The organism is Rhizobium sp. FG113 (genome assembly GCF_057809895.1).
In genome coordinates, this window is sequence record NZ_JBMDKV010000014.1 from 57,672 (window position 1) to 169,859 (window position 112,188).

Sequence of the window (112,188 nt, forward strand, 5' to 3'; positions counted from 1 at the left end):
GTGATACGAACAGCCGAGTCGGTCGTGTTGACGTGCTGGCCGCCGGCGCCCGACGAGCGCATCGTGTCGATGCGGATGTCTTCGGCGCGGATCTCGATATCGATCTCCTCCGCCTCGGGCAGCACGGCAACCGTCGCCGCCGACGTATGGATACGCCCGCCCGCTTCCGTCTCCGGCACGCGCTGAACGCGGTGGACGCCGGATTCGAACTTCAGCTTGGCGAACACGCCCTTGCCGGTGATCGTCGCGATGATTTCCTTGAAGCCGCCGGCCTCACCCTCGCTGGACGAGAGAACCTCGACCTTCCAGCCGTGCGCCGCCGCATAGCGCTCGTACATGCGAAACAGGTCGCCCGCGAACAGCGCAGCCTCCGAGCCGCCGGTACCGGCGCGGATTTCGAGGATGGCGCTCTTCTCGTCGGCCGCGTCCTTGGGCAGCAGCAGGATCTGGATTTCCTGCTCCAGCGCCTCGATCCGCTCCTTGACCTCGGGAAGCTCCATCTCGGCCATGTCCCGCATCTCGCGGTCAACGGACTTGTCGTCGAGCAGCGTCTCGAGATCGGCAAGCTCAGACAGCGCTTTTTCATAGGCGCGGATCTTGGTCACGACGGGCTGCAGCTCGGCATATTCGGAGGCAAGCTTGACGTAGACGTCGGCCGAAGGGCCGGCCGACATGCGCGCTTCGATCTCGCCGAAGCGGCGTTCCAGCTCGCGCATCTTTTCAACGGGAAGCTTCGCCACCCTCACTCCAATTCTGTTTGTCTCTGGCTACAGAGGGATGTTGTGTGTTTCGGCGAAATGGGCAAGCATTTCGCGCATCGATGTCGGCGTCGTCGTATCGTCGAGCGCCTCGTGCATCGCCTTGGACAGTGCGCCTACGTCGAGGCCGAGCAGCATCGCCTTGACCGGACCGATCGAGGCCGGCGACATCGACACCGAGCGGAAGCCGATGCCTAAGAGCGCCATGGCCGAAATCGGCTTGCCCGCCAGTTCGCCGCAGAGCGTCACCGGCGTGTTGTTGCGCTCGCCCGCGCGCACGATATCGCGCAGGATACGCAGGAAGGGCTTGTCCAGCGTGTCGAAACGATCGGAGACCCGGGCATTGCCACGGTCGACGGCCATCGAGAACTGGAACAGATCGTTGGAACCGACCGACACGAAATCGACCGCCGCCATCAGCTCGTCCAGCTGCCACAGCAGCGCCGGCACTTCCAGCATGGCGCCGAATTGCAGCTTGCGCGGCAGCCCGTGGCCGAAGCGCGACAGGCGCTGCACTTCCTTCTGCAACAATTCGCGCACCGCGGTGATTTCCGAGACCTCGGTTACCATCGGCACCATCAGCTTCAGTTCCATACCGGCGGCTGCCTTCAGCATGGCGCGCAGCTGCGTGCGCAGAAGACCAGGGCGGTCGAGCGACAGGCGGATCGCCCGCCAGCCAAGCGCCGGGTTCTCTTCCTCGTGGCCGCGGAAATAGGGCACGACCTTGTCGCCGCCGATATCGAGCGTGCGGAAGGTCACGGACCGGCCGGCGGCCTGCTTCAAGACGTTGCGGTAAAACTGCTCCTGCTCTTCCGCCTTCGGAAGCGTGGAGGCGATCATGAACTGCAGCTCGGTGCGGAACAGCCCGATGCCCTCGGCGCCCGATTCCGACAGTTGCGGCAGGTCGACCAGCAGGCCGGCATTCATCTGCAGCGACACGCGCTGCCCGTCCTTGGAGAGCGGCTCGACCGCGCGCAAGGCGCGGAACTGCTCCTGACGGCGCGCGCGGAAGCGCACCTTCTCCTCGTAGGAGCGCTGATGCTCCGGCAGCGGCCGCAGATGCACATGGCCGCCATCGCTGTCGATGATGACGGCGTCGCCATTATCGGCCAGCGCCACGATCCCGGCCGCCTGGCCGATGACAGGAATGCCCATGGCGCGCGCCACGATGACGACATGGCTGGTCACGGCGCCCTCTTCGAGCACCAGGCCGCGCACATTGGCGCGCGGATAGTCGAGCAGTTCGGCGGCACCCATGGCGCGCGCCAGAATGATCGCGTCTGCAGGGAAGCCATCGCCCGAGGTGCGGCCGGTATAGCCCGTCAGCTGGCGCAGCAGGCGGTTCGCCAGATCCTCGAAATCATGCATCCGCTCGCGCAGGTAAGGGTCCGTCAGGCGCATCATCCGCGCCTTGGTGTCGCTCTGCACCTTCTCGACCGCGGCTTCCGCCGTCAGACCGTTGCGGATCGCCTCCTCGAGCTTGCGCACCCATCCCTGGTCGTGCGCGAACATGCGATAGGTCTCCAGCACCTCGCGGTGCTCGCCCTCCATCGAGACGTCGCGCTGCGACAAGAGGTCGTCGATCGAGATGCGCAGCGAACCCAGCGCTTCGGCAAGCCGGCGAATTTCCTTGTCGGCATCGTCGTTGAGCAGGTTGGTGACGACGATGCGCGGCTCGTGCAGCACGACATAGCCGAGGCCGATGCCTTCATTATAGGTGTCGCCATCGATGGTGACAGAGCGGGTGAGATCGAGCTCGAGCCCTGGCTTGGTGAGCTTCTTCAGCTCGCCGGTAGCGATCATCTCGGCCAGCACCATCGCCGTCGTTTCGAGCGCTTCCAGCTCTTCGTCGCGATAGTTGCGGCTGGCCTTGTTCTGCACGACGAGAACGCCGAGCGAGCGGCCGGCGCGCAGGATCGGCACACCGAGGAAGGAGTGATAGATCTCTTCGCCCGTCTCCGGCAGGTAGCGGAAGGCCGGGTGCGATTGCGCGTCGGAGAGATTGAGAGGGGCGGCGGATGCGGCGATCGTGCCGACGAGGCCCTGCCCCATTTTCAGCTGCGCCAGGTGGACAGCTTCGCGGTTCAGACCTTCGGTTGCATAGAGTTCGAGCACGCCGTCGGAACGCAGCACGTAGACGGAGCAAACCTCCGCCACCATGTTGCTGGCGATCTGGCGAACGATCCGGTCAAGACGCTCTTGTGGCTCCAGCGGCTCCGCCATCAACTCGCGCAGCCGCTTGAGCAGCACGCGCGGACCGCCGGAAAGGTCTCTCATTGCGTCTCAAGCTCCAAAAACAGAAGGCAAAGTGGCCCGGCAGATCGCCGCGCCACTAATCAACTTGTACGCGCGGCGGCCCTGCTGGGAATCAATTCTTATCCAGACCGTAGCAGGAATGCAAAGTCCTGACAGCGAGTTCCGCATAAGGACCATCAATCAGGATGGAAATCTTGATTTCCGAGGTGGTGATCGCCTTGATGTTGATGCCTTTATCGGCAAGTGCCTTGAAAGCGGTCGCCGCGACGCCGGCGTGGCTGCGCATGCCGATGCCGATGACCGACACCTTCACCAGGCCCGATTCGTTCTGCACGACGTCGTAACCGATCGTGTCCTTGTGCTCGCCGAGCACCTTGATGGCCTTGTCCACGTCGCCCGACGGCACGGTGAAGGTCATGTCGGTCTTCGAGCCATCTTCCGAGATGTTCTGGACGATCATGTCGACATTGATGTGGTTCTCGGCCAGCGGTCCGAAGATCGCGGCGGAGACGCCCGGACGGTCGGCGAGACGGCGAAGCGAGATCTGCGCTTCATCCTTGGCATAGGCGATGCCGGTGACTACTTCCTGTTCCACGATTTCTTCCTCGTCACAAATCAGCGTTCCGGGCGGATTCAAGAAATCACCCATGCCCGGAGCATCGGGATCTTCAAAAGACGAACGCACGAAGGTGCGCACCTTGTGCACCATGGCAAGCTCGACGGAGCGAACCTGCAGAACCTTGGCGCCGAGCGATGCCATTTCGAGCATTTCCTCGAAGGCGATCTTCTTCAGGCGGCGCGCCTGCGGCACGATGCGCGGATCGGTCGTGTAGACGCCGTCGACGTCGGTATAGATGTCGCAACGGTCAGCCTTGACCGCAGCGGCGATTGCGACCGCCGACGTATCCGAGCCGCCACGGCCGAGCGTCGCGATGCGGTTGTCGGGGCCGAGACCCTGGAAGCCGGCGACGACGGCCACCTGGCCCTCGCCCATGCGCTTGATCATTTCCGAGCCGTCGATCTCGAGGATACGGGCGGCGCCATGCGCGTTGTCGGTGCGGATCGGGATCTGCCAGCCCTGCCAGGAGCGGGCGTTGACGTCCATGGCCTGCAGCGCGATCGCCAGAAGACCGGATGTGACCTGCTCGCCGGAGGCGACGATGGCGTCATATTCGCGGGCATCATAGAAAGGCGAGCTTGCGCCGACGACCTTCGGCGTGTTCTGCACCCAGCCGACCAGTTCGTTTGTCTTGCCCGACATGGCGGAAACGACGACGGCCACTTCATGACCGGCATCGACCTCGCGTTTGACGTGGCGGGCAACGTTCTTGATACGGTCCAGATCAGCGACGGATGTTCCGCCGAACTTCATTACGATGCGTGCCATAAGCCTCTACCACAGCAAACCGCCGGGAGAGACGAACGCCAGACCCGGCACGACGAAGCCTTGGAAGCCACGGGCCGAAGAGCCGGAATTGGGAGGTTCTGGAACCCTTCTAAAGCCCTGCGCCCAAGGGCCCAAGTTGCGGCGTCTCTTAACGAGTTTGTGAGGGGGTGGCAAGGTGGAGAAAGGAGAATGACGGCCTCAATTGCGCGTGTAATTTGCAGGCCGCGCGAGGCAGCGCCGAACCACATGTGACATGACTATGACAATCCCGCGAGGCGCTGGGCCACCAAAGCGCGCTGCCCCGTCCCCGCACATTTTTCGGCGTAAAGATTAGATTCAGCTTTTTTTGGTAATTTCCCGTTAGCAATACCCTTTGATGTTCCTGGCGCCACCTGAGTTCGGCGTCCGGCCTGTAATGAGTAACGGGTTCCCAATGCGTTTTTCGGCTGTGCCAGCAATCTTCCTTGCCTGTCTGACCCTTGCGGGTTGCACGTCGACGTCCGGCCCCGACGTCTTAGCATCAGCCGCTCCCTCACGCGAAACGACAAGCTCGGTGGCACCGCCCGCCGCCGTTCCATCAGCACCCGTTCCCTCGGCCGATATCGCCGCCGGCCAGCAGGCCGCTCCGCATCAGGAAGTGCTGGCATGGGCCGGCCCGATCCCGGAATCGAAGGCTTTCGAGTCCGCCGACCGCGCCGTCGGCGCACCGCTTCCCGCCGAGCGCCCGATGGCAGCTACGGAGGTCGCGATGATGACGCCGCCGGCCCGCCCGCCCGTTGTCACGCCGGTTGTCGCCCCGATCATGGAGCGCCCCGATCTTCCCGATATGGAAGAGACGGCGCAGCCGCGCACGCGCAGCAAACTCTACAGCCGCCAGTTCCGCGACGCCAAGCCGATCAACTTCGGCCGCTCATCGCCGCACAAGCTCGCCGTTCACGGCGTCGACGTCTCACGCTGGCAGGGCGATATCGACTGGCCGCGACTGCGCACCCAGGGCGCCAACTTCGCCTACATCAAGGCGACAGACGGCGGCGACCACCTCGACCCGATGTTCCGCACCAACTGGCGCAAGGCCAAGGAAGCCGGCCTGAAGCGCGGCGCCTATCACTTCTTCTACTGGTGCCGCACCGCCGGCGAACAGGCCGACTGGTTCATCCGCAACGTGCCGCGCGATCCCGATGCGCTCCCGCCTGTCATCGACGTTGAATGGAACGGCGAATCCGCCTGCAAGCGTCGCCCCTCGACCGAAAACGTGCTCGAGAAAATGCAGGTCTTCATGGACAAGCTCGAGCGCTATTACGGCAAGCGTCCGGTGATCTACACGGCGCCAGACTTCTATGCCGACAACCTGCAGGGCGCCTTCCAGAACTATCCCTTCTGGCTGCGCTCCGTCGCCGCCCATCCGTCCAAGCGCTATCCCGGTCGCAAGTGGCTCTTCTGGCAGTATTCCGGCTCGGGCCTGTCACATGGCGTAGAAGGCAGGATCGACCTCAACGTCTTCAACGGCAGCCCCGATCAATGGATGCGCTGGTCCTCGGGACGCCCCAGCAACCGGATGATGGCCGCCAACGACTGACGATCCGACAGCGATCAACCTGCACTGATATCGATCGGGCATAGGCACAACCGTGGCGCGGCACACCCGCTGCCACGGCGCAACAATTTTGTCACACCACTAAAATTCGGGTGTCGCGTATATTTCCAAGCATAGGTAACTGTGATTCTTCTTCAATCGTAAGTATGCGGCGTAGATTGATTCGCGAATGTCTTTGATGCTGAATGATTTGGCGGAGATTCCGAATGGGAAATCTTGATATCGAAACCTGGGCACTGGCCCGCGCCCATCACATTGTGTTGAACGAGGGACTTAACCTTGCGAAGGCGGCGCAGGACCTGGATCGCAAGCGCTCCAGATCGCTGGTCTACGAACTGCGCAAGGTGATCGCGGCGGCAATACTCGAAGCACATGCTGCCTCAAGCAAGAACGACGCGATGCCGCAGGGCTGAGTGTCGCGTAATGATGGCGAGTTGAATGCCGTCACAATTATTTGTTGCAACACTGTAAAATGCAACTAATCTTCCCGCTTGCGGCTGCGCATCGTGGGGAGATGTCATCATGCCATTCACAATAACGAAATCCATACCGGCCAGAGAACGCTGGACACGCGTCTGCGCCATCAGGCAAGGCGCGACCTACGCCTTCACGGCGTCGGGCCGATGGCAGGATTGGAAGATCGATGAGGACGCGAACGGCTATGACCGGGCTTGGCTGAGACCGTTTGCAGGATTGAGAGTCATGCCCAAAGCGCAGTGGTTCGCCCTGATCGGGTCAATCGATCAGGACACGGATACGGCGTTTCTGATCGGCGTGTCCCATCCGTCGTGGACAGCGCCGAAAAACGGCGTCCTCTACTGCTGCGCCAATGACATTCCATGGATGTACTGGAACAACTCCGGCGCGGTCGAACTGACATGCACTGAACTCTAGCAACGCCGAACGCCCGAAAGACGCAGTTGCGTCAGGCCTAGGAAACGGGCAGCCTAGAGCATGTCGCGCAAGAGTGTGAAGCGGTTGCAGGCGCGGGGGCCGGCCGATCATGACACGCATGCAGAAAATCGGCGTGGTTCTCGGCCTTGCGCTCGTCGCGAGCTTCACGCTGCTGCGCGCCACCGACCCGCCTCTCCTGCGCCAGATCCGCGACATCACCTTCGACGAATACCAGCGCATCACCCCGCGCAAGTTCGAGAACACCCCGGTCCGGGTCATCGATATTGACGAGGCGTCGCTCAGGGAATTCGGCCAGTGGCCATGGCCGCGCGACCGGCTGGCGCTTCTGGTGCAGCGCCTGTCCGACATGGGCGCGGCGGCGATCGCCTTCGACGTGCTGTTCGCCGAGGCCGACCGCCTGTCGCCGCGCTCCATCATGCGCGATGTCGCCGGCATTGATCCGACACTTCTTAGCCGGCTACCCGATAACGACCAGCTTTTCGCGCAAGCCATCGCCGACAAGCCCGTGGTCCTCGGCTTCGGCCTCTCCATGGACGGCAGCTACAAGCCGCCGGTGAAAGCGGGCTTCGCCTTCACCGGCGAGAGCCCGTTCAACGCCCCGCCGCGCATGACGGCGGCAACGCCGGTGCGCCCGCAATTGCAGATCAACGCCACCGGCCTCGGCCATATCAGCCTCAACCCCGGCACCTATTCCGCCACCGTCCGCCGCGTGCCGCTGCTGCTCAGCGACGGCGCGCAACTCTATCCCAACCTCGCGCTGGAAGCGCTGCGCGTCGCCCAGGGCGCCTCGACCTATATCGTCGCGGCCGCCCCCGATATCCCCGACACGCTGACCTCGATCAAGGTCGGCGATTTCGTGGTGCCAGTCACCTCATCCGGCGAGCTCTGGCTCTACACCAGCCCCGATATCGCTGATCGCTATATCTCAGCCGGCAAGGTGCTGGCGCCCGACGGCCCCGCGCCGGATGTCGCCGCGGCCGTGCAGGGCAGCATCCTCTTCGTCGGCACCTCGTCCGCCGGCCTGCAGGATATCCGCACCACAGCACTCGGCGAAAACGTGCCCGGCGTCTCCATTCACGCGCAGACCGTCGAGCAGATCCTGTCTGGCCACTTCCTCTCCCGGCCGGATTGGGCCGATGGCATGGAGATCCTGCTGATCGCGGTGCTCGGCACCTGCCTCGTCATCGTCACCACTTTCGTCAGCCCCGCCGTCGGCCTCGCCTGGGGCCTGATTGTCACCGCGCTCGCCTTCGCGAGCTCCTGGTTCGCCTTTTCGCGCTGGGGGCTGCTGTTCGATCCGCTCGCCCCGATCGTCGCCGCCTCGATCATCCACTTCGCCGCCACCTCATTCCGCATTCTGGTCATCGACCGCGAGCGGCGCGAGGTACGCAAGGCGTTCGGGCAATATCTCTCCCCCTCGCTGCTCCACCGCATCGAGCATAATCCGGACGCGCTGCGCTTGGGCGGCGACGATCGCGAGCTGACGGTCATGTTCGTCGACGTCAGGGGGTTCACGACGCTGAGCGAGCGCCTGCAGCCGGCCGAGGTCGTCCGCTTCCTCAACACGCTGCTCGATGCGCTGAGCCGCCATGTGGTGGCCAATGAAGGCACGCTCGACAAGTTCATCGGCGATTCCATCATGGCCTTCTGGAACGCGCCGGTCGATGTCGCCGACCACCCCGCCAAGGCCGTGCGCGCCGCCCTTGCCATGCGCGAGACGCTGGCGACGCTGAACGCGACCGACGCCTTCGGCTTCGGCGATGAGTACAAGGTGGGCATCGGCATTGGCATCCACACGGGGCTTGCCTGCGTCGGCAACATGGGCGCCGAAAGCCGCTTCAACTACTCCGCCGTCGGCGACGCCGTGAATGTCTCGGCCCGCATCGAGGGCTGCTGCAAGGAAGTCGGCTTCGATATCCTGGTTTCAGAGACCACCGCCGCTGCCCTGCCGCACTTCGCCCTGCTCGACGCCGGCTCGCTCGGCCTCAAGGGCAAGAGCACCCGCACCCGCCTCTACGCCACGCTGGGCGACGAGACCGTCGGCCTCTCGGCAACCTTCGCCCTGCTCGAGACCGCGCATCAAGCCCTGGTCGAAGCCTTCGCGACCCGCTCAACGGACAGCCGCAAGCTACTGGCAAGGGTCCGGCAGCGGGCGCAGCCCTACCCGGCGACACTGCCGGAATTCTACCGTCGCCTCGCCCGCCGCGCCGATCATTTCAGGGAAACACCGACCGAAGACCCCGCCCCGCTATCGGAGCAGGCGTCGTGAAGTTCGCAATTGTCAGGATGAACTCGGCCTAGTCGCCGTTACCGACATCGCCACCGCCACCGCCATCGCCGCCGCGGTCGCGCATATGGCGACCGCCTCCGCCCTGCCAGCCACCATTCTGGTCGCCATTGCGGCCATGCCAGCCGCCGCGATGCCCGCCCGAGCCGGCGCCATCGCCAGCCCCGACGCCATCGCCCGCAGCGGACCCTGCTCCGCCGGCCTGCGCCTGACCACCATTCGCCGGCGAAGCACCGCCCTGCGGCCCGTCGTGATGCCCGCCGTGCCCATTGCGCTCGCCATTGCCGCCATCGGATCGGCCACGATCCCGGCCGCCATTGTCCCGAGTTCCGCGATCTCGATCGGCATGATCCCGCGCACCGTGGTCGTCGCCACCACGATCGCGCGCCCCCTTGTGCCGGTTGCCCCAACCATCGCGCGGTCCATGCCCATCTCGACCGTCGTGATTCCCGCTGCGCTGCCCCCAGCCACCGCCGTCGTTGCCCCGGTCGTGATGCCCATCGCGGTCATGGTGGTGATGATCGTCGTCGTCCCTGTCATGGTGATGCTTGTCGGGGCGATGATGATGCGGCTTGTCCGGCTTATGCGGTTTATCCGGCTTTTGCGGCCGATCCGGTGCCTTCGGCGGGGCCTGCTCCTGCGGTGGAAACAGCGTCGGCACCGGCGTGCTCTCTTGCGGCCGGTCCTGACGCTCGGCGCGGATGCTGCGCAGGCCGCAGCTGGTGCGGATGTTGCCGAGCGGCCCCGACAGTTGCTGGTTTCCCGAGAGGAACGGCAGCGCCTTATTGTTTCGCAGCGTCCGCAATGTCGTCTCATCGACCTTGCGCGGATCCGACACCCCGCCGCCGCGTGATGCGATCACGCAGTCGCACTGCTCGCGCAGCTGCTTGCATCCACCGGCACCGCAAAATTGCGCCGAACCGTTGAGAAGCACCATCGCCGTCGTGCCATTGGGCGCGACATAGACATCGAACGCCGTGCCGCGCACGCCGATCGTTCCCGCCGGCGTCACGATCGAATAGGCCGATGAGGAGGAGTTGCCGCTGATCCAGCGAAACGTGCCCTTCGCCGCCTTGATCGTCAGCTTCTTGACCGAATTGGCATCGTCATAGACGTAGCTGTCGATCACCACCGACGAGCCGGCGCCGACGGCAAGCTTAGTACCATCCCGGAAGACGAATTGACCAAGCCCGCCGATCGAGGTGCGGATGCGTTCGTCGCGATGAACAGGGTCCTTGACCACCAGAGGCCCGTTTTCCCCAGCCACCTCTGTCTTGATGAGAGTCGCCTCGCCGACCGCAACCTCCGCGTACGCCGGAAACGGGAAACACAACGGAAAACACATGGACAGGCCGAGCATGGCGGCCAATGCATTACGCACACGCAACATCGCCCTTACCCTCAACAATATATTAAGTATATCACAATGTGTTGATGGATGTCGCCTTATCCACTTGTAGTAGCCAAGCACCAAAGCCGGGCACTACCGCGACCACGCGACACTATCGCCGGCTCTTGACTTCGCGCACCGTTCGTCCGACTTCACTTCTGAGCAATCAAGGAGCATGACCATGACGGAAGCGGCGAAGAGCACCATCGACCAGAGCGAAGTGGACCGCTTCTCGGCCATGGCCGCCGAGTGGTGGAGCCCGACCGGCAAGTTCAAGCCGCTGCACAAGTTCAACCCCGTTCGCCTCGCCTATATCAGGGACAAGGCAGCCGAGAATTTCGGCCGCGATCCCCGCTCGGCCCGCCCGCTGGAAGGCCTGCGGGTGCTCGATATCGGCTGCGGCGGCGGCCTGCTGTCGGAGCCGGTCGCCCGCATGGGCGCAACCGTCATCGGTGCCGACCCGTCCGAAAAGAACATCGGCATCGCCTCGACCCATGCGAAGGCCTCAGGCGTGCCGGTCGATTACCGCGCGGTGACGGCAGAGCAGCTGGCCGAAGCCGGCGAGACCTTCGACATCGTCTTGAACATGGAAGTGGTGGAACACGTCGCCGACGTCGATTTCTTCATGACCACCTGCGCGAAAATGGTCCGCCCCGGGGGCCTGATGTTCGTCGCCACCATCAACCGCACGATGAAGGCCGCGGCGCTCGCCATCTTCGCCGCCGAAAACGTCCTGCGCTGGCTGCCGCGCGGCACCCACCAGTATGAGAAGCTGGTGCGCCCGGAAGAGATCGAAAAGCCGGTGACTGCGGATGGCCTCACGATCATCGACCGCACCGGCGTGTTCTTCAATCCGCTGTCCAACCAGTGGAACCTGTCGCGGGATATGGACGTGAACTACATGCTGCTCGCCAAGCGTGGGGCATAAGAGCACCCGCCGGCATTTCGCCTAGACCTTCAAGGTCCTGACATGCGCAAGCAGATCGGCTTGCGTCTCGGCGTTGCGCGCCGCCAGTTCCTTGACCCGGCCGCGATCGATCTCGATCGCCGCCCCATCAGGCCCGAACGGCATCTTGAACGTGAAGGCCCGGGCGCTCGGCCCGTGATCGGCCAGATGTTCGAAGCGGTCGACGGCCTCGGCCCAATCAGGCCGATGATGCGGCCCGACCCACCAGAGAACGAGCGGCGGCCATGACGGTTTGACGTTCCAGTTGCGCGCATGCTTCAGCGCATCGGCATGCACGCCGTCATAGCTGAACGCCATCAGCGATTCGATATCGGCCCAGAGCGACAGGGAGGATGGCGCGCTATCGAAACCGCTACCCTCGATGAAACGCGGAAAGACCTGCGGCCCCCAGCTTCGCGCGCCCGGCTCGCCGGCATAGCCGGAGCGGCCGACAAAGCCGCAAGCGCGTCGCGCGGCCTCGAAATTGGCCGGTTCACGCAAGCGAAAGCCCTCGACGGCGTCGCTCTCGAAGGGCGCCACGTGCAAACCGAAGTTATAGATCGCAAGGCGCGCTTCTATAGTCATTCTAGTGCACGTCGTCGGGAAGCACGGGAAGCGCTGCGATCTCGATGCCCTCGTCGATAAGCGCCTGCGCCTCATCCGGCGTCGTCTGGCCGATGATCCCGCGCGCATCGGCGTCGCCGTAATGGATCTTGCGCGCCTCCTCCGGGAAGCGTTCGCCGACATCCTCGGAGTTGGCCTTGATCGCGGTCACCGCCTCTTTCAGCTTCTGGAACGCCTCGCGGCGCACGGCATCCATGGCGACCGTCTGCATCTGGTCCTTCTTGCGCGCGGTCGAGACCGACGGCGCCATCAGCACCTTGGAGACGGCGGCTGAATTGCAGGTCGGACAAGTGAGAAAACCGGACGCGACCTGGCGGTCGAAATCGGCGCTTTCGGAAAACCAGCCTTCGAACTCATGGGCATTGTCACAACGCAGCGAATAACGGATCAAGCGGCCACGCCTCCGGACACATCGCCGCCAACTGTCTCGATCGAGAACTCGCGGGCATTCTTCAAATTCGGGATCTTGTCGCGCGCGGCCTTCACTGCGGCAGGATCGATCTCGGCGATCACGATCGCCTCGCCGGTGCCACCAGCCGACGCCAGGATTTTGCCCCAGGGATCGATGATCATCGAATGCCCGAAGGTCTCGCGCCCATCCTCATGCACGCCGGCTTGCGCGGCGGCGATCACGAACATGCCGTTCTCGATGGCACGCGCCCGCAGCAGGATTTCCCAATGCGCCTCGCCGGTCTGGCGGGTAAAGGCGGCGGGCACCGTCATAACCTGCGCCCCGGCAACCGCCTGGGCGCGAAACAGCGCCGGGAAGCGAACGTCGTAGCAGATCGCAAAGCCCATCTCGGCAAACGGCAGCGACACGACGCGCGCCTCCTGCCCCGGCCGGTAGGCGGCGCTCTCGCGCCAGCTCTCGCCATTGTCGAGATCGACATCGAACATGTGGATCTTGTCGTAGCGGTTGAGAATCTTGCCATCGGGACCGAAGAGATAGCCGCGATTGGCAAGCTTGCCGTCATCGAGCGCGATCGCCGTCGAGCCGACATGCACGTAAATCTGCAGTTCGCCGGCGAGTTCGCGCGCGGTGCGAACGATGATGTCGTTGGCCTCGTCGCGCAGGTGCACTTTGCCGGCGGCGCGGTCGCGCTGCAGCATCCCGGTCATCTCCGGCGTCTGCACATAGGTGGCGCCCGAGGCGGCCGCCTCGCGCACCAAACGCGCCATGGCGGCCGCGTTGCGCTGCGGATCGATACCCGAACACATCTGAATGGCGGCGGCCTTGAAGGTCATCGGCTTGTCCTAAGCGGCCAGCAGCGGGTCGAGCTTGCCCGCACGCTCCAGCGCATAAAGATCATCGCACCCGCCGACATGCTTGTCGCCTATGAAAATCTGCGGGAAAGTCGAGCCGCCATTGGCGCGCGCGATCATCTCGGCGCGGAAGGCCGGCGTGGACGTCGCATTGTGCTCGACGAAATCGACACCCTTCTCGGAAAGAAGAGACTTGGCGCGAACGCAAAAGCCGCAGCCATCGCGCGTATAGATCGTAACCGGTACCATCGTAACTCCAGACAAGGCAGTAATCTCCCTGTCATATAGTTTCGGATAGCCCTTGCAAAGGTCAAAACCGTGATATCGGCGGCACCCGCGCGGCGCAGCACCCTGGCAGCGGCCGCTACCGTCGCGCCCGTCGTATAGACATCGTCGACCAGCACCAGCCGTTTTCCGAACACGTCACCCTCACGCCCCTTAGCGATCGCAAAGGCGCCGCGCACATTCTCCTGCCGCGCTTTAGCACCGAGGCCCACCTGCTGGCGCGTGCGGCGAACGCGCAGCAGCGTCGCGGACAGCAGCGGGCGCTCTGCCTGTTTCGCCATGTGGCGCGCGAGCTCCGCCGCCTGGTTGAACCGGCGCGACAGGATGCGGGTGCGATGCAGCGGCACCGGCAGGATCGCGTCGCAGCGCTCGACGGCGCCATCGGATGCCCGGAGCATCCACGCCGCCATCATCGGCGCCAGATCGGTGCGGTCGCGATATTTCAGCCCGTGTACGAGATTGCGCACCGCCTCATCGTGAAAGGCCGCCGTGCGCAGGCGATCGAAAGGCGGCGGGTCGGCGATGGCCGCGGCGCTCAATATCCCCGGGCCGAGATCATGCGAAAAGGGAATGCCGAGAACCTCGCAATAGGGTCGCTCGATGAAGCGCAGCGCCGACCAGCATTTTGGGCAGACGCCGCGATGCTGTCCCGTCGACACGCCACAGACAGCGCAGGCGGGTGGATAGATCATGTCGACCATAGCCGAGAGCGGACGCCCCAGCGCCCGGTCGATTCCCGCCAAACCTCGCCACCCGCGCAACCCCATGGCGAAACGATAACGCATTTCGCGCAACAGGAAAATCGCCTTGCCGCCCCGGCCCGGCAGGATTATTGACGTCGGCATGGACATCATCTTCGATACGACAAGGATCGCGGCGAACCGGCATCGCGCGCTTCGCAACAACGATCCGAAGGCCGCCTTCCTGCTCGACATCGCAGCCGACGAACTGGGCGAACGCCTCGCCGTCGTCGAGCGCACCTTCGAACATGCCGTCGAACTGCATGGCGCGACCGGATCGGCCGCCCGCGCCGCCAAGGCGACCGGCAAGATCGGCAGCCTCACCCGCGTCGAAAGCGAACAGGCCTACGCCACGTCCGACGATGACTTCATCGAGGCGCCGCTGGAGATGGTTCCGCTGGAGCCGCAATCGGCCAATCTGGTGATCGCGCCCTTGAGCCTGCACCTGACCAACGACACACCGGGCGTCTTCATCCAGATCCGCCGCGCGCTGCGCCCAGACGGTCTGTTCCTCGCCGCCATTCCAGGCTCCGGCACGCTGCAGGAACTGCGCGAGGTCCTGCTCGCCACCGAGATCGAGATGACCGGCGGCGCAAGCCCACGCGTCATTCCCTTCGCCGATGTCCGCGATGTCGGCGGCCTGATGCAGCGCGCCGGTTTCGCGCTGCCGGTCATCGATGCCGAGACCTATACGGTCCGCTACGATTCCATCTTTCCGCTAATGCGCGACCTGCGCGCCATGGGCATGACCAACCCGCTTGCCGAGCGCAGCAGCAAGCCTTTGACGCGCGCCTTCTTCATGCGCGCCGCCGAGCTATACGCGGAACGCTATTCCGATCCGGATGGCCGTATCCGGGCCACCTTCTCGATCATCTATGTCTCGGGATGGGCGCCGCATGAGAGCCAGCAGAAGCCGCTGCGGCCGGGCTCGGCGAAGGTCAGGCTCGCCGACGCGCTGAAGGTCGAGGAGCACAAGCTCAAGCAATAGAGCTTTTCGCTCTAACCTCGCTCAGGTGAGCGACGGTATCTTGCTTGCGATGATGGTGAAGACGTTATTCAACTGTCCGCTGAGCGCGCCGACGCCGGTGATAAGCGCGGTGGCGATCAGGGCGGCGATGAGGCCGTATTCGATGGCGGTAGCGCCGTTGCGATCGGCGACAAATGCTTTCAGAAGTCTCGTCATTCGTCCCTCGTCGCTCGACATCACAGTCGATTTCCTTGCGTTGCCTCAGGCCTCGAGCCCTCAGCAGCCAACACCGCTTCCATAGCCCTGCACCACGCAGACGGAGCCCGGCGTATCCTGCAGAATGCTGCGACGGATCGTATAGCGCTTGCCGTTTTCGCTCTTCGGGCCGTTCTCGCTCTTCGGGATCGAACCCGTCGTGATGGAATCGAATTCAGACGGCGCGCTGGCGAAGACGCTCGACTTCGACTTGTCGGCGAGCATCGGTGTCAGGATCAGCGTCAGGGCCACGACGGCCGTGCCGAACAGCAAGGCGATGTTCAGCGCCCCCGTCTTGCGCGAGGAAACCGAAGCCTGCTCTTTCTCCCGAACTGCTTTCCAGAAATCGTCGTCCATGCGTCAAGCCTTCTACACACACGCCAGTTGCTTGATTGAGGCCGATCTTTGCCAGAATCTGTTAAACGATCGATTAATATCCACAGCCAGATTGGCACAGAAAAAATTATAAAATAGAAATTTCTAAAGTAGGTCCTGCAGGATGGGGATCAGCGGCTCATCGGCCGGTGGCATGGGGTAGTCGCGCAGCGCCTGCGGCTTCACCCACTTGATCGCCTGCCCTTCGCGGCCGACGGGAATGCCCTCGAAACGACGGCAGACATAAAGCGGCATCAACAGGTGGAATTTCTCGTAGGTGTGGCTCGCAAAGGTGAGCGGCGCCAGGCACGCGACCTTGGTGGTGATCCCGAGCTCTTCGTGGAGTTCGCGCACCAGCGTCTCCTCCGGCGTCTCGCCCGGCTCCATCTTGCCGCCGGGAAACTCCCAGAGACCGGCGAGCGATTTGCCTTCAGGCCGCTGCGCCAACAGGATGCGGCCATCCGCATCGATCAGGGCGCAGGCGACGACGAGAAGGATGCTGTGGCCAGTACCGCTCACACTTGTCGCGCTCATCGGCAAAGATCCCGCCGCCAGTAGGAATAGCGATAGGCCTCGACGAAGCCGAGGCGCTCGTAAAGCGTGATCGCAGGCACATTGCCGGTCTTGACCTGCAGCCAGGCCGAGCGGGCGCTGCGCATCCGCGCCCAACGCAGAGCGGACGTCAGTATCTCGAGCCCGAGCCCCTCGCGGCGACGCGACGGCGTGACCGAGAGCGACATGATGCCGGCCAGATCGTTGTCCTGCACGCAGAGCACGGTCGCCAGCGGCCCCGTTTCCGGATCTTCCACCATGAACAGGCCGGATGGCGGCTTGATCGCGTTGATGACTTCGGCGAGTGCCGGCTTCAGCTTCGTCGACACCTGGTCGGTCGCCAGATTGGCGTCCACGAAGCGGCTGATGTCGTGCGTCGGCAGGTGATCGAGCGTGTCCGGCAGATCGGCATTGGCGAGATCGCAGGTCATGACGATGGTTTCGTCGAACGGCGTCCAGCCCTCGGCCTTCACCAGATCGATCAGCACGGGCGAGGCCAGCGGCGTCTGTCGCAGCACCGCCGGGCGGCCATAGGCCTCGAACTTGCGGCTCGCCTTGGCCAGCCTGATCTCGACGTCGCGATGGTCGGACGGATCGAGCGGCACGATCGAGTTCAGCCGGTTCGACGGATGCCCCGCCGTCAGCCGCACCTGCCAGCTGCCGTCGTAAACAACCGACGAGGCGGGCCAGGCCCGGAAACCGACGGCTTCCAGCCTGCGCACGAGCGGCAGATTTGCCTTCTTGGGGAATGCTTCAGTCAATGAAAAATCAGCTCCGGTAGTCACCGTTGATGGCGACATACTCCTTTGTGAGGTCGCACGTCCAGACCGTTGCCGTACCGTTTCCGAGGCCGATTTCGACCTTCACCGGAATGTCCTGCTTTTTCATGACGTTGGAGGCGGCCTCTTCCGAGTAGCCGGCGTCACGTTCGCCGTTGACGGCAACGCGCACGTCGCCGAACCAGATGGCGAGGCGGTCGCGATCGGCCATTTCGCCTGATTTGCCGACGGCCATGACGATACGACCCCAGTTGGCGTCCTCGCCGGCGGCCGCGGTCTTGACCAGCGGCGAATTGGCGATCGACAGCGCGATCGTCTTGGCGGCGGCATCGCTTTCAGCACCGGTCACGGTGATCTCGAGCATCTTGGTGGCGCCTTCGCCGTCGCGCACGACCTGCAGTGCCAGATCCTTGAGGAGATCGTTGAGCGCGGCGCGGAACGACGAGAGGCGCGGATCGTCAGCCGTCTCGACGCGAACCTGGCCGTCTTCGGCGGCCGCACCCGTTGCAAACAGCATGAGCGTGTCGGATGTCGAGGTGTCGCTGTCGACGGTCATCGAGTTGAAGGTCGGATCGACACCGGCGGAAAGCATCGCCTGCAGCGCTGCCGGCGCGATGTCGGCGTCGGTGACGACGAAGGAGAGCATCGTCGCCATATCAGGGGCGATCATGCCGGCGCCCTTGGCGATACCGTTGATCGAGACCGCAACGCCGCCGATCTCGGCCGTGCGGGTCGCGACCTTCGGATAGGTGTCGGTGGTCATGATCGCCTTGGCGGCCTCGAACCAGAAATCGCCGGTAGCGTCGGAATAGAGCGTGTCGAGCACGCCGGAAAACTTGGTGGCGTCGAGCGGCTCGCCGATGACGCCGGTGGAGGCGAGGAAGATCTCGCTCTCGCTGCAGCCGACGGCGGCAGCGGCCGACTTGGCGGTGAGCGCGGTCGCTTCACGGCCCTTCACGCCGGTAAAGGCGTTGGCATTGCCGGAATTGACGACCACGGCGCGCGCAACGCCGCCGGGCAGGTTGGCGCGGCAGAAATCGACGGGGGCCGACGGGCACTTGGAACGGGTGAAGACACCGGCAACGGCCGCCGGCTTGTCGAACACCATCATCAGGACGTCGGTACGGTTCTTGTACTTGATCCCCGCCGAGGCGGTCGCCATGCGAACACCGCGAAGCGCGGGCATGGACACGAAGGTTTTGGGAGCGAGCGGGGAGACGGAACCGGACATGATCATCGACCTGGCATGAAAGGGGATACGGAAGGGCCCGGAAAAACCGGGCCCTCGATGGATGCTATTACTGCTGAGCCGGCGCTGCTGCGGGCGCGTCGCCCGGCTGCGGCTGCTTGTTGGCGTCGTCATAGCCCTTGCGCAGGGCTTCGTCCGTGATGTCGATCTTGGACTTTTCCTTGGCGGAGGCGAGAAGCGCAAGATACTTGTCGCGCATGACGAGCTGACGAACCTGATCCTTGACCTGGTCGTAAGCCGGAGGAGCGGCGTCGCGCTTATCCTCGACAAGGATGACGTGGTAGCCGAAATCGGTCTTAACAGGGGTCTTGGTGTAGGCACCCTTGTCGAGCGCGAAAGCCGCGTCTTCGAATTCCTTGACCATGCGGCCCTTGGTGAAATAGCCGAGATCGCCGCCGTCAGCCTTGTTCGGGTCGGTGGACTTTTCCTTGGCGAGGTCGGCGAAGTTCTTGCCGGCGTCGAGCTGCTTGATGACGTCCTTGGCTTCGTCTTCCGTCTTCACCAGGATGTGGCGGGCGTGAACTTCTTCCTGCTTCGGAAGGGCTGCGACTTCCTTGTCGTAGCGTGCCTTGACTTCAGCGTCGGTCACGGTGTCGACGACGTGCTTCTTGAAGTAGGCGTTGTGCAGTTCGCGATCGGCGAGGTACTGCATGCGCTTCTTGAACTCAGCCGACTGGTCGAGCTTTTCAGCGGCCGCGTCCTTGGCGAGCAGCTTCACGTCGATAGCGGCGGAAAGAGCTGCGACCTTCTTCTGGTCGTCAGGCAGCTGCGCCAGCTGCGGATCGAGGTTGGCGATCGCCAGGTCGAGTTCCGACTGGTGGATTTCGACATCGCCGACCTTGGCAACGACGGCGTCAGCGCCGTCCTGTGCCCGCACCGGCGCCTGGAAGGCGACGAACGTGGCGAGTGCCATCACGGCGATTCTGTTGTAGTTCAACATCAAACATTCCTTCACAGTTAACCCACCGGCTTCAACTTCTTGAATCCTGCCCTGAAACAGGCATCAACACTGGAATGTGGCCTTTCTATATCAGCCAAATCCGTTGACATCATTCGACCCCCCTCTTATCTGTCACGCAACCTCGCGTCCAGAAAAGTTTCCTGGCGTTTCGATACGTGCGCCCGAAATTCGGCCGGGCCGCCCTTACGAGAAGCCCGGGATGAATATTCAGAAAGGACCAGTCGTATGGTCAGCTTTGGCGGCATCGCCCGCAAACTATTTGGCTCCGCCAATGATCGCCGCGTGCGGTCCTTCCAGCCGAACGTCGCCGCAATCAATGCGATTGAGGAAAAGACCAAGGCGCTGTCCGACGAACAGCTCGCCGCACAGACGGTGGAGTTCCGCAAGCTCTTGGCCGAAGGCAAGACGCTCGACGATATCCTCGTCCCGGCCTTTGCTGTTGTCCGCGAAGCATCGCGCCGCGTGCTCGGCATGCGCCCCTTCGACGTCCAGCTGATCGGCGGCATGATCCTTCATTCCAACGCGATCGCGGAAATGAAGACGGGTGAAGGCAAGACGCTGGTCGGAACGCTTCCCGTCTATCTGAACGCGCTGTCGGGCAAGGGCGTCCACGTCGTTACCGTCAACGACTACCTCGCCCAGCGCGACGCGGCCACCATGTCGCGCCTTTACAGCTTCCTCGGCCTGACCACCGGCGTCATCGTTCACGGCCTGTCGGACGAGGAACGCGCGGCTGCCTATGGCTGCGACATCACCTACGCGACCAACAACGAACTCGGCTTCGATTATCTGCGCGATAACATGAAGTACGAGAAGGGCCAGATGGTTCAGCGCGGCCACAACTACGCCATCGTCGACGAAGTGGACTCGATCCTCGTCGACGAAGCGCGCACGCCGCTGATCATCTCCGGTCCGCTCGACGACCGCTCCGATCTCTACAACACGATCGACACCTTCATCCCGCTGCTCGTCGAAAGCGATTACGAGATTGACGAAAAGCAGCGTTCGGCCAACTTCTCCGAAGAAGGCACCGAGAAGCTCGAAAATCTCCTGCGTGAAGCCGGCCTGCTCAAGGGCGCCAGCCTCTACGACATCGAGAACGTCGCGATCGTCCACCACGTCAACAACGCGCTGAAGGCCCACAAGCTCTTCACCCGCGACAAGGACTACATCGTCCGCAACGACGAGATCGTCATCATCGACGAATTCACCGGCCGCATGATGCCGGGCCGCCGTTATTCGGAAGGCCAGCACCAGGCGCTGGAAGCCAAGGAACATGTGAAGATCCAGCCTGAGAACCAGACGCTGGCGCAGATCACCTTCCAGAACTACTTCCGCATGTACGACAAGCTCGGCGGCATGACCGGTACGGCGCAGACGGAAGCGGAAGAATTCGGCAACATCTACGGTCTCGACGTCGTCGAAGTACCGACCAACCTGCCGATCCAGCGTATCGATGAGGACGACGAGGTCTACCGGACCTTCGAAGAGAAGTACAAGGCGATCATCGCCGAGATCGCGGATGCGCAAAAGCGCGGCCAGCCGGTTCTCGTCGGTACGACCTCGATCGAAAAGTCCGAACTGCTCGCCGACCTCATGCGCAAGCAGGGCTTCAACAACTTCCAGGTTCTGAACGCCCGCTACCACGAGCAGGAAGCCTATATCGTCGCCCAGGCCGGCGTGCCCGGCGCTGTCACCATCGCCACCAACATGGCGGGTCGCGGTACCGACATTCAGCTCGGCGGCAACCTCGACATGCGTGTCGAGCGTGAGCTCGGCGAAGTCGAGGAAGGTCCGGAGCGCGACGCCAAGATCGAGGCGATCCGCGAAGAGATCAAGCAGCTCAAGGAAAAGGCGCTGGCCGCCGGCGGCCTCTACGTCATCGCCACCGAACGCCACGAAAGCCGCCGTATCGACAACCAGCTGCGCGGCCGTTCCGGCCGTCAGGGCGACCCGGGCCGCTCGAAGTTCTATCTCTCGCTTCAGGACGACCTGATGCGCATCTTCGGCTCTGACCGCATGGATTCGATGCTGACCAAGCTCGGTCTCAAGGAAGGCGAAGCGATCGTCCATCCCTGGATCAACAAGGCTCTGGAACGCGCGCAGAAGAAGGTCGAAGCCCGCAACTTCGATATCCGCAAGAACCTCTTGAAGTACGACGACGTTCTGAACGACCAGCGCAAGGTGGTCTTCGAACAGCGCCTCGAGCTGATGGAAGCAACCAACATCTCCGAGACCGTTTCCGACATGCGTCGTGAAGTGATCGAGGATCTGGTTCAGAAGCACATTCCCGAGCGCGCCTATGCCGAACAGTGGGATGCCGTCGGCCTCAAGGAGCAGGCCAACGCGCTCCTCAATCTCGATCTGCCGATCGAGGACTGGGTCAAGGAAGAGGGCATCGGCGAAGACGATATCCGCGAACGCCTGACGGAAGCGGCCAACGCCGTCTTCACCGAAAAGGCCGAGCGCTTCGGCGACGACATCATGCATTACGTCGAGCGTTCGATCGTCATGCAGACGCTGGACGCGCTGTGGCGCGAGCACATCGTCAACCTCGACCATCTGCGTTCCGTCGTCGGTTTCCGTGGCTACGCCCAGCGCGACCCGCTGCAGGAATACAAGTCGGAAGCCTTCGAGCTCTTCAACACGTTGCTCAACAGCCTCCGCCAGGCCGTCACCGCCCAACTGATGCGTGTCGAACTGGTGCAGCAGGAGCAGCCGGAACCGCCGGCCATGCAGGCGCACCACATCGACCCCAATACCGGTGAAGACGAGTTCGGCTCGGTCTACCAGGCATCGGAAGTCATCGTTGCGCCCGAAAACCGCAACCCCGACGACCCCGCCACCTGGGGCAAGGTCGGCCGCAACGAGGTCTGCCCCTGCGGTTCGGGCAAGAAGTACAAGCACTGCCACGGTGCCTTCGAGCAGGCCTGAGACCTGATCGAGACCTGAGATCGAAGCCCTCGCGACCTGGACGTCGCGAGGGCTTTTTCATGCGTGCGACCCGCAAATGAGCGGAACCCGCCCACAACTTCCAATTTCATAATCCGCCCGAAATTCAGCCGCAAAACAGTCGCTTTGTTCGCCGAGCTTGCGCCGATATCAGAATTGATTTCAGGGACACGCGATGAACCGCACCGCTTGCAAGGCCCCCTATTTCAGCCAGTGGGAAACGGCGTCGATGACGCTCTCCGTGCTGGAGCGCGGCGCTTCCGCCTTGCTCGATGATCCGCTTTGGCAGCGATCCGGCGCCGACACGGTCGAGGAATATGCGCGCTGGGCCGTCAACATCTGCGGCATGGCCTGCCTGAAGATGATCCTTGCTGCCAGGGGCGAAGACCACCGCATCATCGATCTCGCGCGCGGCTGCACCACCTTCGGCGGCTATGTCGTCAACGAGGAAGACCAGTCGATCAAGGGGCTGATCTACGCGCCCTTCATCACCTATGTCGGCGAAACCTTCGGCCTCGACGCGAAAACCATCACCGGCCTGCCGACACCTGGTATCGCCGATATCCTGAAGGACAACGCCTTCTTCATCGCCTCGGTCAACAGCCAGATCCGCTGGCCGGACCGCCAGCCGCCCACAAAAGGCGGCCACCTCGTGCTGGTGACGGCGGCAGGCGCCGACACCATCCGCTTCCACAACCCATCCGGCCACGACAAAGCCAGCCAGGCCAACGTCGAGCTGCCGATCGAGACCTTCGACCGCTTCTTCGCCAATCGCGGCGTCGCCATCAGGCTCGACCGATAACAACGATCCAAGGGGACCCATCCACCATGCCGACACAGCCCGCCCGCCCGACATCGCAGCGCCCGCGCATCGCCATCCTGTTCGGCGGCCGCTCGCCGGAGCACGATGTCTCCATCCTCTCCGCCACCAATGTCGTCGCAGCGCTTGACGCCGAGCGCTACGACGTCCTGCCGATCTTCGTAACCAGGGAAGGACAATGGCGGCTTCTGCCGAAGGGCACCACGCTGTCGGCTGCCGCCAAGGCCGAGGAAGCCGTCGAGGTCAGCCTTCTGCCGGGCGGCCAGGGCCGCATGCTCGCCATCCCGCAAGGCGCGCAGCCCTATGAAGTCCCCGCGATCGACGTCCTCTTCCCCGTTCTGCATGGAATGCATGGCGAGGACGGCTCGATCCAGGGGCTGGCATCCGTTGCCCGCGTGCCGCTCGCCGGCTGCGGCCTGCTCGGATCGGTGACCGCCATCGACAAGGACATCGCCAAGCGCCTGCTTCGGGAAGCCAGCCTGCCGGTGGCGAAAGCGCTGTGCATCGAAGAAGACAGCGAGCCCTCCTTCGAAACCGCGGCGCGCGAACTCGGCCTCCCGCTCTTCATCAAGCCCGCCCGCCAGGGCTCCTCGGTCGGCGTCAGCAAGGTCAGGACACAAGAAGATTTCGCCGCCGCGCTTGCGGAAGGCTTCAAGCACGACAGCAAATTGCTCGCCGAGGAATTCATCGCCGGCCGCGAGATCGAGTTCAGCGTGCTCGAACATGCGAATGGCGAGATCACCGTCTCTCTGCCGGGCGAGATCGCGCCGGCCGAAAGCCACGGTTTTTACAGCTACGAAGCGAAATACATCGATGAAGCAGGTGCAGCACTCCGCGTGCCCGCGCAGCTGCCGAAGGAGACCGAGGACGAGCTGCGCAAGACCGCGCGCCAGGCCTTCAAGGCGCTCGGCTGCGACGGCATGGCCCGCGTCGATTTCTTCCTGATGCAGGACATGTCCTTCGTGGTCAACGAGCTCAACACCATCCCCGGCTTCACCAATATCAGCATGTACGCCAAGGCGATGGCCGCATCGGGCGTCAGCTACGCCGAGGTGCTGGATGTCCTGATAGACAGGGCGTTGGCGCGCGGTGGCGGCTGACGCTCTGAGTTGGGGACAGGTTAAGCCTGAGGGCCTCGTCACAACCGTTTCTTAACCGTGTCATGCCACTACTCTAGGCACGATTTGCCAGAGAGTTTTGCGTGTCCATTATGGCGGTCATCGAGACGGCGGAGAAGATGCTACCGGCGAGCCTGCGTCCTGCAGGCGGTCGCCTTCTTCGCATGCTCGGCGATATCATGACGAAGCGCGGCGAAAAGGCCGCCGCACAGCGCATGGCGCTCACCGCATTTGCGATCCGCGTCATCAGCGCCGCGCTTGCCTTTCTCTCCCAGATCATTCTGGCGCGCCTGATGGGCGAGTATGAATACGGCATCTTCGTCTTCGTCTGGGTGCTGATCGTTCTCTTCGGTGACCTCTCCTGCCTCGGCTTCCACACCGCCATCGTCCGCTTCCTCCCACAGTACAAGGCATCGGGCGCCTTCGAGGAAATTCGTGGACTGACCGGCACCGCCAGGATCTTCGGCCTGCTGTCGGGCACCGCGGTGCTCGCCATCGGCATGATCGGCCTGCACCTCTTTGGCGATCGCGTCCAGAGCTATTACGTCGTGCCGATTTTCCTCGGCCTGCTCGCCATGCCGATGATCGCGCTCGGCGACATATTGGAAGGCACCTCGCGCGCCAATCATTGGCCCGTCATGGCGCTGAGCCCCGTCTACATCATCCGCCCGATCCTGATCATCACCTGCATGCTGGTGGCGATCGGCCTCGGCGCGCCGCACACGGCCGTCACCGCCATGCAGGCAGCGCTGGTTGCAACCTACCTCACCGCGCTCGGCCAGTATGTGGCGACCCTCATCCGCCTGCGCCGACATTATCACCAGGGTCCGAGCAAGATCGATTTCCTGAGCTGGCTAAGCGTCGCCTTTCCGATCTTCCTGATCGAGGGCGTCAGCTTCCTGCTCACCAATTCCGATGTCGTCGTCGTCGGCATTTTCCTGGAGCCGCACGAGGTCGCCATCTATTTCGCCGCCGCAAAGACTATGGCACTCGTCCACTTCATCAATTTCTCGGTCAAGGCCGCCTCCGGCCCGCGCTTTTCCAGCATCATCGCCGAAGGCACCCGCGCCGAGCTCGCCGCCGCCGCCTTCGATGCCGCCAGATGGACCTTCTGGCCGGCGCTGGCCGTCGGCCTCGTGGTGCTCGCGGCCGGGCACCTGCTGCTGTCGCTCTTTGGCGGCGCCTTTACGGCGGGTTATGTGCTGATGGCGATCCTGCTTGCCGGCATTCTCGCCAAGGCGCTGGTGGGGCCTGCCGAAACGCTGCTGATGATGGCCGGAAAGCAGAATATCTGCGTCGCGCTCTATGCCGGTGCGTTGACGGCAAACGTCACCCTCAACATTCTCCTCATCCCCCATTTCGGCATCGAGGGCGCGGCAATCGCCACGGCCTCCGCCATGGGCGTCGAGGCGGTGCTCTTGCATCTTGCAGTCCGCCGCACGCTCGGCATCGCCCTCTTCGCCTTCGCCAGACCGGCCAGCGCCGGCAACGATATGGAAGCCTGACAGTATGGTGCGCAATCCTCCCGGAACCCAGACCACAGACTCGACCGCCAACCGCATGGTCCACGAGCTGGCATCGCTGGAATTCGATGCACCGCAGGCCGAAGCCCGCGTCGAGATCGGCCGCGCTGGCCGCGAGCTCTGCGTCTATTCCGGCAAGCTCGGCTACGACCTGCAGGACGAGCTGGATTTCCTCTCCAACCGCGCGCTGGAGCCCAATGTCTTCTTCACCGGCCGCTTCCTGGCGCCCGCCATGCCGCGTCTCGACGACCGCGAGGTCAACTTCGCGCTGCTGCGCGACCAGAACGAGACCCGCAGCCGCCTGCGCGTGCTGATGCCGTTTTCGGTCGAAAAGCCGGGCTTTGCCGTCGGCCCCTCGATCATCCGCGTCTGGGCCAACAGCTTCGCGCCGCTGGGCACGCCGCTGCTCGACGGCGAGGATGCCGCCGAAACGCTCGACAATTTCCTCGAGGGCCTGACCGCCCGCGACCTGCGCATGCCCGGCATCCTGGTGCTGCCCGATCTGCGCCTGAACGGCATCTTCGCCCGCATGATCCGCGCCGTCGCCATCGGCCGCAACCTGCCGATCACGACCACCAACCCCTATCTGCGCCCGATGCTGCAGAGCGACGAGGACGCCGTCGCCTATCTGCGCCAGTCGGTCTCCTCCTCCCACATGCGCGAAATGCGCCGGCAATGGCGCCTGCTTGAGGAAAAGGGCACGGTCGTCTACAACGTCGCCCGCCAGCCGCGCGACATCCATATGCGCTTCGAGGAATTCCTGGCGCTCGAAGCCGGCGGCTGGAAGGGCAAGAAGCGCAGCGCGCTGGTCACCGACCGCCTGCACATGGCCTTTGCCCGCGAGGCGATCTCCAACCTGGCCGCCGTCGACGCCGTGCGTATCCACTCGATCGACTTCAACGGCAAGTCCATCGCCTCCACCGTCGTCCTGATGATGGGCGGCGAGGCCTACACCTGGAAGACCGCCTATGACGAGGCCTATGCCCGCTATTCGCCGGGCAAGCTCCTGATGGGCGAACTCACCGAATGGCACCTCGACGACGCCAACATCGTCCGCTCCGACAGCTGCGCCGTCCCCGACCATCCGATCATGAGCCGCTTCTGGCAGGAACGCGAGGAAATGGGCACCGTCGTCATCGGCCTCAACCAAAACGCCGACCGCGACGTCCGCCAGGTCGCCACCCAGCTGCATCTCTACAGCAGCACCCGCAATGTCGCGAAGATGCTGCGGCAGAAGATCATGTCGCTGGCTGGGCGGGGGTGAGTGGGCGGGCCTTGAGAGCGGCCCATCTGATGCCGACAGTAAGCCGTCGTTGATGTCGTGCCGTGAGATACCCCCCTCTGCCCTGCCGGACATCTCCCCCACAAGGGGGGAGATCGATCCGTGGCCGCTCTCCATCCAAACATCGAGGTAGGAGCGAGCGGCCGCGCCCAGCCAATCTCCCCACCTGTGGGGGAGATGCCCGGCAGGGCAGAGGGGGGTATCTCACGGTAAAACCTGAATGAAAGGCGACGGCAACGACGGAGTGCCAACCACACACCACAAAACCCCGCGCCGGAGACCTCTCCGCGACGGCATGGCAGGATGGGAATGGGCAGGCAACGTTCGGTATAAGATAGAAGTGTCAGGCAATATCGCCTGCCCGATCATATCAAGGCTTCCGGATATCCAGGCCAACAGGAGCGTCTCTCGGCCTTTCGCTTCCAGATGGATGCGAGGTCCTGACGATCTCAACACCCACCCCTCAACAACCATCACCGGACGCCGGGCTTGCGCCCAGATGTGTCAGATCCGGTTCGCGACCCGGCTCCCTGTCCAATGACGCCATCAGTATGGGAGCGACGATTGCGGCGAGGATGGATGGGGACGACGAAATTCGTAAGCGGTTGGCATCGCCGCAGTATTTTTCACCGCGCAACAAAATTACCCCCGCGATCGGATCAAAAGATCATCTCTAAGTCCTGTAAGCTTCCAACTCCGCGTGCAGTACAGCGGCACGTGCCTCGATCGCCGTAATGTCGTCAGCGATCAACCGATAAAGCGGTGTCTGATCGCCAGGCGTGCGCGCTCCAAGATGCTGCGCGATATACTTGATTGCGGCAACGGTCGCGGCAAACCTGTCGTGGAGAACGGGCTCATGATGCGCGAGCCGGTTACGTGACTGGTAGATGATCTCAAGACTGTCGGCCACGTCAGCGCGCTTTATTCGCTTGTTCGGGAACACCTTCTTGAGTGCCGGCCGCCAAAGCGTGTGCTCATAATCGGGACCGCATAAACGCTTCCAGATGTAGAAAGTCAGCTCGGCAATGATCTTGCCATCGGTGACCTGGATATGCGTTCGACGGAGCTTGGACCTCTGCGTATGGGACAAGTTCGCCGGGCGGCCATTCGGGAATGCCAGCGCGTCAAGCCCATGCTTGGTAGCCTGCGCAAGTTTGGCGTATTCGGCCCGACGCGCGCTATCTAGCGCCTGCACGATCTTGGCCTTCTCGCTTTCTTTCCAATGGAAGGGTGCCGGTGGGCTCAGAAGCCAGCCCGCCTGGCCGAAATGCTGCCCGAGATTTTCACAGATAGAGTTCCGCAAGGAAATCTCGATGACCGCGATGATATTCATCAAATCGGCGCCGAGGCGCAGTGTCTTCTGATGGAATTCGATTGCAGCCCGAGCGTTGCCGGTGAGTTGGTAAAGCTTACCCAACCTCTCGGGCGACAGCAGCTTCGTGATCTCCGCTAAATCTGCATCCTCTATCGGCAAGTTGACGCTCCCGTCACTCTGACATATATTCAACCTCGAAAAGTCGAGATCAGATTGGCAGTTTGCTTTCGAGCATTACGAATCCTCGACTTCCCAAATTGAAAAGGCGCTCCTCGGGGCGTCTTTTCTGTTTAATCTAAGGGAAATATCGGGCGCCACACAAGCCTACCCCTCACCCACCGCCCGCTCCCGCAGCATCCGCCGGATCACCTTGCCCGACGTCGTCAGCGGCAGCGCATCGACGAACGCCACCTCGCGCGGATATTCGTGCATCGACAGCCGCATCTTCACCCAGTCGCGGATCTCCGCCGCCAGCGTGTCGCTTGCCGCAAACCCCGGCGCCAGTACCACGTAAGCCTTGACGATCTCGGTGCGCAGCGCGTCGGGCTTCCCCACCGCCGCTGCCATCTGCACGGCCGGGTGGCCGGTCAGGCAGTCCTCGATCTCGGCCGGGCCGATGCGGTAGCCGGATGAGGTGATGACGTCGTCGTCGCGGCCGAGGAAGGTGATGTAGCCGTCTTCGTCCTGCCGGCCGAGATCGCCGGTCAGCAGCCAGTCGCCGGCGAATTTGCGCGCGGTCGCCTCCGCGTCGTTCCAATAGCCGAGAAACATCACCGGATCAGGCCGCGCGATGGCGATCTGGCCGACCGCACCCGGCGGCAGCACTGCGCCGGCCTCATCGACGATCGCCACCCGATGCCCCGGCACCGCCTTGCCGATCGCCCCCGGCTTGCTCACGCCAAGCGCGGCGTTCGAGGACAGCACGAAATTGCACTCCGTCTGCCCGTAGAATTCGTTGACCTCGATCCCGAGCGTGCGGCTCGCCCAATCATGCGTCTCCGCGCCCAGCGCCTCGCCGGCAGCACCGATGGTGCGCAGCTTGAGATCGTATCGCTGACGCGGATCGGGCACCGATTTCATCAGTCGCAAGGCCGTCGGCGGAATGAAGCCGTTGCGCACCTTCATCTCGGCCATGATCCTGTAGGCCATGTCGGCATCGAATTTCTGCGCCGGCGACGAGACGACAGGCACGCCGAGCATCAGGCTCGGCAGCAGCGCGTTGAGCAGCCCGCCCGCCCATGCCCAGTCCGACGGCGTCCACATCCGGTCACCCGGTTGCGGAAAATTCTCATGCGCGAACTGGATGCCCGGAATATGCCCGGCCAGCACCCTGTGCCCGTGCAGCGCCCCCTTCGGCGCGCCCGTTGTGCCCGAGGTGAAGATCATCAACGCCGGCTCGTCCGGCCCGGTCGGCGGCACGTCGAAGCTCGGCGCATGACGTTCCACCAAATCGCTGAAGGAGACGACGTCGGCGCTGTCGTCAAAAGCGCCGACGCTGATCACCGTCTTGAGGTCCGGCAGCCGGTCGCGGATTTCATGGATACGCTCGAGGCCGAAACCATTGGTCACGACCGCGGCCGCGCCCGAGGTCTTTAGCCGATATTCCAGCGCTTCGACGCCGAAGAGCAGCGCCAGCGGTACCGCGATCGCGCCCATCTTGTAGATCGCCATATGGGCGATCACCGTCTCGAAGGACTGCGGCAGAAGCAGCGCCACTCGGTCGCCTTTCTTGAGACCGAGCGCGACGAGCCCATTGGCAAGCGAGGCCGAGCGCGCCGCAAGCACGCCATAGCTCAGCGAAAGATGATCGCCATCCGGGCTGAAATGCTGGAGACAGACCCGCTCCGGCTCGCGCGCCGCCCAATCGTCCGAGCACACGCGGCCGATGTTGAAATCCTCGGGGATCGTCCAGGCGAAATCGCGGTAGAGATCGTCATAGCGAGCGCGCGGCGGCAGCTTCATGGGCGCAGGATCATCGATGGGGTCTCGGTCTCGGGGCAAAAGTCCGTTTATGCTGCAGCAGCTAACACCCTGGGCGCGGCTCACGCAAGCGTGAAGCCCGGATCGCCCTTCCCGCCCCGGGGAACGCATGGTTGTTTGCTGCAACCGCTGCCAATCTGGCGGGGAGTGCCCTAGATAGGGGTAGCGCCAGGGTTTCTTTTCTCATCACGGAGCGATTTCATGGAATACGTCAAATTCGGCGGCACCGGCCTCGAAGTGTCGAAAATCTGCCTGGGTTGCATGACCTTCGGCGAGCCCGGCCGCGGCAATCACAGCTGGACGCAGGCCGAGGAGCCGAGCCGCGCGCTGATCAGGCAGGCGCTCGAAGCCGGCATCAACTTCCTCGACACCGCCAACACCTATTCCGACGGCTCGTCCGAGGAAATCGTCGGCCGCGCGATAAGGGATTTTTCGCGCCGCGACGAGATCGTGCTCGCCACCAAGGTCTTCAACCGCATGCGCCCCGGACCGAACGGCGCCGGCCTGTCGCGCAAGGCGATCTTCGACGAGATCGACAATAGCCTGAAGCGCCTCGGCACCGATTATGTCGACCTCTACCAGATCCACCGCTTCGACCCGACGACGCCGATCGAGGAGACGCTGGAGGCGCTGCATGATGTCGTGAAATCGGGCAAGGCGCGCTATATCGGTGCGTCCTCCATGCATGCCTGGCAGTTCGCCAAGATGATCTACACCTCAAGGGCCAATGGCTGGACCCCCTTCGTCAGCATGCAGGACCACCTGAACCTGCTCTACCGCGAGGAAGAGCGCGAGATGCTGCCCTTCTGCCAGGACCAGAAGATCGCCGTCATTCCCTGGAGCCCGCTGGCGCGCGGCCGCCTGACCCGCGACTATGACGAAAAGACCGCCCGCAGCGAGACCGACGAATTCGGCAAGACGCTCTATAAGCAGGCCGAGGATGCGGACCGCGCCATCATCGGCAAGGTCGGCGATCTCGCCAAGAAGCACGGCGTCTCCCGCGCCCAGATCGCCACGGCCTGGATCCTGCAAAAGAGCGCCGTCACCGCGCCGATCATCGGCGCCTCGAAATCCGGTCATATCGACGACGCCGTCGGTGCTCTCTCGGTCAAGCTCTCGGCCGAGGATGTCGCGGCGCTGGAAGAGCCCTACGTGCCGCACCGCGTCGAGGGATTCAAGTAAGGTCACCGGACACAGGCCTGCCCCCGAAACGGGCAGGCCCACGATCCACTTCAAGATATCGCCGCTTGAGGATATCCCCATGACCGTCATCCCCTTCGAGGCCCGCCGCTTCCGCTCGACGGCCGCCTATTACACCCGCTACCGCGTCCCCTATCCCGACGAACTGATTGCCCGCGTCGCCGAGCGCGCCGGCCTGCAGACAGGCGAGCGCCTGCTCGACCTCGGCTGCGGCCCCGGCCAACTCGGCATCGCCTTCGCCCGCATGACAGGCGCAAAGGTCACCGGCATCGATCCCGAACCGGAGATGCTGGAGACGGCCCGCGCCGATGCCGAGATAGCCGGTGTAACCGTCGATTTCATCCACGGCTCGTCCTACGATCTCGGCCCGTCGCTTGCGCCGCTGAAGATGACGGTCATGGGCCGCTCCTTCCACTGGATGGACCGCTCGGCGACGCTCAAGGCGCTCGACGCCATCACCGTCAAAGACGGTTGCGTCGTGCTCTTCGGCGATCGCCACATAGCCTCCACGCCGGATTGGCGCACAGCCGTCAACGCGCTGGCGGAAACCTTCGCGCCGGACCGCAACGCCGACCGCGAGCGCCGCAAGGGCCCGGATTGGGTCGCCCACGAAACGATCCTGCTGCAATCGCCCTTCAAACACCTCGAGCGGATCGGCATCGTCAGCGAGCGCCAGCTGACCGCGAACGACATCATCGGCCGCGCCTTCTCGACCTCGGTGACGTCAACGGAAGCGCTGGGAGACAAGGCCGAAGCCTTCGAAAGCGAGCTGCGTGATGCGCTGGCAAGGCTTTCGCCCGATGGCCGCTTCGCCGAGACGGTCGAGATTAGCGGCCTGATCGCCCGTCGCGGCTAGCCGTTAGCCGGCGAAAGAGCATCACGCGTCGTGAACAGGAAATTGTCGGACAGCTCCCGGCTCTCCACCGCGCGTGCCAGGATCACCGCGCCCATCATCGCTGACAGCGTCGTGAAGCCCTTGGCGCGGCGCTCGTCCGCGCTGTCGCCGGGCACGATCTCGGAGAGTATATCGACCAGCGCCGAGAGCCCGTCATTGAAGGTCGAGCGCACGGCGCCTTGGCTGCGGCTCACCTCCTGCACCAGCGAGGCGAAAACGCAGCTGCCGCCGGGATCGTCGACGCTGCAACGCGAGAGATAATGATTGAGGAGCGCATCGAGCGGCGCGTCCGGCGCACTTGTTATAATCTCGTTCCAGCGGATTTTCACCCGCTCGATCAGCGCCCGGCTGACTTCGAGCGCCAGATCTTCCTTCGACTGGAAATGCCCGTAGAAGCCGCCATGCGTCAGCCCCGCGGCCTTCATGATCTCGGCCACGCCTGTCGATTCGAACCCCTTCTCGCGAAACAGCACGCCCGCGACACCGAGAATCTTCTCCCGGTTTTCCGCGAATTTCTCCCGGCTGACACGCATAGCAAGGCTCCTAAAAAACACCGCTTGACAATTTATATGACGCGCATCATCAATAATCAACAATGATGATGACCATCATCTAAAAATTAGTACTAGCCTCCGGCAACATCATACGGAACAGCCCCCATGGTCTCCACTGCACTTGCCTCCACGCTGGCGCGGCGCAACATCCACTACGGATGGGTCGTCGTCGCCGCCACCTTTCTCACCATGCTGGTCACGGCAGGCGCGATGGGCGCGCCGGGCGTACTGATCAAGCCGCTGCAGGACGAGTTCGGCTGGGAGACGTCGCAAATCTCGTCGGCGCTCGCCGTCCGCCTGCTGCTCTTCGGCCTGATGGGGCCCTTCTCGGCCGCCTTCATGAATTATTTCGGCGTCCGCAAGGTCATCGTCTTCGCCATGATCCTGATATCAAGCGGCTTCGTCGGCTCGCTGTTCATGACCGAGATCTGGCAGTTGCTGCTGCTCTGGGGCATCGTCGTCGGCCTCGGCACCGGGCTGACCGCCATGGTGCTCGCCGCCACCGTCTCGGCCCGCTGGTTCACTAAGCATCGCGGCCTGGTCGTCGGCATGCTGTCTGCAAGCTCCGCCACCGGCCAGCTGGTCTTCCTGCCCCTGATGGCACAGCTGACGGAGAGCTACGGCTGGCGCGCCACCGTCTTCTTCGTCTGCGGCATGATCCTTTTCGCGGCGCTCGTCGTGCTTGCCTTCATGCGCGACCGCCCGTCGGATCTCAACCTCCCCTCCTTCGGCGAGGACCGCATCACCCCGCCGCCCGTACAGACCGGCGGTCTCTTGACCATGCTCGCGGCCCCGATCGTCGTTCTCAAGGAGGTCTCGAAGACCTCGACCTTCTGGATCCTGTTTGCCACCTTCTTCATCTGCGGCCTGAGCACCAACGGCCTGATCCAGACGCATTTCGTCACGCTCTGCGGCGATTTCGGCATCCTGCCGGTGGCGGCCGCCAGCGTGCTTGCCGTCATGGGCATCTTCGATTTCTTCGGCACGATCGGCTCCGGCTGGCTGTCGGACCGTTTCGACAATCGCTGGCTGCTATTCTGGTATTACGGCCTGCGCGGCCTCTCCCTGCTCTTCCTGCCCTTCAGCGATTTCTCCTTCTACGGCCTGTCGATCTTCGCCGTCTTCTACGGGCTGGACTGGATCGCCACCGTGCCGCCGACGGTGAAGCTTGCCGCCGAGCGCTTCGGCAAGGAGAAGGTCGGCATCGTCTTCGGCTGGGTCTTCACCGGCCACCAGCTGGGCGCCGCCACGGCCGCCTACGGCGCCGGCCTGTCGCGCACTGAGCTGCAGAGCTATCTCCCCGCCTTCTTCATCGCCGGCGCCTTCTGCCTGCTCGCCTCCATCCTGGCGATCACGATCAAGAAATCCGGCCTCACCACCCCGGCCGCCTCCGTCGCCCACTGAAGAGATCCTTCCGGCCGAAGCCATTCGGCCGGAAGCCCCACGAAATCAGCCCGATACCCGCATCCCCGTCTTGCGCCATCAGTCAAACGCATGCTAGACACCCGCCTCGTCGGTATCCGTTGCCCCATTGGCGGAATTGGTAGACGCGCTCGACTCAAAATCGAGTTTCGAAAGAAGTGCTGGTTCGACTCCGGCATGGGGCACCACTGGACTACCCACTACCGCTTGGCCTTTGCGTCTTACTATCATCTGAAGTTGAAAGCGGTCATCGCCCTGTTACGCGGGGCGCTCCCGAAGCCACGCCGCCGACTTACGGCTCGTTTATAGAGAAGCAGGCGCAAAAACGGTTCTCTCCAGCTTTCCGCCCGCCCATACATAGCTCAATTTAAATCAGCAGTTTAATTTCCCCCGCACATCGGTCAAAGTGCCGGCTCCCAAAAGGAGAACACACAAGCGTGCATCACGACGTCCCCCTCATCGCCACCATTGCCGTCAGTTTCGGGTTCGCGGCGATCCTTGGCTATCTTGCCGATCGCCTGCAGCTGCCGCCGCTGGTGGGCTATCTGCTGGCCGGGATATTGATGGGGCCGATCACGCCGGGTTTTGTGGCCGATACGGGGCTTGCGAGCCAGCTGGCCGAAATCGGGGTGATCTTGCTGATGTTCGGCGTCGGGTTGCATTTCTCGGCGCGTGACCTGCTTGCGGTGCGCGGCGTCGCCATTCCCGGCGCGATCGCGCAGATCCTGATCGCGACGCTGCTCGGCGTCGGGTTGGCGGAGTGGTGGGGCTGGAGCCTCGGCGCCGGCATCGTCTTCGGGCTGAGCCTCTCGGTCGCCAGCACCGTGGTGCTCCTGAAGGCGCTGGAGGAACGAAATCTGGTCAATGCCGCCAGCGGCCGCGTCGCCGTCGGCTGGCTGATCGTCGAGGATCTGGCCATGGTGCTGGCGCTGGTGCTGCTGCCTGCTTTGGCCGAGCTGCTCGGCGGCCACGCGCCTTCGGGCGCGCATGGCGCCGCCATGCCGCTGCCGCTGACCATCGCACTGACGCTTCTGCAGGTCGGCGCCTTCGCCGCGATGGCGATCTTCCTCGGCCCCAAGGTCGTGCCCTGGCTGCTGATCCGCGTCGCCCGCACCGGCTCGCGCGAACTCTTCACGCTGACGGTCCTGGCATTGGCGCTCGGGATCGCCTTCGGTTCGGCGCAGATCTTCGGCGTGTCCTTCGCGCTCGGCGCCTTCTTCGCCGGCGTGGTCATGAGCGAATCCAGCCTCAGCCATCGCGCGGCCGCCGATTCCCTACCATTGCAGAACGCGTTTTCGGTGCTGTTCTTCGTGTCTGTCGGCATGCTGTTCGATCCATCGATCATCGTGCGTCAGCCGCTCGGCGTTCTCTCCGCGCTGCTCTTGATCATCGTCGGCAAGGGGATCATCTCCTTCGTCGTCGTGACGCTCTTGCGCTATCCGATCGGCATGGGCCTGACGGTTGCGGGCGGGCTGGCGCAGATCGGCGAGTTCTCGTTTATCCTGGCCGGCCTTGGCGTCACGCTCGGCCTGCTGCCGACCGACGGCCAGGACATCATCCTCGCCAGCGCCATCATCTCGATCACGCTCAATCCCATCGTCTGCGCCGGGGCCGAAGCGCTGCATGGCTATATCCAACGCCGCTGGCCGCAAAGTGCGCGCTATGGCCACGCCAATTTCGACATCCTCAACGATGAACTCGACAAGATCCGCGCCATCACCGAAGCGCGCGAACACCAGCACCAGCTGGAAATGCGCGAGCTCAGCGAAACCTTCCCGCTATTCGCCAATGTCGACGAGAACTCGCAGGAGGAGCTGCTTCTGCTGTTCCGCCCGAAATCGGCGCTTCCCGGCGAGCGCGTCATGCGCAAGGGCGATCGCGGCGGCGGCATGTATTTCCTCTCGGCGGGCGCCGTCGAAGTGCAGCTGCCTGATGATGCGATAAGGCTGGAGCCCGGCGCCTTCTTCGGCGAGATGGCGCTTTTGAGCGGCGGGCGCCGTAACGCAGATGTGGTCGCTGTCGATTTCTGCCATTTCTTCGTGCTCGAGCGACGCGATTTCAACATGTTCACGGCCAAACATCCGGCGCTGCGCCAGATGGTCAGCGAGATGGCGCGCGAACGCACCGAGATGAATGTCATGCGCCAGAAGCGCGTCCCGTCTCCTGGTGTCGCGTCCTGACCCCCGCGCGATCACGGCACAATTCCCTCGCACGATCACGAAGAGTTTTTTATCGCACTGCCGCATGACTGACACAGCAGCCATTTACAGGCCGATATCAGGCCCATAAAGCTCATGCACGCAACCTGAAAGGACCGGAATGCTTCGCAGATTGTACGACTGGACCATGTCGCTGGCATCCCGCAAATCGGCCGAAGTCTGGCTTGCCGTTATCGCCTTCGTCGAAAGCTCCGTCTTTCTCGTTCCGGCCGATGTCCTTTATCTTCCCATGGCGCTTGCCAAGCCCGAGCGCGCCTATCGCTACGCGCTGGTGGCGACCGTCGCCTCCGTTCTCGGCGGCATCGCCGGCTGGGCGCTCGGCTATTACGCTTATGACACGATCGCCCGCCCAGTGCTCGAATTCTACGGCAAGCTCGATGCCTTCGAGCAGATGCGAACCTACATCCACGACGAATGGGAAATCCTGCTGCTGTTGCTGGTGACGTCAGGTCTCGCGCATCTGCCGCCGATCAAGATCGTCACCATTCTCGCCGGCGTCATTCACATGAACCTCGGCTTCTTCATCATCTCGGCGATCATCGCCCGTGGCGCGCGCTTCCTGTTCCTCGCCTGGCTGCTGCGCCGCTATGGCGAACCGATCCGCCACTTCATCGAAAAACGCCTCGGCCAGATCACCGCGATCGTTGCCGGCGTGCTGATCGTGGCAGGTGTCGGCTACAAGCTGCTTGCCCACTGATTATCCGCTAACACCATAATCCCCATGCGCCATTTGCCCGGAGCCCCCGCATGACCTTCTCTGTCCGCCGTCCCACCTTCATCTATTCCATCGTGCTGGCGATCGGCATGGCCGTGGTCATCGGCTCCGCGCTCGGCTTCCAGTATATCGGCGGCTATATTCCCTGCGAGCTCTGCCTGATGCAGCGCCAGCCCTATTATTACGGCATCCCGCTGGTCATCATCGGCGCCATCACATCGGCGCTCGGCCTGCCCAACTGGATCGGCCGCACCTTCCTGCTCGCTGGTGGACTGCTGATGGTCGTCGGCGCCGGCATGGGCGTCTATCACGCCGGTGTCGAATGGCACTTCTGGGCCGGCCCCACGGCCTGCTCGACCAGCGCCAGCAGCATGACGCAGAACGCCGGCGATCTCCTGACGGAACTCAACACAATCAAGGGCCCCTCCTGCACGGAAGCGGCACTGCGCGTCGCTGGCCTGTCCATGGCTGGCTGGAACGTGATCGCAAGCCTGATCCTCGCCGCCTTCGCCTTTATCGGCGTGCGCAAGTCTGCCTGACCAACAAAGTCGGCCTGACCAAGCCGGGCTGATCCATCGAAGCGTGGAGCAGTCCTGCCCGGAAACGGGCCGGACTGGGGATCAGGGCTGCAGTTCGCTATCCCAGTAGAGATAGTCGAGCCAGCTATCGTGCAGATAGTTCGGCGGGAAGAGCCGGCCATTGTTGTGCAGGTCCTGCACGGTCGGCTGGTAGGGCTTCTGGTGCGGGAACATGCCTGCCTGCTTCGGGAGCTTGCTGCCCTTCCTGAGATTGCAGGGAGAGCAGGCCGCCACGACATTCTGCCACGTCGTCTCGCCGCCATGGGCGCGCGGAATGACGTGATCGAAGGTCAGGTCGTTATGATCGCCGCAATACTGGCACTCGAACTTGTCGCGAAGGAACACGTTGAAGCGCGTGAAAGCCGGATTGCGCGAAGGCTGCACATAGGTTTTCAGGCACACGACGCTCGGAAGCCGCATCGAATAGCTCGGCGAGGAGACCGAATGTTCGTATTCCGCGATGATATTCACACGGTCAAGAAAGACCGCCTTGATCGCGTCCTGCCAGGACCAGAGCGACAAGGGATAATAACTCAGCGGCCGATAGTCAGCGTTCAGAACGAGCGCTGGCAGGGCCTGAGGTGAAACAGCGATCGTCAAGGCACTCTCCTGATCGATTCGGCATCTGCACTCTTATATTAGGCCGGTTGTGACGGCATTGTGAAGTCCAATAAATTCAAGCCACACAATGGCATTTCTATGTGTTGCCGTTCAGCCGACCGGAACCAGGCCGCGGCCCAGTTTCGCTGCATAATACGCCCAGAAAAGCCGCGCCGCCACCGATCTCCACGGTGCCCAGTCCGCCGCCAGTCGAGCCAGCTGTCGCGCGCCGGGCCGCGCATCCAGGCCGAAGGCGGCCGCCACCGCGTTCTGCAGCGCCACGTCGCCGGATGGAAAGACGTCGGCGTGACCGCCGCAAAACATCAGATAAACCTCCGCCGTCCATGGCCCGACGCCCTTCAGCGCCGTCAGCGCCGCCAACGCCTCCTCTGGCGGCAGGCCTGACAGAGCCTGAAGGTCGAGCCCGCCGGAGGCGACAGCCTCGGCGATCCGTGTCAGCGTCTCCGCCTTGGCGCGCGACAGGCCGACCTCGCGCCATGCCTCCGGATGAAGACCGGCATAGGCCTCGGCCGTCAGCACGACATCATCAGGCCGCATCCGCCGCCAGATCGCCTCGGCACTCGCCCGCGACACCATCTGCGACACGATGATATGCGCCAGCCCCTCGAAGCCGGGTTGCCTGAGCCGCAAGGGAAGTGGACCGGCGTCGGCGGCGATCGAGACGAGACGCGGGTCGATGATGATGAGTTCGGCCAACCCCTGGGCCACGTCCCCGTCGTTGCGAATGATATGCACGCTTCCTCGCGATCTTAGAGCATGTCTCCCGAAAGTGGCCGCCGGTTTCGGGATCAAGACATGCGGAAAAACAAAGACCTAGAGCGCGACGAGCGAATCTGAAAGATCGCGACGCGCTCTAAAATCCGTGGCAGAAGAAAGCATGATCGCGATTCCCCGTCAAAAGCCCGTCTTCCGTTTTGCTCCGAGCCCCAACGGCCCGCTGCATCTCGGCCATGCGCTTTCAGCCTTCCTGAACCGCGACATGGCCGACATCACCGATGGCCGCTTCCTGCTGCGCATCGAAGACATAGATCTCACCCGCTGCACACCCGAATTCGAAGCGGGCATCTACGCGGACCTGAAGTGGCTCGATATAAATTGGGAAGAACCGGTGCGACGGCAGTCGGAGCATTTCGATGCCTATCAGGCGTCCCTGGCTGACCTGATCGACCGCGGCCTCGCCTACCCCGCCTTCCTCACCCGCGGCGAGGTCAAGACCAGGGTCGCGGCATCCGAGGCACAAGGCAGCGCGTGGCCGCGCGATCCCGATGGCTCGCCGCTCTACCCCACTGACGATCGCGACCGCCCCTCAGGCGAGCGGCAGGCGATGCTGTCCTCTGGCCTGAAACATGCCTGGCGGCTGGACATGGCAAGGGCGCTTGAGCAGATCGGCGAGCCGCTCTCCTGGCAGGAGACCGGAGACGGCGACCGGGGCGTGATCGCCGCCGACCCCTCATCCTGGGGCGATGTCGTGCTGTCGCGCTCGGACGCGCCGTCGAGCTATCATCTTTCCGTGGTGGTCGATGACGCGCTGCAGGGCGTCACCCATGTCGTGCGCGGTCTCGATCTCTTCCATGCGACCTCGGTGCACCGCGTCCTGCAGACGCTGCTCGATCTACCGGCACCGACCTACCACCACCATCGCCTCGTCACCGACGCGGCCGGCCGCAAGCTCTCGAAAAGCAGCGGTGATACCGGCCTCTCGGACCTACGAGCCCGAGGCATCCCGGCGCACGATATTCGCCACCTCGTCGGGCTTTGATGGCTTCTGGCCCTGGCCGCTCAGGAAATTGTGCGAGAAGATCGCCCGCACCCGGAATTTCAGCAGTGCCGCGTTAAGCTCGGCGCCGATGATGAAGATCACCCCTATCATGTAGAGAAAGATCAGCACGATCATCACCGATGCGAGGCCCGCATAGGTGGCGGCGTAGTTGGCGAAGGTCGCGAGATAATAGGCGAAGATCAGTGCGCCGATAAACCACAGGATCAGCGTCAGAAGCACGCCCGGAACGACATCGAACACCCGCCTACGTCCGGCCGGAAGCCACAGATGCACGACCAGCAGACCGACCGTCAGCACGAACAGCGTGCCGTAGATACGCCAGTTGAAGACAATGTCGAGCGTATCGGCAAACAGCGGAAACCACTGCCGGGCGTAATCGAGCGCCAGCGGCACCGCCACAAGCAGGATGCTGATCGCCGCGAAGATCGTCACCGCGATCATCACGAAGCCGAGGCTGGCGAGACGGGTAAAATACCACGGCCGCGTTTCCTGCACGCGGTAGGCGCGGTTAAGGGATATGCGCAGCGCCTCGACGCCGTTTGAGGCGAAGTAGGCGGCCGCCAGCACCGAGATCGTCAACAGCCCGCCGCGCGGCACGGTCAGGACCAGGAGAACCTGGTCGGCGAGCGGCTTGGCGATCGCCTCCGGCCACGTGTCGAAGACGAGGTGCACGGCGGTCATCGAGAACTGGTCTGCGCCGAGGAAATTGGCAAGCGCGGTGCCGAAAATCAGGAAGGGAAAGACGGCGAGAAGCGTGGAAAGTGCCACATGGCTTGCCATGGCGAAGCCGTCATCTTCAAGGAAATGCCAGATCGCATCGTAAAGCACATCATACAAGATGCGAAAAAGTTTCAGCATTCCGGCTCCCGGCATTCCTCATTGTGTCGCCCGATCGAATATGGGAAACGAGTCCTAGTTTGTACAGGAATCATTCCATGTCGGATCAACGCACTATCATCATTACCGGATGTTCGTCCGGGATCGGTGCTTATTGTGCCCGTGCGTTGAAGGCCGACGGCTGGCGCGTCCTTGCGACCGTCAGAAAGTTCGACGATCTGGCGCCGCTTCAGGCCGACGGCATCGAAGCCTTCCGCATGGATTACACCAGCCGCGATTCGATCGCCGACTTCGTCCGCGAGATCACGGAGCTCAGCGGCGGACGCATCGACGCGCTCTTCAACAACGGCGCCTATGGCCAGCCGGGCGCTGTCGAGGACCTGACGACCGACGTGTTGCGCGAGCAGTTCGAGACCAACTTCTTCGGCTGGCACGAGCTGACGCGACAGATCATTCCGCTGATGCGCAAGCGCGGCCGCGGCCGTATCGTCCAGTGCTCCTCGATCTTGGGCGTCGTGCCCTACCGTTATCGCGGCGCCTATACCGCTTCGAAGTTCGCGCTCGAAGGCTTGAGCATCACGCTCCGCATGGAGCTCGAAGGCAGCGGCATTCATGTCAGCCTGATCGAGCCCGGCCCGATCGCCTCGCGTTTCGTCGCCAATTCGCTTTTGAAGATCAATGAGCACATCGACGTCAGGGGCTCGGCGCATGCCGTGGATTACCGCCGCCAGCTGGCAAGGCTCGATGGCTCCGGCCCGGCCAACCGCCACAAGCTCGGCCCCGAGGCCGTCTATGATGTCCTGAAGCACGCATTGAACGCCCCGCGCCCGCGACCACATTACCCAGTGACGCGGCCGGCCAAGCAGGGCATGTTCTTGAAAAAGCTCTTGCCCGCGGACCTCTTCTACCGGCTGCTGCGCAGGTTCGATTGAGGAGGAGGAAACCCAATGTCTACTGTCGTCTACGTTCTCGCCATCATCGTGATGGGCCTTGTCGCCATCGTTCTGATCCGTGGCCTGTTCAACATGATGAAGGGCGGCGACGCCAACCTGTCCAACAAGCTGATGCAGCTGCGCGTGTTGCTGCAGGCCGTCGCCGTGCTCCTGATCATGCTGACGCTGTGGCTGACCGGCGGCGGTCGCCCCAGCTGATCACCCCACCGAGGAGGAGATAGAGCATGGTCAAGCTCAACAAGATCTACACCAAGACGGGCGACGACGGCACGACCGGGCTGGTCGCCGGCCCGCGCCGGCTGAAGGACGATCTGCGCGTCGAGGCCTTCGGCACCATCGACGAGGCCAATTCGGCGATCGGCATCGCGAGATTGCACATGCAGGGCATGCCCGAGCTCGATGCCATGCTGATGTCGATCCAGAACGACCTTTTCGATCTCGGCGCCGACCTCGCCACGCCCGATACCGGCACGCCGCCGGAATACGAGCCGCTGCGCATCGTCGAAAGCCAGGTGACGCGCATCGAAAACGACATCGACAAGCTGAACGCCGATCTGCAGCCGCTCAAATCCTTCGTGCTGCCGGGCGGCCACTCCGCCGCAGCCCACCTGCATCTGGCCCGCACCATCACCCGCCGCGCCGAACGGCTGATGGTGACGCTATCGCGCAGCGAAGGCGAGATCGTCAGCGCCGCAGCGTTGAAATACGTCAATCGCCTCTCCGATTTCCTCTTCGTCGCTGCCCGCCACGCCAATGATCGCGGCCACGCGGATGTGCTTTGGGTTCCCGGAAAAAACCGCTAGGCTTGAGCTGATCGACATCAAGCAACTGGACCGCCGGCCCACATGTTCATACCGCTGCACGATGCCAACACGCTGAAGCATATCAAGCTGCAATGGGTGACGATGGGGCTGATTGCGGTCAACATCGTCGTCTGGCTGTTTACCGGTGTCATCGCCACGGAATCGGTCGCGCAGGCGGCCTTTGTCGGCCTCGGCTACATCCCGGCCGTCGCCTTCCACTACGCTCACCTCGAACCGGCGCTCGCGATCACGCCCGAGCCGCTGACCTATATCAGCTACTCCTTCGTCCATTCCGGCTTCTGGCACCTCGCCTCCAACATGCTGTTCCTCTGGGTCTTCGGCGACAATGTCGAGGATGCGATGGGCCATTTGCGCTTCCTCGTCTTCTATCTCCTTTGCGCCATATCGGGCGCGCTCGTCCACGGGCTGATCGGCATGACCTCGCAGGCGCCGCTGATCGGCGCGTCCGGCGCCATATCCGGTGTCGTCGCCGCCTATCTGATGCTGCACCCGCGCGTGAAGGTCTGGGTGCTGGTCTTCATGCGCGTGCCGCTGCCGCTTCCAGCCTTCGTGCCGCTGATCCTCTGGACCGGCCAGCAATTCGTCATGCTGGCGCTCGAGCCTGACGGCAACGTCTCCTGGGGCGCCCATGTCGGTGGCATTATCGCAGGTGCTCTTCTCGTCCTCGTCATGCGCCGGCGCGGGGTGCTGCTCTTCGACAGCGAGGTGGTGACGCCCAAGGCCGTGCGCGACCGCCCGACCCCCAATCCCGCCATGATCACCGTCCCCGGCCAGCCACCGCGCCCGCGCTTGCCCTGGGACAAATCAAGCCGAAAATATTGACGTGAACGTAAAGGTAATATAATCCCCATGGAATTTGCCTGTCTGCGTCATGGAAGCGTTGTCTTTGGAGGAAAAACGCGTATCCATGTCGCCATTCGACAATCGGAGCAGCGCGGAAACGCGCATTTTCTTGGCGAAAGAGTTGAAGGAAGGACCACATGAAGATTCTCGTCCCAGTAAAGCGGGTGGTTGATTACAACGTGAAGATCCGCGTGAAGCCGGATGGCACGGGCGTCGAACTGGCCAACATCAAGATGTCGATGAACCCCTTCGACGAAATCTCGGTGGAAGAGGCGCTTCGCCTGAAGGAGGCCGGCAAGGCCGAGGAAGTGATCGTGGTCTCGATCGGTCCCGCGAAGGCCGAAGAGACGCTGCGCACCGCGCTCGCCATGGGTGCTGACCGCGCCATCCTCGTCGAGACCGACGATGCCGTCGAGCCGCTCGCCGTCGCCAAGATCCTGAAGGGCGTCGCCGACGCCGAACAGCCTGGTCTGATTATCGTCGGCAAGCAGGCGATCGATGACGACAGCAATCAGACTGGCCAGATGCTGGCGGCATTGCTGGGCACCGCGCAGGCCACCTTCGCCTCGAAGATCGAGATCGGCGATGGCAAGGCAACCGTGACCCGCGAAGTCGACGGCGGCCTGCAGACCATCGACGTCAAGCTCCCCGCGGTTGTCACCACAGATCTCCGCCTCAACGAGCCGCGCTACGCTTCGCTGCCCAACATCATGAAGGCGAAGAAGAAGCCGCTCGACAAAAAGAGCCCGGCTGATCTCGGCGTCTCCACCGCGCCGAAGCTAAAGGTGCTGAAGACCGAGGAGCCAAGTGGCCGCAAGGCAGGCGTCAAGGTTGCATCGGTCGCCGAGCTCGTCGAAAAGCTCAAGTCCGCCGGCGTCCTCTAAGGTTCGAGAAAGGGAGATTTCATTATGGCCATTCTTCTTCTGGCTGACCACGACAATGCAAGCCTTTCCGACCAGACCGCAAAGGCGCTGACGGCAGCCGCCAAGATCGGTGGCGACGTCACCGTGCTGGTCGCCGGCAAGGGCGCCAAGCCTGCAGCTGACGCCGCCGCCAAGCTGTCGGGCGTCTCCAAGGTCCTGCTCGCCGAAAGCGACGAGCTCGCCAACAATCTGGCCGAGCCGCTGGCCGACCTGATCGTTTCGCTGGCCGCCGGCTACGACACCGTTATCTCGGCCGCCACCTCGGTCGGCAAGAACGTGCTGCCGCGCGTCGCAGCCCTGCTCGACGTCGCCCAGGTCTCGGAAATCATCGAAGTCGTCTCGGCCGACACCTTCAAGCGCCCGATCTATGCCGGCAACGCCATCCAGACGGTGCAGTCGACAGACGCCAAGAAGGTCATCACCGTGCGTACGGCGTCCTTCGCCGCTGCCCCTGAGGGCGGTTCGGCTTCGGTCGAGGCGATCCCCGCCGTCTCCGATCCGGGTCTCTCCACCTTCGTCAAGGACGCGCTGTCGACCTCCGACCGTCCGGAACTGACATCCGCCAAGATCATCATCTCCGGCGGCCGCGCGCTCGGTTCCTCGGAGAAGTTCCAGGAAGTCATCCTGCCGGTTGCCGACAAGCTCGGTGCCGCCGTCGGTGCCTCGCGCGCCGCCGTCGATGCCGGCTACGCGCCGAACGACTGGCAGGTCGGCCAGACCGGCAAGGTGGTCGCACCCGATCTCTACATCGCCTGCGGCATCTCCGGCGCCATCCAGCATCTGGCCGGCATGAAGGATTCGAAGGTCATCGTCGCGATCAACAAGGACGAGGAAGCGCCGATCTTCCAGGTCGCCGATTTCGGCCTCGTCGCCGATCTCTTCGACGCCCTGCCCGAGCTGCAGAAGGCTCTCTAAGTCGGTGGACGCCCGGTTTCGCATGCGGCTCCGGGCTTCCATGATCGCGCGTCATCTTTCGCACGTGCGAGCGACTGGAAAATTATCTTTTTAGGGGCTACTACTGCTGCCGGGCGATCATTCGTCCGGCAGTTTTGTTGAATAGGTACGGCAATCGCGGGGGCGAAGGCCGAGCAGGGGTGTGGAGATGACTGCGGTGTTCAAGACAATCGGAATTATCGGCGCGGGCCAGATGGGTTGCGGCATCGCGCAGGTTTCGGCTAGCGCAGGCTACAAGGTCCACATCTACGATCTCACCCAGGATCGCATCGAGCGCGGCCTCGCCACCATCAACGGCAACCTTGCCCGCCACGTCACCAGCGGCAAGATGACCGACGAGGAGCGCTCGAGCACGCTCTCCTTGATATCGGGCTCCGCCGACATCAACGACCTGGCCTCCTCCGACCTCGTCATCGAGGCAGCGACCGAGGATGAAAGCGTCAAGCGCAAGATCTACGCCACGGTCTGTCCGGTCCTGAAGCCGGAAGCAATTATCGCCACCAACACCTCTTCCCTTTCGATCACCCGCCTGGCCTCAGCTACCGACCGCCCCGAGCGCTTCATGGGGATCCACTTCATGAACCCGGTGCCTGTCATGAAGCTGGTCGAACTCGTGCGCGGGATCGCCACCGAAGAGACCACCTTCAAGAAGGCCCGCGAATTCGTCGCCTCGCTCGAAAAGACCGTCACCGTCGCCGAGGACTTCCCCGCCTTCATCGTCAACCGCATCCTGCTGCCGATGATCAACGAGGCGATCTATACGCTGTACGAAGGCGTCGGCACCGTCGATGCCATCGACACCGCCATGAAGCTGGGCGCCAACCACCCCATGGGCCCGCTGCAACTCGCCGACTTCATCGGCCTCGACACCTGCCTGTCGATCATGCAGGTGCTGCATGACGGCCTGGCCGACAGCAAGTACCGCCCCTGCCCGTTATTGGTGAAATATGTTGAAGCCGGCTGGCTTGGGCGGAAGTCCGGCCGTGGGTTCTATGATTATCGTGGTGAGGTTCCGGTTCCGACGCGGTAGGTTTTTTTGCGTAGACGTCTGCGGAAAGCAGAGGCAATCGCAGAACCCGGAGCCCCCTCATCCGCCTGCCGGCACCTTCTCCCCGTTGGGGAGAAGAGACTTTGGGGCGGGCCGCTCGCCTCGCAACTTAGCTAGAGAAAATTCTTATCCAAGGCTTGAAGAAGGGCAGAGCGCCCACCACCTGCCCCTTCTCCCCAACGGGGAGAAGTGCCGGAGCGCCAGCGAGGCGATGAGGGGGCCACAGGCGCAAACGCCGCGACGACCGACCGCAACTCCCCCAAAAAACTAAATCCCCACAGCCCCCTTGATCAGCGCCTTGGCATCCCCGCTGTCCCAGGCCGCCGGGCCGTTCATCGCCGAGATCAGGCACCCCTTGTCGTCGATCAGCAGCGTCACCGGCAGACCGAACGCCAAGCCCTGCTTCTTCAGCCCGTTGAACACGGCGATCGTGTCGTCGCGGTAGAGTTTCAGCGCATCGACGCCCGTCTCCGACAGAAACGTCTTCGGCTTCTCGTCGTCGCCGGTGTCGATGTTGACGGGCACCACCTGGAACTTGTCGCTGCCGAGTTCCTTCTCCAGCGCGTTCAAGGCCGGCATTTCCTCGCGGCAGGGCACGCACCATGTCGCCCAGAGATTGAAGAGCACCGTCTTGCCGGCGAAGTGGTCAAGCGTCATCGGCTTGCCGTCGGCGTCCTTGAAGGCGATCGATGTCATCCGGACCGGCTGTTCGGGCGCGACCATGGCGGCCACCTCGCCCTTCAGGAACGGCTTGATGCGGGTCGCGATGTCCTTCGTGGCCTTGCATTCGCCCGCCGCCATATCGGCGCCGCCATTGCCAGACCCCGTCTCCTTAATGTAAACCGCTGCCGCACCGGCAATGATGCCTGCGACGACCGCGATCCCGATCAGTTTCAGGGATGGCAGGCGCAAGGGCGTTCTTGTTGTCATTTCATTCTCCCGGACACGCGTTCTTCAAGGCAGGCATCTTTCATGGCCGACAGCACGGACACCAAATCCTCCAACCAGATGTGGGGCGGACGTTTCGCTTCCGGCCCAGATGCGATCATGGAGGAGATAAATGCCTCGATCGGTTTCGACAAGAAGCTGTTTGCGCAGGATATTCGCGGATCGATCGCCCACGCCACCATGCTCGCCCACCAGGCTATCATTTCGGCCGATGATAAGGACAAGATCGTCGAAGGGCTAAACACGATCCTGTCAGAGATCGAGAGCGGCAATTTCGAATTCTCCCGCAAGCTCGAAGACATTCACATGAATGTCGAGGCACGCCTTGCGACGCTGATCGGCCCGGCCGCCGGCCGCCTGCACACGGCCCGTTCGCGCAACGACCAGGTGGCGCTCGATTTCCGCCTCTGGGTGAAGGAAGAGCTGCAGAAGACCGAACAGCTGCTGACCAGCCTGATCGCGGCCTTCCTCGACCGCGCCGAAGAGCATGCCGATACCGTCATGCCCGGCTTCACGCATCTGCAGACCGCCCAGCCCGTCACCTTCGGCCATCACTGCATGGCCTATGTCGAAATGTTCGGCCGCGACCGCTCGCGCGTGCGCCACGCCATCGAGCATCTGGACGAGAGCCCTATCGGCTCGGCGGCGCTGGCCGGCACCGGCTATCCGATCGACCGCCACATGACGGCCAAGGCGCTCGGCTTCCGCGAGCCGACCCGCAATTCGATCGACACCGTTTCCGACCGCGACTTCGCGATCGAGTTCCTGGCGCTGGCCGCGATCTGCGCCATGCACTTGTCGCGTCTGGCCGAAGAGATCGTCATCTGGTCGACGCCGCAGTTCGGCTTCGTGCGCCTGTCGGATGCCTTCTCCACCGGCTCCTCGATCATGCCGCAGAAGAAGAACCCGGACGCCGCCGAGCTGGTGCGCGCCAAGACCGGCCGCATCAACGGCTCGCTGATCGCGCTGCTGACGATCATGAAGGGCCTGCCGCTCGCCTATTCCAAGGACATGCAGGAAGACAAGGAACAGGTCTTCGATGCCGCCGAGAGCCTGGAACTGGCAATCGCGGCGATGACCGGCATGGTCCGCGACCTGACCATCAACACCGAGCGCATGAAGGCGGCCGCTGGCACCGGTTATTCGACCGCGACCGATCTCGCCGACTGGCTGGTGCGCGAGGCGGGCCTGCCCTTCCGCGACGCCCACCATGTGACCGGCCGCGCCGTGGCGCTGGCAGAAAGCAAGGGCTGCGATCTTTCCGACCTGTCGCTCGCCGATCTGCAGGCAATCAACGCCGCCATTACCGACAAGGTCTATGACGTGTTGACCGTCGAGGCCTCGGTCGCCAGCCGCAAGAGCTTCGGCGGCACTGCGCCGTCGGAAGTCAGGAAGCAGATCGCCTACTGGCGCGCCCGCAACTGATCCCGAAAAGGGCGGAGCGCAACCCGCTTCGCCCCTTCGATTTCGCAAAGCGCGAGACCGCAACAATCAGGGTGCACAAGGCGGATAAACTTCGCTATGAAGGTGTCCATCCGTGCCGCTTCCCAAGAGGAATTCCATGCAGACCAGCTTCCCGCAGATCATCCGCCTGACGGTCGTTTTCGCCGTGATCGGCCTTGCCGTCGCCGGATGCGGGCGCAAGGGCGACCTCGATCCGCCGAGCGTGCAGGCAACGAAGGAGGGCGACTCGTCCAAACCGACGCAGCAGCCCGGTGTCAAGGACAAGCACTTCTTCCTCGATCCTCTTCTGTAACAGGCGACTAAAGTGAACCATTTCGAGTATCGCGACGGCATCCTCTACGCCGAGAACGTTCCCGTTCCCGAGATTGCCAAGGCCGTCGGCACGCCCTTCTACGTCTATTCCACGGCAACGCTCGAGCGCCACTACAAGGTCTTCTCGCAGGCCTTCAGCGACGTCGATTCGATGGTCTGCTACGCCATGAAGGCCAATTCGAACCAGGCCGTCCTGAAGACGCTCGGCAATCTCGGCGCCGGCATCGATGTCGTCTCCGAGGGCGAGCTGCGCCGCGCGCTGGCAGCCGGCATCCCGGCCAACCGCATCATGTTCTCCGGCGTCGGCAAGACCGCGCACGAGATGGACTATGCGCTCGAAGCCGGCATCTACTGCTTCAACGTCGAATCCGAGCCTGAGCTCGAGATCCTCAACCAGCGCGCCGTCAAGGCCGGCAAGAAGGCGCCCGTCTCCTTCCGCATCAATCCCGATGTCGACGCCCGCACGCACGCCAAGATCTCGACCGGCAAGAAGGAAAACAAGTTCGGCATCTCCTGGGAACGCGCCCGCGCCGTCTACGCCCGTGCCGCCACCTTGCCCGGTATCGAAGCCACCGGCATCGACATGCATATCGGCAGCCAGATCACCGAGCTGCAGCCCTTCGACGACGCCTTCAAGCTGCTGCGCGAGCTGGTCAGCACGCTGCGCGCCGACGGCCACGATATCCACCATGTCGATATCGGCGGTGGCCTCGGCATTCCCTACAAGGACGACAACAACCCGCCGCCGCTGCCCGACGCCTATGCCGCGATCGTCAAGAACCAGCTGCGTGAGCTCGGCTGCAAGATCGTCATGGAGCCCGGCCGCCTGATCGTCGGCAATGCCGGCATTCTGGTCACCGAAGTGCTCTACGTGAAGGACGGCGGCGAAAAGACCTTCGTCATCGTCGATGGCGCCATGAACGACCTCATCCGCCCGACGCTTTATGAGGCCTATCACGAGATCCGCCCCGTGGTGATCTCGGCCGCCAACGCGCCGCGCATCAAGGCCGATGTCGTCGGCCCCGTTTGCGAGACCGGCGACTACCTGGCGCTCGATCGCGAAATGGCGATGCCGAAATCGGGTGACCTCTTCGCCGTCAGCTCCGCCGGAGCCTATGGCGCGGTACAGGCCGGCACATACAATAGCCGCCTGCTGGTGCCCGAAGTGCTGGTCAAGGGCAGCGATTTCCACGTCATCCGCCCGCGCCGGACCTATGAAGAGCTGATCGCGCTCGACAGCGTCCCCGCCTGGCTCGACTGATCAACGGCAATCACTTTTTGGCGAAGACGCGGGAAAAACCGGCATTGACCGGCCCCTGCCCTCGTCTTCGCCACAAAGAGTGTTATCCTTTCCGCATACCGTCTTGCCCGGTCGCCGCCGCGCAAGCCCTCTCTGCCCTTTAACGCCAGGCCCCTAACGCCAGATCGCGGAGACCGGATTGAAGAACAGCACCAAGAGCGAAAAGAAAGGTGCCTTTGCCCTGAAGCCGTCGCTCGCGCGACTGGTGGCGGCAAAGCGCCTGACCGCCCAATGCGTGTTGCTGTTCGAGCAGGTGCTGCCTCTCACCCTGCCCATCCTGTCGCTCGCAGCGCTGTATCTCGCCGCATCCTGGTTCGGCGTCTTCCGCATCGTTCCCGATTGGCTGCGCATCGTGCTGCTATTCGGCTTCGGCCTCGGGCTGCTGGCGACGCTCTATCCCTTCCGCAAGCTGCACTGGCCGGGTTCGGCCGCCGCCGACCGGCTGCTGGAAGAGCGCAACGGCTTGCCGCATCAGCCGGTCGCCGTGCAGGAAGACGAGCCGGCCTTCGACACGCCCTTCGCCCGTGCGCTGTGGCGCGAGCACCAGACCCGCATGGCCGAGAAGATCGCCTCGCTGGATGCCGGCTTCCCGCAGCCCGATATCGCCTCGCATGACCGCTGGGCGCTGCGCGCCATCCCGGCCCTTCTGATCGTCGTCGCCTTCGGCTATTCGCTCTCGACGAACGGCGGCTCGATCAGCGACGCGCTGCAGCCGCGCCCGCAGGCCCAGGCGACCGACCCGGCCGTGCGCATCGACGCCTGGATCACCCCGCCCACCTATACCGGCCGCGCCCCCGTCTATCTCACCGCGACCGGCAGCGAGCAGGGCGCGATCAAGATCCCGCAATCGTCCAACCTCACCGTGCGCGTCTCCGGCGGCAAGGCCGACGAGAAGGTTGTCTTCGCCCGCGAGGACGGCCAGCGCATAGAGATCGCCGCCGCTGAAAACCCCGCCGCCACGCCGAACGCACCCGCTTCGGGAACACCCGCGACACCTGCTCCGGCAACGGCCGAGGGTCAGCAGCCTGCAGCGGCAACGCCCCAGCAGCAGACCGCCTCCACGCATCTGATGAAGCTCGAGGAAAACGGCACGCTCGAGGTCAACGGCCGCAAATGGGCCTTCGACGTTATCCCGGACAAGGCGCCCGAGATCGCCTTCAACGGCTTGCCGAAACCGACAGTCAACGGCGCGCTGGAGATCGGCTACACGATCAAGGACGATTACGGCGTCCAGGAAGCCACGGCCGAAATCGTGCCTGTCGAGACGGACACGAGCGCCACGCCCCTCTATCCGCTGCCCGAATACAAGCTCGACATTCCGCGCCGCAACGCCCGCGACGCCAAGGGTGTGGCCAGCAAGAACCTCACCGAGCATCCGCTCGCGGGCAAGCGCGTGCGCATCACGCTGATCGCCAAGGACGCCGCCGGCCAGACGGGCCGCAGCCCGCCGCACGAGATGACGCTGCCCGCCCGACCCTTCAGCGAGCCGCTTGCCGCCGCCGTCGCCGAGCAGCGCCAGACCTTCGCGCTCGACACCCGCAAGATGCCCGAGGCGATTGCGCTCAACGAGGCACTGACGCTGCGCCCGGAAGAGACGATCCCCAACCTCACAAATTACCTGCTGATCGAATCCGCCCGCCAGCGCATGAAGCTCGCCAAGGGCGACGAGGCGCTGAAGGATACCGCCGACTATCTCTGGGACATCGCCATCGGCATGGAGGACGGCAATCTCTCTGAAGCCGAGCGCAACCTGCGCAACGCCCAGCAGAACCTTGCCGACGCCCTGCAGCGCAATGCGCCCGACGCCGAGGTCAAGAAGCTCATGGACGAGCTGCGCAAGGCGATGCAGGACTACATGAAGGAGCTGGCACAGCGCATGCAGAATGCGCCGATGCAGCCCAACCAGAACGCCCAGAACGTCATTCGCCAGCAGGATCTGGAGCGGATGATGGACCAGATCGAAAATCTGGCCCGCTCCGGCAACCGCGACGCCGCCCAGCAGATGCTGTCGGAGCTGCAGCGGATGATGAACAACATGCAGGCCGGTCGCCCGCAGCGCGGCCAGCAGCAACAGGGCCAGGACAACAGCCAGATGCGCCAGCAGATGGACAAGCTCGGCCAGATCCTGCGCGACCAGCAGAAGCTGATGGAAGAGACCTTCAAGCTCGACCAGCAGCTGAAGGACCGCATGCAGCGCGGCGACCCCAACAACATGAACCCCGACCTGGGGATGAACGACCCGCTTCTGAACGACATGCCGATGGACAATGACGGCATGCCGCAGGATCAGCAGCAACAACAGGGCCAGCAAGGCCAGAACCAGCAGGGCCAGCAGCAACAGGGCCAGCAAGGCCAGCAGGGCCAGAACCCATCGGACGAGATGACGGCCGAACAGCTGCGCGAGGCGCTGAAGCAACTGCGCGAGCGCCAGGACCAGCTCGGCAAGCAGCTCGGCGAAATGCAGAAGAGCCTCGGCGACATGGGCATGAAGCCCGGCCAGGGCTTCGGTCAGGCGCAGCGCGAGATGGAAGGCGCCGGCCGCGAGCTTGGCCAGGGCCGCGGCGAGCCGGCCATCCAGGGTCAGGGCCGCGCGCTGGAAGCATTGCGCCAGGGCGCCCGCGACATGATGAACCAGATGATGCAGGCGCAGCAGGGCCAGCAAGGCCAGGGTCAGGGGCCGCAGGGTCAGGTCGGCCAGGGCAACCAGAACGGCCGCGATCCGCTCGGCCGTCCGCGCCGCGCCGACGGTCCAGACTTCGGCGATCAGGTGAAGGTGCCCGACGAGATCGACGTGCAGCGCGCCCGCGAAATCCTCGATGCCATCAGAGAAAAGCTGGGCAACAACCCTTCACAGGAGATGGAACGGCGCTATCTTGAACGCCTGCTCGATATTCAATAAGACGCAGGATATATTCTTGATTTCAAACCTGCCCCGAACAGCGGCTTTTCACCCGTATGGGGCTATTCCAAAACCGCGGAAGCTTCGTAATGTCGCGGCGGCAGGCGACGAACGATAGCGATTCGATGGCAATTCTCTTCAAGACGGTAATCGACGAAAACACGGCATTCGAGATGATCGGCAATGCCCTGTCCGAGCACGGCAATGACTATGACGGCTATCTGAACGTCGTCGCCGACGAAGGTGAGCAGACGCTGACCTGGGGCCCGAACATGCATGCCGAGCAGTTCCAGGCCGAAATGACGGAGATCTTCCGCGCCACCTGGGACATCTGCCCTTTCTGGGTGGTCTATGAGCGCCGCGACGACCGCAAGGATCCCGACGCAAACGACATCCGCAACGCCGCCTTCAGGCTAACGCGCGCCTATGACGGCGTGCTCGTCGTCACCCTCAGCCTGCTCGACAAGCGCGACCATGCCGAGGACATCGAACTGATCTTCGTCTGCTTCAAGGAAGACCCGCAGCGCCGGAATTTTCGCGTGCGCTTCGAGGGCAAGTTCATTCAGCCGCAAAACTGAAAAAGCCGGCGAGAGCGCCGGCCTTGAATGGCATTACCGAGCTATCTCAGGCAGCCAGAGCGCGCGCGACCGCCTTGCGGATATCGGGAAGCGCGAATGGCTTCGACACGACATCGACGATCTTCTCGGCGAGGTCATCGGCGCGTTCGCGCTGTTCGGCATAGCCGGTCATCAAAAGGATCTTCAGCGCCGGAAAGGCCGACTTCGCCTGGTGTGCGAGTTCGATGCCATCCATCACGGGCATGCGGATATCCGACAGCAGCAGGTCGTAACCGCCGATGTTGAGCTTCTCCAGCCCTTCCGCACCGTCAGCCGCTTCTTCGGTCTCATGACCGTCGAGGCGCAAAGCGCGGGCTACGAAAGAACGCAGGGAATCTTCGTCTTCCGTAATCAGAATTCTTGCCATGGTGTGCATTGCTCCGTTTCATGCCCTACCCGCAAATCACACGACTTTCCTTTGCGAGTGGTAAACGGCCGAAGGCAATGAACCGGGCGATGGACGGGATGGTTAACAACCCGTCTTGAAATGGCACGTTTACGCGTCGCCGGTGACGACGCCCACGAAGGGAAGTTCGCGGAAGGCATAGGCCACGTCCATGCCGTAGCCGACGACGAAATAGTCGGGGCATTCGAAGCCGACATAATCCGCTTCCAGCTTTTCCTTGCGCTTGACGCTCTTGTCGAGCAGCACGGCGATGGTGACGTTGCGGGCGCCGCGCTCATAGAGCAGTTCCTTGGCGAATTTCAGCGTACGGCCGGATTCGAGAATGTCGTCGATCAGGAGAACGTCGCGATCCTTCACCTCGCTGTCGATATCCTTGACGATCCTGACACCCTGCGAAACCGTGCCGGTGCCGTAGCTCGACAGCGTGATGAACTCGACCTCGGGCGCAAGCCCGCTGTCATGCAGCGCGCGGATAAGGTCGGCCGCGAAAATGAACGAGCCCTTGAGGACGGCGATGACGAGCAGGTCCTTGGTCGGTCCCTTCGCGATCTCCCGGGCGATGGCATGATTGCGCTCGGCAATCATCTCGGCCGTGAAAAGAGGATCGATATTCTTACCGCGCACCACAGGCATGAAGGCTTGCTCCCTGAAAACAAGCACAAGCCGTTAGCACAAACCGCGCGGCGAAACACCCCATAAAGCATGTCGCGCACAGGATCGCGGTGCGCTTTAGGGCATGAAAGCGAGCCGAACCTCGGGCGTTTTTCCACCGGGATACTGTATCCTGGAGGAGAACCCGCGGCTCTGGCCGCCATAGATCACGTCGGCGGGCGCATTGATCACCACGCTGGCGACCAGTTTTTCGTCGGCGTAGAGATTGGCGCGGATCGGCCGCACCATCTGCGTCGTGCCGCTGACATTGTCGATGATGCCGTTGATAAGCAGCACACGCATGCCATTGGCATCGCGCGGCGTCGCCGTCACATGGGTGAAGTGCAGCGGATCGGTATCGACGGCAGCGTTGGAAGCAGACAGACCGGAGAACCCGCCGGAGAGACCGAAGACGAGCACGCAGAGTGCCACCACAAGCACGGAGAAATGCTTGAGCGAGGCCTGCTGCAGCCAGGCCTCGGCGGCTTGTACGAAGGATGGTGCCTGAACCGGCGCTGCTTGCGCTGCACGTGGCGACGGCCGAGCACCGGCGCTGCGGCTGTTGTCGTTGAAGCTGCGGCCCTTGAAACTGCGATCGTTGAAATCAGGCCCGCGTTGCTTGCCGATGACGACGAACTCGGCGTCGGCGATATCGGCGGGACGGCTTTGCCGGTGCTCGCGCTTCACGGCCTCCGGCGGCAGGAAATCGTAGGCCCGCCCGGGTGCCTGGCGCTTGAACGAGGAGGATGTCATGACGACCGCCTTTCCGGTATCCACTGCTTTCACGCCCAACCTTGGAGGCGGGCATTGAAACGAATCCTCTCTACTCGTAAATTTTATTGGTTAATGCTTCGCAAATGCCGCCATCAAACAGGCGTCTTTCCGGCGAAATTTACCCGTTGTTAACGGATCTGGTTAACAAGTCATGCGGTGAAACAACAAGAAACTGAGCGGCCCGTTGATCCACTTCGAGAATGTCGGTTTGCGCTATGGAATGGGACCGGAAATCCTCCGGGACCTGACCTTCGACATCCCGAAGAAATCCTTCCAGTTCCTGACCGGCCCCTCCGGCGCCGGCAAGACCACGCTGCTTCGGCTTCTGTTTCTTTCGCTGCAGCCGACACGCGGGCTGATCCGCATGTTCGGGCGCGACATCACCGATATACCCCGCACCGAGCTACCGCTTCTGCGCCGCCGCGTCGGCATCATCTTCCAGGAATTCCGCCTGCTCGACCATCTCACCACCTATGAGAACGTGGCGCTGCCGTTGCGCGTGCGCGGCAAGGATGAGAGCTCCTACAAGACCGACGTGCTGGAACTCCTGAAATGGGTCGGCCTCGGCGAGCGCATCAACGTGCTGCCCCCGGTGCTCTCCGGCGGCGAGAAGCAGCGCGCCGCGATCGCCCGCGCCCTCATCGACCGCCCCGAGATCCTGCTCGCCGACGAGCCGACCGCCAACGTCGATCCGCCGATGGCGCGCCGCCTCCTGAACCTCTTCCTCGAACTCAATCGCCTGGGAACCGCCGTCGTGATCGCCACCCACGATCTGACGCTGATGGACCAGGTGGACGCCCGCCGGATGATCCTCTCGGAAGGGCACCTCGACATCCATGACTGAGCCAACCGCCCGCCCCGCAGCGCCAGCAGCCTCCAAGGGTCAGAAACGCCCCGAGATGAAGGTGCGCCCGACCGCGCCGATCCTGCCGTCCGCCAATATCCAGGGCAATGCGCTGATGGTCGTGATCGCGATCATGGCCTTTCTCGCCTGCCTGACGCTCGGCGGCGTCTCCATGGTGCGCTCGACGGCCGCAAGCTGGGAAAGCCAGATTTCCCGCGAGATTACCATACAGATCAAGCCGGACGACGGGCTGGACATAGACAAGGCGCTGAATGACGCCCGCCGCATCGCGCTTACCTTCGTCGGCACCAAGGACGGCCAGATCGTCGACGAGGCCGCCACCGCGCGCCTGCTTGAACCCTGGCTCGGCACCGGCCTCGATATCAAGGAACTGCCCGTTCCCCGCCTCGTCATCATCACCATCGACGAGAGCAATCCGCCCGATTTCGACGCGATGCGCGCCATGCTGAAGGAGAGCATTCCGCAATCCTCGCTCGACGATCACCGCACCTGGGTCGATCGCCTGGTCTCGATGGCGCATACGACAGTCATGATCGGCACCGGCGTGCTGCTGCTGGTCTTCTCCGCCATGGTCCTGACCGTGGTCTTCGCCACCCGTGGCGCATTGTCCGGCAACAGGCACATCGTCGAAGTCCTGCATTTCGTCGGCGCCGAGAGTTCCTTCGTCGCCAACGAGTTCCAGAAGCATTTCCTGAAGATCAGCCTCAAAGGCTCCGCCGTCGGCTCAGCACTTGCCGCCCTCTTCTTCATGAGCGCCGGCTTTTTGCAGAGCCGCACGCTGGCGACGCCGCAGACCGACCAGGCGACAGCGCTCTTCGGCACCTTCTCGGTGGGCGCGCTCGGCTATGCCGGCATCTTTGCGACGATGATCGTCATCGCCCTCCTGACCACCTTCACTGCCCGGCTAACGGTCATGCGCACCATCTACGAAATCGACACGCTGCGCTCCGATCCCACCCGCGCCGACGGCCTTCCGAATTAAGATTACGGGCTGCATTTTGCCATGAAAGCGTCTGTTCGCCGCCCTAATCTGCGTATATTTTTCGATTCATGAGCATGAGCCGCATGTCGCACGACCCGATTCGCCCGAAAACGGAGCTTTCCCGCTCCGAGAGCGAGCCCGCGCGCCGTGGTCCCGTTCGCCGCATGCTGCGCTGGGGTGGCGTCACCTTCGTGCTCGCGATCGCCCTGGTTTTCGGTGGCTTTCTGTTCTTCGCGGATTCGGTCACGACCCTGAAGCCGCCGCTCGATCCGCATGCCGACGCCATCGTCGTACTGACAGGCGGCTACCAGCGCATCGACCAGGCCGTGGAACTCCTGCAGAAGGGCGCCGGCAAGCGCCTGTTGATCTCGGGCGTGCACCCGACCACCACCCGCAACCAGATCCGCAAGATGACGCAGGCAGCGCCCGATCTCTTCGATTGCTGCGTCGACATCGGCTACGACGCGCTCGACACGATCGGCAATGCCGAGGAAGCGACCAACTGGATCCACGCCAAGGGCTACAAGAGCGTGTTGATCGTCACCAACAACTACCACATGCCGCGCAGCCTGGCCGAACTCGCCTATGTCGATCCCGAAACCCAGTTCGTGCCCTATCCCGTGGTCAACACCGATCTGAAGAACAGCAACTGGTTCACCGATCCCAACGCCATGCGCGTCATGCTGGCCGAATACGGCAAGCTGCTCTTTGCCGGCGCCCGCAACCTGACCGGCCTCTTCCGCCACCCGGGCCTGCGCTCCGCCGAAGGCGATACCTGAGCCGATCAGCGCTTTTTCTGCCGGAGAATATCGTGTAGGACGGCTGTGCCGCCCGTCTGGCGGATTTAGGCCTCGGGAAACTTCATGATCGCCCTGCGTTCCGTTCTCTTCAACACGATCTTCTACGCCAATCTCATTCTGCAAATGATCGTGTTCTCGCCCTATTACTTCCTGGCGCCGCGCCGGAGCGCCTATCGCATCCCGAAGAACTGGGCGCTTTCCAATCACTGGCTGATGGAAAAGATCGTCGGCACCACCTTCGAGATCGAGGGCCTGGAGAACCTGCCCGAGGGCGGCTATATCCTCGCGCCCAAGCACCAGTCCTTCTGGGACACCTACGCGCTCCTCCCCTGGCTCAAGGATCCGGTCTATATCCTGAAGCGCGAACTCATGTGGATCCCGCTCTTCGGCTGGTACGCCAAGAAGCAGCGGATGATCCCGATCAATCGCGGCGCGCGCGGCAAGGTCATGGTCGAGGCGCTGCGCCGCACCAAGGAAGAACTCGCCACCGGCCGCCAGTTGATCATCTATCCCGAGGGCACCCGCCGCCCGCCGGGCGCCGAGCCGGTCTACAAATACGGTATCGCCCGCATGTATCGCGACCTGCAGCTGCCTGTTGTCCCTGTCGCCATGCAGCCCGGCCTCTTCTGGCCGCGCCGCTCGACCATGCGCTATCCCGGCCACTACAAGGTGCGCATCCTGAAGCCGATCGAACCCGGCATGGACCCGGATGCCTTCTTCGCGCACCTGATCGAGGTGACCGAACGCGCCAGCGACGAGATCCTGATGGGCGACGCCGCGCGCAACCCAAACCTGCCGCTGCCGCCCACGGCACTCCAGCGCCTGGAAGAACTGCGCAAGCAGAACGCCGCAACGACCGGCTAAGGCGTGCAGCGGCTTGGCCCGGCTGAGGCGCACAGCGCCTTGGCCTACGCCCCTCAAGCCGCCCGCAACCGCTCCACCTCGTCGACCACGTCTTCCAGCCAGTGGTCGCGAATGCCCATCTCTTTGAGATGCGCCAGCGTGTTGAAGACATAGGCGTCGTTCGGCCCGGATTTCCCCTGCGCCTGATGCACGATACGCGCCGCCGCCATCGTATCCAGCGAACCGGCATATTGCGTGTGGTCGCGGTCGACGACATAGGCGACGCCCTTGACCCCGCGCCCGCCTGCAAGCTGCAGCGGAACCTGACGCTCCAGATAAACGTTGGTCACCAGTTCGCGTTCTCTGAGATAGCCAATGACCTCGTCCCAATCCTCGCCCGCGACGCGAAACGCCATGCCGCGGCACGATCCCCCGCGATCGAGCCCCAGCACCAGCCCCGGATTCTGCTCGGTGCCCCGATGCACCCACGAGCGAACGCAGAGAGATCGCCGATAGCCATGAATAAGCGCTTGTGACCGTTCAACAAACGCGAAGCCCGGATTCCACATCAGCGATCCGTAGCCAAACACCCAAAATTCGTCCATATCCCAAGCCAGACCGAGATTCTAATTTGCGGACAACCATTGGAGAACATCATGGCAGCGTCAAGCCAATCTCGTAGCGGCAAGAAATTCTGGTTGCTGGGGGCAGGCATCGTTCTCGTGGTCGCACTCTATACCGGCGGCTGGTTCTATGCCGCCTCGACGCTGAAGAGCACGGTTCTGACGGCGATCGGCCCCGGTAACAAGGCCGGCGTATCAGGCGAATGCGCCGATATCGACTTCCGCGGCTTCCCCTTCCGCATCGGCCTCTTCTGCTCGAAGGTGGATGTCGACGACAACGTCAACGGCGTATCGGCTAGCTTCGGCGCCCTGCGCTCGGCAGCCCAGGTCTACGCCCCCGGCCATATCGTCTGGGAACTTGATTCGCCCGCCGAAATCCGCACCGCGCGCGGCCTGTCGGTCAACGCCGAGTGGACGAACCTGCAGTCGAGCCTCGTCACCAAGCTGAAGGGCATCGACCACTCCTCGACCATTATCGACGGCCTGAAGGCCACCGCCGTCTCCTCTGCCACTGGCCAGACGATCAACTTCGACGCCGCCCACACCGAGCTGCACCTGCGCCAGAACGGCGCCGATCTCGACGGCGCGATCTCGCTGACCGACGCGCAGACGGTGATCAAGGATTGGCCGCAGGTCCTGCCCAAGCTCTCGACCAGCGCGGATGTTACACTGGCGGGCAAGGCCGGCATGATCGACGGCAGCGACGAGAAGGGCCTCTATGGTGCCAGCGGCGAGCTTCGCAAGGCGGTGGCCGATATGGGCGACGGCAAGGTGATGACGCTATCAGGCCCCTTCTCCTTCGACGAGGAGGGCTATCTGACCGCCCAGTTCAAGCTGCAGATCGAGGACGTCAACGCCTGGCGCGACAGCATCAAGCAGGGCTTCCCCGATATCGCCAAGACCGTCGATACCGCCGCCAAGCTCCTGAAGGCCATGGCCGGCGGCGGCGGAAACGTCTCCGTCGACCTCGTCGTCCAGCGCGGCAACGCCACCGTCAGCGGCTTCATCCCGCTCGGCCAGATCCCGCCGATTTGAGGTTTATGCTGGGGCTAGGAACACGCCACGCGTCATAACGTGACGCCGACGCCTCCCTCATCTCTGTTGAAGGGGAGATGGCGGTCCGCCTCGGACCTTACCCCTTCTTATCAAGCGTATGCGGCCGCCCGAAGTCCGGCGCGTCGACATCCTGGCCGGCCTCGATGATCGAGCGGCGGATGGCGCGGGTGCGGGTGAAGAGGTCGAAGATCTTGTCGCCCTCGCCCCAGCGGATCGCCCGCTGCAGATAGGCGAGATCTTCGGAAAACCGCGCCAGCATCTCAAGGATCGCATCCTTGTTGTGCAGGCACACATCCCGCCACATGGTGGGGTCGGAGGCCGCCAGACGCGTAAAATCGCGGAAGCCGGAGGCGGAATACTTGATCACTTCCGATTCCGTCACCGTGCCCAAATCATCGGCCGTGCCAACGATATTGAAGGCGATCAGATGCGGCAGGTGCGAGACGATGGCGAGCACCTTGTCGTGATGCTCGGGGTCCATCACATCGATCTTCGAGCCCAGCGTCTCCCAGAACCGGCTGAGTGCCTTGAGCGCCGTCTCATCCGTCCCCTCGAGCGGCGTGAAGATGCACCAGCGGCCAGCAAAGAGGCCGGGGAAGCCGGCATCCGGCCCCGACTTTTCCGTGCCCGCCAGCGGGTGGCCGGGAATGAAATGGACGTTGCCAGGCATATGCGGCTGCATCTGCGCGATGACGGACGCCTTGGTCGAGCCGACATCGGTGACGATGGCGCCCGGCTTCAGGCTACCGGCAATCTCCTTGGCAACCGCCTCCGACGCGCCCACGGGCACCGATACGATGACGAGATCAGCATCCTTGACCGCTTCGGCCGAAGACGTCGTGTAGCGGTCACCGAGCTCAAGCTCTTCCGCCCGCTTCAGCGTCTCGGCGCTGCGGGTGGCGATGACCACCTCCTTCGCCAGCCCCAACCGCTTGATGTCATGCGCCAGCGACGAGCCGATCAGGCCGATGCCGATGAGCGCGATGCGATCGAACTGGACCGTCATGCTTTCCGTCCCATAAACTCGCCGAGCGCCTCGATGACGCCGCGGTTGGCCTCTTCGGGACCGACGCTCATGCGCAGCGAATTCTTGAAGCCGTAGCCCTTCACCGCGCGCAGGATATAGCCGCGGCTGGTGAGGAACTCATCGGCCTCGTCGGCGCGCTTGCCGTCCACATCGGGGAAATGGATCAGCACGAAATTGGTGACCGACGGCGTGACCTTGAGCCCGATCGCCTCGAAGGCGCCGGTCAGCTTGTCGATCCACATCTGGTTGAAGGCGACGGCTTCCTGCATGAAGGACTGGTCGCGGATGGCCGCCGCACCGGCCGAGATCGCCGCCATGTTCATGTTGAACGGTCCACGCACGCGGTTCAGCGCATCGACGATATCGGCGGGCGCATACATCCAGCCGACGCGCAGCGCCGCCAGGCCGTAGACCTTCGAGAAGGTCCGGGTCATGACCACGTTCGGGTTCGACGACACGATCTCGATACCGGATTCATAGTCGTTGCGGCGCACATATTCGGCATAGGCGGCATCCAGCACCAGCACGACATTCTTCGGCAATGCTGCATGCAGGCGGCGGATCTCGCTGACGGGAACATAGGTGCCGGTCGGATTGCCGGGGTTGGCGATGAACACCATCTTGGTCTTCTCGGTCACGGCGGCGATGATCGCGTCGACATCGACGGTCGCTTCCTTCTCCTTGACCGTGACGACGGTAGCGCCGGCGCCCATGATCTGGATCTTGTAGACCAGGAAGCCATGCTCGGTGATGATCGCCTCGTCGCCCGGCGCCAGATAGACGTGGCAGAGCAGGCCGAGCAGCTCATCCGAGCCGTTGCCGCAGAGAATGTTAGCCGGGTTAAGCCCATGCACCGCCGCGATCGCCTCGCGCAGCTCGACGGCCTGCCCATCCGGATAACGCTCGAGATTGTCGGCCGCCGCCCGATAGGCGGCAATCGCCTTCGGGCTGGCGCCGAGTGGCGTTTCGTTCGACGAGAGCTTGTAGACGCGCGAGACACCCGGCGCATGTTCCTTGCCGGGCACATAGGCCGCGATATCAAGAATACCGGCACGGGGAACAGGCTTGCTCGTCTCTACGCTCATGGGATCAACCTTGGAAAAGGCCGGAGTGTCCGGCTGGAAATTGCCTTGAGGCAATAGAACGGAAATGGGGCGTTGTCGAGTGGTGCGGGGAGTGATCAGTGGTTCCTCTCCCCCTTCGGAGGGTAGGGAAGAAAGTAGGGCGAGCGCCACGCCACGAGTCTCTTCCCCCAGCGGGGGGAAGGTGCCGGCAGGCGGATGAGGGGGCCAACGGCACAACCTTCACTAATTGCCGACAACAAAACGACGAGGTGGGCTCCGAGCCCGAAGCCCCCCTCATCCGGCCCTTTGGGCCACCTTCTCCCCGTGGGGGAGAAGGGAAAACCTCACCCTACCGCGTCCGCGTCGTCGGCACGCCATGCGGCGACAGCACCGGCACGAACACACGCCGCGACGCCCGCACCGCCACCGGCAGGCCCTGATAGAGCCGCTTCTGCGCCTCGACGACGATAACCCCGGAAAAGGCCGGCCAGAGCGCCCGCCCGACATATTCGAATGCGCCGCGCAGCCGCATCATCGTCCGCAGCTTCGACGGCGGAAACAAAAGCGCTTCTGCCGAGGCGCCGGGCGTAAAATTCGTCTCGCGCAACAGATGCGTCAGCTGACCCCGCGAATACGGCCGCCCAGAGCCGAAAGGCGTGTGCTCCAGCCGCGCCCAGACGCCGCGCCGGTTCGGCACCACGATCACCAGCCGCCCGCCCGGCGCCAGCACCCGCCAAAGCTCCTTCAGCGTCTCGCGCGGGTTCTCCGCGAACTCCAGCGAATGCACCATCAGCACCCGGTCGATCGACGAATCCGGCAGCGGCAGCTCCTCGTCGAAGATCAACGCCGTCGACGACAGCGAGCCCATCGGCCAGTTCACGGCGCCCTGCCCCGCCGGCATGAAGGCGAAGGTGCGTTCGGTATCGGCCTGGAAGCGATCGAGGAACGGCACGGCATAGCCGATGCCCACCAGCCGCTCCTGTGGCAGCCGCACCCAGAGCGAGGAGAGCGCCATGGCGATCGACTGCTCGGCGATGCGGCCGAGGTCGGAATGATAGAACTGGCGTAGGTCGACGATATCTGCGTGCATTGCGATAAATGTTATCAGTGAGCGGTTGGACTTCAAGGCCGCAGCCTCTACATTCGGGTTCAGTCCGAGATAAAGAGGCACTTTAGATTATGAAACCTTTGGATTTAGACGTTTTTCTCTGCCGCACCGATAATTTCGGCGTGCTTGTTCATGATCCCGAGACCGGCCTCACCGCCTCCATCGACGCCCCCGATGCCGATGCCGTCATCGCCGCTGCCGACCGTCGCGGCTGGACGATCAGCCACATCTTCACCACCCACCACCACACCGACCACGTCGAGGGCAATCTGGCGCTGAAGGAGAAGTACGGCTGCGAGATCATCGGCCCGATCAACGAGGCGGTGGCGATCCCCGGCCTCGACATGACGATGTCCGACGACGACACCTTCCTGTTCGGCGAACACCCCGTCCGCGTCATCGAGACCCCCGGCCACACCGCCGGCCACATCTGCTACCACTTCACAGACGACAAGCTGCTCTTTGCCGCCGACACGCTGTTCGCGCTCGGCTGTGGCCGGCTGTTCGAACGCCCGCCGGCCGATATGTGGCACTCGCTGCAGAAGCTCGCCGTGCTGCCCGATGAGACCGCGATCTATTTCGGCCACGAATATACACTCTCCAACGCCCGCTTCGCGCTGACCATCGACCCGGATAACGAGCGGCTGAAGGCCCGCGCTGCCGAGATCGAGGCCTTGCGCGCCGAGGGCAGGTTCACCATCCCGACAACGCTCGCGCTCGAAAAGGAAACCAACCCGTTCCTCCGCGCCGGCGACCCCGCCATCCGCCGCAACCTGTTGATGGAAACCAAGACCAACGAAGAGGTCTTCGCCGAGATCCGCAAGCGCAAGGATAATTTCTGATGGCGCCGGCGCCGATGTCAGCCGACGACATCATCCGCGAACTGAATTTGGAGCCGCACCCCGAGGGCGGCTTCTACATCCAGACCTACCGCGACAGCGAAGGTGACGGGCGCGGGCACTCGACGGCGATCTATTATCTGCTGAAATCCGGCCAGCGCTCGCACTGGCACCGCGTCCACGACGCGGCCGAGGTCTGGCACTATTATGCCGGCGCCCCATTGGCGCTGCATCGCGCGAAAGATGGCGGACGAAGCGAGACGCTGATGCTTGGGACGGATATCCTCGGCGGTCAGCGCCCGCAGGCGATCATCCCCGCCAACTGGTGGCAATCGGCCGAGACGCTGGGCGACTACACGCTGGTCGGATGCACGGTTTCGCCCGGCTTCGAATTTTCGAGCTTCGAGATGGCCCCGCCCGACTGGTCGCCGGACACCTGAAAGCGCCTTACCCCTGCTGCTCGACCACCTCGGGCAGCATCACGAACAGTGACTTGAGCAGCGACACCGTGCCGGAGTGGCCGACGCTGTAGTAGATCATGCGTCCCTCGCGGCGGGTATTGACCAGGCCCTCGAGACGCAGGCGGGCGAGCTGTTGCGAGACCATGGCCTGCTGCATGCCGAGAATGTCCTCGATCTCGCTGACGGTCTTCTCCTCTTCCGCGAGAATGCACAGGATGAGCAACCGCGTATGATGAGCCAGCGCTTTCAGAAGTTCACTTGCTGCCCGAGCTTTGGTCGAAAACCCCTGCAATTCGTGATCGGCCATACCCGATCGAGGTGTCGGCAAGTGCATGTTATGTCTCTGCTTGCATATATATCAAAAATGACAAGTGCTCATAACACGTACGCAAGGCCGGATAATTTGGATCTCCTAAAGTGCCAAAAAAAGTCACGTAATCAGCAGATAAGCTGGCCGCCGTTTATCTCCAGCACCTGACCGGTCACATAGCCAGAGAGCGACGGCGCCGCCATGAAGAGATAGGCCGGCGCGCAATCCTCGGCCGTCCCCAGCCGCTGCAGCGGTATGCCCTTGCGGGTCTGCTCCAGCTTCTCGGCGGACGAATAGCGCTGGTGGAAATCGGTCTCGATCGTTCCAGGCGAAATGCAGTTGACGCGAATGCCATCCGGCGCGAGTTCGCGCGCGAGCGCCTTCGAATAGGTCGAGACGAACGCTTTCGAGGCCGAGTAGATCGCCGAGCCCGGGCTGCCGCCCGTCAGTGCCGAGATCGAAACCGTGTTGACGATCGCAGCCTCGCCAGCGGCCCTCAGCGCCGGCAGCAGCGCGCGTGTGACCTCGACGACCGACGTCTGGTTCAGCTGCACCACCTGGCCATACTGCTCGTCGGTAAGCGTGCCTGCCGGAAACCGGCCGAACATCGTTCCCGCATTGTTGACGAGCGCGTGGATCGTCTTGAAATGGCCGAGCACCTGATTGGCGAAAACCTGGCACCCCTCGCCCGACGAAAAATCGCCGGCGATCAGGATGGCGCGGCGATCTTCTTCCGCTGTCAGCAGGAAATCCGGCAACGTGCGCTCGCCGTCCCGGCCGGTGTGAACCAGAACGCGCGCACCGCAATCGAGAAATTGTCTCGCGACCTCGAGCCCGATCCCGCGGCCGGCACCTGTGACCACCACGTTGCGGTTTTCGAACAACTTCGGATGAAACATCAAACCCTCCCCATCAGCGGCCGAACCGATCCGGATCCGACATGGTCAAAGGATAGCCTCTGCATCCGCCAATGATCAACCGCTACCGGTCTTAGAGCCTTTCCTGGTTAGATTGAAGCATTCTGTTGGCTCAAACGGAGTCGGATGGTCGTCCGGCCGGCGCGCGTCGTAGCCAACGCATACGGCCAAGCCGGCCGGACGATCAGGCGGCCCGTTTCAGCCAACCCGAAGGGCCGGGCATCTTTCCACCAGGATCAAAGGCGATCGGCTCGACCGTACCCGGGGTATGCCCTTCGCCAATCGCCTTTGCCCTGACGAAAACCTGCTCCGGCAGAATGCTTCAAGCTAACCAGGAAAGGCTCTAAATGGCGGAGAAGAGCCTCGACCGCGCAACAAAAAAGCGGCCTTGCGGCCGCTTCGATGACAGTCAGAGCTGGAAGGCTCAGTCCTTGTTGACGACACCCTGGAGGTGCGTCATTTCCATGATGAAGTGTTCCAGCTTGGACTTGTGCTCGTGATGCTGGGCATCCTCGAGCTCAGACTTGGCGGCGTCGATGCGACGGTCGAGTTCGTCCTTGGAGACGTCTTCGACAGGGATCGCGGATTCCGCGAGCAGCGTGCAGCCGGTCGGCAGGATGTCGGCGAAGCCGCCGAACACCACGAAGTCCTTCTTGACACCGCTGGCGGAGCGAACGCTCACGACGCCCGGCTTGATTGTTGTCATCGTCGGCGCGTGGTTCGCCATGACGGTCATCTCGCCCTCGGTTGCCGGAATGACAACTTCGGTCACCATCTCGGACAAGAGCAGGCGCTCCGGAGATACGAGTTCAAAATTGAAATTGTCAGCCATGACGTTTCACTTCTTGATTGTCTTTGAAACGAGAGACGGCGCGCGGGGACGGTCCCTGCGCGCCGTAAGTGAATGCATCAAGCGGCTGCGGAGAGCTTCTTGGCCTTTTCGATGGCTTCTTCCATCGAGCCGACCATGTAGAAGGCTGCTTCCGGCAGGTGATCGTATTCGCCGTTGACGAGGCCCTTGAAGCCCTTGATCGTGTCTTCGAGCGCGACGAGCTTGCCCGGCGAACCGGTGAAGACTTCGGCAACGAAGAACGGCTGCGACAGGAAGCGCTCGATCTTGCGGGCGCGGGCAACAGCCAGACGGTCTTCTTCCGACAGTTCGTCCATGCCAAGGATGGCGATGATGTCCTGCAGGGCCTTGTAGCGCTGCAGCGTCGTCTGAACCTTACGAGCCACTTCGTAGTGCTCTTCGCCGACAACCATCGGGTCGAGCATGCGCGACGTGGAGTCGAGCGGGTCAACGGCCGGGTAGATACCCTTTTCAGCGATCGAGCGCGACAGAACGGTCGTTGCGTCCAAGTGGGCGAACGAGGTGGCCGGAGCCGGGTCGGTCAAGTCGTCGGCGGGGACGTAAATCGCCTGAACCGAGGTGATCGAACCCTTGGTCGTGGTGGTGATGCGTTCCTGCATCGCGCCCATGTCCGTGGCCAGCGTCGGCTGATAGCCAACGGCCGAAGGAATACGGCCGAGCAGAGCCGACACTTCGGAACCTGCCTGCGTGAAGCGGAAGATGTTGTCGACGAAGAACAGAACGTCCTGGCCCTTGTCGCGGAAGTCTTCAGCGATCGTCAGACCGGTGAGAGCAACGCGAGCACGTGCGCCCGGCGGTTCGTTCATCTGGCCGTAAACCAGCGCAGCCTTGGAGCCTTCGCCGCCGCCGTGCTTGTTGACGCCCGATTCGATCATTTCGTGGTAGAGGTCGTTGCCTTCGCGGGTACGTTCACCCACGCCTGCGAATACCGAGTAACCACCGTGCGCCTTGGCGACGTTGTTGATCAGTTCCATGATCAGAACGGTCTTGCCGACGCCGGCGCCGCCGAACAGGCCGATCTTGCCGCCCTTTGCGTAAGGAGCGAGCAGGTCGACGACCTTGATGCCGGTGACAAGGATCTGGCCTTCGGTCGACTGGTCGACGTAGGAAGGAGCGTCCTGGTGGATGGCGCGCTTGCCCGAAGTGACCAGCGGGCCGGCTTCGTCAACCGGTTCGCCGATGACGTTCATGATACGGCCGAGCGTTTCCGGACCGACCGGAACCGTGATCGGCTCACCCGTGTCGGAGACCGGCTGACCGCGAACCAGACCTTCGGTCGAGTCCATGGCGATCGTACGAACTTCGTTTTCACCCAGGTGCTGAGCGACTTCGAGCACGAGGCGGTTGCCGCCGTTCGTGGTTTCGAGTGCGTTCAGGATCGCCGGCAGTTCGCCTTCGAAGGCAACGTCCACGACGGCGCCGATAACCTGCGTAACCTTGCCGGCGGAGCCTGCCGCGGCCTTCTTGGGGGTAGCTGCCTTAGCCATCTTCTTACCCTCTTTCCCTTACCTCAGAGCGCTTCCGCGCCCGAAATGATTTCAATGAGTTCCTTGGTGATCTGAGCCTGGCGCTGACGGTTGTAGGAAAGCGTCAGCTTGTTGATCATTTCACCAGCGTTACGCGTCGCATTGTCCATCGCGCTCATCTTGGCGCCCATTTCGCCGGCGACGTTCTCAAGGAGCGCGCGGAAAATCTGGACCGAGATGTTGCGTGGAATCAGATCCTCGAGGATCGATGCCGGATCTGGCTCGTATTCGTAGACCGCGCCCGCATGTGCCGCGTCCTCGGCAACCGCCTCGCCAGCCGAAGCCGGGATGAGCTGCTGTGCCGTCGGAACCTGCGAGATCACCGACTTGAACTCGGAATAGAAGAGCGTGCAGACGTCGAATTCACCGGCTTCGTACATCTCGATGATGCGCTTGCCGATGCTGTCGGCGTTTTCGAAGGCGACACGCTTGACGTCGCGGAGTTCCTTGCGCTCGACGATGAGCGGCAGGAATTCGCGGCGCAGGCTGTCGTAGCCCTTCTTGCCGACAGTGAAGATCTTTACCGTCTTGCCTTCTGCGGTCAGCTTGCGGGCATGATCGCGGGCAAAACGGGAAATCTGCGAGTTGAAACCGCCGCAGAGGCCGCGATCAGCCGTGCAGACAACGAGCAGGTGAACCTGATCCTTGCCTGTACCGGTCATGAGAGCCGGCGCACCATCGGCATCGGTGACGGCATTGGCGATGTTCGCCAAGACCGCACTCATCCGCTGCGAATAGGGCCGGGCGGCCTCGGCCGCCTCCTGCGCACGCCGAAGCTTCGCCGCGGCGACCATTTTCATCGCCTTGGTGATCTTCTGCGTCGCCTTGACGGAGGCGATCCGGTTTTTCAGATCCTTAAGTGAAGGCATCCGTGATCCGTCCTAACTGGGTCCGATTACGAGAAAGACTTCGCGAAGCTGTCGATGGCAGCGGTGAGCTTGCCCTTCGTATCGTCGCTGATGGCCTTTTCGCTACGGATCGTGTCGAGGATCGCCGAACCTTCGGAACGGAGGTACGACAGCAGGCCCTGCTCGAACTTGCCGACCTGATTGACCGCGACCTTGTCGAGGTAACCGTTGACGCCGGCGAAGATCACCGCGACCTGTTCTTCCGTCTTCAGCGGCGAGAACTGCGGCTGCTTCAGGAGTTCGGTCAGGCGGGCGCCGCGGTTCAGCAGGCGCTGCGTCGATGCGTCGAGGTCGGAGCCGAACTGGGCGAAGGCGGCCATTTCGCGATACTGGGCGAGTTCGCCCTTGATCGAGCCGGCAACCTGCTTCATGGCCTTGATCTGAGCGGCAGAACCAACGCGCGAAACCGACAGACCGACGTTAACGGCCGGACGAATGCCCTGGTAGAACAGGTCGGTTTCAAGGAAGATCTGGCCGTCGGTGATCGAGATCACGTTGGTCGGAATGAACGCCGAAACGTCGTTACCCTGGGTTTCGATGACAGGCAGAGCCGTCAGCGAGCCAGCGCCCATTTCGTCGGAGAGCTTTGCAGCGCGCTCGAGGAGACGCGAATGCAGGTAGAAAACGTCGCCCGGGTAAGCTTCGCGGCCCGGCGGGCGGCGCAGCAGAAGCGACATCTGGCGATAGGCGACAGCCTGCTTCGAAAGGTCGTCGTAACCGATCAGAGCGTGCTGGCCGTTGTCGCGGAAGTATTCGCCCATGGCGCAACCGGCGAACGGTGCCAGGTACTGCATCGGAGCGGCGTCCGAAGCGGTCGCGGCGACGACGATCGAGTACTTCATTGCGCCGCGTTCTTCGAGAACCTTGACGAACTGGGCAACGGTCGAACGCTTCTGGCCGATAGCGACGTAGACGCAGTACAGCTTTTCGCTGTCCGGGCCGTTGTCGTGGATGGCCTTCTGGTTCAGGATCGCGTCGAGAATGATCGCGGTCTTGCCGGTCTGGCGGTCGCCGATGACGAGTTCGCGCTGGCCACGGCCAACCGGGATGAGCGCGTCGATGGCCTTGAGGCCGGTCGACATCGGCTCATGAACCGACTTACGCGGAATGATGCCGGGAGCCTTGACGTCGACGCGCGCACGGCGGGTCGCGTTGATCGGGCCCTTGCCGTCGATCGGGTTGCCGAGAGCGTCGACAACGCGGCCGAGCAGTTCCGGACCAACCGGAACGTCAACGATGGCGCCCGTACGCTTGACGGTATCGCCTTCCTTGATGGCACGGTCGGAACCGAAAATAACGACACCAACGTTGTCGGCTTCAAGGTTCAGCGCCATGCCGCGGATGCCGCCCGGGAACTCGACCATCTCGCCGGCCTGGACGTTGTCCAGACCGTATACGCGAGCGATACCGTCACCGACGGAGAGCACCTGACCGACTTCCGAGACCTGCGCCTCTTTGCCGAAGTTTTTAATCTGATCTTTGAGAATTGCGGAAATTTCCGCGGCGCGGATATCCATCAGCCAACCTCTTTCAATGCAAGCTTAAGGGTAGAGAGTTTGGTACGAAGAGACGTATCAATCTGACGGGACCCGACCTTCACGATCAGACCACCAAGAATTGACGGATCAACCGTGACGTTGACCGCCACGTCTTTGCCGGTGACGCCCTTCAGCGCCGCCTTCAATTCAGTTTCCTGCGCTGCGTCGAGCGCATGGGCCGAGGTAACCTCGGCGGTAATTTCGCCACGCTGCTTGGCAGCGATGACACGGAAGGCCTTGATCATGCCCGGGAGAGCAAACAGGCGGCGATTGCGCGCCACGACCTTCAGGAAGTTTGCAACGAACCCGCTGATGCCAGCCTTTTCGCTGATCGCGATGATCGTCTTCAGCTGATCTTCAGCCGAGAAAACCGGGCTGGAGATGAAGCGCTTCAGATCGTCGCTCTCGTCCAACATCGCCTGAAAACGGTCGAGATCGGCGGTCACGTTCGCGACTGCACCCTCCTCGAGCGCCAGTTCGAACAGCGACGAGGCATATCGCTCTGCAACACCAGATGTAAGCTGGGACGTGTCTGCCACGGGCACAAATTTCCCTGATTTCAACCCAAGAATCCGGCCTCCGGCGGGCGCCTGATTTAAATTCTTGAATTCGTTATGATTTCCCCCAGAAATCGCAAGAGAAGCCTCTTGCTTCTTCCGAAATTCGGGGTCCGTCTAACATAGGATATCGGGACTCGCAACACGCGTAACGCCGTAATCCTATTTTAGCATCGATTTCTGCCGCAAAAATGCCGAAACCGTTCACGGTCCAGAGACCGCCACTCCAAAATCGGCGTGTTTCAGGCGGAAAAGAAACCGAAGACATAACCGAGCGGAAGCGCCGCCAAAATCACCTGCACAACCAGAAGTACATAATTCATGATAGTGCCTCCCCGGTCGGAAAGCAGCGAGATGATGCGGGCGAATGCGGCCATCGCAAAGGCTGCGCCGAGCGCCAGATAGGTGAAGTTCTGCGCCAGCATGATCGCCGCCAGCCCGGTGCCGAGATAGAAGCCGCCCATCGAGCGCAGCTCGGCATAACCGTCGCGGCGCCCCTCGCGCACCTGCATCCCGAAGAGACGCATCGCATAGCCCGGCGCGAACATGATGATGAAGCCCGCAAGCGCGGTAAATGCGGCGGCACCGAAGGCAAGCTGCTCGCCCAGCTCCGTCGGAAAGTAGAATTCCATGATGTGACCCCAAATCACTGTGATTTGCAGCCCTTATGCCATGATATCGGCAGGCCGCAAACGCCCGAGATCAGCGGGCTCTAAAGGAAGCTCTGCGGATCGATATCGAGCTGCACGTGAATGGAGCCGCGCTCTTTCGGCGATTGCGCCAGCATCGTGCGCAGGTAGGCCTGCATGTCGGAGTTCCGGCGACCATGCACGAGGAGCCGGAAGCGATGGCGTCCGCGCACCAGCGCCAGCGGCGCCTCGGCCGGCCCGAGCACGGAAATGCCCGTCACCTGGGGTGCTGCGTTGCGCATGCTGCGCGCATGGCCCTCCGCATCCTGCCTTGTTTCCGCCGAGACGATGATCGATGCCAGCCGCCCGAACGGCGGCAGGATCGCCCGCTCGCGCTCGGCGATCTCGCGCTCGTAGAAGGCACCCGCGTCGCCCGAGACAATCGCCTGCATCACGGGGTGCTGCGGCTGGTAGGTCTGCAGCAGGCCGTGGCTCTTCAGACCCGTACGCCCGGCGCGGCCCGTCACCTGCGACAACAGCTGGAAGGTCCGTTCGGCCGCGCGCGGATCGCCGTTCGCCAGGCCGAGATCCGCGTCGATGATGCCGACCAGCGTCATCAGGGGGAAGTTATGCCCCTTGGCCACCAGCTGCGTGCCGATGACGATATCCGCCTCGCCCTTGGCGATGGCGTCGAGCTCCAGCCTGAGCCGCTTCACCCCGCCCATGATGTCGGAGGAGAGCACGATGGTCCGCGCCTCGGGAAAATGCCGCTCCACCTCTTCCGCGATCCGCTCCACCCCCGGCCCGCAGGCAACGAGATGGTCGAACGTGCCGCATTCCGGGCAGGCCTCGGGCGTATGCTGGTGATAGCCGCACTGGTGGCACTGCAGCTGCCGCTTGAACCGGTGCTCGACCAGCCAGCTGGAGCATTGCGGGCACTGAAAGCGATGGCCGCAGACCCGGCAAAGCGTCAACGGCGCATAGCCGCGTCGGTTCAGGAACAACAGCGCCTGCTGCTTCTTCTCCACCGTCTTGCCGATCGCCCTCAAGAGCACCGGCGACAGGAACCCCCCGCGCTCCGGCGCATGTCGGCGCATATCGACCAGATGCAGATCCGGCAGCGCCGCGTCGCCGAAACGGGTCGGCAGATGGATGGTCGTATAGCGCCCGCTCTGGCCGTTGACCTGGCTCTCCACCGACGGCGTGGCCGAGACCAGCACGAGCGGGAAATCGCCGATCCGGGCGCGCACCACAGCCATGTCGCGGGCATTGTAATAGACGCGATCTTCCTGCTTGTAGGCGGGATCGTGCTCTTCATCGACGATGATCAGCCCGAGATCCTCGAACGGCAGGAACAGCGCCGAACGCGCCCCCGCCACGACCCGGACCTCCCCCGTCACCGCCTGCCGCCAGACCTTCTCGCGCGTCTTCGGCGCCAGATCGGAATGCCACTCGGCGGGCTTCGCCCCGAAGCGATCCTGGAAGCGCTCGAGGAAACTGGCCGTCAGTGCGATCTCCGGCAACAGGATCAGCACCTGCTTGCCGCGCTTCAGCGTCTCGGCGATCGCCTCGAAATAGACCTCGGTCTTGCCCGACCCCGTGACGCCATCGATCAGCGACACCGCGAACTGGCCGTTGCGGACCTCTTCGAGGATCTCGTCGGCCGCCTCCTTCTGCGGACCGGCGAGCCGCGACGGCGCGAAATCCGGATCCGGCTTCGCCACGATCGGCGGCGGCGGCAGGAAGATCGTCTCGAAGATCCCCTGCGCGATCAACCCGTCGACGACGCTGGTCGAAACCCCGGCCGCATGCGCCAGGCCGATACGCGTCCACGACAGCCCGTCGCCGGCGGCATCGAGCACGCGGGCACGCGCCGGCGTCATCCGCTCCGGCTCGCCGCCCACGAAGCGCAGCCCCTCGACCATCGGTTCCGGATCGAACGCGTTCGGCACGCGCAGCGCCATCCGCGCCACCAGCCCCGGCGGCGACAGCGTATAGCTCGCCACCCAGTCGACGAAATCGCGCATGTCCTTTGAGAGCGGCGGGCAATCGAACACCTTGGTGATCGGCCGAAGCTTCTTCGGATCGACGCCCTCGTCGCCCCCTTCCCAGACGGCGCCCATCACCTGGCGCGGCCCAAGCGGCACCTGCACCACGGAGCCGGGCTCCACCGCCATGCCCTCGGGCACCGAATAGGAATAGGGCCTGGGCGCCGGCATGGGTACGAGCACCGACACCGTGCGCACGGCGGGCGGCGGCTCGATCGGGCCAAAGAGGTCGGACGAATCTATGCTCATCGGGCGCGACCATGCCCGCAACGAGACCAAAATGAAACCCGCGACATCGCGCTATCAATCGTCATCGTCGTCCTCGCCGGCAATGGTGCCGGTAAGCCGCATGCCCTCGATCCAGGTGGCGCCGTTTTCGCGGATCACCTTGCGCGGCCGGACGCCGCAGCGCTCGCGCACGGCTTCCGCCAGCTGCGCCGAATGGGTGACGATCCACACCTGGCTGCTCTTCGATGCCGTCGCGATCATATCCGCCAGCGGCTCCAGCATGTCAGGATGCAGGCTCGCCTCCGGCTCGTTGAGCGCGATCAGCGGCGGCAGGCGATAAGACAGCAGCGCCGCCGCCAGCCCGAGGAAGCGGATCTGCCCGTCGGACAATTCACGCGGCTGGAACACCCGGTGTGGAAAATCGGGAAAGGCGAGCCCGAACGATGCCGTCTCCTCCGGCTCCGGCACCACGAGCCGCGCACCGCCGAAGGCCGAGGCAACGACGCGGTCGAGATCAACAGTATCCTGTCGCGTATGCCTGAGCGTCGCGAAGACAGCCGCCAGATTGGCGCCGTCCTCATCCAGCATCGGCCCGGTCACGGCAAGGCATGGCTGGCGCAGCGGCGAGGCGCGGTCGGTGCGGAAGCCATGAAAGAAGCGCCAATTGGCCACCACCCGACGAAAGGCGGCGATCTCGGGAAAGTGCCCGGCATCGCCAAGCAGCGCCATCGCCGTCTCCGATGTCAGCGCCTGATCCGGATAGTCCTGCATCCGCCCGGAGCCATCGCGCACCTGGATGGAAGGCCCCGCCCGCCTCATCATCGTGACCGGCCGGCCATGATCGACGATCAGCTCCTCGGCCTTGACCTGCGGCTCCAGCGGAAATCCGGCAGCCGCCTCCGGCGGACGCAGGCCGACCTCGACCCTGTAGCGAAACGTGACGGCGCGCTCCTCGTCCAGAAGCTCGACCTCGAGCCGCACCCGCGCCGGCCCTTCATTCTGCTTGCGCGTGCCGGACCAGAGCACCGAGAACATCCCGCCCTCGGCCGCAAGCTCGCGCACCAGCCGCCCGGTGACCGCCGCCTGCACCAGCTGCAGCGCGCGATAGAGATTGGATTTGCCGACGCCGTTCTCGCCGAGAAACAGCGAGGTCTCCGACAGATCCATGCGGATCGAGCGGAGCGACCGGTAATTCTGGGCGAACATGGAGCGGAGTTGCATGCCCCGCTTTACCCCATCCGCTCAGCGAAATGAATGGGCATCGGCCATCTCGGGCAGGCTCGGCTCGACGAGCGGCTGGAACCGCGCATCGCCATCGCGCTTCAGCGCCTCGACGGTGTGCGTCTCTAGCGCCCTTGTGACGTCGTTAATATCGCCATCAAGATGCTCGACCGGGATCATGTCGCCGATGATGAAATCGAAGCGGTCGCCGCGCTTGTTGAGGAGTTCATGGAACACCGTCATGTCGCGCAACTCCGTCGACCACTTGGCGAACCAGTAGAACAGTCCGGAATTGCGTGCCGTCATATGGACAGGCAGGATCGGCAGATTGTACTTGCGTGCCAGCCCGACGGCCGAGGTCTTCCACGGCCGTTCGTTGAGCCGGCCATTCGCCCAGTAGGCGATGCGCCCGGAGGGAAACAGCACCGTCGCCTTGCCCTCGCGCACCGCATGGTTCGTCAGCTGCAGCGTCTCGCGCGCTTTCAGCTTGCTCTTGTGCTCGTCGCGCCATTCCACCGGAATGATCATCTCGGCAAAGCGCGGATTGACGCGCACCGCATCACGGTTGGCGAATACCATCATGTCGGGCCGCCGCGTCTTCAGGAGATCGAACACCGCGACGCCGTCGGCAATCCCCGTCGGATGGTTGCTGACCAGAATGAAGCCGCCCTTATCGGGAATCCGCTCGGCATTGGTCACGCCGATATCGAGATTGAGCAGATCACTCATATACTCGAAGCACTGGAAACCAGGCATGTTGGCGATGTCGTTGGCGAAGGTCATCGCCTTGTTGTAGCGCAGCAGCGTATAGAGAAACGGCCGCATGACGGGCCACAGCGGGTGGCCGACGATGCGTTGTCCGCGTTCGGCGATCAGCGTGTCGACGATATGTCCGGGTCTGCCTTGGGAAACGAGCGCGATCGTTTCTGCGAATTGTCCGAATGCCGTCGTGGGTTGGCGCCGTGCCATGCAAGATCCTGCCTCGTTGGGAAACCAGTTATCGCGATTATTATGATCGAAGCATGACAGGCACTTGGCCGATGTTAGCGATTCCATAACCGTCCCTCAGGCAAAATTGGCGGTCTGGCTGGCAAATTCAAGAGGCGGAAACGTGAATGAACTCCTGATCATGGCCGATGCGCGGCTGATGGCGGAACGCGCCACCTGGCTGCAAAGCCTAGCCGGCGAACGACGCCTCTCGCAGCATACGCTCGACGCCTATGAGCGCGACACCCGCCAGTTCCTGACCTTCATGACCGGCCATCTCGCCGGCCCGACGACGCTCAAGGATATCGAGGCGCTGCGGCCCGCCGATTTCCGCGCCTTCCTCGCCGCCCGCCGCCGCGACGGCACAGGCGCCCGCTCGCTCGGCCGCAATCTCGCCGGCCTGCGCTCGCTGCTGCGCTATCTCGAAAAGAAGGGGCTGGTGAATGCCGCCGGCGCCGGCGCCATCCGCTCGCCGAAGCAGCCGAAATCGCTCCCCAAGCCGCTCTCCGACACCCAGGCCGTCACCGTCGTCAGCGATGACGCGCAACTGCACGACACGCCCTGGATCGCCGCCCGCGACGCCGCCGTCATGACCCTGCTCTACGGCTGCGGCCTGCGCATCTCCGAAGCGCTCGACCTCCTGCCCGGCGACATCACGCCTGGCGCCAGGACGCTGCGCATAACAGGCAAGGGCAACAAGACCCGCCTAGTGCCGCTGCTCTCTGTCGTCTTCGAGGCGATCGACAAATACCGAAAGCTCTGCCCCTATCATCTCACTGCTGATCAGCCGCTGTTTCGCGGTGCGCGCGGCGGCAAGCTGCAGCAGGCGATTATCCAGCGCACCATGCGCACGATGCGCAGCGCCTTCGGTCTGCCGGAGACTGCCACCCCGCACGCGCTACGCCACTCCTTCGCCACCCATCTTCTCGCCGGCGGCGGCGATCTCCGCACCATTCAGGAACTGCTCGGCCATGCCAGCCTGTCGACCACGCAGGTCTACACGGGTGTGGATGCCTCGCGCCTTCTCGACGTTTACGACCGCGCCCATCCCCGGGCGTAATCCTTTGTTAACCTGTTCCCTTAAAGGAATATGATGAGCCCCGCGCGTAAAGCTTGTGGCAAATCCTTTGTGACCGGAACACCATCATGACGATCTCCCTCGGCCACCGCAGCCTTTCCACCGCCTTGCCGGCTCGTGTCGGCAACATCGTGCTCTGGCTGATCGCTGCCGTCCACGTGCTGGCCGCAGCACTCCTGATCGCCACCCTCGTTTCCATCTCGCCGGCGTCAGCCGCGGACGACGCAAGCTGCACCGGCCGCAACATCCTCGACGACCTCAAGGTGAGCAACCCCGCGCGCTACGAGCAGGCGGTGAAGGAAGCCGACGCCGTGCCGAACGGCAAGGGCATCTTCTGGAAGATCGAAAAGCCGGGCATCAAGCCGTCCTGGCTCTTGGGCAGCATGCACGTCACCGATCCGCGCGTCCTCGACCTGCCGCCGCGCACCAAGGCCGCCCACGATGCAGCCGATACCATCGTGATCGAATCCGACGAGATTCTCGACGAGAAGAAGGCCTCGGCGGCGCTGTTGATGAAGCCCGACCTGATGATGTTCACCGACGGCACGACCATCGACAAGCTCTTGTCGCCCGAGGATTACACCCGCCTCGAGGCCGGCCTAAAGACGCGCGGCATTCCGCTCGCAGCCGTCTCGCGCATGCGCCCGTGGATGATCTCGAGCGTCGTAGCGCTGCCCGCCTGCGAAATGGCCCGCAAGGCCAAGGGCGTCCAGTTCCTCGACCAGAAGATCGCCACCGATGCGGCCGCTCAGGGCAAGCAGGTCAAGGGCCTCGAGACGCTCGCCGAGCAGCTGCAGGCCATGGCCGAACTCCCCACTGAATTCCACATGAAGTCGCTGATCGAAACCCTGGAACTCGGCTCGAAGATGAACGATGTCGTGGAAACCATGACCGATCTCTACCTCTCCGGCGACATCGGCATGACCATGCCGATGCTGAAGACGGTAACACCCGAGGGCGCCGACGACAGCAGCGACTACGCCGCCTTCGAACAGCGCATCATCCTCGACCGCAACAAAATCATGGCCGAACGCGCCGCCCCGATCCTGGCCACCGGCAACGTCTTCATGGCCGTCGGCGCCCTGCATCTGCCGGGCGAAGGCGGTGTGATCGAACTGCTGCGCAAGCAGGGCTTTACGGTGACGGCGGTGAATTGAGGGCGCTGAGGCGCCTGCCCATGTGGGCGATCATCGCCTTCACGATGACATTGTGGAACGGCGTGATCACGGCGATATAGATTCGTCCGATCAGGATCTTGCGATGGACCAAAGTCGTCGCATTCACCCGTTTCATCTCACCACCGACGGAATCCTCGACGTCGACGACGATACGAAAGTCGAGATGCTTGTCATCGAAACCGACGACGACCTGCCGCTCGGTCTTTGAGAGCACCGGAAATATCCCGACCTTCTCTATTGCTTCCGGCAGATCGTGCGCATCCGTCCGCAACCCGAAAAGCGGACCAACGATCAGGTTACGCAACCGCATCAAACTGCTGATCCAGAACGGCGCGTAGCCCAGCATCAGCCGTGCAGCCTCGATCGCATCGAATGACGCAGCCGGTACGGAGAGCTGATAGCAGTCGGCCCAGTCAGCCAGCGGTAACGCCGGATGCGGCAGGCGTGGCAGGATCTTCGAAGGTTTAGCAGGCATCAACGACATTGATCACGCGTCTCCGGCAATATCCTCCGGCAACACATAGCATATCCCGCGACACCGAACCGCCCTCTGCATCGCCCTGCGGCAATACGCGTCGATCCGCGCCTATCGACAGCTTTAGCCTAGCCACGTTCCTATTTCACGCGACCCGTGGACGATGGTGACGACCAGAATACCGTGGGGCCTCGGCTCATAGACGGCGACATAGCGCCCCTCGATCAGGATACGCGCCGTGGCGCTCAGCTCCGGTCTGCGAGGTCCCATCTCGACATGCCCGGCCGCCAGCGCGAACTTTTCCAAAAAACGGCGCAACAGGTTGTCGGCTGCCCGCTCATTGTCATACGCGATCGAACGCCAGATCTCCCGCAGATCGTCTTCCGCGCGAGGGCTGAGCGTGTACTTACCCACGTGATCGCTTTTCCGCCTTCAGCTCGGCAAGCAGAACATCGGCGTCGACTTCACGCCCTTCGCCGCTGGCAATCCCCTCGTCATATGCCCGTTTCAGGCGCGCGATTTCCAACTGCCGGATTTCCTCGCGCTGTTCCCAAAGCCGCAGGGCATCACGAACGATCTCGCTGTTGGACGCATAGCCGCCGCTATCGACTGCATCCTGCATTTTGGCAGCCTGATGCGGTGTGAGCGAAATGGTAAGGGTGCGCATGTTCGTGGCTTTCATGATGAAAGAATAACACACCCAACAAGGCCTAACAATTATTGTTAGCCGAACGAAAAAGGCCGCGGTCCTCTCGAACCGCGGCCTCTTCGCACCTTATGTCAAAGCCTTACATATGGATCGGCTTGAAGAACGCCGCCAGCGCCGCTTCCTTTACCGCTTCCGACATGGTCGGGTGGGCATGGCAGGTGCGGCCGAGGTCTTCGGCGGAGCCGCCGAATTCCATCAGCACGGCGATCTCGTGGATCATTTCGCCGGCGCCGAAGCCGACGATGTGGCCGCCGAGGACGCGGTCGGTGGTCTTGTCCGAGAGGATCTTCACGAAACCATCCGTTGCCAGCATGGCGCGCGCGCGGCCGTTGGCCGTGAACGGGAACTTGCCGACCTTGTAGGCGACGCCAGCCGCCTTCAGCTCTTCCTCGGTCTTGCCGACGGAGGCGACTTCGGGCTGCGTGTAGACGACGCTCGGGATGACGTCGTAGTTCACGTGGCCATGCTGGCCGGCGAGGATTTCGGCGAGTGCCACGCCCTCGTCTTCAGCCTTGTGCGCCAGCATCGGGCCCTTCACCACGTCGCCGATCGCATAGATACCGGCAACGTTGGTGCGGAAATGACCGTCGATCTCGACGCGGCCGCGATTGTCGAGCGCAACGCCTGCTTCTTCGAGATCAAGGCCAGCCGTGTAGGGAATGCGGCCGGTGGAGATCAGCACGACATCGGCTTCGACGGTGACAGCAGCGCCGCCGGCGACCGGCTCGAAGGTCACCTTCGCGCCCTTGCCGCCCTTTTCGACGCCCGTCACCTTGGAGCTCAGGTTGATGTCGACGCCCTGCTTGGCGAGCATACGCTGGAACTGCTTGGAGACATCGCCATCCATCGCGCCGAGGATCTTGTCGAGATATTCGATGACGGTGACCTTGGCGCCGAGGCGCGACCAGACCGAGCCGAGCTCGAGGCCGATGACGCCGCCGCCGACGACGATCATCGTCTCAGGCACCTTGTCGAGCGCGATCGCACCGGTGGAGGAAACGATCACCTTCTCGTCGATGTCGACCTTCACGCCGGGGATGCCGGCAACGTCGGAGCCGGTGGCGATGACGATGTTCTTGCCTTCGATCTCCTGGACCTTGCCGTCCTCGGCCGTAACCGAGACCTTACCGGCAGAGACGATCTTGCCGGTGCCGATGAAGCTGTCGATCTTGTTCTTCTTGAACAGGAAGGCGACGCCGTCGACGTTCGACTTCACCGTGGCGTCCTTGTGGGCCATCATCTTGTCGAGGTTCAGCTTGGGTGCTGCGACCTCGATGCCGAGCGCGTCCATGCCGTGGCCGGCCTGATGGAACATTTCCGACGCGTGCAGCAGCGCCTTGGAGGGGATGCAGCCGACATTCAGGCAGGTGCCGCCGAAGGTCGCGCGCTTTTCGACGACGGCGACCTTGAGGCCGAGCTGGGCCGCCTTGATGGCAGCGACATAGCCGCCGGGGCCGGTTCCGATAACGATCACATCATAGGACATTGTTGCTTTTCCTTTTCGTTATTTATTTAGTCCGCCGCGCGGGCGAGCGCGAGGCGGAAGCCGAAGCCGACCAGAGCGGCGCCGGTAATGCGGTTGAACCATTTGCCGCTGGCGATGAAACGATCGCGCACGGCCTTGACGGTGAAGAAGGTGGAGACGGCAGCAAACCAGGCGACCAGCGCGGTCGCCATGCCGATGCCGTAGCTGAACTGGATGAGGCCGGGCGTGTCGTGATGAACGAGCGTCGAAAACAGCGACAGGAAGAACAGCACCGGCTTCGGGTTCAGCGCGTTGGTGATGAAGCCCATGCCGAGGCAGCGCAGCGCCGAGATCGGCTTGCGATCCTCTTCGCTGACTTTGATGTCGGCCACGTTGAAGCCCGGCGCACGAAACGACTTGATGCCGAGATAGACGAGGTAGGCGACGCCGGCCCACTTGATCATCGCAAACAGCATCAGCGACTGCGACACGATCAGCCCGAGGCCGAGGATCGTGTAGCTGATGTGGAAGAGCAGCGAGAAGCCCATGCCGATGCCGGTCATGATGGCGGCGCGGCGACCGTGCACGATGCTCTGGCGCAGGATCACCGCGAAGTCGGCGCCCGGCACGACGATGAAGATCGAGAAGACGGCCATCAGGCCGAGAAATTCGAGAACATATTGCATGCTCATACCGCCCTTGAAATGATAAACCCGATCATCGGCCGCCGCTGACATTGAGGATCGCGCCGGTGACATAGGATGCGTCCCTGGATAGCAGATAAAGCACCGCGTCGGCGATCTCTTCCGCCGTGCCGGCGCGCTGCATCGGAATACTCGGCGCCATGTCGCGCGCTCTGTCAGGCAGGCCGCCGGAAGCGTGGATTTCGGTGTCGATGACCCCGGGGCGTACCGCGTTGACGCGCACACCCTCGGTCGCCACTTCGCGGGCAAGGCCGATGGTGAAAGTGTCGATCGCGGCCTTGGAGGCGGCGTAGTCGACATATTGCGAGGGTGAGCCGATGATCGCCGCCATCGAGGAGATATTGACGATCGCCCCGCCCTTGCCGCCATGCCTGGTCGACATGCGGCGCACGGCCTCGGCCGCGCAGAGAATGGAACCGGTAATGTTGATGCGCATCATCCGCTCGATGCGCGCCACCGACATCTCGTCGATACGAGCAGGCGCATCGACGATGCCGGCATTGTTGGCAAGCCCGTCCAGCCGGCCGAAGTGGCGGTCGATCGCTTCGAACATCTGCGTGATATCGGAGGCCTCGCCGACATCGCCCTTGATCGCGATTGCATCCCCGCCGCCGGCCTTGATCTTGGCCACGACCTCATCGGCCGCAGCCTTGTTGGCGGCATAGTTCACCGCCACACGCCAGCCCTTGGCGGCGGCCGATAGGCTGATCGCAGCGCCGATGCCGCGGCTGCCGCCGGTCACGAGAAGAACGGGTTGGTCACTCATGACGCACATTCCTTGAAGTCGAGTACATCCCAGGGCGCCACCGATGCCTTGCCCTTGCCCCAGATCGACGAGGCGCGAATGGCCGGGCCGATGCCGGGGAACAGGATCTTGTCGGCCGCCTGTCCGGCTTCGGGCTGCAGGTTGTCGAGCGCGCCCTTGGCGTCGATGCCGTAGACCATGCCCTGCCAGATCGTGCAGGCCTCGAGATCGGCCCCCGTCGCGTCGCCATCAGGGCATTTGAACATGACCATCGCGAGCGACCGCGCCGGATCTTCAGACGGCATGACATAGCCGTCGAGCGTAAGCGGCGTCTTCAGAACCTTGACCGTGAAGCGATTGCTGGCGGCGGCAGCAGCTGACGCGATCGGCGTGAAGCGCAGCTCGTAGGCGCCGTCGCGATCGGCATAAACGGCATTGGCCTGCTTGCACTCCGCCGCCATCAGCGGCTGGCCGCAAAGAGTGGCGGCGAGCAGGAGCGCAACCGCACGCGCCACGGAGCGGCCGGAAGCGGACGTAGCATTCGATGAGCGGAAGGCGGGTTTCAGCGACATCAGGTGTTCCGGTGCTGAGGCGAAAAGGGCCGCTCGCGCGGCCCTGTCGGTCTCTTAGAGATCGAGAACGAGGCGTTCCGGATCTTCCAGGCTTTCCTTGACGCGCACGAGGAAGGTAACCGCTTCCTTGCCGTCGACGATGCGGTGGTCATAGGAGAGCGCGAGATACATCATCGGACGGATGACGATCTGGCCGCCGACGACGACGGGACGATCCTGGATCTTGTGCATGCCGAGAATGCCCGACTGCGGCGCGTTCAGGATCGGCGAGGACATCAGCGAACCGTAGACGCCACCATTGGTGATGGTGAAGGTGCCGCCCTGCATGTCAGCCATAGACAGCGAACCGTCACGAGCCGACTTGGCAAGACGGCCGAGGTCCTTTTCGATCTCGGCGATCGACATCTGGTCGGCATCGCGGATGATCGGAACGACCAGGCCCTTGTCGGTGCCGACGGCCATGCCGACGTGGCAGTAGTTCTTGTAGATGATGTCGGTGCCGTCGATTTCGGCGTTGACAGCGGGCAGTTCCTTCAGCGCGTGCGTGACGGCCTTGGTGAAGAAGCCCATGAAGCCGAGCTTCACGCCGTGCTTCTTTTCAAACACGTCCTTGTACTTGGCGCGCAGTGCCATCACGGCGCTCATGTCCACCTCGTTATAGGTGGTGAGCATGGCGGCGGTGTTCTGGGCGTCCTTCAGGCGCTTGGCGATCGTCTGGCGCAGGCGCGTCATCTTCACGCGCTCTTCGCGGCCGGCATCCTCGACCGTCGACGGGCCGCGTGCGGCGGCAGGGGCTGCCGGAGCAGCAGCGGCAGGAGCCGCGATGCCCTTGGCGACGGCGGCGATCACGTCGCCCTTCAGAACCTGACCACGCTTGCCGGAGCCATCGACCTGATCGGCCGAGAGGTTGTTTTCAGCGAGCATCTTCGAAGCAGCCGGTGCCGGCGGCATCGAGGAAGCGGCAGCCGATGCGGAAGCGGCAGCGGCAACCGGTGCGGCAGCGGCAGGAGCCGGCTCGGCGGCCTTGGCGGGAGCGGCAGCGGCGGCCGGAGCAGCGGCGGCGGCACCGGCGCTTGCGGCGATCTGGCCGAGCAGCGCGTCGAGACCGACGGTTTCGCCGGCCTGCGCGACGATTTCGGAGAGTACGCCGGCAGCCGGTGCCGGAACTTCGATGGTCACCTTGTCGGTTTCAAGCTCCACCAGCGGCTCGTCGGCCTTGATGACATCGCCGACCTTCTTGAACCAGGTGCCGACGGTTGCCTCGCTGACGGATTCACCGAGAGTTGGAACGCGGATTTCTGTGGCCATTGTTCAAATCCTGAATTTTGATCTTTGTGATGTTTGACGGCGTTCCGGCGCGAGCGGCCGGGATCTGAATTAATGCGGAGAGGAAACGCGGCGCGCTCCCTCCCCGATCTCATTCTCGTTAGCCGCCGAGCGCGTCCTCGAGGAACGCGGCGAGCTGTGCCAGATGCTTGGACATCAGGCCGGTTGCGGGCGATGCCGCGGCCGGACGTCCGGTGTAGCGAACGCGCTGGTACTTCGCATCGATATGGGCAAGCACCCATTCCAGATACGGGTCGATGAACGACCATGCACCCATGTTCTTCGGCTCTTCCTGGCACCAGACCATTTCTGCGTTGCGGAAGCGGGAGAGCTCGTTGATGAGCGCCTTGGCCGGGAACGGATAAAGCTGTTCGACGCGCAGCAGGTAGACATCGTCGATCCCGCGCTTTTCGCGCTCTTCCAGAAGGTCGTAATAGACCTTGCCGGTGCAGAGCACGACGCGGCGGATCTTGGCGTCCTTCTGCAGCTTGATCGGGCCGTCCTTGATCACCTCGGCATCGTCCCACAGGAGACGGTGGAACGAGGTCTCGCCGGCCATTTCGGCCAGGCCCGACACGGCGCGCTTGTGGCGCAGCAGCGACTTCGGCGTCATCAGGATCAGCGGCTTGCGGAAGTCGCGCTTCACCTGGCGGCGCAGGATGTGGAAGTAGTTCGCCGGCGTCGTGACGTTGGCGACCTGCATGTTGTCTTCCGCACAAAGCTGCAGGAAGCGCTCGAGGCGGGCCGACGAGTGCTCCGGACCCTGACCTTCATAGCCATGCGGCAGCAGGCAGACGAGGCCGGACATGCGCAGCCACTTGCGTTCGCCAGACGAGATGAACTGGTCGAACACGACCTGCGCACCGTTGGCGAAGTCGCCGAACTGGGCTTCCCAGAGCGTCAGCGCGTTCGGACGGGCCAGCGAGTAGCCGTATTCGAAGCCGAGAACGGCTTCTTCCGACAGCATCGAGTTGATGACTTCGTAGCGCGCCTGGGTCGCCGACAGGTTGGCGAGCGGGATATAGCGCTCTTCCGTTTCCTGATCGTAGAGAACCGAGTGACGCTGCGAGAAGGTGCCGCGTTCGCAATCCTGACCCGAGAGACGGATCTTGTGACCTTCGGTGACGAGACCGCCGAACGCCAGCGCTTCCGCCGTTGCCCAGTCGATGCCCTCGCCGGTCGAGATCATGTTGGCGCGGTTTTCCATGAAGCGCTGGATCGTGCGGTGCGCATGGAAGCCTTCCGGGATCTCGGACAGCTTGCGGCCGATTTCCTTCAGCTGCTTCATCGGCACGGCGGTCTTGCCGCGGCGCTGCTCATCGGCATTATCTGCCGTGCGCAGGCCCGACCACTCGCCGTCAAGCCAGTCGGCCTTGTTCGGCTTGTAGTGCTGGCCGGCCTCGAACTCCTGCTCGAGATGCGCGCGCCAGTCGGCCTTCATCTTCTCGACTTCGCCCTCGGTCAGCACGCCCTCGGAAACGAGACGCTCGCTGTAGAGCTGCAAAACGCTCTTGTGGGCGCGGATGACCTTGTACATCTTCGGCTGCGTGAAGGACGGCTCGTCGCCTTCGTTGTGGCCGTAGCGGCGGTAGCAGAACATGTCGAGCACGACAGGCTTGTGGAACTTCATGCGAAATTCCATGGCAACCTTGGCGCCGTAGACCACGGCTTCCGGATCGTCACCGTTGACGTGCAGGATCGGCGCTTCGATCATCTTTGCGACGTCGGACGGATAGGGCGACGAACGCGAGAAGGCCGGGTTCGTGGTGAAGCCGATCTGGTTGTTGATGATGACGTGCATCGTGCCGGCAACGCGGTGGCCGCGCAGACCGGACAGGCCGAGAATTTCGGCAATCACGCCCTGGCCAGCAAAAGCGGCATCGCCGTGGATAAGGAGCGGCAGAACCTTGGCGCGCTCCGACAGCGGAATGATGTCGCCGTCCCAGACGGTGGCGCTCATGTCCTGCTTGGCGCGGGCCTTGCCCATGACGACGGGGTCGACGATTTCAAGGTGCGACGGGTTGGCCGTCAGCGACACGTGAACCTTGTTGCCGTCGAACTCGCGGTCCGAGGAAGCGCCGAGGTGGTACTTCACGTCGCCGGAACCTTCGACTTCGTCAGGCGCGTAGGAGCCGCCCTTGAACTCGTGGAAGATGGCGCGGTGCGGCTTGCCCATCACCTGGGAGAGCACGTTCAGGCGGCCGCGGTGGGCCATGCCGAACACGGCTTCCTTGAGGCCGAGATGGCCGCCGCGCTTCAGGATCTGCTCAAGCGCCGGGATCAGCGATTCACCGCCGTCGAGGCCGAAGCGCTTGGTGCCCTTGAACTTGACGTCGAGGAACTGCTCGTAGCCTTCGGCTTCGATGATCTTCGACAGGATCGCCTTCTTGCCTTCGTTGGTAAAGGCAACACCCTTGTCCGGACCTTCGATCCGTTCCTGGATCCAGGCCTTTTCCTCGGGATTCGAAATGTGCATGAACTCGACGCCGATCGTCGAGCAATAGGTGCGCTCGAGGATCTCGATCATCTCGCGAACGGTGGCGTATTCCAGGCCGAGCACGTTATCGATGAAGATCTTGCGGTCGTAGTCGGCTTCGGAGAAACCGTAGTTTTCCGGCGACAGCTCCTTGTAGTCTTCAACGGGTGCCGCGATGCCGAGCGGGTCGAGCTTGGCGTGCAGGTGGCCGCGCATCCGGTAGGCGCGGATCATCATGATGGCGCGTACGCTGTCGCGCGTCGCCTGCAGGATGTCGGCGCCTTCGGTCGGCTTGCCGGCTGCTTCAGCCTTGGCCTTCACCTTGGTCTCGACGACCTTCTCGATCACGCCCCAGTCGCCGTCGAGCGCCGAGACGAGGTCGCCGCTGGCCTGCATCGGCCAGTTCTTCTTGCGCCAGGATGCGCCCTTGGCGGCCCGCTTCACATCATCAGGATTGTCTTCCAGCGCCTTGAAGAAGGCGCGCCATTCTTCGTTGACCGATGCCGGGTCGTCCTCGTAGCGCGCATAGAGCTGCTCGATGTAAGCAGCGTTGGCGCCATCCAGGAACGAGGTGATCTGAAACTGCTCGTTGGCTTCTTGCCGTGCCATGGTGTTACGCGGACGCTTCCGCCCGCCTCCCGACTTTGTGATTTTGCCGATCCCATCGACCGGCTGCCGCATCTTCATGTTCAGCCGCCTGTCCGCGGCTCAGTCTTGGTTCGAACCGGGCAGCACGCGAAGCGCATCCTGCCCGGTGTATAGATTGGCTTAGCCCTTGAGGACTTCAACCAGCGTCGTGCCGAGGCGTGCCGGCGAAGGCGAAACCTTGATGCCGGCTGCTTCCATGGCAGCGATCTTGGATTCCGCATCGCCCTTGCCGCCGGAAACGACAGCGCCGGCGTGGCCCATGGTGCGGCCCTTCGGAGCGGTACGGCCCGCGATGAAGCCGGCCATCGGCTTCTTCCGGCCCTTCTTGGCTTCGTCGATCAGGAACTGTGCCGCGTCTTCTTCAGCCGAACCGCCGATTTCGCCGATCATGATGATCGAGGTCGTGGCTTCGTCGGCCAGGAACATCTCGAGCACGTCGATGAACTCGGTGCCCTTGACCGGATCGCCGCCGATGCCGACAGCCGTCGTCTGGCCGAGGCCTTCGTTCGACGTCTGGAAAACGGCTTCGTAAGTCAGCGTGCCGGAGCGCGAAACGATACCGACCGAACCCTTGCGGAAGATCGAGCCCGGCATGATGCCGATCTTGCATTCTTCCGGCGTCAGGATACCCGGGCAGTTGGGGCCGAGCAGTCGCGACTTGGAGCGGTCGAGGCGAGCCTTGACGCGAACCATGTCCATGACAGGGATACCCTCGGTGATGCAGGTGATGAACGGGATCTCGGCGTCAACAGCCTCGATGATCGCGTCAGCGGCACCAGCCGGCGGAACGTAGATGACCGAAGCGTCGGCACCGGTGCGTTCCTTGGCTTCGGCGACCGAAGCGAAGATCGGCAGGCTTTCACCCTTCGAGCCGGTCCAGGTTTCGCCACCCTTCTTCGGGTGGATACCGCCGACCATCTGCGTGCCGTAATAGGCGAGCGCCTGTTCGGTGTGGAAAGTACCGGTCTTGCCGGTCAGGCCCTGAACGAGAACCTTGGTATTCTTGTTTACGAGAATAGACATCTATCAGGTCCTCAAATTAGGCGTTGATCGCCGCGACGATCTTCTTGGCGGCATCGTCGAGATCGTCAGCTGCCGTGATCGCGAGACCGGATTCGTTGAGGATCTTCTTGCCGAGCTCGACATTGGTGCCTTCGAGGCGAACGACGAGCGGAACCTTGAGACCGACTTCCTGAACCGCTGCGACAACGCCTTCGGCGATGACGTCGCACTTCATGATGCCGCCGAAGATGTTGACGAGGATGCCCTCGACCTTCGGGTCGGCCGTGATGATCTTGAAGGCAGCCGCGACCTTCTCCTTGCCGGCGCCGCCGCCGACGTCGCAGAAGTTAGCCGGCTCCTTGCCGTACAGCTTGATGATGTCCATCGTCGCCATGGCGAGACCGGCGCCGTTGACCATGCAGCCGATATTGCCGTCGAGAGCAACGTAGGCGAGGTCCCACTTGGAGGCTTCGATTTCCTTGGCGTCTTCTTCGGTCTCGTCGCGCAGCGCCTTGACGTCGTCATGGCGGAACAGCGCGTTGCCGTCGAAGGACATCTTGGCGTCAAGGACGCGCAGGTGGCCGTCCTTCATGACGATCAGCGGGTTGACTTCGAGGAGCGCCATGTCCTTTTCGCCGAACGCCTTGTAGAGCGCCGGGAACAGCGACTTGGCGTCTTCGGCGGCAGCACCGGAAAGTTCCAGGGCCTTGACGATCTTGGCGACGTCGTCAGCCGTTACACCGGCTTCCGGGTTGATGGCGATCGTGTGGATTTTCTCGGGCGTGTCGTGGGCGACAGCTTCGATGTCCATGCCGCCTTCGGTCGAAACCACGAAGGCAACCTGACCGACCGAACGGTCGACCAGCAGCGAGCAATAGAGTTCGCGATCGATGTCGGCGCCGTCTTCGATGTAGAGACGGTTGACCTGCTTGCCGGCTTCGCCCGTCTGCGCCGTTACCAGCGTGTTGCCGAGCATTTCCTTGGCGTGAGCGACGACTTCGTCGATCGACTTGGCAAGGCGAACGCCGCCCTTGGCGTCGGGGCCGAGTTCCTTGAACTTGCCCTTGCCGCGACCACCAGCATGGATCTGGCTCTTGACCACGTAGAGCGGGCCCGGCAGCGACTTGGCGGCGGCTTCGGCTTCCTCGACCTTGAGGATCGGCACGCCCTTGGCGACCGGCGCACCATAGCCCTTGAGCAGAGCCTTGGCCTGATATTCATGAATGTTCATGGATCTGTTCCTGTTTGGATTGCGTCAGCGGTCGGCGGCTTATTTCAGCGACGGCGCGATGTTGATGCAGGCTTCGCACAGGCCGGCGACAGCGGCGACGGACTTGTCGAAGGCTTCCTTTTCGGCCTTGTTCAGGTCGATCTCGATGATGCGCTCGACGCCACCGGCACCGATGATGGTGGGAACGCCGACATACATGTCCTTGACGCCGTACTGGCCGGAGAGCTGCGCTGCGCAAGGCAGGACGCGCTTCTTGTCCTTGAGGTAGGATTCAGCCATTTCGATCGCCGAAGCGGCCGGTGCGTAGTAGGCCGAGCCGGTCTTCAAGAGACCAACGATTTCGGCGCCGCCATCACGGGTGCGCTGGATGATTTCTTCGAGGCGCTCCTTGGTGACCCAACCCATGGTGACGAGGTCGGTGAGCGGAATGCCGCCAACGGTGGAGTAACGTGCGAGCGGCACCATCGTGTCGCCGTGGCCGCCGAGAACGAAAGCGGTGACGTCCTGTACGGAAACGTTGAATTCCTTGGAGAGGAAGAGGCGGAAGCGCGAGCTATCCAGAACGCCGGCCATGCCGACGACCTTGTTGGCCGGAAGGCCGGAGAACTTCTGCAGCGCCCAGACCATGGCGTCGAGCGGGTTGGTGATGCAGATCACGAAGGCGTTCGGGGCATACTTCTTGATGCCGGCGCCGACCTGTTCCATGACCTTGAGGTTGATGCCGAGCAGGTCGTCGCGGCTCATGCCCGGCTTGCGGGCGACGCCGGCGGTGACGATGCAGACGTCTGCGCCTTCGATTGCGGAGTAGTCGCTTGCGCCAGTCAGATTGGCATCGAAGCCTTCAACCGGCGAGGACTGCGCGATGTCGAGGCCCTTACCCTGCGGGATGCCGTCGGCGATATCGAAGAGAACGATGTCACCCAGCTCCTTGAGGCCGGCGAGATGCGCCAGCGTGCCACCAATCATGCCAGAACCAATGAGAGCGATTTTGTTACGCGCCATTTCGGTGTTTCCTTTGCGACCAAAATTCGTCGGGCGACGCACTGAGGGGCTGCGCCCAATTGCCGCAATCGCATAGACCCTAAGGCCAAAAATGGCAACTGATTATTTTGAGACCAGCAATTTCAATCGTTTAGAAGACAAATTACTTACGTAAACGTAAGAGTTTTTGTCATGAAACTGCTATTCGGCGGCTCGTTTCTCGTGGTGCAGAGCCAGATATTCCGAACTCCGCATCTCGAAAAGGCGCGATGCCGTCCGGTCGAACTCGAAACCTTCGGTACCACGCGCTTGTGTCAACAAGTTCTCAGGCATGGCCGCCGCCGAGATATAGAGCCTTACCGCATGGTCGTAGAGCGTATCGACCAAAATGATGAAGCGCTTCGTCTGGTTCCGCTTCTCGGGTCCGAGCATGGGAACGTGATCGACAAATATGGCATCAAAGCGTTCGGAGATGACAAGGAAGTCGGCTGCACCGAGCGGCTTGTCGCAGAGATCCGAGAAGGTGAACCGCGCCAGCCGGTCGACGGCGAGCGGCACATGGATCGAGCGCCCCTTCATCGGCAGCTCGATCGGCTGCGCCTTGCGCCCATGCAGCGCCTGGTTCCAGGCGGCGTCCATGGCCATGTCGGCATGACGGTCGAGGGGCGTGATGTAGACGGGCAGACTGTCGATCTTCTCCATCCGGTAGTCCGTCGGAGAATCCAGCGTCACGGTCTCGACGTGCTTGTTGAGGAGATCGATGAACGGCAGGAAGAGACCACGGTTGAGGCCGTCACGATAGAGATTGACGGGCTCGACGTTGGAGGTGGCGACCAGCACGCAGCCGCGACCGAACAGGTCGGAAAACAGCCGCGACAGGATCATCGCATCGGCGATATCGGTCACCGTGAATTCATCGAAGCACAGAAGCTCGGCTTCGTCATAGAGTGCGGCACCCACGACCGGGATCGGATCGGCCTGCTTGGTCTCGCCGTTCTTCAGCCGCAGCCGGTGGGCGGCGATGCGGTTGTGCACGTCGGCCATGAACTCGTGAAAATGCGCCCGCCTCTTCCTGGCGCAGGGCGCCATGTCGAAGAACATGTCCATCAGCATCGTCTTGCCGCGGCCGACGCTGCCGTGAATGTAGAGACCCTTGACCGGCTCTGTCGATTTCTTCTTGGCCGCGAACAGCCACCCGAGCGCGCTCGATTTCGCCGCCGGACGCTTCTGCTTGAGTTCCGACAGCACCCGATCCAGGCACTTCGCCACATGTATCTGGGCGGAGTCGAGTTGAAGCGAGCCTGAGGCCGTCAGCGACTTCAATTGTTCGCTGACGCTCAAGCTGTAGTCTGGCATCGGTTGCATTGAGATAATCCGCCTGGAAAAGATCGGCGGAGCGAGCCGCCGGCTCGCTTATCGGCTGAGCGCGATCGGCTGGCCGCTGCTGGTCTGGCCGCTGAAGGCGTTGTCGGCGGTCTTGTAGACGCTGCCGATCTGGCTGCCGTTGCGATCCTTGAACAGGACCTGCTTGCCCGACACTTCCCAAGAGCCCATCGCCGTCAGCTCGCCGACGCAGCCGCGCGTACCGCCGCGCGAACCGCTGCCGAGGTTGGTGAGCGTCAGGAACATGTCGCAGGAGCCGTTGACCCGCCAGCTGCCGACCAGGGATTCCTTGGTAACGTCGAGACCGCCGCCATTGGCCGCCATTGCGCCGCCGCCCTGCACGCCGCCCATCGGCGCCGTCGTGGCCGGAGCGGCCGGGAACTGCGAGGAACCACCGAGAGGAGGCAGCTGACCGCCCTGCACCGAAGGCACCGGCTGTGCCGTCAAAGGCGCCGGCGCTGCGCTGTAGCTCGCGTCGTTATAGGCCGTACGCTGGCAACCGGCGAGTGACAGAACAACCGCCATACCTGTCATCGCATATCGCAACTGCATCTGAATGCTCCCGAATGTCCGCTTTTGTCGCATGAAAATAGTAATTAGCTTATTTTCGAATGAACGTGTTTCACTTTGGTTAATCAAGCCGTAATGGCCGTGAATTGCCTGACGGAGCTAGGCCTGTGACAGCGCAATTCAACCTTTACGGCTGAGAACTTCCTGAAGATAGAATTTGTCAGCAAGGTGATGACCAGTCATTTCTTCTGGAAATGCTGTCGCCTGTTTCACGATTGAACGATGATCATCTCGCACCGGCAGGCATCGGCGGCCCGACAAGGGCCGCCGGATGGATGGCTCGCGTCAGACGCGGCGCTCGACCATCATCTTCTTGATTTCAGCGATCGCCTTGGCCGGGTTCAGACCCTTCGGGCAGGTCTGCGCGCAGTTCATGATCGTGTGGCAGCGATAGAGGCGGAACGGATCCTCGAGGTTGTCGAGGCGCTCACCCTTGGCTTCGTCGCGGCTGTCGATCAGCCAGCGATAGGCCTGCAGCAGCACGGCCGGACCGAGATAGCGATCGCCGTTCCACCAGTAGCTCGGACAGGAGGTCGAGCAGCAGGCGCACAGGATGCACTCGTAGAGGCCGTCGAGCTTCTGGCGGTCTTCGTGGCTCTGCTTCCACTCTGTCGCCGGCGCCGGCGACACCGTCTTCAGCCAGGGCTCGATCGAGCGGTGCTGGGCGTAGAAGTTGGTGAGATCAGGCACGAGGTCCTTGACGACGGGCATATGCGGCAGCGGGTAGATCTTCACCGAGCCCTTGATGTCGTCGAGACCCTTGGTGCAGGCCAGCGTATTCGTGCCGTCGATATTCATCGCGCAGGAACCGCAGATGCCCTCGCGACAGGAACGGCGCAGCGTCAGCGTCGGGTCGATCTTGTTCTTGATGTAGAGCAGACCGTCGAGCACCATCGGGCCGCAATCGTCGACATCGATGTAGAACGTATCAATCGACGGGTTCTGGCCATCATCGGGGCTCCAGCGATAGACGCGGAATTCGCGTGTATTGGTGGCACCGGCCGGCTTCGGCCACACCTTGCCTTCGCGTATCTGGGAATTCTTGGGAAGTGCGAGTTCAACCATGTTTGTTTTCCTGCTCAGAGACGAACAGCGCCTGCGCCGTTTCGAGGGTCCGTATCCGGCCACCCTCGCCGGCTGCATTTGCCTTGGTTAGAAATTTCTTGTCGGCAGTCACCATGAAGCTGCCGTCAGTCGAATGCGTTGCCGCCAGATACATGCAGTCGTAGACGGAGTGGTCGAGCTTGCGCGACAGCTCGAACCCCAATTTCACCAGCGCCTGAGACGGCAAGACGACATCGATGCTCTCGTCCAGCGTCGTCAATCCGTCCATCGCCTGCTGCGGCGTGATTTGACCGAGCCGAACTTTACGCTGCAGGACATTGGCGACTTCCGAAAAGATCAGATCCGGAGCAACTCTCTGGATCGAACCGCCAAGTAGAAAATCGGCGTTGATATGGTCAGGCTCCGGCACGAACCATGCGATGGCAGCCGATGCATCGACAACGTAGATCAACGATCCCGGTCCTCTCGCAACATCTCCACAGCGGCAGTCTGCTTGACGCCCTTCGGCGTCATGGCGCGAATTCTGGCGGCGATCGCCGGAAGATCTTCGCGTCGGGGACGAGCCGGCACCGCTGCCTGCAGCAGCGCCTCCACCTCTTCCTCGACGGAACGGTTGTTCAACCGCGCCCGATCGGAAATACGCGTCAGCAGCGCTTCGTCAGCGATTTTGATCTGCATTTCACCCATGGCAGTGCCTCCGGCAACGATCCTTCGCTTATTCTCTCACATTCCCCATCAGTAAACACGCGCCTTGGGCGCGATCTTCTGCGGGTCGATCCCTTCCGCGATCAGCTCGGTATGCACGGGGCGGTAGTCGAGCTTGACGTCGCCTGTCTCGTTGACCCAGGCAAGCGTGTGCTTGCGCCAGTTGACGTCGTCGCGGCCGGCGAATGCGCCTTCCGTGTAGTCCTCGCGGGCGTGCGAACCACGGCTCTCCTTGCGCGCTTCGGCGCCGTAGATCGTCGTGATGGCGTTGGCCATCAGGTTCTGCAGCTCGAGCGTCTCGACGAGGTCGGAATTCCAGACCATCGAGCGGTCGGTGACCTTGATGTCGCGCATTTCCTGCCAGATGGCCGAGATGCGCTGGCAGCCCGATTCCAGCGATTCCTGCGTACGGAACACGGCGGCGTCTTCCTGCATGGCGCGCTGCATCTTCTCGCGAAGATTGGCCGTCGGCGTGCTACCGGAAGCGTGACGCAGGCCGTCGAAACGGTCCATGATCTTGTCGCAGGCGGCGACGTTCAGATGCGGCACCGGTGCGGCGCGGTCGATGACTTCACCGGCGCGGATGGCGGCGGCGCGGCCGAAGACCACGAGGTCGATCAGCGAGTTGGAGCCGAGACGGTTGGCGCCGTGCACCGAGGCGCAGCCGGCTTCGCCGACCGCCATCAGGCCCGGAATGATCCGCTCCGGGTTGGAGCTGTCGGCGTTGAGCACCTCACCCCAGTAGTTCGTCGGAATGCCGCCCATGTTGTAGTGAACGGTCGGCAGAACCGGGATCGGCTCGCGCGTCACATCGACGCCGGCAAAGATCTTGGCGCTCTCGGAAATCCCCGGCAGGCGCTCGTGCAGAACGGCTGGATCGAGGTGGTCGAGATGCAGGAAGATGTGGTCCTTGTTCTTGCCGACGCCGCGACCTTCGCGGATCTCGAGCGTCATGCAGCGCGAAACGACGTCGCGCGAGGCAAGGTCCTTGGCCGACGGCGCGTAGCGTTCCATGAAGCGCTCGCCCTCGGAGTTGACGAGATAACCGCCTTCGCCGCGCGCACCCTCGGTGATCAGACAGCCGGAGCCGTAGATGCCGGTCGGATGGAACTGCACGAACTCCATGTCCTGGAGCGGCAGGCCGGCGCGGGCAACCATGCCGCCACCGTCGCCGGTGCAGGTGTGGGCCGAGGTCGCCGAGAAATAGGCGCGGCCGTAGCCGCCGGTCGCCAGCACCACCATCTTGGCGGCGAAGCGATGGATCGTGCCGTCATCGAGGCACCACGCCACGACGCCGGTGCAGCGGCTGCCGTCATCCGACATGATCAGGTCGAGCGCGAAATACTCGATGAAGAATTCCGCGTTGTGGCGCAGCGACTGGCCGTAGAGCGTGTGCAGGATGGCATGGCCGGTACGGTCGGCAACGGCGCAGGTGCGCTGTACCGGCGGTCCCTCACCGTAGTTCTGCATGTGGCCGCCGAACGGGCGCTGATAGATCTTGCCTTCTTCGTTGCGCGAGAAGGGAACGCCGTAGTGCTCGAGCTCATAGACCGCCTTCGGCGCTTCCATGGTGAGGTACTGCATGGCGTCGACGTCGCCGAGCCAGTCGGAACCCTTGACGGTGTCGTAGAGGTGCCACTGCCAGCTGTCGGGCGTCATGTTGCGCAGCGAAGCCGCGATGCCGCCCTGCGCCGCGACAGTGTGCGAGCGGGTCGGGAACACCTTGGTGATGCAGGCGGTCTTGAAGCCCTGTTCGGCCATGCCGAGCGTGGCGCGCAGGCCGGCGCCGCCGGCGCCGACGACGATCACGTCATAGGAGTGATCGATGTACTTGTAGGCCTTCCCGTTCTGAGCGGGGCCATTCTGAGCGGATGAATTCGATGCCATGATATCAATTATCCTACGAAGGCGATCTTCAGAATGGCGAAGAGACAGAGCCCCGCCATCAGGATCGAAAAGAAGGTGTTGAGCATCACGAGCGCGATCTTGGTGACTTCATGGTGCACGTAGTCTTCGATGATGACCTGCATGCCGAGCTTCATGTGGATGACGCCCGACACGACCATCAGGCCCATGACGACGGCGACGAAGGGGTTCGACAGCGCGTGGACCACTTCCGCATAGGGCTGGCCGGCATGGATGATCATGAAGATGATGAAGAAGAGGAAGAGCGGCACATTGGCAACGGCCGTCACGCGCTGGCGCCAGAAATGTTCGGTGCCGTCCTTGGCCGAGCCGAGGCCGCGAACCTTACCCAAGGGGGTACGCATATCCATGTGATCAACCTTTAGAAGCGAATGAGGAAGCCGATCACCCAGACCAGCAAGGTCAGACAGAGCGAGGCGATGATGTTGGCGATGGCGAGCTTGGTCGAGAACTGCTTGTCGAAGCCGTGGCCGAGGTCCCACATGAAGTGGCGGAAACCGCCGAGCATGTGATGGATGAGCGCCCAGGTATAGCCGAGCAGCACGAGCTTGCCGATGATGCTGCCGAGCACCCAGTTGGCCCAGTCGTAAGCACCAACGCCGGTTGCGGCCGCGATCAGCCACCAGGCGACCAGAAGCGTACCGACATAGAGCGCCCCACCGGTGATACGGTGGACGATCGACATAACCATGGTGGGGATTGGTTTATAAATCTGCAAATGCGGCGACAGGGGCCGATTATTTGTCACGTTCGCCATCAGAACCTCGCGGCGGTCTTTCTCGCTCCCCGGGATCCGGAAAGCATCCAAGCAACCACACGATGGTCACAAAGCTGTGCGTGCGTTGCATCATTGGCGACGTTTAATCACGGAAACACCTAACGACAAGTATAATTGACGCACCCGGGGAATTTAATCGATTTGGGTCTTGACGCCCCTTTAGACTTAGGCAGGTCCGGCCGCGCCATTACCCCTTGCGGATGAATTTCCAAGCTTTGGTGGACAAGCCTGCGCTTTTGGCGCATTTTCGCGTTAACGCTTTGTTAAGCATTCCGTTTCCGGAGACCAACGCGATGTTCAAGACATCCTCGAAACTCGTTTCGCTCGCCGCAGCAGTACTGATCGCGCTGCCCGCAGCAGCCGGCGATTTCGGCAGCAATTTCGTTTCGCGCCACCACGATCGCGGCCATGGCGACGGCATCGGATATGGCAATGCCGGACACGGTATCGGCCATCGCGGCATCGCAAACGGCTTCGCATCCGGCTCGGTCATCCGCCATCGCGGCACGTCGATCATCGGCAATTACGGCGGCTGGAACAACGGCCCGCGGCAGATCGCCGGCGGCCACGACGGCTACCGCCCGCATCCGGGCCGCGGCCGCTACATCCAGCGCTTCTCCTCGCCCTCGTCCAATTTTGCCCGCAGCAACATCGTCATCATCGACCAGCGCGGCGAAGCGCGCGCCCCGTCGGGCACCTATGCCGGCTCGTCCTATGCCTATGAGACGGATGGCGGCACCTATGTCGGCGGTTACGGCTATGCCGGTTATGGATACCAGCCGACGGTCCGTCTGGCGCCGATGGCCAAGGTCATCCACGTGAACAACCGTCGCAACGCCTGCTCCTACGAACAAGGAGTCTGCGTCATCCGCCCTTGACGGAGCAGATCAGCCGTTGAAGCGCCAGACCGTTGTCTTCTTAACCTCGCTGTCTTCAAGCGCCCGCGTCACCGGCACCTGATACACCGCGCAGGCCGACAGCCGCTCCTTCGGCAGATAGGCCCGCCCGGGATCGCCGACCAGAACGATCACCCCACCGGCCGCCAGCCGCTCGAACCACGGCACCAGCGCCATGGCGAAGTCGCGATCATAGAACACGTCGCCGGCAAGCAGAACATCGGCATCGATCTCCGAGCCGATCAGGTTGTCGCCCGTAAAACCGATCTCGACCCCGTTCAGCTTGGCATTGAGCGCCACCGCTGTCTTCGTCCAAGGATCGATATCTGCGGCGAGCACAGTATCCGCGCCCGCCATCATCGCCGCGATTGCCACCAGCCCGGAGCCGCTGGCGAAATCGACGACGCGCTTGCCATCAACCGTCTCGGCATGATCGAGCACATAGCGCGCCAACCCCTGCCCGCCCGCCCAGGCGAAAGCCCAAAACGGCGGCGGCAGGCCGATCTCGGCGAGCTCCTCTTCCGTCTTCAGCCACAGCTCATGCGCTTCGCTCGCCAGATTGAGCCGGATCTCCGGCACATGCGGCGGCGTCATCTGGCTGGTATTGTCGCGGATGAAGAGCGCGGGGTCGGTCTTCACGATATCAGCGCGGCGGGTTGTCGAGCCCGCCCATGCGGCAGACCTCGGCCCATTCCTCGTCGGTCACCGGCTGCACGGAAAGCCGCATCGACGTCACCAGCGACATCTTCGACAGCGCCTCGCTCGCCTTCACATCCTTCAGCGTCACCGGCTTCGGCATGTCGCGGACGGCGCGGATATCGACGCAGTCCCACTTGGGATCGCCCTTGGCGGTGGAATCGGGATGCGACAGCGCGCAGACCTCGACGATGCCGACGATCTCCAGCCCGTCATTGGAGTGGTAGAAGAAGCCCTTGTCGCCGATCTGCATGGCCCGCATGTTGTTGCGCGCCAGATAGTTGCGAACGCCGGTCCACTCCGTGCCCTTTTCACCGGCAGCCTTCTGCTGCTCCCAGGACCATGCGGACGGTTCGGATTTGTAAAGCCAGTGCGCCACTTGCTTACGCCTCCGGCTTGTTGAAGACCCAGTTGAAGGGCTTCACCTCGACGCTCTCGAACAGGCCGGCCTTCGCATAGGGATCGGCATTGGCGATTTCGGTTGCCGCCTCGATGGTCTCGGCCTCGACGATCACGAGGCTGCCGCAAGGCTTGCCCTCGGCATCGAGAAACGGGCCGGCCATCTTCAGCGTGCCGGCTTCGTTGAGCGCGTTGAGATGCTCCAGATGCGTCGGCCGCGTCTCCATGCGGACATTGAGGTGGCCAGGCTTATCCTTGCAGACAAAGGCGAAAAACATGTGAGGTCTCCTATTCGGTCGTGATCGGACGGGTCATCAGCTGGTCGATGGCAGCGGCAATGCCGAGCTTGCCCTCGATGATTGCGGACACCGCGTCGGTGACAGGCATGTCGATATCAAGCGACTTGGCGAGCCGCGACACGACGGCGGCGGCAAACGCCCCCTCGACGAGCTCGCCATGCGCGGGGTCGCGCGTCTCGCCGCGCCCGAGCGCGATGCCGAAACGCAGGTTGCGCGATTGATGGCTGGTGGCGGTCAACACGAGGTCGCCGAGACCGGACAGACCCGGCACCGTATCGGCCTGCCCGCCCTTGGCAACGACGAAGCGCGACATCTCGGCCAGCCCGCGCGCAATCAGCGCCGCGCGCGCCGAATCGCCGATGCCAGCGCCCTCGACGATACCGCAGGCAATCGCCAGCACGTTCTTCAAGGCGCCGCCCAGCTGCACGCCGATCCTGTCGGACGACGGATAGAGCCGGAAGGTCCGCCCGGAAATCGCCTGCGCCAGCCGCTCGGCGATCTCGCCATCTTCTGCGGCAACCACCATCGCGGTCGGCAGGCCCTTGGCGATATCGGCCGCGAAACCCGGTCCCGACAGCACGGCAATCGCATGCCCCGGCAGCGCCTTGGCCAGCATGTCGGTCAACAGATTGCCCGTGGTCTTCTCAATGCCCTTGGCGCAGGTGACGACGACGGCATCCTTAGCCAGATAAGGTTCATACTGCCGCGCCGCATCGGCCTGCGCCTGCGAGGGCATGGCGAAGAGCACGATGCCGGCATCACTGATCGCATCCGGCTCTGCGGAAAACTGCAGCGTCTCGGGCAACGGAATACCGGGAAGCGCCGCGTCGTGCAGATGCTCGGCCGCAAGATCGGCCATCAGACCAGGATCGCGGCCGATCAGCGTCACCTTGTGCCGCCCCGTCAGCGCGATCACAGCCGCCAGTGCAGTCCCGAATGCGCCGGCGCCGATGACGGCGATCGTTTCGCTTTCTCCGCTCATGCCTTTGCTCCCCGCTTGCCGAAGCCCAGCAATGTCTCGGCGCTCGAATCGAGCGGCCAGCGCGAGCGCGGCTGCACGTCGAGGTCATCGGGCGCCACGCCCGTCGCCATCCGCTCCAGCCCGGCCCAGGCGATCATGACGGCGTTGTCGGTGCACAGATGCAGCGGCGGCGCCACGAAGCGGAAGCGGTTCTTGTCGCACAGCGCCTGCAGCGTGCCGCGCACGACGAGATTGGCGGCAACGCCGCCCGCCACCACCAGCGCCGGCTGCTCGACATCGGGATAGAGCGCCTTGAACCGCTCCAGCCCGCGCCCGATCCTGTCCTTCAGCGTCCGCGACACGGCATCCTGGAACGAGGCGCAGATATCGGCAACGTCCTGGTCGGTCAGCGGCGCGATCTCGGTCGCCGCCTGCCGCACAGCCGTCTTCAGGCCGGAGAAGGAGAAATTGAGCTTCGCCTCGCCGACCAGCGGTCGCGGAAACTTGAACCGTTGAGGATTGCCCGATTTCGCCGCCCGCTCGACGGCCGGCCCGCCCGGATAGGGCAGGCTGAGTAACTTCGCCGTCTTGTCGAAAGCCTCGCCCAGCGCGTCGTCGATCGTCGTGCCCCAGCGCTCATACTCGCCGACACCGCGCACAAGGATCAGCTGCGTATGCCCGCCTGAGACGAGCAGCATGAGATAGGGAAAGGAAAGCCCGTCCGTCAGCCGCGCCGTCAGCGCATGGCCCTCGAGATGGTTGACCGCGTAAAGCGGCTTGCCGGATGCCTTGGCAATCGCCTTGCCGGTCATCAGACCCACAAGCAGCCCGCCGATCAGCCCCGGACCCGAGGTCGCGGCGATGGCGTCGATGTCGGACAGCGACACATTGGCGCGTTTCAAAGCCTCGTCGATCAGCGTATCGAGTGCCTCGACATGCGCCCGCGCGGCGATTTCTGGCACCACGCCGCCATAGGCGCTATGCTCTTCGAGCTGGCTCAGCACCACATCGGAGCGCACGGTCGGCACGCCCTCGGCATCCCGCTCGACAACGGCGGCGGCGGTTTCGTCGCAGCTTGTTTCGATGCCGAGGATACGCAGAAAGGGAGCCATGGTGCCTGATCGTTGATTGCGATGGGTCTGAAACCTGTTTACGAGAAACTCCGGTAACAACGGATCAATGCGGATGCAAACAAAACCTTTCCGGATCGGCACCAGAGGCGGCCCGCTGGCGATCGCCCAGGCAAACGAAGCTCGAGACAGGCTGATGGCCGCCCATAACCTCCCCGAGGAGATGTTCGAGATCGTGGTGCTCTCGACCAAGGGCGACCGCATCACCGATCGCTCGCTATCCGAGATCGGCGGCAAGGGCCTGTTCACCGAGGAGCTGGAAGAGAAGCTCTCAAGCGGCGACCTCGACATCGCCGTGCACTCCTCCAAGGACATGCCGACGACGCTGCCCGAAGGGCTCTGTCTCTCCGCCTACCTGCCGCGCGAAGACATTCGCGATGCTGTCGTAGGCCGCACCGCCGCGAAGCTGATCGACCTGCCGCACGGCGCCACCGTCGGCTCCTCGTCGCTGCGCCGCCAGGCGCTGATCCGCCGCATGCGCCCCGATATCAACGTCATCACCTTCCGCGGCCTCGTCGACACCCGTCTGCGCAAGCTGAACGAGGGTCAGGTCGACGCGACGCTCTTGGCGCTCGCCGGCCTGAAGCGGCTCGGCAAGGTCGAGGTCATCACCGACATCCTCGACCCCGACACCTTCCCGCCGGCGCCTGCCCAGGGCGCGATCTGCATCGAAAGCCGCATCGGCGACACGGTGACGGACGCGCTACTTGCTCCGATCAACGATATCAGGACCTACGACACCGTCTCCTGCGAGCGCGCCTTTTTGGGCGCACTGGATGGCTCCTGCCGCACACCGATTGGCGGTTACGCCGTCTGCGAAGGCGACCAGATCCGCCTGCACGGCCTGATCATCACCCCCGATGGCCGCAGCCAGCATGCCATCACCATCGACGGCCACCGCCGCGACGCGGTGGCGCTCGGCACCCGCGCCGGCCAGGATATCCGCGCCCGCGCCGGCACCTCGTTCTTCGACAGCTGGAGCTGACGACGCATGCGCGTGCTCGTCACCCGTCCACCGCATCCGGGCAAGCGCACCGCAAAACGGCTGGCGGAGATGGGACACGAGCCGATCATGCTGCCGCTATCGGCTCCCGCCCACGATGCGGACGCCGCCTTCGCGGCGCTCGCCAACTCCGACGGCCCGATATCGGTCACCAGCGCCGAAGCCATCCGCGTTCTCAACGAACGCCCCGATGACCTCGCCCCACACCTCTCCCGCCCCCTCTTCGCCGTCGGCGACGCGACCGCGGACGAAGCAAGGTCAGCGGGCTTCACTGATGTCACCGCCTCCACCGGCGACGGAGCAGACCTCGCCGACCGCATCGCGCAACGCGACATCGCGCGATCGAGCGAGACCACCCTCCTCTACCTCGCCGGCTTCCCCCGCGCCGAAACCTTCGAGACCCGCGCCGCGGACCTTAACCTGACCGTCACCACCGTCGAATGCTACCGCATGCGCCGCCTCGACATCCCCGACCAGCTGCTCCGCGAGCTCTTCTCGGCCCACGAACCCGACGCGATCCTCTTCTATTCGCGCCGCACCGCCGAGGATTTCTTCGCCCTCAAGGAAATCTCCACCAACCTCGACGCCCTCATCGGCGTCCGCCTCCTCTGCCTCAGCCCGGCCATCGCCGACGCGATTCCCCCGCCCCTGCAAGGCCAATCCGCCACGCCCGACAGCCCCGATGAGACAGCCCTGTTGTCGCTTCTGTGAGCGACAGAGCTGTCATTTCAGCAGCGCCTAGCCGCAAGGCCAATCGTTTGGCACATCAAGCGCGGCGGCCTGTTTCTTCAATAATCCGCCTGATGCGCCTATAGCAAAGGCGAAACAGGCGCCTATGGCCAGTGTCGTGGTCGCTCAACCAAACAAATTGAACACCCATTGAGGCGTGCCGAACAGTAAGCTCCAAGCTCCTACGGGCGCGGCTATGAGTAGAAACGGCGGCATCATTCCGAGCACGAACATCCAGAAGCTTCCGAGATGAATGGCTATCCATAGCCAGTAAAGGTCACCGATCGGGACGAGCAGCATCAACGGGAACATAAGAAGTGCGAACGCACCCCCGAAAAGTCCTTTGAAAAACGAAACCACATAAACCCCCAAAGTTGTGATCGCGCGGAACGTAACACAACCGGGACACCGCGCAAGTACGGCGGTGGAACCATCCAACACGCCACCGTTCAGCCCTCTCCACTGCTTCGTCAACTGATCCGATAACGGATCAATCGTATTGATATTAAATCAATCGACCTATCGTCAAAACTCCGCTTGGCCTTGGCAGCGCCACCCGTTTGCCACCGCAAACCGGTCCGATTTCAGCCAACGTCGCGACCTAATTTCGCAAATTTCATCTGGCCTCTTTCCTTCACCGGCCTCACTGACTACTTTCGAACCACTGTAAGAATTATGAGGGTCTCATGGCACCAGGAAATCCGCCCCGCCATTCGAAGAGCACCGACGAGCCGGTCACGATCGACTTGGATGCGCAGGAGATTGCCTCGGAAGAGAGTGCCAGCAAGGACGCGCAACACAATATCGGCAGCACGGCCGACGAGGTAGCCGAAGCGCCGCCGGAGACCAGCGAATCGATCGTCCCCGATGAAGGTATAGACGAGAGCGACGCCTCCAAGGCCAAGGCCGACGTTCCTGCTGAAGAGACGGCGGAGCCCTTCGCCTATGACAAGGCGCCCGATCCCGAACTGCCGCCCTATAATCATGCGCCCGAACCCGTGGAGCCGCCAAAGAGCGCGCCGCCGCGCCAGCCGGGCGGCACGTCTGGGCTGATCGCCGCCGGCATCGTCGGCGGGCTGATCGCCTTGATCGGCGCCGGCGCCATTCAGTATGCCGGCTTCCTGCCAGGCTCCTCGGCGCCTGAGACGGCTTCGCCCGAGATCACCAGCCTCTCCGGCGAAATCGACGGCCTCAAGCAGTCCGTCGCCAACCTCGCCGCCGCACCGCAGGCAGCGCCGGCCAATGACGCGCTCGAAAGCCGCATCGCGGCACTTGAGACCGCCGCCAAGGCGCCTCAGGTAGCCGGCTCGGGCACCGATAGCGCCACCGTCGATGCGCTGAACCAGAAGATATCGGATCTCACGGCCCAGCTCGACCAGCTGCGCGGCGCCGTAAGCCAGGCGACCGAGCAGCGCGCGACAAATGGCGCCGAGCTCGAACAGCGCCTCACCGCCGCCGAACAGAAGCTCAACGAGCCGCGCCAGGACGTGGCCGTCGCCAAGGCGATCGCCGCGGCAGGCCTGAAGGCGGCGATCGATCGTGGCGGTCCTTTCGTCGCCGAGCTCGACACCTATGCCGGCGTCTCGCCCGATGACCCCGTCGTCGCCGACCTCAAGAGCTTCGCCGAAACCGGCGTGCCCTCGCGCGCCGAGCTGATCCGCCAGGCCCCCGATGTCGCGACCGCGATCGTCGGCAGCGTCAACAAGGCCGATCCGAACGAGAGCTGGTCCGACCGGCTGATGGCAGGCGCCAAGTCGCTGGTCAGCGTGCGCCCGGTCGGCAATATCGAGGGCGACAGCGTCGAGGCGATTGCCGCGCGCATGGAAGACAAGGTGAAGAACGGCGACCTGCCGGGTGCGGCCAACGAGTGGACCACGCTGCCGGCGGATGCCAAGCAGGCGTCGGCCGCCTTCAAGCAATCGCTGGACGCCCGCATCCGCGTCGAGGAGCTGGTCGGCAGCGCGCTGTCGAAAGCTGTCTCCGGTACTGGCCCAAGCACCGGTAAGGAGGGCTGAGGATATGATCAGGCTCGTCGTCTTCGCGCTTCTCGTGCTTGTTCTCGGCTACGGCTTCTCCTGGCTTGCCGATCGCCCCGGCGATCTCTCGCTCATCTGGGAGGGCCAGCTCTATCAGACCCGGCTGATCGTCGCCGCCACCGCGATCATCGCGCTGATCGCGGTCGTCATGGTCGCCTGGTGGCTGGTGCGCGTCATCTGGACCTCTCCCCACTCCGTCACCCGCTATTTCCGCGCCCGCAAGCGTGATCGTGGCTACCAGGCGCTCTCGACCGGCCTGATCGCCGCCGGTGCCGGCAATGCGCTGATGGCCCGCAAGATGGCCGCCCGCTCGCGCGGCCTGATCCGCGCCGACCAGGAGCCGCTGATCGCGCTGCTCGAAGCCCAGGCAGCCCTGATCGAGGGGCGGCATGACGAGGCCCGCGCCAAGTTCGAGGCGATGGTCGAGGATCCCGAAACCCGCGAGCTCGGCCTGCGCGGTCTTTATCTCGAAGCCAAGCGCCTCGGCGCCAACGAAGCAGCACGGCAATATGCCGAAAAGGCGGCCGACAACGCGCCCTATCTCCCCTGGGCCGCCCAGGCGACGCTCGAATACCGCAGCCAGTCCGGCCGCTGGGACGATGCGATCCGCCTGCTCGAGCAGCAGAAGGCCGCCCGCGTCATCGAAAAGGCCGAGGCCGACCGCCTGCGCGCGGTGCTGCTGACGGCCCGCGCCGACGAGAAGCTGGAGAACGATCCTTCAGGCGCCCGCGACGACGCAACGCATGCGCTGAAACTCTCGGCCGATTTCGAGCCGGCCGCGATCATCGCCGCAAAGGCGCTGTTTCGCGAAGACAAGCTGCGCAAGGCAGCCTCCATTCTTGAGCAGGCCTGGAAGACCAACCCGCATCCCGAGATCGGCGCCACCTATGTGCGCGCCCGTAGCGGCGATTCGCTTGCCGACCGGCTGAAGCGTGCCGAAAAGCTGGAGGCGCTCCGCCCCAACAACATTGAATCGCTGTTGATCGTCGCCCAGGCGGCACTCGACATCAGGGATTTCGCCAAGGCCCGCGCCAAGGCCGAGGCCGCCGCCCGCATCGAGCCGCGCGAGGCAGCCTTCCTGCTGCTCGCCGATATCGAGGAAGCCGAAACCGGCGACCAGGGCCGCATCCGCCATTGGCTTGCCCAGGCGCTGAAGGCGCCGCGCGATCCGGCTTGGGTGGCGGATGGCTACGTCTCCGACAAATGGCTGCCGCTCTCGCCGGTCACGGGCAAGCTCGACGCCTTCGTCTGGAAGGCGCCGTTCGGCCAGGTCGAAGGCCCGGTCGAGGAAGGCTCGGTCATCTCCATCGACAGCGCGCTGAAGAGCCTGCCGCCGGTGCGCGATGTCAGGCCCGAAAGTGCGGCCGGCGATCACCGCATCATCGAGCTTGAGCGCGCCGCCACCATCGCCAAGGCCGCCCGCCCGGTGGCCGAGACGCCGGCAGTACCCGCGCCCGCCAAGTCGAAACCGGCCCCGAAGGAGCCGGCAACCGCGAGCAAACCCGCAGACGCCCCCGAACCGCGCCCCTTCTTCGGCGGCCTGCCGGATGATCCGGGCGTGCGCAATCCATCGGCCGAGCCAGAACCCAAGACACGGCTTCGCCTCTTCTAGCCAAACAGGACCCGTATGTTCGAACGCTTCCAGGCATTTTTTCAGAACCTGACCGCAGACACCCCAAAGAGCAGCTTTGCCCCCGATGATCCCCGCATCGCGGTGGCGGCACTCTGCATGCAGGTCATGGAGGCCGACGGCCAGATCAAGGACAGCGAGAAGAAGCGCCTGCGCACGCTCCTGAAGGACCAGTATGGTCTCGACGGCAAGCAGCTCGACGCGCTGATCGCCGCCGGCCAGGAAGCCGAAAGCGACGCCGTCGATTACTACCGCTTCACCTCCGACCTGAAGCGCCATCTGGACACCGAGCAGCGCCTGGAGCTGATCGGCATTCTCTGGGATATCGTCTATGCTGATGGCGAGCGCAGCGAGATGGAGGACGACGCCATCTGGCGCATCGCCGAGCTTCTCGGCGTATCGGCCCGCGAACGCATCCAGAAGCGCCAGGAAGCAGCCAAGCGCGTCACCGGCATCGACGTGGTGCAAGACGATGCCGACTGACAGTACAGGCGCGGCGGGCATAGGTGGCGCGGGCACCGGCATTGCCGGCCCCGGCGCAGCAAGCCCCAACGACCCGGGCTCAAGCATCGAAGGCAAACGCCCGGTCCTGATCGTGCTGCATCAGGAGAGCTCCAGCCCCGGCCGCGTCGGCCAGCTGCTCGCCGAGAAGGGCTATCCCCTCGATATCCGCCGCCCGGTGCTTGGCCAAAAGCTGCCGACAACGCTTGCAGACCATGCCGGCGCCGTCGTCTTCGGCGGCCCGATGAGCGCCAACGATCCCGACGACTTCGTCAAGGCCGAAATCAACTGGCTCGATGTGCCGCTGAAGGAGAAGAAGCCGCTGCTCGGCATCTGTCTTGGCGCGCAGATGCTGGTGCGCCACCTCGGCGGCAAGGTCGCGGCAAATGCCGACGAGACCACCGAGATCGGCTGGTACCCGCTGCGCGCCACCGAAAAGGGCCGGCAGCTGATGCACTGGCCGCGGATGGTCTACCACTTCCATCGCGAGGGCTTCGACCTGCCGCGCGGCGCCGATCTGCTCGCCGAAGGCGACGTCTACCCGAACCAGGCCTTCCGCTATAACGGCCACGCCTGGGCCCTGCAGTTCCACGCCGAACTGACCCGCGCCATGATGCACCGCTGGGTCGTCCACGGCGCCCACCGCTTCATCCTCCCCAACGCCCAGCAAGGCCGCGAGCATCTCGAAGGCCGCATGCTGTTCGACGCGCCGCTCAAGGCCTGGCTCAACGAATTCCTCGATCTCGTCTTCGAGGGCAAGAAGCCGAAATCAGCTCCCTCGGCCAAGGCCACGCTGACGGCCTGATGCGGAGAGCCACGCGTCGTGCTATGGTGTGCGACGTCACTTCGACGGCATTTTAGTAGCAGAAACAGGTTCCGATCCACGATCCGGCCGTTTGGTCGCGCTTTGCGCCGCCATGACCGCAGCCATGTCAGGGGAACAGCATGTCGAACTACGAACAGAAGCTTGTCTCGCTGGGCCTCGTCCTGCCCCAGCCGCTGAAACTGCCCTCGCACATGACGCTGCCCTTTCCCTGGGTCAACGTGCGTGGCAACAGGGCCTTCATCTCCGGCCACGGCCCGCAGAACCCCGACGGCTCCCCATCAGGCCCCTTCGGCGTCGTCGGCGACACCGTGACGATCGAGGAGGCCCACGCCTCGGCCCGCAAGGTGGGGCTTGCCATGTTGGGCAGCCTGAAGCGCGAACTCGGCAGCCTCGACCGCATCACCGGCTGGTGCCGCGTGCTCGGCATGGTCAACTGCGCCCCCCACTTCTCCAACCCGCCCGCCGTCATCAACGGCTTCACCGAGCTGATCAACGACGTCTTCGGCCAGGACGTCGGCCGCCACGCCCGCTCCGCCATCGGCGTCGCCGGCCTGCCGCTGAATTTTCCGGTTGAGATCGAGGCGGAGGTGATGATTTCGGGGTGAGGGGTTAGCGGGCGGGCGTTGTGCCGGGTCATACCCCCCTCTGCCCTGCCGGGCATCTCCCCCACAAGGGGGGAGATCGACTCGTGGCTTGCTCCCCAATCAAACAATGAAGGTAGAGCGAGCGGCCGCGCCCAGCCAATCTCCCCACCTGTGGGGGAGATGCCCGGCAGGGCAGAGGGGGGTATCACACGGACAACGCCCCTGAGGTATCTCACGGCACAACGCCCCCGGGGCACGCCCCCACACAGCGCCCCCGAAAACTACCCCCGCGTCACATGCTCCGGCGCATCCAGCGTATCGATCTTCCGCAACTGCGGAAACCCGCTCGCCCACAGCGCCGCCACCACAAGCGTCCCGATCCCGCCGATGACCACCGCCGGCACCGCACCGAACACGGAGGCCATCGTCCCAGCACGAAACTCACCAAGCTCGTTCGAAGCCCCGACAAACACCATGTTGACGGCGTTGACGCGGCCGCGCAGTTGGTCGGGTGTCCAGAGCGCGATCAGGCTCTCGCGCACATAGACCGACACCATATCGGCCGCGCCCATCAGCGCCAGCGCCGCGATCGACAGCTCGACATTCTTAGATAGCCCGAAAGCGATCGTCCCCAGCCCGAACAGCGCCACGCCGACGAACATGTAGACCCCGGCGCGGTGCTTCAGCGGATAGGTCGCAAGCAGCACAGCCATGACGATCGCGCCGACACCCGGCGCCGAGCGCAGCAGGCCGAGACCCCAGGGGCCAAGCGTCAGGATATCGCGCGCAAAGATCGGCATCAGCGCCGTGGCGCCGCCGAGCAGCACCGCGAAGAGATCGAGCGAGATCGCGCCCAGCACCACCTTTTCGGTGCGGATGAACTTGAAGCCGCCGAGGATCATGTCCCAGCTCTTCGCCTCGCCCGTGGTCTTCTGCGCCGGCTTCGGGATCAGGAAGAGCAGCCCCGCACCAAGCGCCGCGAACACCACGGCGACAGTATAGGCCGTATGCGCATTGATGCCGTAGAGCAGGCCGCCGATGACCGGGCCGGTGATGGAGGCGAGCTGCCAGGAGGACGAGTTCCAGGCAATCGCATTCGAGAGATCGTCGGCCGGCACGAGATTGGGCGCCAAGGACTGCACCGCCGGCGACATGAAGGCGCGCTCGATGCCGAAGACCAGAAGCACCGCGAAGACGGGGATGGGCGAGAAGGTGCCCGTCATGGTCATGCCAAGCAGCGTCAGCGTGCAAAGGGCGGCCACCAGCGAGCACAGCGAGGCGATAGCGCGCCTGTTATAGCGATCGGCCACCGAGCCGGTGACGAGGATGAGCAGCAGAGAAGGCAGGAACTGCACCAGCCCGATCAGGCCGAGATAGATGGCGCTGCCCGTCTGGTCGTACATCTGCCAACCGACCGCGACGCTGACGATCTGCTGCGAAAACGACAAGAGAAAGCGTGCGAAGAAGAAGCGGGTGTAGGAGGAGTGCCGGAAGGCCGCGAAGCGGTCGCCGTGAGCCGAGATGGACATGATGTCTTTCCAACAAACGGACGAAACATCGCTTCCCGACGCGCCCGTTAAACATGAATTGCCGCGGCATTGCACACGGCTCTTGCCGGTTTAGTCGCCAATGTCTACATGTCTGTCAACAACGAACTGGAGATTGCGATGCTTGCGCTTTTTCAAACCATTGATTTGGCTTTGAATCTTTACACCTGGATTTTGATCGCCAGCGCCATTTTCTCCTGGCTCTATGCGTTCAAC

The 112,188-nt window shown here is 63.3% G+C and carries 112 protein-coding genes, 1 tRNA gene and 2 pseudogenes (2 of these 115 running past the window's edge); 49 read left to right on the forward strand and 66 right to left on the reverse strand.

Annotated elements, in window-relative coordinates; genetic code table 11:
- The 3 genes from prfA to ACODTZ_RS25550 form a co-directional block, all read right to left on the reverse strand.
- Positions 1 to 740, reverse strand: the 5' portion of a protein-coding gene (gene prfA / locus ACODTZ_RS25540; RefSeq protein WP_047508567.1) for a peptide chain release factor 1. Its footprint begins 343 nt before the window's first position; the window shows 740 of its 1,083 coding nt (coding positions 1-740); its start codon is at positions 738 to 740; the stop codon falls past the left edge of the window.
- A 27-nt stretch (positions 741 to 767) separates the two neighbouring features.
- Positions 768 to 3,035: a phosphoenolpyruvate--protein phosphotransferase gene (gene ptsP / locus ACODTZ_RS25545; protein WP_489029115.1), complete on the reverse strand. Its 2,268-nt coding sequence runs from the start codon at positions 3,033 to 3,035 to the stop codon at positions 768 to 770.
- A 91-nt stretch (positions 3,036 to 3,126) separates the two neighbouring features.
- The gene (locus ACODTZ_RS25550; protein WP_026283559.1) at positions 3,127 to 4,401 is read right to left on the reverse strand and encodes an aspartate kinase; all 1,275 of its coding nucleotides are present in this window, start codon (positions 4,399 to 4,401) and stop codon (positions 3,127 to 3,129) included.
- 433 nt (positions 4,402 to 4,834) lie between these two features.
- Here ACODTZ_RS25550 and ACODTZ_RS25555 point away from each other — a divergent pair, with 433 nt between their 5' ends.
- From ACODTZ_RS25555 to ACODTZ_RS25570, 4 genes are all read left to right on the forward strand, one after another.
- Positions 4,835 to 5,977 carry a glycoside hydrolase family 25 protein gene (locus tag ACODTZ_RS25555; RefSeq protein ID WP_489029117.1) on the forward strand — a complete coding sequence of 381 codons (1,143 nt, stop codon included), beginning with the start codon at positions 4,835 to 4,837 and terminating at the stop codon, positions 5,975 to 5,977.
- Between the two features lie 224 nt (positions 5,978 to 6,201).
- Positions 6,202 to 6,408, forward strand: coding sequence for a hypothetical protein (locus ACODTZ_RS25560; RefSeq protein ID WP_018901542.1), 207 nt, complete (start codon positions 6,202 to 6,204; stop codon positions 6,406 to 6,408).
- A 109-nt stretch (positions 6,409 to 6,517) separates the two neighbouring features.
- On the forward strand, positions 6,518 to 6,889 hold the full coding sequence (locus ACODTZ_RS25565; protein ID WP_489029119.1) for a hypothetical protein: 372 nt from the start codon (positions 6,518 to 6,520) through the stop codon (positions 6,887 to 6,889).
- Between the two features lie 109 nt (positions 6,890 to 6,998).
- Positions 6,999 to 9,179 carry a CHASE2 domain-containing protein gene (locus tag ACODTZ_RS25570; RefSeq protein ID WP_489029121.1) on the forward strand — a complete coding sequence of 727 codons (2,181 nt, stop codon included), beginning with the start codon at positions 6,999 to 7,001 and terminating at the stop codon, positions 9,177 to 9,179.
- Between the two features lie 325 nt (positions 9,180 to 9,504).
- Here the strand turns inward: ACODTZ_RS25570 and ACODTZ_RS25575 are convergent.
- Positions 9,505 to 10,557, reverse strand: a pseudogene (locus ACODTZ_RS25575) (FecR family protein); the annotation flags it as partial.
- Positions 10,558 to 10,768: 211 nt separating this feature from the next.
- On the opposite strand from ACODTZ_RS25575, the gene ubiG reads away from it, so the two are divergent.
- The gene (ubiG, locus tag ACODTZ_RS25580) at positions 10,769 to 11,515 is read left to right on the forward strand and encodes a bifunctional 2-polyprenyl-6-hydroxyphenol methylase/3-demethylubiquinol 3-O-methyltransferase UbiG (RefSeq protein WP_112943775.1); all 747 of its coding nucleotides are present in this window, start codon (positions 10,769 to 10,771) and stop codon (positions 11,513 to 11,515) included.
- 21 nt (positions 11,516 to 11,536) lie between these two features.
- On the opposite strand, the gene ACODTZ_RS25585 is transcribed toward ubiG, so the two are convergent.
- The 5 genes and pseudogenes from ACODTZ_RS25585 to ACODTZ_RS25605 all read right to left on the reverse strand — a co-directional run.
- Positions 11,537 to 12,118, reverse strand: a complete 582-nt coding sequence (locus ACODTZ_RS25585; RefSeq protein ID WP_489029123.1) for a DUF3291 domain-containing protein — start codon at positions 12,116 to 12,118, stop codon at positions 11,537 to 11,539.
- A gap of 1 nt (position 12,119) precedes the next feature.
- Positions 12,120 to 12,548, reverse strand: coding sequence for a DUF1178 family protein (locus ACODTZ_RS25590; RefSeq protein WP_489029125.1), 429 nt, complete (start codon positions 12,546 to 12,548; stop codon positions 12,120 to 12,122).
- Positions 12,545 to 13,402 carry a carbon-nitrogen hydrolase family protein gene (locus tag ACODTZ_RS25595; RefSeq protein WP_489029127.1) on the reverse strand — a complete coding sequence of 286 codons (858 nt, stop codon included), beginning with the start codon at positions 13,400 to 13,402 and terminating at the stop codon, positions 12,545 to 12,547. The genes ACODTZ_RS25590 and ACODTZ_RS25595 overlap by 4 nt, the downstream gene beginning before the upstream one ends.
- Positions 13,403 to 13,411: 9 nt before the next feature.
- A complete protein-coding gene (grxC, locus tag ACODTZ_RS25600) occupies positions 13,412 to 13,669 on the reverse strand; it encodes a glutaredoxin 3 (RefSeq protein ID WP_047508583.1) in 258 nt (85 codons plus the stop codon).
- Between the two features lie 44 nt (positions 13,670 to 13,713).
- Positions 13,714 to 14,472, reverse strand: a pseudogene (locus ACODTZ_RS25605) (ComF family protein); the annotation flags it as partial.
- A 76-nt stretch (positions 14,473 to 14,548) separates the two neighbouring features.
- Between ACODTZ_RS25605 and ACODTZ_RS25610 the strand changes: the two are divergent.
- Positions 14,549 to 15,433: a methyltransferase domain-containing protein gene (locus ACODTZ_RS25610; protein ID WP_489029129.1), complete on the forward strand. Its 885-nt coding sequence runs from the start codon at positions 14,549 to 14,551 to the stop codon at positions 15,431 to 15,433.
- Between the two features lie 21 nt (positions 15,434 to 15,454).
- Here ACODTZ_RS25610 and ACODTZ_RS25615 read toward each other — a convergent pair whose 3' ends face one another.
- The 6 genes from ACODTZ_RS25615 to ACODTZ_RS25640 all read right to left on the reverse strand — a co-directional run bounded on the left by ACODTZ_RS25615 (position 15,455) and on the right by ACODTZ_RS25640 (position 19,562).
- Positions 15,455 to 15,628, reverse strand: coding sequence for a Flp family type IVb pilin (locus tag ACODTZ_RS25615; protein ID WP_052214040.1), 174 nt, complete (start codon positions 15,626 to 15,628; stop codon positions 15,455 to 15,457).
- Positions 15,629 to 15,688: 60 nt separating this feature from the next.
- Positions 15,689 to 16,024, reverse strand: coding sequence for a hypothetical protein (locus tag ACODTZ_RS25620; RefSeq protein ID WP_111564838.1), 336 nt, complete (start codon positions 16,022 to 16,024; stop codon positions 15,689 to 15,691).
- 123 nt (positions 16,025 to 16,147) lie between these two features.
- Positions 16,148 to 16,576: an 8-oxo-dGTP diphosphatase MutT gene (mutT, locus tag ACODTZ_RS25625; protein ID WP_489029132.1), complete on the reverse strand. Its 429-nt coding sequence runs from the start codon at positions 16,574 to 16,576 to the stop codon at positions 16,148 to 16,150.
- A complete protein-coding gene (locus ACODTZ_RS25630) occupies positions 16,573 to 17,394 on the reverse strand; it encodes a GNAT family N-acetyltransferase (RefSeq protein ID WP_489029134.1) in 822 nt (273 codons plus the stop codon). Before ACODTZ_RS25630 ends, mutT begins: the two co-directional genes overlap by 4 nt.
- Positions 17,363 to 18,604 (reverse strand): bifunctional glutamate N-acetyltransferase/amino-acid acetyltransferase ArgJ, encoded by a 1,242-nt coding sequence (gene argJ, locus ACODTZ_RS25635; protein ID WP_209234351.1) that lies wholly within the window; start codon positions 18,602 to 18,604, stop codon positions 17,363 to 17,365. Before argJ ends, ACODTZ_RS25630 begins: the two co-directional genes overlap by 32 nt.
- Positions 18,605 to 18,671: 67 nt before the next feature.
- Positions 18,672 to 19,562, reverse strand: coding sequence for a peptidylprolyl isomerase (locus tag ACODTZ_RS25640; RefSeq protein ID WP_111564836.1), 891 nt, complete (start codon positions 19,560 to 19,562; stop codon positions 18,672 to 18,674).
- A gap of 246 nt (positions 19,563 to 19,808) precedes the next feature.
- On the opposite strand from ACODTZ_RS25640, the gene secA reads away from it, so the two are divergent.
- The 5 genes from secA to ACODTZ_RS25665 all read left to right on the forward strand — a co-directional run bounded on the left by secA (position 19,809) and on the right by ACODTZ_RS25665 (position 27,260).
- A complete protein-coding gene (secA, locus tag ACODTZ_RS25645) occupies positions 19,809 to 22,517 on the forward strand; it encodes a preprotein translocase subunit SecA (RefSeq protein WP_113235388.1) in 2,709 nt (902 codons plus the stop codon).
- A gap of 193 nt (positions 22,518 to 22,710) precedes the next feature.
- The gene (locus tag ACODTZ_RS25650) at positions 22,711 to 23,337 is read left to right on the forward strand and encodes a C39 family peptidase (RefSeq protein ID WP_489029137.1); all 627 of its coding nucleotides are present in this window, start codon (positions 22,711 to 22,713) and stop codon (positions 23,335 to 23,337) included.
- A gap of 26 nt (positions 23,338 to 23,363) precedes the next feature.
- The gene (locus ACODTZ_RS25655; RefSeq protein ID WP_489029139.1) at positions 23,364 to 24,455 is read left to right on the forward strand and encodes a D-alanine--D-alanine ligase family protein; all 1,092 of its coding nucleotides are present in this window, start codon (positions 23,364 to 23,366) and stop codon (positions 24,453 to 24,455) included.
- Between the two features lie 110 nt (positions 24,456 to 24,565).
- Positions 24,566 to 25,978, forward strand: coding sequence for a lipopolysaccharide biosynthesis protein (locus ACODTZ_RS25660; protein ID WP_489029252.1), 1,413 nt, complete (start codon positions 24,566 to 24,568; stop codon positions 25,976 to 25,978).
- A 4-nt stretch (positions 25,979 to 25,982) separates the two neighbouring features.
- Positions 25,983 to 27,260, forward strand: a complete 1,278-nt coding sequence (locus ACODTZ_RS25665; RefSeq protein WP_111564831.1) for a GNAT family N-acetyltransferase — start codon at positions 25,983 to 25,985, stop codon at positions 27,258 to 27,260.
- A 691-nt stretch (positions 27,261 to 27,951) separates the two neighbouring features.
- Here the strand turns inward: ACODTZ_RS25665 and ACODTZ_RS25670 are convergent.
- Positions 27,952 to 28,752, reverse strand: coding sequence for a hypothetical protein (locus tag ACODTZ_RS25670; RefSeq protein WP_489029141.1), 801 nt, complete (start codon positions 28,750 to 28,752; stop codon positions 27,952 to 27,954).
- 165 nt (positions 28,753 to 28,917) lie between these two features.
- Positions 28,918 to 30,555: an AMP-binding protein gene (locus ACODTZ_RS25675; RefSeq protein WP_489029143.1), complete on the reverse strand. Its 1,638-nt coding sequence runs from the start codon at positions 30,553 to 30,555 to the stop codon at positions 28,918 to 28,920.
- Between the two features lie 219 nt (positions 30,556 to 30,774).
- On the opposite strand from ACODTZ_RS25675, the gene ACODTZ_RS25680 reads away from it, so the two are divergent.
- Both ACODTZ_RS25680 and ACODTZ_RS25685 read left to right on the forward strand, forming a co-directional pair.
- Positions 30,775 to 31,755 (forward strand): aldo/keto reductase, encoded by a 981-nt coding sequence (locus ACODTZ_RS25680; protein WP_489029145.1) that lies wholly within the window; start codon positions 30,775 to 30,777, stop codon positions 31,753 to 31,755.
- A 79-nt stretch (positions 31,756 to 31,834) separates the two neighbouring features.
- Positions 31,835 to 32,629 carry a class I SAM-dependent methyltransferase gene (locus ACODTZ_RS25685; protein ID WP_489029147.1) on the forward strand — a complete coding sequence of 265 codons (795 nt, stop codon included), beginning with the start codon at positions 31,835 to 31,837 and terminating at the stop codon, positions 32,627 to 32,629.
- Here the strand turns inward: ACODTZ_RS25685 and ACODTZ_RS25690 are convergent.
- A complete protein-coding gene (locus ACODTZ_RS25690; protein ID WP_489029148.1) occupies positions 32,626 to 33,201 on the reverse strand; it encodes a TetR/AcrR family transcriptional regulator in 576 nt (191 codons plus the stop codon). The two genes, ACODTZ_RS25685 and ACODTZ_RS25690, sit on opposite strands and share 4 nt — an antisense overlap.
- Positions 33,202 to 33,327: 126 nt before the next feature.
- Between ACODTZ_RS25690 and ACODTZ_RS25695 the strand changes: the two genes are divergently transcribed.
- From ACODTZ_RS25695 to ACODTZ_RS25715, 5 genes are all read left to right on the forward strand, one after another.
- Complete coding sequence (locus ACODTZ_RS25695; RefSeq protein ID WP_489029150.1) at positions 33,328 to 34,626, forward strand: MFS transporter; 1,299 nt, start codon at positions 33,328 to 33,330, stop codon at positions 34,624 to 34,626.
- Positions 34,627 to 34,747: 121 nt separating this feature from the next.
- Positions 34,748 to 34,832, forward strand: a tRNA-Leu gene (locus ACODTZ_RS25700).
- 249 nt (positions 34,833 to 35,081) lie between these two features.
- Positions 35,082 to 36,824, forward strand: coding sequence for a cation:proton antiporter domain-containing protein (locus tag ACODTZ_RS25705; protein WP_489029152.1), 1,743 nt, complete (start codon positions 35,082 to 35,084; stop codon positions 36,822 to 36,824).
- 139 nt (positions 36,825 to 36,963) lie between these two features.
- Positions 36,964 to 37,560, forward strand: a complete 597-nt coding sequence (locus ACODTZ_RS25710; RefSeq protein ID WP_018901513.1) for a YqaA family protein — start codon at positions 36,964 to 36,966, stop codon at positions 37,558 to 37,560.
- 50 nt (positions 37,561 to 37,610) lie between these two features.
- The gene (locus ACODTZ_RS25715) at positions 37,611 to 38,117 is read left to right on the forward strand and encodes a disulfide bond formation protein B (protein WP_111565122.1); all 507 of its coding nucleotides are present in this window, start codon (positions 37,611 to 37,613) and stop codon (positions 38,115 to 38,117) included.
- Between the two features lie 81 nt (positions 38,118 to 38,198).
- Here the strand turns inward: ACODTZ_RS25715 and ACODTZ_RS25720 are convergent, their stop codons facing one another.
- Both ACODTZ_RS25720 and ACODTZ_RS25725 read right to left on the reverse strand, forming a co-directional pair.
- The gene (locus ACODTZ_RS25720) at positions 38,199 to 38,756 is read right to left on the reverse strand and encodes an HNH endonuclease (protein WP_018901511.1); all 558 of its coding nucleotides are present in this window, start codon (positions 38,754 to 38,756) and stop codon (positions 38,199 to 38,201) included.
- A 111-nt stretch (positions 38,757 to 38,867) separates the two neighbouring features.
- Positions 38,868 to 39,512: a DNA-3-methyladenine glycosylase family protein gene (locus ACODTZ_RS25725; protein ID WP_489029155.1), complete on the reverse strand. Its 645-nt coding sequence runs from the start codon at positions 39,510 to 39,512 to the stop codon at positions 38,868 to 38,870.
- A gap of 142 nt (positions 39,513 to 39,654) precedes the next feature.
- Here ACODTZ_RS25725 and gluQRS point away from each other — a divergent pair, with 142 nt between their 5' ends.
- Positions 39,655 to 40,536 carry a tRNA glutamyl-Q(34) synthetase GluQRS gene (gluQRS, locus tag ACODTZ_RS25730; protein WP_489029157.1) on the forward strand — a complete coding sequence of 294 codons (882 nt, stop codon included), beginning with the start codon at positions 39,655 to 39,657 and terminating at the stop codon, positions 40,534 to 40,536.
- On the opposite strand, the gene ACODTZ_RS25735 is transcribed toward gluQRS, so the two are convergent.
- A complete protein-coding gene (locus tag ACODTZ_RS25735) occupies positions 40,483 to 41,415 on the reverse strand; it encodes a YihY/virulence factor BrkB family protein (protein WP_018901508.1) in 933 nt (310 codons plus the stop codon). The genes gluQRS and ACODTZ_RS25735 overlap by 54 nt on opposite strands.
- Before the next feature lie 77 nt (positions 41,416 to 41,492).
- Here ACODTZ_RS25735 and ACODTZ_RS25740 point away from each other — a divergent pair, with 77 nt between their 5' ends.
- The 7 genes from ACODTZ_RS25740 to ACODTZ_RS25770 all read left to right on the forward strand — a co-directional run bounded on the left by ACODTZ_RS25740 (position 41,493) and on the right by ACODTZ_RS25770 (position 46,921).
- Positions 41,493 to 42,326 (forward strand): SDR family oxidoreductase, encoded by an 834-nt coding sequence (locus ACODTZ_RS25740; protein ID WP_489029159.1) that lies wholly within the window; start codon positions 41,493 to 41,495, stop codon positions 42,324 to 42,326.
- A gap of 15 nt (positions 42,327 to 42,341) precedes the next feature.
- Complete coding sequence (locus tag ACODTZ_RS25745; RefSeq protein WP_018901506.1) at positions 42,342 to 42,545, forward strand: twin transmembrane helix small protein; 204 nt, start codon at positions 42,342 to 42,344, stop codon at positions 42,543 to 42,545.
- 26 nt (positions 42,546 to 42,571) lie between these two features.
- Complete coding sequence (locus ACODTZ_RS25750; protein ID WP_112941401.1) at positions 42,572 to 43,150, forward strand: cob(I)yrinic acid a,c-diamide adenosyltransferase; 579 nt, start codon at positions 42,572 to 42,574, stop codon at positions 43,148 to 43,150.
- 42 nt (positions 43,151 to 43,192) lie between these two features.
- On the forward strand, positions 43,193 to 43,993 hold the full coding sequence (locus ACODTZ_RS25755; protein WP_489029162.1) for a rhomboid family intramembrane serine protease: 801 nt from the start codon (positions 43,193 to 43,195) through the stop codon (positions 43,991 to 43,993).
- A gap of 158 nt (positions 43,994 to 44,151) precedes the next feature.
- Positions 44,152 to 44,898 (forward strand): electron transfer flavoprotein subunit beta/FixA family protein, encoded by a 747-nt coding sequence (locus ACODTZ_RS25760; RefSeq protein ID WP_489029164.1) that lies wholly within the window; start codon positions 44,152 to 44,154, stop codon positions 44,896 to 44,898.
- 24 nt (positions 44,899 to 44,922) lie between these two features.
- A complete protein-coding gene (locus ACODTZ_RS25765) occupies positions 44,923 to 45,852 on the forward strand; it encodes an electron transfer flavoprotein subunit alpha/FixB family protein (protein WP_489029166.1) in 930 nt (309 codons plus the stop codon).
- A 187-nt stretch (positions 45,853 to 46,039) separates the two neighbouring features.
- On the forward strand, positions 46,040 to 46,921 hold the full coding sequence (locus tag ACODTZ_RS25770; RefSeq protein ID WP_026283550.1) for a 3-hydroxybutyryl-CoA dehydrogenase: 882 nt from the start codon (positions 46,040 to 46,042) through the stop codon (positions 46,919 to 46,921).
- A 285-nt stretch (positions 46,922 to 47,206) separates the two neighbouring features.
- Here the strand turns inward: ACODTZ_RS25770 and tlpA are convergent, their stop codons facing one another.
- Positions 47,207 to 47,869: a thiol:disulfide interchange protein TlpA gene (gene tlpA / locus ACODTZ_RS25775; RefSeq protein ID WP_489029168.1), complete on the reverse strand. Its 663-nt coding sequence runs from the start codon at positions 47,867 to 47,869 to the stop codon at positions 47,207 to 47,209.
- A 42-nt stretch (positions 47,870 to 47,911) separates the two neighbouring features.
- On the opposite strand from tlpA, the gene argH reads away from it, so the two are divergent.
- The 5 genes from argH to ACODTZ_RS25800 all read left to right on the forward strand — a co-directional run bounded on the left by argH (position 47,912) and on the right by ACODTZ_RS25800 (position 54,440).
- Positions 47,912 to 49,312 (forward strand): argininosuccinate lyase, encoded by a 1,401-nt coding sequence (gene argH / locus ACODTZ_RS25780; RefSeq protein WP_113011858.1) that lies wholly within the window; start codon positions 47,912 to 47,914, stop codon positions 49,310 to 49,312.
- Positions 49,313 to 49,448: 136 nt separating this feature from the next.
- Positions 49,449 to 49,643, forward strand: coding sequence for an LPS translocon maturation chaperone LptM (gene lptM, locus ACODTZ_RS25785; RefSeq protein ID WP_112941407.1), 195 nt, complete (start codon positions 49,449 to 49,451; stop codon positions 49,641 to 49,643).
- A gap of 12 nt (positions 49,644 to 49,655) precedes the next feature.
- Entirely contained in the window at positions 49,656 to 50,924 is a 1,269-nt protein-coding gene (lysA, locus tag ACODTZ_RS25790) for a diaminopimelate decarboxylase (RefSeq protein ID WP_018901497.1), read from the forward strand.
- 178 nt (positions 50,925 to 51,102) lie between these two features.
- Complete coding sequence (locus ACODTZ_RS25795) at positions 51,103 to 53,862, forward strand: TIGR02302 family protein (RefSeq protein WP_489029171.1); 2,760 nt, start codon at positions 51,103 to 51,105, stop codon at positions 53,860 to 53,862.
- Positions 53,863 to 53,987: 125 nt separating this feature from the next.
- Positions 53,988 to 54,440 (forward strand): hypothetical protein, encoded by a 453-nt coding sequence (locus ACODTZ_RS25800; RefSeq protein ID WP_111565151.1) that lies wholly within the window; start codon positions 53,988 to 53,990, stop codon positions 54,438 to 54,440.
- Positions 54,441 to 54,486: 46 nt separating this feature from the next.
- Here the strand turns inward: ACODTZ_RS25800 and ACODTZ_RS25805 are convergent, their stop codons facing one another.
- From ACODTZ_RS25805 to ACODTZ_RS25815, 3 genes are all read right to left on the reverse strand, one after another.
- Entirely contained in the window at positions 54,487 to 54,846 is a 360-nt protein-coding gene (locus ACODTZ_RS25805) for a response regulator (RefSeq protein WP_026283548.1), read from the reverse strand.
- A gap of 129 nt (positions 54,847 to 54,975) precedes the next feature.
- The gene (gene hpt, locus ACODTZ_RS25810) at positions 54,976 to 55,518 is read right to left on the reverse strand and encodes a hypoxanthine phosphoribosyltransferase (RefSeq protein WP_018901493.1); all 543 of its coding nucleotides are present in this window, start codon (positions 55,516 to 55,518) and stop codon (positions 54,976 to 54,978) included.
- Positions 55,519 to 55,614: 96 nt separating this feature from the next.
- Positions 55,615 to 56,289 carry a hypothetical protein gene (locus ACODTZ_RS25815; protein ID WP_489029175.1) on the reverse strand — a complete coding sequence of 225 codons (675 nt, stop codon included), beginning with the start codon at positions 56,287 to 56,289 and terminating at the stop codon, positions 55,615 to 55,617.
- Between the two features lie 205 nt (positions 56,290 to 56,494).
- Here ACODTZ_RS25815 and ftsE point away from each other — a divergent pair, with 205 nt between their 5' ends.
- The 4 genes from ftsE (at position 56,495) to ACODTZ_RS25835 (ending at position 59,821) form a co-directional block, all read left to right on the forward strand.
- Positions 56,495 to 57,154 (forward strand): cell division ATP-binding protein FtsE, encoded by a 660-nt coding sequence (gene ftsE, locus ACODTZ_RS25820; protein WP_018901491.1) that lies wholly within the window; start codon positions 56,495 to 56,497, stop codon positions 57,152 to 57,154.
- Positions 57,147 to 58,157, forward strand: a complete 1,011-nt coding sequence (locus tag ACODTZ_RS25825) for a cell division protein FtsX (RefSeq protein WP_026283547.1) — start codon at positions 57,147 to 57,149, stop codon at positions 58,155 to 58,157. The genes ftsE and ACODTZ_RS25825 overlap by 8 nt, the downstream gene beginning before the upstream one ends.
- 83 nt (positions 58,158 to 58,240) lie before the next feature.
- On the forward strand, positions 58,241 to 58,936 hold the full coding sequence (locus tag ACODTZ_RS25830) for a YdcF family protein (RefSeq protein ID WP_289730244.1): 696 nt from the start codon (positions 58,241 to 58,243) through the stop codon (positions 58,934 to 58,936).
- Positions 58,937 to 59,020: 84 nt separating this feature from the next.
- Complete coding sequence (locus ACODTZ_RS25835) at positions 59,021 to 59,821, forward strand: lysophospholipid acyltransferase family protein (protein WP_489029178.1); 801 nt, start codon at positions 59,021 to 59,023, stop codon at positions 59,819 to 59,821.
- A 53-nt stretch (positions 59,822 to 59,874) separates the two neighbouring features.
- Here the strand turns inward: ACODTZ_RS25835 and ACODTZ_RS25840 are convergent, their stop codons facing one another.
- Positions 59,875 to 60,405: a gamma-glutamylcyclotransferase gene (locus tag ACODTZ_RS25840; protein WP_113011864.1), complete on the reverse strand. Its 531-nt coding sequence runs from the start codon at positions 60,403 to 60,405 to the stop codon at positions 59,875 to 59,877.
- Between the two features lie 51 nt (positions 60,406 to 60,456).
- Here ACODTZ_RS25840 and ACODTZ_RS25845 point away from each other — a divergent pair, with 51 nt between their 5' ends.
- Positions 60,457 to 61,458: a DUF2125 domain-containing protein gene (locus ACODTZ_RS25845; protein ID WP_489029180.1), complete on the forward strand. Its 1,002-nt coding sequence runs from the start codon at positions 60,457 to 60,459 to the stop codon at positions 61,456 to 61,458.
- 97 nt (positions 61,459 to 61,555) lie between these two features.
- Here the strand turns inward: ACODTZ_RS25845 and ACODTZ_RS25850 are convergent, their stop codons facing one another.
- The 3 genes from ACODTZ_RS25850 to ACODTZ_RS25860 all read right to left on the reverse strand — a co-directional run bounded on the left by ACODTZ_RS25850 (position 61,556) and on the right by ACODTZ_RS25860 (position 64,696).
- The gene (locus ACODTZ_RS25850; RefSeq protein WP_047508689.1) at positions 61,556 to 62,485 is read right to left on the reverse strand and encodes a prephenate/arogenate dehydrogenase family protein; all 930 of its coding nucleotides are present in this window, start codon (positions 62,483 to 62,485) and stop codon (positions 61,556 to 61,558) included.
- Positions 62,482 to 63,591, reverse strand: coding sequence for a histidinol-phosphate transaminase (hisC, locus tag ACODTZ_RS25855; protein WP_489029182.1), 1,110 nt, complete (start codon positions 63,589 to 63,591; stop codon positions 62,482 to 62,484). Before hisC ends, ACODTZ_RS25850 begins: the two co-directional genes overlap by 4 nt.
- A 328-nt stretch (positions 63,592 to 63,919) precedes the next feature.
- Positions 63,920 to 64,696 carry a class I SAM-dependent methyltransferase gene (locus ACODTZ_RS25860; protein ID WP_209234380.1) on the reverse strand — a complete coding sequence of 259 codons (777 nt, stop codon included), beginning with the start codon at positions 64,694 to 64,696 and terminating at the stop codon, positions 63,920 to 63,922.
- A 53-nt stretch (positions 64,697 to 64,749) separates the two neighbouring features.
- On the opposite strand from ACODTZ_RS25860, the gene gloB reads away from it, so the two are divergent.
- The gene (gloB, locus tag ACODTZ_RS25865) at positions 64,750 to 65,520 is read left to right on the forward strand and encodes a hydroxyacylglutathione hydrolase (RefSeq protein WP_209234381.1); all 771 of its coding nucleotides are present in this window, start codon (positions 64,750 to 64,752) and stop codon (positions 65,518 to 65,520) included.
- 14 nt (positions 65,521 to 65,534) lie between these two features.
- Positions 65,535 to 65,957, forward strand: a complete 423-nt coding sequence (locus ACODTZ_RS25870; RefSeq protein ID WP_209234587.1) for a cupin domain-containing protein — start codon at positions 65,535 to 65,537, stop codon at positions 65,955 to 65,957.
- Positions 65,958 to 65,964: 7 nt separating this feature from the next.
- Here the strand turns inward: ACODTZ_RS25870 and ACODTZ_RS25875 are convergent, their stop codons facing one another.
- The 11 genes from ACODTZ_RS25875 to ACODTZ_RS25925 form a co-directional block, all read right to left on the reverse strand.
- Positions 65,965 to 66,312 carry an ArsR/SmtB family transcription factor gene (locus tag ACODTZ_RS25875; RefSeq protein WP_111565142.1) on the reverse strand — a complete coding sequence of 116 codons (348 nt, stop codon included), beginning with the start codon at positions 66,310 to 66,312 and terminating at the stop codon, positions 65,965 to 65,967.
- Between the two features lie 104 nt (positions 66,313 to 66,416).
- Complete coding sequence (locus ACODTZ_RS25880) at positions 66,417 to 67,187, reverse strand: SDR family NAD(P)-dependent oxidoreductase (protein WP_489029185.1); 771 nt, start codon at positions 67,185 to 67,187, stop codon at positions 66,417 to 66,419.
- A 442-nt stretch (positions 67,188 to 67,629) separates the two neighbouring features.
- A complete protein-coding gene (locus tag ACODTZ_RS25885) occupies positions 67,630 to 68,037 on the reverse strand; it encodes a F0F1 ATP synthase subunit epsilon (protein WP_018901478.1) in 408 nt (135 codons plus the stop codon).
- A 77-nt stretch (positions 68,038 to 68,114) separates the two neighbouring features.
- A complete protein-coding gene (gene atpD / locus ACODTZ_RS25890; protein ID WP_018901477.1) occupies positions 68,115 to 69,563 on the reverse strand; it encodes a F0F1 ATP synthase subunit beta in 1,449 nt (482 codons plus the stop codon).
- Between the two features lie 23 nt (positions 69,564 to 69,586).
- Positions 69,587 to 70,471 carry a F0F1 ATP synthase subunit gamma gene (locus tag ACODTZ_RS25895; protein ID WP_018901476.1) on the reverse strand — a complete coding sequence of 295 codons (885 nt, stop codon included), beginning with the start codon at positions 70,469 to 70,471 and terminating at the stop codon, positions 69,587 to 69,589.
- Between the two features lie 26 nt (positions 70,472 to 70,497).
- Positions 70,498 to 72,027: a F0F1 ATP synthase subunit alpha gene (gene atpA / locus ACODTZ_RS25900; RefSeq protein WP_018901475.1), complete on the reverse strand. Its 1,530-nt coding sequence runs from the start codon at positions 72,025 to 72,027 to the stop codon at positions 70,498 to 70,500.
- The gene (locus tag ACODTZ_RS25905; RefSeq protein WP_026283540.1) at positions 72,027 to 72,593 is read right to left on the reverse strand and encodes a F0F1 ATP synthase subunit delta; all 567 of its coding nucleotides are present in this window, start codon (positions 72,591 to 72,593) and stop codon (positions 72,027 to 72,029) included. Before ACODTZ_RS25905 ends, atpA begins: the two co-directional genes overlap by 1 nt.
- A gap of 254 nt (positions 72,594 to 72,847) precedes the next feature.
- Entirely contained in the window at positions 72,848 to 73,237 is a 390-nt protein-coding gene (locus ACODTZ_RS25910) for an AGROH133_08824 family phage infection protein (RefSeq protein ID WP_111565144.1), read from the reverse strand.
- An 80-nt stretch (positions 73,238 to 73,317) separates the two neighbouring features.
- A complete protein-coding gene (locus ACODTZ_RS25915; RefSeq protein WP_113011871.1) occupies positions 73,318 to 75,531 on the reverse strand; it encodes a primosomal protein N' in 2,214 nt (737 codons plus the stop codon).
- A gap of 54 nt (positions 75,532 to 75,585) precedes the next feature.
- On the reverse strand, positions 75,586 to 76,731 hold the full coding sequence (locus ACODTZ_RS25920) for an AAA family ATPase (protein WP_489029190.1): 1,146 nt from the start codon (positions 76,729 to 76,731) through the stop codon (positions 75,586 to 75,588).
- Positions 76,732 to 76,752: 21 nt separating this feature from the next.
- Complete coding sequence (locus ACODTZ_RS25925) at positions 76,753 to 77,700, reverse strand: GNAT family N-acetyltransferase (RefSeq protein ID WP_112941421.1); 948 nt, start codon at positions 77,698 to 77,700, stop codon at positions 76,753 to 76,755.
- Positions 77,701 to 77,842: 142 nt separating this feature from the next.
- On the opposite strand from ACODTZ_RS25925, the gene ACODTZ_RS25930 reads away from it, so the two are divergent.
- Positions 77,843 to 78,778, forward strand: coding sequence for a tyrosine recombinase XerC (locus tag ACODTZ_RS25930; RefSeq protein ID WP_489029192.1), 936 nt, complete (start codon positions 77,843 to 77,845; stop codon positions 78,776 to 78,778).
- Between the two features lie 86 nt (positions 78,779 to 78,864).
- The gene (locus tag ACODTZ_RS25935; protein WP_489029194.1) at positions 78,865 to 79,953 is read left to right on the forward strand and encodes a TraB/GumN family protein; all 1,089 of its coding nucleotides are present in this window, start codon (positions 78,865 to 78,867) and stop codon (positions 79,951 to 79,953) included.
- On the opposite strand, the gene ACODTZ_RS25940 is transcribed toward ACODTZ_RS25935, so the two are convergent.
- The 20 genes from ACODTZ_RS25940 to sdhC form a co-directional block, all read right to left on the reverse strand.
- A complete protein-coding gene (locus ACODTZ_RS25940; RefSeq protein ID WP_489029196.1) occupies positions 79,931 to 80,458 on the reverse strand; it encodes a DUF2867 domain-containing protein in 528 nt (175 codons plus the stop codon). The two genes, ACODTZ_RS25935 and ACODTZ_RS25940, sit on opposite strands and share 23 nt — an antisense overlap.
- Positions 80,459 to 80,572: 114 nt before the next feature.
- On the reverse strand, positions 80,573 to 80,863 hold the full coding sequence (locus ACODTZ_RS25945) for a type II toxin-antitoxin system RelE/ParE family toxin (RefSeq protein ID WP_489029198.1): 291 nt from the start codon (positions 80,861 to 80,863) through the stop codon (positions 80,573 to 80,575).
- Positions 80,856 to 81,116, reverse strand: a complete 261-nt coding sequence (locus tag ACODTZ_RS25950) for a type II toxin-antitoxin system ParD family antitoxin (protein WP_181459260.1) — start codon at positions 81,114 to 81,116, stop codon at positions 80,856 to 80,858. Before ACODTZ_RS25950 ends, ACODTZ_RS25945 begins: the two co-directional genes overlap by 8 nt.
- A gap of 121 nt (positions 81,117 to 81,237) precedes the next feature.
- Positions 81,238 to 82,644: a dihydrolipoyl dehydrogenase gene (gene lpdA, locus ACODTZ_RS25955; RefSeq protein WP_489029200.1), complete on the reverse strand. Its 1,407-nt coding sequence runs from the start codon at positions 82,642 to 82,644 to the stop codon at positions 81,238 to 81,240.
- Positions 82,645 to 82,670: 26 nt separating this feature from the next.
- A complete protein-coding gene (locus ACODTZ_RS25960; RefSeq protein WP_489029202.1) occupies positions 82,671 to 83,309 on the reverse strand; it encodes a LysE family translocator in 639 nt (212 codons plus the stop codon).
- Positions 83,310 to 83,340: 31 nt separating this feature from the next.
- Positions 83,341 to 84,093: an SDR family oxidoreductase gene (locus ACODTZ_RS25965; protein WP_489029204.1), complete on the reverse strand. Its 753-nt coding sequence runs from the start codon at positions 84,091 to 84,093 to the stop codon at positions 83,341 to 83,343.
- Positions 84,090 to 84,533 (reverse strand): hypothetical protein, encoded by a 444-nt coding sequence (locus tag ACODTZ_RS25970; RefSeq protein WP_489029254.1) that lies wholly within the window; start codon positions 84,531 to 84,533, stop codon positions 84,090 to 84,092. Before ACODTZ_RS25970 ends, ACODTZ_RS25965 begins: the two co-directional genes overlap by 4 nt.
- 165 nt (positions 84,534 to 84,698) lie before the next feature.
- Positions 84,699 to 85,952, reverse strand: coding sequence for a 2-oxoglutarate dehydrogenase complex dihydrolipoyllysine-residue succinyltransferase (gene odhB, locus ACODTZ_RS25975; RefSeq protein WP_111562562.1), 1,254 nt, complete (start codon positions 85,950 to 85,952; stop codon positions 84,699 to 84,701).
- A gap of 118 nt (positions 85,953 to 86,070) precedes the next feature.
- Entirely contained in the window at positions 86,071 to 89,055 is a 2,985-nt protein-coding gene (locus tag ACODTZ_RS25980; RefSeq protein ID WP_037182413.1) for a 2-oxoglutarate dehydrogenase E1 component, read from the reverse strand.
- Positions 89,056 to 89,214: 159 nt separating this feature from the next.
- Positions 89,215 to 90,117, reverse strand: coding sequence for a succinate--CoA ligase subunit alpha (gene sucD, locus ACODTZ_RS25985; protein WP_047508726.1), 903 nt, complete (start codon positions 90,115 to 90,117; stop codon positions 89,215 to 89,217).
- A gap of 16 nt (positions 90,118 to 90,133) precedes the next feature.
- Entirely contained in the window at positions 90,134 to 91,327 is a 1,194-nt protein-coding gene (gene sucC / locus ACODTZ_RS25990) for an ADP-forming succinate--CoA ligase subunit beta (RefSeq protein WP_037181991.1), read from the reverse strand.
- A 39-nt stretch (positions 91,328 to 91,366) separates the two neighbouring features.
- Positions 91,367 to 92,329: a malate dehydrogenase gene (gene mdh / locus ACODTZ_RS25995; RefSeq protein ID WP_018902317.1), complete on the reverse strand. Its 963-nt coding sequence runs from the start codon at positions 92,327 to 92,329 to the stop codon at positions 91,367 to 91,369.
- A 180-nt stretch (positions 92,330 to 92,509) separates the two neighbouring features.
- The gene (zapE, locus tag ACODTZ_RS26000; RefSeq protein WP_489029208.1) at positions 92,510 to 93,673 is read right to left on the reverse strand and encodes a cell division protein ZapE; all 1,164 of its coding nucleotides are present in this window, start codon (positions 93,671 to 93,673) and stop codon (positions 92,510 to 92,512) included.
- Between the two features lie 48 nt (positions 93,674 to 93,721).
- A complete protein-coding gene (locus ACODTZ_RS26005) occupies positions 93,722 to 94,243 on the reverse strand; it encodes a protease inhibitor Inh/omp19 family protein (RefSeq protein ID WP_489029210.1) in 522 nt (173 codons plus the stop codon).
- Between the two features lie 303 nt (positions 94,244 to 94,546).
- Complete coding sequence (locus tag ACODTZ_RS26010) at positions 94,547 to 95,326, reverse strand: succinate dehydrogenase iron-sulfur subunit (RefSeq protein ID WP_018902314.1); 780 nt, start codon at positions 95,324 to 95,326, stop codon at positions 94,547 to 94,549.
- Positions 95,319 to 95,777 carry a type II toxin-antitoxin system VapC family toxin gene (locus tag ACODTZ_RS26015; RefSeq protein ID WP_052214032.1) on the reverse strand — a complete coding sequence of 153 codons (459 nt, stop codon included), beginning with the start codon at positions 95,775 to 95,777 and terminating at the stop codon, positions 95,319 to 95,321. Before ACODTZ_RS26015 ends, ACODTZ_RS26010 begins: the two co-directional genes overlap by 8 nt.
- Entirely contained in the window at positions 95,774 to 96,013 is a 240-nt protein-coding gene (locus ACODTZ_RS26020; RefSeq protein WP_047508734.1) for a hypothetical protein, read from the reverse strand. Before ACODTZ_RS26020 ends, ACODTZ_RS26015 begins: the two co-directional genes overlap by 4 nt.
- A gap of 48 nt (positions 96,014 to 96,061) precedes the next feature.
- Positions 96,062 to 97,918, reverse strand: a complete 1,857-nt coding sequence (gene sdhA / locus ACODTZ_RS26025; RefSeq protein ID WP_018902311.1) for a succinate dehydrogenase flavoprotein subunit — start codon at positions 97,916 to 97,918, stop codon at positions 96,062 to 96,064.
- Between the two features lie 8 nt (positions 97,919 to 97,926).
- A complete protein-coding gene (gene sdhD, locus ACODTZ_RS26030) occupies positions 97,927 to 98,307 on the reverse strand; it encodes a succinate dehydrogenase, hydrophobic membrane anchor protein (protein WP_047508738.1) in 381 nt (126 codons plus the stop codon).
- A gap of 11 nt (positions 98,308 to 98,318) precedes the next feature.
- Positions 98,319 to 98,714, reverse strand: a complete 396-nt coding sequence (gene sdhC / locus ACODTZ_RS26035; protein ID WP_026283703.1) for a succinate dehydrogenase, cytochrome b556 subunit — start codon at positions 98,712 to 98,714, stop codon at positions 98,319 to 98,321.
- A 314-nt stretch (positions 98,715 to 99,028) separates the two neighbouring features.
- On the opposite strand from sdhC, the gene ACODTZ_RS26040 reads away from it, so the two are divergent.
- The gene (locus tag ACODTZ_RS26040; protein WP_489029214.1) at positions 99,029 to 99,613 is read left to right on the forward strand and encodes a hypothetical protein; all 585 of its coding nucleotides are present in this window, start codon (positions 99,029 to 99,031) and stop codon (positions 99,611 to 99,613) included.
- Between the two features lie 9 nt (positions 99,614 to 99,622).
- Here ACODTZ_RS26040 and ACODTZ_RS26045 read toward each other — a convergent pair whose 3' ends face one another.
- Genes ACODTZ_RS26045 through tsaD form a run of 5 tightly spaced genes read right to left on the reverse strand, consistent with a single transcriptional unit; the run spans position 99,623 to position 103,098 of the window.
- Complete coding sequence (locus tag ACODTZ_RS26045) at positions 99,623 to 100,270, reverse strand: class I SAM-dependent methyltransferase (RefSeq protein WP_489029216.1); 648 nt, start codon at positions 100,268 to 100,270, stop codon at positions 99,623 to 99,625.
- Between the two features lie 4 nt (positions 100,271 to 100,274).
- Complete coding sequence (locus ACODTZ_RS26050; RefSeq protein ID WP_018902306.1) at positions 100,275 to 100,706, reverse strand: EVE domain-containing protein; 432 nt, start codon at positions 100,704 to 100,706, stop codon at positions 100,275 to 100,277.
- Between the two features lie 4 nt (positions 100,707 to 100,710).
- Positions 100,711 to 101,004, reverse strand: coding sequence for a YciI-like protein (locus ACODTZ_RS26055; protein WP_047508745.1), 294 nt, complete (start codon positions 101,002 to 101,004; stop codon positions 100,711 to 100,713).
- A 10-nt stretch (positions 101,005 to 101,014) separates the two neighbouring features.
- Entirely contained in the window at positions 101,015 to 102,007 is a 993-nt protein-coding gene (locus ACODTZ_RS26060) for an NAD(P)H-dependent glycerol-3-phosphate dehydrogenase (protein ID WP_489029219.1), read from the reverse strand.
- Positions 102,004 to 103,098 (reverse strand): tRNA (adenosine(37)-N6)-threonylcarbamoyltransferase complex transferase subunit TsaD, encoded by a 1,095-nt coding sequence (gene tsaD / locus ACODTZ_RS26065; RefSeq protein ID WP_489029221.1) that lies wholly within the window; start codon positions 103,096 to 103,098, stop codon positions 102,004 to 102,006. The genes ACODTZ_RS26060 and tsaD overlap by 4 nt, the downstream gene beginning before the upstream one ends.
- Positions 103,099 to 103,171: 73 nt before the next feature.
- On the opposite strand from tsaD, the gene hemC reads away from it, so the two are divergent.
- The 7 genes from hemC (at position 103,172) to ACODTZ_RS26100 (ending at position 110,446) form a co-directional block, all read left to right on the forward strand.
- Positions 103,172 to 104,101, forward strand: a complete 930-nt coding sequence (gene hemC, locus ACODTZ_RS26070) for a hydroxymethylbilane synthase (RefSeq protein WP_209234397.1) — start codon at positions 103,172 to 103,174, stop codon at positions 104,099 to 104,101.
- 6 nt (positions 104,102 to 104,107) lie between these two features.
- Positions 104,108 to 104,830: a uroporphyrinogen-III synthase gene (locus tag ACODTZ_RS26075; RefSeq protein ID WP_489029223.1), complete on the forward strand. Its 723-nt coding sequence runs from the start codon at positions 104,108 to 104,110 to the stop codon at positions 104,828 to 104,830.
- Positions 104,831 to 105,534: 704 nt separating this feature from the next.
- A complete protein-coding gene (locus tag ACODTZ_RS26080; protein ID WP_489029225.1) occupies positions 105,535 to 106,863 on the forward strand; it encodes a COG4223 family protein in 1,329 nt (442 codons plus the stop codon).
- A gap of 4 nt (positions 106,864 to 106,867) precedes the next feature.
- Positions 106,868 to 108,496: a heme biosynthesis protein HemY gene (locus ACODTZ_RS26085; RefSeq protein WP_489029227.1), complete on the forward strand. Its 1,629-nt coding sequence runs from the start codon at positions 106,868 to 106,870 to the stop codon at positions 108,494 to 108,496.
- A gap of 15 nt (positions 108,497 to 108,511) precedes the next feature.
- Positions 108,512 to 108,997, forward strand: a complete 486-nt coding sequence (locus tag ACODTZ_RS26090; protein WP_112946040.1) for a tellurite resistance TerB family protein — start codon at positions 108,512 to 108,514, stop codon at positions 108,995 to 108,997.
- The gene (locus ACODTZ_RS26095; protein ID WP_489029229.1) at positions 108,987 to 109,820 is read left to right on the forward strand and encodes a glutamine amidotransferase; all 834 of its coding nucleotides are present in this window, start codon (positions 108,987 to 108,989) and stop codon (positions 109,818 to 109,820) included. Before ACODTZ_RS26090 ends, ACODTZ_RS26095 begins: the two co-directional genes overlap by 11 nt.
- 140 nt (positions 109,821 to 109,960) lie before the next feature.
- Positions 109,961 to 110,446, forward strand: coding sequence for a RidA family protein (locus ACODTZ_RS26100; protein ID WP_047508761.1), 486 nt, complete (start codon positions 109,961 to 109,963; stop codon positions 110,444 to 110,446).
- Between the two features lie 260 nt (positions 110,447 to 110,706).
- Here the strand turns inward: ACODTZ_RS26100 and ACODTZ_RS26105 are convergent, their stop codons facing one another.
- The gene (locus tag ACODTZ_RS26105; RefSeq protein ID WP_489029231.1) at positions 110,707 to 111,954 is read right to left on the reverse strand and encodes an MFS transporter; all 1,248 of its coding nucleotides are present in this window, start codon (positions 111,952 to 111,954) and stop codon (positions 110,707 to 110,709) included.
- Between the two features lie 108 nt (positions 111,955 to 112,062).
- Between ACODTZ_RS26105 and ACODTZ_RS26110 the strand changes: the two genes are divergently transcribed.
- Positions 112,063 to 112,188, forward strand: partial view of a YggT family protein gene (locus ACODTZ_RS26110; RefSeq protein WP_026283700.1) — the start only. It continues 198 nt past the right edge of the window; only the first 126 of its 324 coding nucleotides appear in the window; the start codon lies at positions 112,063 to 112,065; the stop codon falls past the right edge of the window.

Coding starts and splice junctions, on each gene's coding strand:
- ptsP (WP_489029115.1), bottom strand. CDS start 3,035: ATGAGAGACCTTTCCGGCGGTCCGCGCGTGCTGCTCAAGCGGCTGCGC.
- ACODTZ_RS25550 (WP_026283559.1), bottom strand. CDS start 4,401: ATGGCACGCATCGTAATGAAGTTCGGCGGAACATCCGTCGCTGATCTG.
- ACODTZ_RS25555 (WP_489029117.1), top strand. CDS start 4,835: ATGCGTTTTTCGGCTGTGCCAGCAATCTTCCTTGCCTGTCTGACCCTT.
- ACODTZ_RS25560 (WP_018901542.1), top strand. CDS start 6,202: ATGGGAAATCTTGATATCGAAACCTGGGCACTGGCCCGCGCCCATCAC.
- ACODTZ_RS25565 (WP_489029119.1), top strand. CDS start 6,518: ATGCCATTCACAATAACGAAATCCATACCGGCCAGAGAACGCTGGACA.
- ACODTZ_RS25570 (WP_489029121.1), top strand. CDS start 6,999: ATGACACGCATGCAGAAAATCGGCGTGGTTCTCGGCCTTGCGCTCGTC.
- ubiG (WP_112943775.1), top strand. CDS start 10,769: ATGACGGAAGCGGCGAAGAGCACCATCGACCAGAGCGAAGTGGACCGC.
- ACODTZ_RS25585 (WP_489029123.1), bottom strand. CDS start 12,118: ATGACTATAGAAGCGCGCCTTGCGATCTATAACTTCGGTTTGCACGTG.
- ACODTZ_RS25595 (WP_489029127.1), bottom strand. CDS start 13,402: ATGACCTTCAAGGCCGCCGCCATTCAGATGTGTTCGGGTATCGATCCG.
- grxC (WP_047508583.1), bottom strand. CDS start 13,669: ATGGTACCGGTTACGATCTATACGCGCGATGGCTGCGGCTTTTGCGTT.
- ACODTZ_RS25610 (WP_489029129.1), top strand. CDS start 14,549: ATGGACATCATCTTCGATACGACAAGGATCGCGGCGAACCGGCATCGC.
- ACODTZ_RS25615 (WP_052214040.1), bottom strand. CDS start 15,628: ATGACGAGACTTCTGAAAGCATTTGTCGCCGATCGCAACGGCGCTACC.
- ACODTZ_RS25620 (WP_111564838.1), bottom strand. CDS start 16,024: ATGGACGACGATTTCTGGAAAGCAGTTCGGGAGAAAGAGCAGGCTTCG.
- mutT (WP_489029132.1), bottom strand. CDS start 16,576: ATGAGCGCGACAAGTGTGAGCGGTACTGGCCACAGCATCCTTCTCGTC.
- ACODTZ_RS25630 (WP_489029134.1), bottom strand. CDS start 17,394: ATGTCGCCATCAACGGTGACTACCGGAGCTGATTTTTCATTGACTGAA.
- argJ (WP_209234351.1), bottom strand. CDS start 18,604: ATGTCCGGTTCCGTCTCCCCGCTCGCTCCCAAAACCTTCGTGTCCATG.
- ACODTZ_RS25640 (WP_111564836.1), bottom strand. CDS start 19,562: ATGTTGAACTACAACAGAATCGCCGTGATGGCACTCGCCACGTTCGTC.
- secA (WP_113235388.1), top strand. CDS start 19,809: ATGGTCAGCTTTGGCGGCATCGCCCGCAAACTATTTGGCTCCGCCAAT.
- ACODTZ_RS25650 (WP_489029137.1), top strand. CDS start 22,711: ATGAACCGCACCGCTTGCAAGGCCCCCTATTTCAGCCAGTGGGAAACG.
- ACODTZ_RS25655 (WP_489029139.1), top strand. CDS start 23,364: ATGCCGACACAGCCCGCCCGCCCGACATCGCAGCGCCCGCGCATCGCC.
- ACODTZ_RS25660 (WP_489029252.1), top strand. CDS start 24,566: ATGGCGGTCATCGAGACGGCGGAGAAGATGCTACCGGCGAGCCTGCGT.
- ACODTZ_RS25665 (WP_111564831.1), top strand. CDS start 25,983: ATGGTGCGCAATCCTCCCGGAACCCAGACCACAGACTCGACCGCCAAC.
- ACODTZ_RS25675 (WP_489029143.1), bottom strand. CDS start 30,555: ATGAAGCTGCCGCCGCGCGCTCGCTATGACGATCTCTACCGCGATTTC.
- ACODTZ_RS25680 (WP_489029145.1), top strand. CDS start 30,775: ATGGAATACGTCAAATTCGGCGGCACCGGCCTCGAAGTGTCGAAAATC.
- ACODTZ_RS25685 (WP_489029147.1), top strand. CDS start 31,835: ATGACCGTCATCCCCTTCGAGGCCCGCCGCTTCCGCTCGACGGCCGCC.
- ACODTZ_RS25690 (WP_489029148.1), bottom strand. CDS start 33,201: ATGCGTGTCAGCCGGGAGAAATTCGCGGAAAACCGGGAGAAGATTCTC.
- ACODTZ_RS25695 (WP_489029150.1), top strand. CDS start 33,328: ATGGTCTCCACTGCACTTGCCTCCACGCTGGCGCGGCGCAACATCCAC.
- ACODTZ_RS25710 (WP_018901513.1), top strand. CDS start 36,964: ATGCTTCGCAGATTGTACGACTGGACCATGTCGCTGGCATCCCGCAAA.
- ACODTZ_RS25715 (WP_111565122.1), top strand. CDS start 37,611: ATGACCTTCTCTGTCCGCCGTCCCACCTTCATCTATTCCATCGTGCTG.
- gluQRS (WP_489029157.1), top strand. CDS start 39,655: ATGATCGCGATTCCCCGTCAAAAGCCCGTCTTCCGTTTTGCTCCGAGC.
- ACODTZ_RS25735 (WP_018901508.1), bottom strand. CDS start 41,415: ATGCTGAAACTTTTTCGCATCTTGTATGATGTGCTTTACGATGCGATC.
- ACODTZ_RS25740 (WP_489029159.1), top strand. CDS start 41,493: ATGTCGGATCAACGCACTATCATCATTACCGGATGTTCGTCCGGGATC.
- ACODTZ_RS25745 (WP_018901506.1), top strand. CDS start 42,342: ATGTCTACTGTCGTCTACGTTCTCGCCATCATCGTGATGGGCCTTGTC.
- ACODTZ_RS25750 (WP_112941401.1), top strand. CDS start 42,572: ATGGTCAAGCTCAACAAGATCTACACCAAGACGGGCGACGACGGCACG.
- ACODTZ_RS25755 (WP_489029162.1), top strand. CDS start 43,193: ATGTTCATACCGCTGCACGATGCCAACACGCTGAAGCATATCAAGCTG.
- ACODTZ_RS25760 (WP_489029164.1), top strand. CDS start 44,152: ATGAAGATTCTCGTCCCAGTAAAGCGGGTGGTTGATTACAACGTGAAG.
- ACODTZ_RS25765 (WP_489029166.1), top strand. CDS start 44,923: ATGGCCATTCTTCTTCTGGCTGACCACGACAATGCAAGCCTTTCCGAC.
- ACODTZ_RS25770 (WP_026283550.1), top strand. CDS start 46,040: ATGACTGCGGTGTTCAAGACAATCGGAATTATCGGCGCGGGCCAGATG.
- tlpA (WP_489029168.1), bottom strand. CDS start 47,869: ATGACAACAAGAACGCCCTTGCGCCTGCCATCCCTGAAACTGATCGGG.
- argH (WP_113011858.1), top strand. CDS start 47,912: ATGGCCGACAGCACGGACACCAAATCCTCCAACCAGATGTGGGGCGGA.
- lptM (WP_112941407.1), top strand. CDS start 49,449: ATGCAGACCAGCTTCCCGCAGATCATCCGCCTGACGGTCGTTTTCGCC.
- ACODTZ_RS25800 (WP_111565151.1), top strand. CDS start 53,988: ATGGCAATTCTCTTCAAGACGGTAATCGACGAAAACACGGCATTCGAG.
- ACODTZ_RS25805 (WP_026283548.1), bottom strand. CDS start 54,846: ATGGCAAGAATTCTGATTACGGAAGACGAAGATTCCCTGCGTTCTTTC.
- hpt (WP_018901493.1), bottom strand. CDS start 55,518: ATGCCTGTGGTGCGCGGTAAGAATATCGATCCTCTTTTCACGGCCGAG.
- ACODTZ_RS25815 (WP_489029175.1), bottom strand. CDS start 56,289: ATGACATCCTCCTCGTTCAAGCGCCAGGCACCCGGGCGGGCCTACGAT.
- ACODTZ_RS25825 (WP_026283547.1), top strand. CDS start 57,147: ATGACTGAGCCAACCGCCCGCCCCGCAGCGCCAGCAGCCTCCAAGGGT.
- ACODTZ_RS25830 (WP_289730244.1), top strand. CDS start 58,241: ATGTCGCACGACCCGATTCGCCCGAAAACGGAGCTTTCCCGCTCCGAG.
- ACODTZ_RS25835 (WP_489029178.1), top strand. CDS start 59,021: ATGATCGCCCTGCGTTCCGTTCTCTTCAACACGATCTTCTACGCCAAT.
- ACODTZ_RS25840 (WP_113011864.1), bottom strand. CDS start 60,405: ATGGACGAATTTTGGGTGTTTGGCTACGGATCGCTGATGTGGAATCCG.
- ACODTZ_RS25845 (WP_489029180.1), top strand. CDS start 60,457: ATGGCAGCGTCAAGCCAATCTCGTAGCGGCAAGAAATTCTGGTTGCTG.
- ACODTZ_RS25850 (WP_047508689.1), bottom strand. CDS start 62,485: ATGACGGTCCAGTTCGATCGCATCGCGCTCATCGGCATCGGCCTGATC.
- hisC (WP_489029182.1), bottom strand. CDS start 63,591: ATGAGCGTAGAGACGAGCAAGCCTGTTCCCCGTGCCGGTATTCTTGAT.
- gloB (WP_209234381.1), top strand. CDS start 64,750: ATGAAACCTTTGGATTTAGACGTTTTTCTCTGCCGCACCGATAATTTC.
- ACODTZ_RS25870 (WP_209234587.1), top strand. CDS start 65,535: ATGTCAGCCGACGACATCATCCGCGAACTGAATTTGGAGCCGCACCCC.
- ACODTZ_RS25875 (WP_111565142.1), bottom strand. CDS start 66,312: ATGCACTTGCCGACACCTCGATCGGGTATGGCCGATCACGAATTGCAG.
- ACODTZ_RS25880 (WP_489029185.1), bottom strand. CDS start 67,187: ATGTTTCATCCGAAGTTGTTCGAAAACCGCAACGTGGTGGTCACAGGT.
- ACODTZ_RS25885 (WP_018901478.1), bottom strand. CDS start 68,037: ATGGCTGACAATTTCAATTTTGAACTCGTATCTCCGGAGCGCCTGCTC.
- atpD (WP_018901477.1), bottom strand. CDS start 69,563: ATGGCTAAGGCAGCTACCCCCAAGAAGGCCGCGGCAGGCTCCGCCGGC.
- ACODTZ_RS25895 (WP_018901476.1), bottom strand. CDS start 70,471: ATGCCTTCACTTAAGGATCTGAAAAACCGGATCGCCTCCGTCAAGGCG.
- atpA (WP_018901475.1), bottom strand. CDS start 72,027: ATGGATATCCGCGCCGCGGAAATTTCCGCAATTCTCAAAGATCAGATT.
- ACODTZ_RS25910 (WP_111565144.1), bottom strand. CDS start 73,237: ATGGAATTCTACTTTCCGACGGAGCTGGGCGAGCAGCTTGCCTTCGGT.
- ACODTZ_RS25915 (WP_113011871.1), bottom strand. CDS start 75,531: ATGAGCATAGATTCGTCCGACCTCTTTGGCCCGATCGAGCCGCCGCCC.
- ACODTZ_RS25920 (WP_489029190.1), bottom strand. CDS start 76,731: ATGCAACTCCGCTCCATGTTCGCCCAGAATTACCGGTCGCTCCGCTCG.
- ACODTZ_RS25925 (WP_112941421.1), bottom strand. CDS start 77,700: ATGGCACGGCGCCAACCCACGACGGCATTCGGACAATTCGCAGAAACG.
- ACODTZ_RS25935 (WP_489029194.1), top strand. CDS start 78,865: ATGACGATCTCCCTCGGCCACCGCAGCCTTTCCACCGCCTTGCCGGCT.
- ACODTZ_RS25940 (WP_489029196.1), bottom strand. CDS start 80,458: ATGTCGTTGATGCCTGCTAAACCTTCGAAGATCCTGCCACGCCTGCCG.
- ACODTZ_RS25950 (WP_181459260.1), bottom strand. CDS start 81,116: ATGCGCACCCTTACCATTTCGCTCACACCGCATCAGGCTGCCAAAATG.
- lpdA (WP_489029200.1), bottom strand. CDS start 82,644: ATGTCCTATGATGTGATCGTTATCGGAACCGGCCCCGGCGGCTATGTC.
- ACODTZ_RS25960 (WP_489029202.1), bottom strand. CDS start 83,309: ATGCAATATGTTCTCGAATTTCTCGGCCTGATGGCCGTCTTCTCGATC.
- ACODTZ_RS25965 (WP_489029204.1), bottom strand. CDS start 84,093: ATGAGTGACCAACCCGTTCTTCTCGTGACCGGCGGCAGCCGCGGCATC.
- ACODTZ_RS25970 (WP_489029254.1), bottom strand. CDS start 84,533: ATGGCGGCGGAGTGCAAGCAGGCCAATGCCGTTTATGCCGATCGCGAC.
- odhB (WP_111562562.1), bottom strand. CDS start 85,952: ATGGCCACAGAAATCCGCGTTCCAACTCTCGGTGAATCCGTCAGCGAG.
- ACODTZ_RS25980 (WP_037182413.1), bottom strand. CDS start 89,055: ATGGCACGGCAAGAAGCCAACGAGCAGTTTCAGATCACCTCGTTCCTG.
- sucD (WP_047508726.1), bottom strand. CDS start 90,117: ATGTCTATTCTCGTAAACAAGAATACCAAGGTTCTCGTTCAGGGCCTG.
- sucC (WP_037181991.1), bottom strand. CDS start 91,327: ATGAACATTCATGAATATCAGGCCAAGGCTCTGCTCAAGGGCTATGGT.
- mdh (WP_018902317.1), bottom strand. CDS start 92,329: ATGGCGCGTAACAAAATCGCTCTCATTGGTTCTGGCATGATTGGTGGC.
- zapE (WP_489029208.1), bottom strand. CDS start 93,673: ATGCAACCGATGCCAGACTACAGCTTGAGCGTCAGCGAACAATTGAAG.
- ACODTZ_RS26005 (WP_489029210.1), bottom strand. CDS start 94,243: ATGCAGTTGCGATATGCGATGACAGGTATGGCGGTTGTTCTGTCACTC.
- ACODTZ_RS26010 (WP_018902314.1), bottom strand. CDS start 95,326: ATGGTTGAACTCGCACTTCCCAAGAATTCCCAGATACGCGAAGGCAAG.
- ACODTZ_RS26020 (WP_047508734.1), bottom strand. CDS start 96,013: ATGGGTGAAATGCAGATCAAAATCGCTGACGAAGCGCTGCTGACGCGT.
- sdhA (WP_018902311.1), bottom strand. CDS start 97,918: ATGGCATCGAATTCATCCGCTCAGAATGGCCCCGCTCAGAACGGGAAG.
- sdhD (WP_047508738.1), bottom strand. CDS start 98,307: ATGGATATGCGTACCCCCTTGGGTAAGGTTCGCGGCCTCGGCTCGGCC.
- sdhC (WP_026283703.1), bottom strand. CDS start 98,714: ATGGCGAACGTGACAAATAATCGGCCCCTGTCGCCGCATTTGCAGATT.
- ACODTZ_RS26040 (WP_489029214.1), top strand. CDS start 99,029: ATGTTCAAGACATCCTCGAAACTCGTTTCGCTCGCCGCAGCAGTACTG.
- ACODTZ_RS26055 (WP_047508745.1), bottom strand. CDS start 101,004: ATGTTTTTCGCCTTTGTCTGCAAGGATAAGCCTGGCCACCTCAATGTC.
- ACODTZ_RS26060 (WP_489029219.1), bottom strand. CDS start 102,007: ATGAGCGGAGAAAGCGAAACGATCGCCGTCATCGGCGCCGGCGCATTC.
- tsaD (WP_489029221.1), bottom strand. CDS start 103,098: ATGGCTCCCTTTCTGCGTATCCTCGGCATCGAAACAAGCTGCGACGAA.
- hemC (WP_209234397.1), top strand. CDS start 103,172: ATGCAAACAAAACCTTTCCGGATCGGCACCAGAGGCGGCCCGCTGGCG.
- ACODTZ_RS26075 (WP_489029223.1), top strand. CDS start 104,108: ATGCGCGTGCTCGTCACCCGTCCACCGCATCCGGGCAAGCGCACCGCA.
- ACODTZ_RS26080 (WP_489029225.1), top strand. CDS start 105,535: ATGGCACCAGGAAATCCGCCCCGCCATTCGAAGAGCACCGACGAGCCG.
- ACODTZ_RS26085 (WP_489029227.1), top strand. CDS start 106,868: ATGATCAGGCTCGTCGTCTTCGCGCTTCTCGTGCTTGTTCTCGGCTAC.
- ACODTZ_RS26090 (WP_112946040.1), top strand. CDS start 108,512: ATGTTCGAACGCTTCCAGGCATTTTTTCAGAACCTGACCGCAGACACC.
- ACODTZ_RS26095 (WP_489029229.1), top strand. CDS start 108,987: ATGCCGACTGACAGTACAGGCGCGGCGGGCATAGGTGGCGCGGGCACC.
- ACODTZ_RS26100 (WP_047508761.1), top strand. CDS start 109,961: ATGTCGAACTACGAACAGAAGCTTGTCTCGCTGGGCCTCGTCCTGCCC.
- ACODTZ_RS26105 (WP_489029231.1), bottom strand. CDS start 111,954: ATGTCCATCTCGGCTCACGGCGACCGCTTCGCGGCCTTCCGGCACTCC.